At 69.8% G+C, this 112,268-nt stretch carries 107 protein-coding genes, 1 tRNA gene and 1 pseudogene (1 of these 109 only partly in view); 64 read left to right on the top strand and 45 right to left on the bottom strand.

The window, feature by feature from the left end; translation table 11 throughout:
- Window positions 1-8: 8 nt before the first annotated feature.
- From NK718_RS07515 to NK718_RS07470, 10 genes and pseudogenes are all read left to right on the top strand, one after another.
- Window positions 9-1,274: a L,D-transpeptidase family protein gene (locus tag NK718_RS07515; protein ID WP_254740189.1), complete on the top strand. Its 1,266-nt coding sequence runs from the start codon at window positions 9-11 to the stop codon at window positions 1,272-1,274.
- Between the two features lie 243 nt (window positions 1,275-1,517).
- On the top strand, window positions 1,518-2,816 hold the full coding sequence (glyA, locus tag NK718_RS07510) for a serine hydroxymethyltransferase (RefSeq protein WP_254740187.1): 1,299 nt from the start codon (window positions 1,518-1,520) through the stop codon (window positions 2,814-2,816).
- Window positions 2,817-2,841: 25 nt separating this feature from the next.
- Window positions 2,842-3,385, top strand: a pseudogene (gene nrdR, locus NK718_RS07505) (transcriptional regulator NrdR); the annotation flags it as partial.
- Window positions 3,351-4,511, top strand: coding sequence for a bifunctional diaminohydroxyphosphoribosylaminopyrimidine deaminase/5-amino-6-(5-phosphoribosylamino)uracil reductase RibD (gene ribD, locus NK718_RS07500; RefSeq protein WP_254740183.1), 1,161 nt, complete (start codon window positions 3,351-3,353; stop codon window positions 4,509-4,511). The pseudogene nrdR and the gene ribD, both read left to right, overlap by 35 nt.
- Window positions 4,511-5,149, top strand: a complete 639-nt coding sequence (locus tag NK718_RS07495) for a riboflavin synthase (RefSeq protein WP_254740181.1) — start codon at window positions 4,511-4,513, stop codon at window positions 5,147-5,149. Before ribD ends, NK718_RS07495 begins: the two co-directional genes overlap by 1 nt.
- Before the next feature lie 31 nt (window positions 5,150-5,180).
- Window positions 5,181-5,675, top strand: a complete 495-nt coding sequence (gene ribH / locus NK718_RS07490; RefSeq protein WP_254740178.1) for a 6,7-dimethyl-8-ribityllumazine synthase — start codon at window positions 5,181-5,183, stop codon at window positions 5,673-5,675.
- 1 nt (window position 5,676) lies between these two features.
- Window positions 5,677-6,147, top strand: a complete 471-nt coding sequence (gene nusB / locus NK718_RS07485) for a transcription antitermination factor NusB (protein WP_254740176.1) — start codon at window positions 5,677-5,679, stop codon at window positions 6,145-6,147.
- Between the two features lie 16 nt (window positions 6,148-6,163).
- Entirely contained in the window at window positions 6,164-7,150 is a 987-nt protein-coding gene (thiL, locus tag NK718_RS07480; RefSeq protein ID WP_254740175.1) for a thiamine-phosphate kinase, read from the top strand.
- Between the two features lie 10 nt (window positions 7,151-7,160).
- The gene (locus NK718_RS07475) at window positions 7,161-8,378 is read left to right on the top strand and encodes an MFS transporter (protein WP_254740174.1); all 1,218 of its coding nucleotides are present in this window, start codon (window positions 7,161-7,163) and stop codon (window positions 8,376-8,378) included.
- A 171-nt stretch (window positions 8,379-8,549) separates the two neighbouring features.
- Window positions 8,550-10,712 carry a sodium-translocating pyrophosphatase gene (locus tag NK718_RS07470; protein ID WP_254740173.1) on the top strand — a complete coding sequence of 721 codons (2,163 nt, stop codon included), beginning with the start codon at window positions 8,550-8,552 and terminating at the stop codon, window positions 10,710-10,712.
- Between the two features lie 185 nt (window positions 10,713-10,897).
- On the opposite strand, the gene NK718_RS07465 is transcribed toward NK718_RS07470, so the two are convergent.
- Window positions 10,898-11,371, bottom strand: coding sequence for an outer membrane protein assembly factor BamE (locus tag NK718_RS07465; protein ID WP_254740172.1), 474 nt, complete (start codon window positions 11,369-11,371; stop codon window positions 10,898-10,900).
- A 158-nt stretch (window positions 11,372-11,529) separates the two neighbouring features.
- Between NK718_RS07465 and NK718_RS07460 the strand changes: the two genes are divergently transcribed.
- From NK718_RS07460 to NK718_RS07435, 6 genes are all read left to right on the top strand, one after another.
- Window positions 11,530-12,075, top strand: coding sequence for a ubiquinol-cytochrome C chaperone family protein (locus NK718_RS07460; RefSeq protein ID WP_254740171.1), 546 nt, complete (start codon window positions 11,530-11,532; stop codon window positions 12,073-12,075).
- Window positions 12,072-12,593 (top strand): YceD family protein, encoded by a 522-nt coding sequence (locus NK718_RS07455; RefSeq protein ID WP_254740169.1) that lies wholly within the window; start codon window positions 12,072-12,074, stop codon window positions 12,591-12,593. Before NK718_RS07460 ends, NK718_RS07455 begins: the two co-directional genes overlap by 4 nt.
- A gap of 118 nt (window positions 12,594-12,711) precedes the next feature.
- Window positions 12,712-13,779: a phosphate acyltransferase PlsX gene (gene plsX / locus NK718_RS07450; protein ID WP_254740167.1), complete on the top strand. Its 1,068-nt coding sequence runs from the start codon at window positions 12,712-12,714 to the stop codon at window positions 13,777-13,779.
- Window positions 13,776-14,753, top strand: a complete 978-nt coding sequence (locus NK718_RS07445) for a beta-ketoacyl-ACP synthase III (protein WP_254740165.1) — start codon at window positions 13,776-13,778, stop codon at window positions 14,751-14,753. Before plsX ends, NK718_RS07445 begins: the two co-directional genes overlap by 4 nt.
- Window positions 14,754-14,869: 116 nt before the next feature.
- Window positions 14,870-15,184, top strand: a complete 315-nt coding sequence (locus NK718_RS07440; protein WP_254740163.1) for an integration host factor subunit alpha — start codon at window positions 14,870-14,872, stop codon at window positions 15,182-15,184.
- 29 nt (window positions 15,185-15,213) lie between these two features.
- The gene (locus NK718_RS07435) at window positions 15,214-15,768 is read left to right on the top strand and encodes a MerR family transcriptional regulator (protein ID WP_254740161.1); all 555 of its coding nucleotides are present in this window, start codon (window positions 15,214-15,216) and stop codon (window positions 15,766-15,768) included.
- Between the two features lie 9 nt (window positions 15,769-15,777).
- Here NK718_RS07435 and acuI read toward each other — a convergent pair whose 3' ends face one another.
- Both acuI and NK718_RS07425 read right to left on the bottom strand, forming a co-directional pair.
- On the bottom strand, window positions 15,778-16,764 hold the full coding sequence (gene acuI, locus NK718_RS07430) for an acrylyl-CoA reductase (NADPH) (RefSeq protein ID WP_254740159.1): 987 nt from the start codon (window positions 16,762-16,764) through the stop codon (window positions 15,778-15,780).
- Between the two features lie 67 nt (window positions 16,765-16,831).
- Window positions 16,832-18,064: an MFS transporter gene (locus tag NK718_RS07425; RefSeq protein ID WP_254740157.1), complete on the bottom strand. Its 1,233-nt coding sequence runs from the start codon at window positions 18,062-18,064 to the stop codon at window positions 16,832-16,834.
- A 483-nt stretch (window positions 18,065-18,547) separates the two neighbouring features.
- Between NK718_RS07425 and nadA the strand changes: the two genes are divergently transcribed.
- The 7 genes from nadA (at window position 18,548) to NK718_RS07390 (ending at window position 31,279) form a co-directional block, all read left to right on the top strand.
- Window positions 18,548-19,657, top strand: coding sequence for a quinolinate synthase NadA (gene nadA / locus NK718_RS07420; protein WP_254740155.1), 1,110 nt, complete (start codon window positions 18,548-18,550; stop codon window positions 19,655-19,657).
- Between the two features lie 110 nt (window positions 19,658-19,767).
- Complete coding sequence (locus NK718_RS07415) at window positions 19,768-21,345, top strand: L-aspartate oxidase (RefSeq protein WP_254740153.1); 1,578 nt, start codon at window positions 19,768-19,770, stop codon at window positions 21,343-21,345.
- On the top strand, window positions 21,342-22,193 hold the full coding sequence (gene nadC, locus NK718_RS07410; RefSeq protein ID WP_254740151.1) for a carboxylating nicotinate-nucleotide diphosphorylase: 852 nt from the start codon (window positions 21,342-21,344) through the stop codon (window positions 22,191-22,193). The genes NK718_RS07415 and nadC overlap by 4 nt, the downstream gene beginning before the upstream one ends.
- 713 nt (window positions 22,194-22,906) lie before the next feature.
- Entirely contained in the window at window positions 22,907-26,362 is a 3,456-nt protein-coding gene (gene dnaE, locus NK718_RS07405; RefSeq protein ID WP_254740149.1) for a DNA polymerase III subunit alpha, read from the top strand.
- Between the two features lie 489 nt (window positions 26,363-26,851).
- A complete protein-coding gene (locus tag NK718_RS07400; protein ID WP_254740147.1) occupies window positions 26,852-28,705 on the top strand; it encodes an alpha,alpha-trehalose-phosphate synthase (UDP-forming) in 1,854 nt (617 codons plus the stop codon).
- Window positions 28,698-29,477, top strand: coding sequence for a trehalose-phosphatase (gene otsB / locus NK718_RS07395; protein WP_254740145.1), 780 nt, complete (start codon window positions 28,698-28,700; stop codon window positions 29,475-29,477). The genes NK718_RS07400 and otsB overlap by 8 nt, the downstream gene beginning before the upstream one ends.
- Window positions 29,474-31,279: a glycoside hydrolase family 15 protein gene (locus tag NK718_RS07390; protein ID WP_254740143.1), complete on the top strand. Its 1,806-nt coding sequence runs from the start codon at window positions 29,474-29,476 to the stop codon at window positions 31,277-31,279. Before otsB ends, NK718_RS07390 begins: the two co-directional genes overlap by 4 nt.
- Window positions 31,280-31,418: 139 nt before the next feature.
- Here NK718_RS07390 and NK718_RS07385 read toward each other — a convergent pair whose 3' ends face one another.
- The 7 genes from NK718_RS07385 to NK718_RS07355 form a co-directional block, all read right to left on the bottom strand.
- The gene (locus tag NK718_RS07385; protein ID WP_254740141.1) at window positions 31,419-32,240 is read right to left on the bottom strand and encodes an aldo/keto reductase; all 822 of its coding nucleotides are present in this window, start codon (window positions 32,238-32,240) and stop codon (window positions 31,419-31,421) included.
- A gap of 68 nt (window positions 32,241-32,308) precedes the next feature.
- Complete coding sequence (locus NK718_RS22155; RefSeq protein WP_254740139.1) at window positions 32,309-33,103, bottom strand: VOC family protein; 795 nt, start codon at window positions 33,101-33,103, stop codon at window positions 32,309-32,311.
- Window positions 33,104-33,157: 54 nt separating this feature from the next.
- Window positions 33,158-33,892 carry an SDR family oxidoreductase gene (locus tag NK718_RS07375; RefSeq protein WP_254740137.1) on the bottom strand — a complete coding sequence of 245 codons (735 nt, stop codon included), beginning with the start codon at window positions 33,890-33,892 and terminating at the stop codon, window positions 33,158-33,160.
- The gene (locus tag NK718_RS07370; protein WP_254740135.1) at window positions 33,889-34,797 is read right to left on the bottom strand and encodes a carbohydrate ABC transporter permease; all 909 of its coding nucleotides are present in this window, start codon (window positions 34,795-34,797) and stop codon (window positions 33,889-33,891) included. The genes NK718_RS07375 and NK718_RS07370 overlap by 4 nt, the downstream gene beginning before the upstream one ends.
- Window positions 34,794-35,771 (bottom strand): carbohydrate ABC transporter permease, encoded by a 978-nt coding sequence (locus tag NK718_RS07365; RefSeq protein WP_254740133.1) that lies wholly within the window; start codon window positions 35,769-35,771, stop codon window positions 34,794-34,796. Before NK718_RS07365 ends, NK718_RS07370 begins: the two co-directional genes overlap by 4 nt.
- Complete coding sequence (locus NK718_RS07360; RefSeq protein ID WP_254740131.1) at window positions 35,768-36,583, bottom strand: sugar phosphate isomerase/epimerase family protein; 816 nt, start codon at window positions 36,581-36,583, stop codon at window positions 35,768-35,770. The genes NK718_RS07365 and NK718_RS07360 overlap by 4 nt, the downstream gene beginning before the upstream one ends.
- A 64-nt stretch (window positions 36,584-36,647) precedes the next feature.
- Window positions 36,648-37,907 carry an ABC transporter substrate-binding protein gene (locus tag NK718_RS07355; protein ID WP_254740129.1) on the bottom strand — a complete coding sequence of 420 codons (1,260 nt, stop codon included), beginning with the start codon at window positions 37,905-37,907 and terminating at the stop codon, window positions 36,648-36,650.
- A gap of 234 nt (window positions 37,908-38,141) precedes the next feature.
- Here NK718_RS07355 and NK718_RS07350 point away from each other — a divergent pair, with 234 nt between their 5' ends.
- The 7 genes from NK718_RS07350 (at window position 38,142) to NK718_RS07320 (ending at window position 45,297) form a co-directional block, all read left to right on the top strand.
- Window positions 38,142-39,221 carry a LacI family DNA-binding transcriptional regulator gene (locus NK718_RS07350; RefSeq protein ID WP_254740127.1) on the top strand — a complete coding sequence of 360 codons (1,080 nt, stop codon included), beginning with the start codon at window positions 38,142-38,144 and terminating at the stop codon, window positions 39,219-39,221.
- 24 nt (window positions 39,222-39,245) lie between these two features.
- Complete coding sequence (locus NK718_RS07345) at window positions 39,246-40,241, top strand: mannonate dehydratase (protein WP_254740125.1); 996 nt, start codon at window positions 39,246-39,248, stop codon at window positions 40,239-40,241.
- A 271-nt stretch (window positions 40,242-40,512) separates the two neighbouring features.
- A complete protein-coding gene (locus tag NK718_RS07340; protein WP_254740123.1) occupies window positions 40,513-41,706 on the top strand; it encodes a substrate-binding domain-containing protein in 1,194 nt (397 codons plus the stop codon).
- Window positions 41,707-41,722: 16 nt separating this feature from the next.
- Window positions 41,723-42,490, top strand: a complete 768-nt coding sequence (locus NK718_RS07335; protein WP_254740121.1) for an ABC transporter ATP-binding protein — start codon at window positions 41,723-41,725, stop codon at window positions 42,488-42,490.
- Window positions 42,483-43,208 (top strand): ABC transporter ATP-binding protein, encoded by a 726-nt coding sequence (locus NK718_RS07330; protein WP_254740119.1) that lies wholly within the window; start codon window positions 42,483-42,485, stop codon window positions 43,206-43,208. The genes NK718_RS07335 and NK718_RS07330 overlap by 8 nt, the downstream gene beginning before the upstream one ends.
- The gene (locus NK718_RS07325; protein WP_254740117.1) at window positions 43,205-44,221 is read left to right on the top strand and encodes a branched-chain amino acid ABC transporter permease; all 1,017 of its coding nucleotides are present in this window, start codon (window positions 43,205-43,207) and stop codon (window positions 44,219-44,221) included. Before NK718_RS07330 ends, NK718_RS07325 begins: the two co-directional genes overlap by 4 nt.
- Window positions 44,218-45,297 carry a branched-chain amino acid ABC transporter permease gene (locus NK718_RS07320; RefSeq protein ID WP_254740115.1) on the top strand — a complete coding sequence of 360 codons (1,080 nt, stop codon included), beginning with the start codon at window positions 44,218-44,220 and terminating at the stop codon, window positions 45,295-45,297. The genes NK718_RS07325 and NK718_RS07320 overlap by 4 nt, the downstream gene beginning before the upstream one ends.
- Here NK718_RS07320 and NK718_RS07315 read toward each other — a convergent pair.
- Together NK718_RS07315 and NK718_RS07310 are read right to left on the bottom strand one after the other, a co-directional pair.
- Window positions 45,249-47,630, bottom strand: coding sequence for a xanthine dehydrogenase family protein molybdopterin-binding subunit (locus NK718_RS07315; protein ID WP_254740113.1), 2,382 nt, complete (start codon window positions 47,628-47,630; stop codon window positions 45,249-45,251). The two genes, NK718_RS07320 and NK718_RS07315, sit on opposite strands and share 49 nt — an antisense overlap.
- Window positions 47,631-47,733: 103 nt before the next feature.
- Window positions 47,734-47,997 carry a type II toxin-antitoxin system HicA family toxin gene (locus tag NK718_RS07310; protein ID WP_254740111.1) on the bottom strand — a complete coding sequence of 88 codons (264 nt, stop codon included), beginning with the start codon at window positions 47,995-47,997 and terminating at the stop codon, window positions 47,734-47,736.
- Between the two features lie 243 nt (window positions 47,998-48,240).
- On the opposite strand from NK718_RS07310, the gene NK718_RS07305 reads away from it, so the two are divergent.
- A complete protein-coding gene (locus NK718_RS07305; RefSeq protein ID WP_254740109.1) occupies window positions 48,241-48,564 on the top strand; it encodes a TFIIB-type zinc ribbon-containing protein in 324 nt (107 codons plus the stop codon).
- A 56-nt stretch (window positions 48,565-48,620) separates the two neighbouring features.
- Here NK718_RS07305 and NK718_RS07300 read toward each other — a convergent pair whose 3' ends face one another.
- The 3 genes from NK718_RS07300 to NK718_RS07290 form a co-directional block, all read right to left on the bottom strand.
- Window positions 48,621-49,760 (bottom strand): AI-2E family transporter, encoded by a 1,140-nt coding sequence (locus NK718_RS07300; RefSeq protein WP_254740107.1) that lies wholly within the window; start codon window positions 49,758-49,760, stop codon window positions 48,621-48,623.
- 61 nt (window positions 49,761-49,821) lie between these two features.
- On the bottom strand, window positions 49,822-50,163 hold the full coding sequence (locus tag NK718_RS07295) for a hypothetical protein (protein ID WP_254740105.1): 342 nt from the start codon (window positions 50,161-50,163) through the stop codon (window positions 49,822-49,824).
- 117 nt (window positions 50,164-50,280) lie between these two features.
- Window positions 50,281-50,523: a hypothetical protein gene (locus NK718_RS07290; protein ID WP_254740103.1), complete on the bottom strand. Its 243-nt coding sequence runs from the start codon at window positions 50,521-50,523 to the stop codon at window positions 50,281-50,283.
- A 153-nt stretch (window positions 50,524-50,676) separates the two neighbouring features.
- Here NK718_RS07290 and NK718_RS07285 point away from each other — a divergent pair, with 153 nt between their 5' ends.
- The 5 genes from NK718_RS07285 (at window position 50,677) to NK718_RS07265 (ending at window position 54,357) form a co-directional block, all read left to right on the top strand.
- Window positions 50,677-51,009: a hypothetical protein gene (locus NK718_RS07285; RefSeq protein WP_254740101.1), complete on the top strand. Its 333-nt coding sequence runs from the start codon at window positions 50,677-50,679 to the stop codon at window positions 51,007-51,009.
- 152 nt (window positions 51,010-51,161) lie between these two features.
- Entirely contained in the window at window positions 51,162-51,482 is a 321-nt protein-coding gene (locus tag NK718_RS07280; protein WP_254740099.1) for a hypothetical protein, read from the top strand.
- Between the two features lie 343 nt (window positions 51,483-51,825).
- The gene (locus NK718_RS07275) at window positions 51,826-52,488 is read left to right on the top strand and encodes a lectin (protein WP_371877240.1); all 663 of its coding nucleotides are present in this window, start codon (window positions 51,826-51,828) and stop codon (window positions 52,486-52,488) included.
- A gap of 90 nt (window positions 52,489-52,578) precedes the next feature.
- Window positions 52,579-53,691 carry an S-(hydroxymethyl)glutathione dehydrogenase/class III alcohol dehydrogenase gene (locus tag NK718_RS07270; RefSeq protein ID WP_254740095.1) on the top strand — a complete coding sequence of 371 codons (1,113 nt, stop codon included), beginning with the start codon at window positions 52,579-52,581 and terminating at the stop codon, window positions 53,689-53,691.
- 589 nt (window positions 53,692-54,280) lie between these two features.
- A tRNA-Asp gene (locus tag NK718_RS07265) sits at window positions 54,281-54,357 on the top strand.
- 400 nt (window positions 54,358-54,757) lie between these two features.
- Here the strand turns inward: NK718_RS07265 and NK718_RS22150 are convergent.
- From NK718_RS22150 to NK718_RS07215, 10 genes are all read right to left on the bottom strand, one after another.
- On the bottom strand, window positions 54,758-56,143 hold the full coding sequence (locus NK718_RS22150; protein WP_254740093.1) for a HAMP domain-containing sensor histidine kinase: 1,386 nt from the start codon (window positions 56,141-56,143) through the stop codon (window positions 54,758-54,760).
- Entirely contained in the window at window positions 56,130-56,807 is a 678-nt protein-coding gene (locus NK718_RS07255) for a response regulator transcription factor (RefSeq protein ID WP_254740091.1), read from the bottom strand. The genes NK718_RS22150 and NK718_RS07255 overlap by 14 nt, the downstream gene beginning before the upstream one ends.
- A gap of 154 nt (window positions 56,808-56,961) precedes the next feature.
- Window positions 56,962-58,158: an aminotransferase class V-fold PLP-dependent enzyme gene (locus NK718_RS07250; RefSeq protein WP_254740089.1), complete on the bottom strand. Its 1,197-nt coding sequence runs from the start codon at window positions 58,156-58,158 to the stop codon at window positions 56,962-56,964.
- A gap of 25 nt (window positions 58,159-58,183) precedes the next feature.
- Entirely contained in the window at window positions 58,184-58,645 is a 462-nt protein-coding gene (locus NK718_RS07245; RefSeq protein ID WP_254740087.1) for a RidA family protein, read from the bottom strand.
- 12 nt (window positions 58,646-58,657) lie between these two features.
- Complete coding sequence (locus tag NK718_RS07240; protein WP_254740085.1) at window positions 58,658-59,656, bottom strand: ABC transporter ATP-binding protein; 999 nt, start codon at window positions 59,654-59,656, stop codon at window positions 58,658-58,660.
- A complete protein-coding gene (locus NK718_RS07235; protein ID WP_254740083.1) occupies window positions 59,653-60,669 on the bottom strand; it encodes an ABC transporter ATP-binding protein in 1,017 nt (338 codons plus the stop codon). Before NK718_RS07235 ends, NK718_RS07240 begins: the two co-directional genes overlap by 4 nt.
- Complete coding sequence (locus NK718_RS07230; protein WP_254740081.1) at window positions 60,666-61,883, bottom strand: amidohydrolase/deacetylase family metallohydrolase; 1,218 nt, start codon at window positions 61,881-61,883, stop codon at window positions 60,666-60,668. The genes NK718_RS07235 and NK718_RS07230 overlap by 4 nt, the downstream gene beginning before the upstream one ends.
- Before the next feature lie 2 nt (window positions 61,884-61,885).
- Window positions 61,886-62,752 (bottom strand): ABC transporter permease, encoded by an 867-nt coding sequence (locus NK718_RS07225; RefSeq protein ID WP_254740079.1) that lies wholly within the window; start codon window positions 62,750-62,752, stop codon window positions 61,886-61,888.
- Window positions 62,752-63,693, bottom strand: a complete 942-nt coding sequence (locus NK718_RS07220) for an ABC transporter permease (RefSeq protein WP_254740077.1) — start codon at window positions 63,691-63,693, stop codon at window positions 62,752-62,754. The genes NK718_RS07225 and NK718_RS07220 overlap by 1 nt, the downstream gene beginning before the upstream one ends.
- A gap of 58 nt (window positions 63,694-63,751) precedes the next feature.
- Window positions 63,752-65,302: an ABC transporter substrate-binding protein gene (locus NK718_RS07215; protein ID WP_371877242.1), complete on the bottom strand. Its 1,551-nt coding sequence runs from the start codon at window positions 65,300-65,302 to the stop codon at window positions 63,752-63,754.
- A gap of 331 nt (window positions 65,303-65,633) precedes the next feature.
- Between NK718_RS07215 and NK718_RS07210 the strand changes: the two genes are divergently transcribed.
- Together NK718_RS07210 and NK718_RS07205 are read left to right on the top strand one after the other, a co-directional pair.
- Window positions 65,634-66,083, top strand: coding sequence for a hypothetical protein (locus tag NK718_RS07210; protein WP_254740075.1), 450 nt, complete (start codon window positions 65,634-65,636; stop codon window positions 66,081-66,083).
- A gap of 251 nt (window positions 66,084-66,334) precedes the next feature.
- On the top strand, window positions 66,335-66,793 hold the full coding sequence (locus NK718_RS07205) for a response regulator (RefSeq protein ID WP_254740073.1): 459 nt from the start codon (window positions 66,335-66,337) through the stop codon (window positions 66,791-66,793).
- Between the two features lie 174 nt (window positions 66,794-66,967).
- On the opposite strand, the gene NK718_RS07200 is transcribed toward NK718_RS07205, so the two are convergent.
- Window positions 66,968-67,723, bottom strand: coding sequence for an SDR family NAD(P)-dependent oxidoreductase (locus NK718_RS07200; protein WP_254740071.1), 756 nt, complete (start codon window positions 67,721-67,723; stop codon window positions 66,968-66,970).
- Window positions 67,724-68,052: 329 nt separating this feature from the next.
- Here NK718_RS07200 and NK718_RS07195 point away from each other — a divergent pair, with 329 nt between their 5' ends.
- From NK718_RS07195 to NK718_RS07105, 19 genes are all read left to right on the top strand, one after another.
- Window positions 68,053-68,418, top strand: coding sequence for an NADH-quinone oxidoreductase subunit A (locus NK718_RS07195; protein ID WP_254740069.1), 366 nt, complete (start codon window positions 68,053-68,055; stop codon window positions 68,416-68,418).
- Window positions 68,409-68,993, top strand: coding sequence for a NuoB/complex I 20 kDa subunit family protein (locus tag NK718_RS07190; RefSeq protein ID WP_254740067.1), 585 nt, complete (start codon window positions 68,409-68,411; stop codon window positions 68,991-68,993). The genes NK718_RS07195 and NK718_RS07190 overlap by 10 nt, the downstream gene beginning before the upstream one ends.
- 90 nt (window positions 68,994-69,083) lie before the next feature.
- Window positions 69,084-69,683, top strand: a complete 600-nt coding sequence (locus NK718_RS07185) for an NADH-quinone oxidoreductase subunit C (protein ID WP_254740065.1) — start codon at window positions 69,084-69,086, stop codon at window positions 69,681-69,683.
- 21 nt (window positions 69,684-69,704) lie between these two features.
- A complete protein-coding gene (locus NK718_RS07180; protein ID WP_254740063.1) occupies window positions 69,705-70,895 on the top strand; it encodes an NADH-quinone oxidoreductase subunit D in 1,191 nt (396 codons plus the stop codon).
- Between the two features lie 45 nt (window positions 70,896-70,940).
- Window positions 70,941-71,870, top strand: coding sequence for an NADH-quinone oxidoreductase subunit NuoE (gene nuoE / locus NK718_RS07175; protein WP_371877239.1), 930 nt, complete (start codon window positions 70,941-70,943; stop codon window positions 71,868-71,870).
- A 5-nt stretch (window positions 71,871-71,875) separates the two neighbouring features.
- On the top strand, window positions 71,876-73,186 hold the full coding sequence (nuoF, locus tag NK718_RS07170) for an NADH-quinone oxidoreductase subunit NuoF (protein ID WP_254740285.1): 1,311 nt from the start codon (window positions 71,876-71,878) through the stop codon (window positions 73,184-73,186).
- 12 nt (window positions 73,187-73,198) lie between these two features.
- Window positions 73,199-75,277 (top strand): NADH-quinone oxidoreductase subunit NuoG, encoded by a 2,079-nt coding sequence (gene nuoG / locus NK718_RS07165; protein ID WP_254740061.1) that lies wholly within the window; start codon window positions 73,199-73,201, stop codon window positions 75,275-75,277.
- Window positions 75,278-75,290: 13 nt separating this feature from the next.
- Window positions 75,291-76,319: an NADH-quinone oxidoreductase subunit NuoH gene (gene nuoH, locus NK718_RS07160; RefSeq protein WP_254740059.1), complete on the top strand. Its 1,029-nt coding sequence runs from the start codon at window positions 75,291-75,293 to the stop codon at window positions 76,317-76,319.
- A gap of 1 nt (window position 76,320) precedes the next feature.
- On the top strand, window positions 76,321-76,566 hold the full coding sequence (locus tag NK718_RS07155; protein WP_254740057.1) for a hypothetical protein: 246 nt from the start codon (window positions 76,321-76,323) through the stop codon (window positions 76,564-76,566).
- A gap of 60 nt (window positions 76,567-76,626) precedes the next feature.
- On the top strand, window positions 76,627-77,115 hold the full coding sequence (gene nuoI / locus NK718_RS07150) for an NADH-quinone oxidoreductase subunit NuoI (RefSeq protein WP_254740055.1): 489 nt from the start codon (window positions 76,627-76,629) through the stop codon (window positions 77,113-77,115).
- A gap of 224 nt (window positions 77,116-77,339) precedes the next feature.
- Window positions 77,340-77,954 carry an NADH-quinone oxidoreductase subunit J gene (locus tag NK718_RS07145; protein WP_254740053.1) on the top strand — a complete coding sequence of 205 codons (615 nt, stop codon included), beginning with the start codon at window positions 77,340-77,342 and terminating at the stop codon, window positions 77,952-77,954.
- 7 nt (window positions 77,955-77,961) lie between these two features.
- Window positions 77,962-78,270 (top strand): NADH-quinone oxidoreductase subunit NuoK, encoded by a 309-nt coding sequence (nuoK, locus tag NK718_RS07140; RefSeq protein WP_254740051.1) that lies wholly within the window; start codon window positions 77,962-77,964, stop codon window positions 78,268-78,270.
- Window positions 78,271-78,277: 7 nt separating this feature from the next.
- A complete protein-coding gene (gene nuoL / locus NK718_RS07135) occupies window positions 78,278-80,302 on the top strand; it encodes an NADH-quinone oxidoreductase subunit L (RefSeq protein ID WP_254740283.1) in 2,025 nt (674 codons plus the stop codon).
- A gap of 1 nt (window position 80,303) precedes the next feature.
- The gene (locus NK718_RS07130; RefSeq protein WP_254740049.1) at window positions 80,304-81,815 is read left to right on the top strand and encodes an NADH-quinone oxidoreductase subunit M; all 1,512 of its coding nucleotides are present in this window, start codon (window positions 80,304-80,306) and stop codon (window positions 81,813-81,815) included.
- A 53-nt stretch (window positions 81,816-81,868) separates the two neighbouring features.
- A complete protein-coding gene (gene nuoN, locus NK718_RS07125; protein ID WP_254740047.1) occupies window positions 81,869-83,311 on the top strand; it encodes an NADH-quinone oxidoreductase subunit NuoN in 1,443 nt (480 codons plus the stop codon).
- Between the two features lies 1 nt (window position 83,312).
- Window positions 83,313-84,131, top strand: coding sequence for a biotin--[acetyl-CoA-carboxylase] ligase (locus NK718_RS07120; RefSeq protein ID WP_254740045.1), 819 nt, complete (start codon window positions 83,313-83,315; stop codon window positions 84,129-84,131).
- A complete protein-coding gene (locus NK718_RS07115; RefSeq protein ID WP_254740043.1) occupies window positions 84,131-85,801 on the top strand; it encodes a ribonuclease J in 1,671 nt (556 codons plus the stop codon). The genes NK718_RS07120 and NK718_RS07115 overlap by 1 nt, the downstream gene beginning before the upstream one ends.
- Window positions 85,802-85,887: 86 nt before the next feature.
- Window positions 85,888-86,292, top strand: a complete 405-nt coding sequence (gene mce / locus NK718_RS07110) for a methylmalonyl-CoA epimerase (protein WP_254740041.1) — start codon at window positions 85,888-85,890, stop codon at window positions 86,290-86,292.
- A gap of 28 nt (window positions 86,293-86,320) precedes the next feature.
- The gene (locus NK718_RS07105; protein ID WP_254740039.1) at window positions 86,321-86,560 is read left to right on the top strand and encodes a DUF1467 family protein; all 240 of its coding nucleotides are present in this window, start codon (window positions 86,321-86,323) and stop codon (window positions 86,558-86,560) included.
- Between the two features lie 31 nt (window positions 86,561-86,591).
- On the opposite strand, the gene NK718_RS07100 is transcribed toward NK718_RS07105, so the two are convergent.
- Window positions 86,592-86,777: a hypothetical protein gene (locus tag NK718_RS07100; RefSeq protein WP_254740037.1), complete on the bottom strand. Its 186-nt coding sequence runs from the start codon at window positions 86,775-86,777 to the stop codon at window positions 86,592-86,594.
- A gap of 444 nt (window positions 86,778-87,221) precedes the next feature.
- On the opposite strand from NK718_RS07100, the gene proS reads away from it, so the two are divergent.
- The 5 genes from proS to NK718_RS07075 are packed head-to-tail and all read left to right on the top strand — an operon-like array spanning window position 87,222 to window position 91,489.
- Window positions 87,222-88,544: a proline--tRNA ligase gene (gene proS / locus NK718_RS07095; protein ID WP_254740035.1), complete on the top strand. Its 1,323-nt coding sequence runs from the start codon at window positions 87,222-87,224 to the stop codon at window positions 88,542-88,544.
- 5 nt (window positions 88,545-88,549) lie between these two features.
- Window positions 88,550-89,842 carry a lipoprotein-releasing ABC transporter permease subunit gene (locus tag NK718_RS07090; RefSeq protein ID WP_254740033.1) on the top strand — a complete coding sequence of 431 codons (1,293 nt, stop codon included), beginning with the start codon at window positions 88,550-88,552 and terminating at the stop codon, window positions 89,840-89,842.
- Complete coding sequence (locus NK718_RS07085) at window positions 89,835-90,539, top strand: ABC transporter ATP-binding protein (RefSeq protein ID WP_254740031.1); 705 nt, start codon at window positions 89,835-89,837, stop codon at window positions 90,537-90,539. The genes NK718_RS07090 and NK718_RS07085 overlap by 8 nt, the downstream gene beginning before the upstream one ends.
- Before the next feature lie 36 nt (window positions 90,540-90,575).
- Window positions 90,576-91,157 (top strand): NAD(P)H-dependent oxidoreductase, encoded by a 582-nt coding sequence (locus NK718_RS07080; RefSeq protein ID WP_254740029.1) that lies wholly within the window; start codon window positions 90,576-90,578, stop codon window positions 91,155-91,157.
- 50 nt (window positions 91,158-91,207) lie between these two features.
- On the top strand, window positions 91,208-91,489 hold the full coding sequence (locus NK718_RS07075; protein ID WP_254740027.1) for a hypothetical protein: 282 nt from the start codon (window positions 91,208-91,210) through the stop codon (window positions 91,487-91,489).
- Here the strand turns inward: NK718_RS07075 and NK718_RS07070 are convergent, their stop codons facing one another.
- From NK718_RS07070 to NK718_RS07040, 7 genes are all read right to left on the bottom strand, one after another.
- Window positions 91,490-92,404: an N-acetylglucosamine kinase gene (locus NK718_RS07070; RefSeq protein ID WP_254740025.1), complete on the bottom strand. Its 915-nt coding sequence runs from the start codon at window positions 92,402-92,404 to the stop codon at window positions 91,490-91,492.
- Between the two features lies 1 nt (window position 92,405).
- On the bottom strand, window positions 92,406-93,086 hold the full coding sequence (locus tag NK718_RS07065; RefSeq protein ID WP_254740023.1) for an N-acetylmannosamine-6-phosphate 2-epimerase: 681 nt from the start codon (window positions 93,084-93,086) through the stop codon (window positions 92,406-92,408).
- The gene (locus NK718_RS07060; protein ID WP_254740021.1) at window positions 93,083-93,949 is read right to left on the bottom strand and encodes a carbohydrate ABC transporter permease; all 867 of its coding nucleotides are present in this window, start codon (window positions 93,947-93,949) and stop codon (window positions 93,083-93,085) included. Before NK718_RS07060 ends, NK718_RS07065 begins: the two co-directional genes overlap by 4 nt.
- Complete coding sequence (locus NK718_RS07055) at window positions 93,946-94,875, bottom strand: carbohydrate ABC transporter permease (protein WP_254740019.1); 930 nt, start codon at window positions 94,873-94,875, stop codon at window positions 93,946-93,948. The genes NK718_RS07060 and NK718_RS07055 overlap by 4 nt, the downstream gene beginning before the upstream one ends.
- 73 nt (window positions 94,876-94,948) lie before the next feature.
- A complete protein-coding gene (locus NK718_RS07050; protein WP_254740017.1) occupies window positions 94,949-96,193 on the bottom strand; it encodes an extracellular solute-binding protein in 1,245 nt (414 codons plus the stop codon).
- 99 nt (window positions 96,194-96,292) lie between these two features.
- On the bottom strand, window positions 96,293-97,153 hold the full coding sequence (locus NK718_RS07045) for a protein phosphatase 2C domain-containing protein (protein ID WP_254740015.1): 861 nt from the start codon (window positions 97,151-97,153) through the stop codon (window positions 96,293-96,295).
- A gap of 46 nt (window positions 97,154-97,199) precedes the next feature.
- Window positions 97,200-97,727 (bottom strand): GNAT family N-acetyltransferase, encoded by a 528-nt coding sequence (locus NK718_RS07040; RefSeq protein ID WP_256515473.1) that lies wholly within the window; start codon window positions 97,725-97,727, stop codon window positions 97,200-97,202.
- A gap of 170 nt (window positions 97,728-97,897) precedes the next feature.
- On the opposite strand from NK718_RS07040, the gene NK718_RS07035 reads away from it, so the two are divergent.
- Window positions 97,898-98,740 (top strand): GNAT family N-acetyltransferase, encoded by an 843-nt coding sequence (locus NK718_RS07035; RefSeq protein WP_254740011.1) that lies wholly within the window; start codon window positions 97,898-97,900, stop codon window positions 98,738-98,740.
- Window positions 98,741-98,827: 87 nt separating this feature from the next.
- A complete protein-coding gene (locus NK718_RS07030) occupies window positions 98,828-99,229 on the top strand; it encodes a four-helix bundle copper-binding protein (RefSeq protein ID WP_254740009.1) in 402 nt (133 codons plus the stop codon).
- A 51-nt stretch (window positions 99,230-99,280) separates the two neighbouring features.
- Here NK718_RS07030 and NK718_RS07025 read toward each other — a convergent pair whose 3' ends face one another.
- From NK718_RS07025 to NK718_RS06975, 11 genes are all read right to left on the bottom strand, one after another.
- Window positions 99,281-100,270 carry a Bug family tripartite tricarboxylate transporter substrate binding protein gene (locus NK718_RS07025; protein WP_254740007.1) on the bottom strand — a complete coding sequence of 330 codons (990 nt, stop codon included), beginning with the start codon at window positions 100,268-100,270 and terminating at the stop codon, window positions 99,281-99,283.
- An 86-nt stretch (window positions 100,271-100,356) separates the two neighbouring features.
- Window positions 100,357-101,376 (bottom strand): LacI family DNA-binding transcriptional regulator, encoded by a 1,020-nt coding sequence (locus tag NK718_RS07020; RefSeq protein WP_254740005.1) that lies wholly within the window; start codon window positions 101,374-101,376, stop codon window positions 100,357-100,359.
- A 46-nt stretch (window positions 101,377-101,422) separates the two neighbouring features.
- A complete protein-coding gene (locus tag NK718_RS07015; RefSeq protein ID WP_254740003.1) occupies window positions 101,423-103,066 on the bottom strand; it encodes a GMC family oxidoreductase in 1,644 nt (547 codons plus the stop codon).
- Window positions 103,067-103,075: 9 nt separating this feature from the next.
- Entirely contained in the window at window positions 103,076-103,864 is a 789-nt protein-coding gene (locus NK718_RS07010) for a 3-ketoacyl-ACP reductase (protein WP_254740001.1), read from the bottom strand.
- Window positions 103,861-105,405: an FAD-dependent oxidoreductase gene (locus NK718_RS07005; RefSeq protein ID WP_254739999.1), complete on the bottom strand. Its 1,545-nt coding sequence runs from the start codon at window positions 105,403-105,405 to the stop codon at window positions 103,861-103,863. Before NK718_RS07005 ends, NK718_RS07010 begins: the two co-directional genes overlap by 4 nt.
- A 98-nt stretch (window positions 105,406-105,503) precedes the next feature.
- Window positions 105,504-106,613, bottom strand: a complete 1,110-nt coding sequence (locus NK718_RS07000) for an ABC transporter ATP-binding protein (protein WP_254739997.1) — start codon at window positions 106,611-106,613, stop codon at window positions 105,504-105,506.
- A 4-nt stretch (window positions 106,614-106,617) separates the two neighbouring features.
- Complete coding sequence (locus NK718_RS06995) at window positions 106,618-107,550, bottom strand: carbohydrate ABC transporter permease (protein ID WP_254739995.1); 933 nt, start codon at window positions 107,548-107,550, stop codon at window positions 106,618-106,620.
- Entirely contained in the window at window positions 107,547-108,482 is a 936-nt protein-coding gene (locus NK718_RS06990) for a carbohydrate ABC transporter permease (protein ID WP_254740281.1), read from the bottom strand. The genes NK718_RS06995 and NK718_RS06990 overlap by 4 nt, the downstream gene beginning before the upstream one ends.
- A gap of 84 nt (window positions 108,483-108,566) precedes the next feature.
- Complete coding sequence (locus NK718_RS06985) at window positions 108,567-109,775, bottom strand: ABC transporter substrate-binding protein (protein ID WP_254740279.1); 1,209 nt, start codon at window positions 109,773-109,775, stop codon at window positions 108,567-108,569.
- A gap of 188 nt (window positions 109,776-109,963) precedes the next feature.
- Window positions 109,964-110,740, bottom strand: a complete 777-nt coding sequence (locus NK718_RS06980; protein WP_254739993.1) for an enoyl-CoA hydratase/isomerase family protein — start codon at window positions 110,738-110,740, stop codon at window positions 109,964-109,966.
- A protein-coding gene (locus tag NK718_RS06975; RefSeq protein WP_254739992.1) for an acyl CoA:acetate/3-ketoacid CoA transferase crosses the window boundary here: on the bottom strand, window positions 110,737-112,268 show its 3' portion. 61 nt of this gene lie beyond the right edge of the window; the window shows 1,532 of its 1,593 coding nt (coding positions 62-1,593); its start codon lies off the right edge, out of view; it ends in the stop codon at window positions 110,737-110,739. Before NK718_RS06975 ends, NK718_RS06980 begins: the two co-directional genes overlap by 4 nt.

Below are 112,268 nucleotides of genomic sequence, written 5' to 3'. Positions count from 1 at the left end.
TACGGACGATGACCGACTTCAGATCGATGACCCGCCGGGAGTTCGCCGTTCCCGTCCTCGCATCCCTGGTCGCGGCCGCCACCGGCGCGCGCGCGCAGGAGCAGACGCTGGGCGGGCAGGCGGAGTGGAAGCAGAGCTATGACGGCGCGACCAGCCTCAAGGTCGACCGCTCCGTCACGCCCGTGCTGTCGCCGCTGACCCTGCAGGCGACCGAACAGATGGTCGGCGTCTACCAGCAGCTCGTCGCCCAGGGCGGCTGGCCGATGATGCAGAACCAGACGATGAAGCTCGGCTCCAAGGGGCCGAACGTCGTCGCCCTGCGGCGTCGCCTGGTCGCCTCCGGAGACCTCGACCCGGCTGTCGGCGCGTCGCAGATCTACGATTCCTTCGTCGAAGGTGGCGTCAAGCGCTTCCAGACGCGGCACGGCCTGATCCCGACCGGCCAGCTCAACGCCCTCACGATCAACGCCATGAACGTGCCGGCGGAGGTCCGCCTGCGGCAGCTCGAGACCAACGTGGTGCGCCTGCGCTCCTACGCCGGCAATCTCGGCCAGCGCTTTGTGGTGGCCAACATCCCGGCCGCCTTGGTGGAGACGGTCGAGGACGGCCAGGTCGTCACCCGCCACGCCGCCGGCGTCGGCAAGATCGACCGCCAGTCGCCGGTGCTCACCACCCGCGTGGTCGACATCAACTTCAACCCGTTCTGGACGGTGCCCGCCTCGATCATCCGCAAGGACCTGATCCCAAAGATGCAGGCGGACCCGAACTACCTGACCGACAACAAGATCAGGATCTTCAAGAACCAGAGCGAGGAGCTGCGTCCCGAGCAGGTCAACTGGCGCTCGGACGAGGCGACACGCTACATGTTCCGGCAGGATCCGGGCGGCGAGTTCAACTCGCTGGGCTTCGTGCGCATCAACATCCCGAACCCGCACGGCGTCTATATGCACGACACGCCGTCCAAGGGGATCTTCGGCGACGATTTCCGCTTCGTCTCCTCGGGCTGCATGCGCGTGCAGAACGTGCGCGACTACGTCACCTGGCTCCTGAAGGACACGCCCGGCTGGTCGCGCGAGGCGATCGATGCCGCCATCCAGTCCGGCCAGCGCGTCGACGCCAAGCTGGCGCAGCCTGTGCCTGTCTACTGGGTTTACATCACCGCCTGGGCGACGCCCGACGGCCTCGTGCAGTTCCGCGAGGACATCTACAACAAGGACGGGCTGGGGCCGATGCCGGTGGCCTCCGTCCAGAAGGCGGTCGACGAGGACGAGTAAGTCCGTCTCGTCGCCGGCGACGCTGTTTTCATGAAGGGCGGGGCGGCTTTGGCCGCTCCGCTTTTTTTGTCCCTCGGCCATGGTTGGCCGGCGGACCCGGGCGTGCTATGGCACCGCTTGAGGGCCGAGGGGCCCACACCCACAACATATCGCGCTTCGGCAGGATCGTGCTCCGGTGGGCTCCTGCGGGGCGTTGGTGTTCAAGCGACTGGTCTGGCCCGCCCAGGGGCCCGGAGGCACACCATGTCCGTCAGCGAAACGCGTAGCCACCTCTCCAACAGCTTCTTCTCCGCGTCGCTCGCGGACCGCGACCCGGAGATCGCCTCCGCCATCGCGAAGGAGCTCGGCCGGCAGCGCGACGAAATCGAGCTGATCGCCTCGGAGAACATCGTCTCGCGCGCCGTGCTGGAGGCGCAGGGCTCGGTGATGACCAACAAGTACGCCGAGGGCTATCCGGGCCGGCGCTACTATGGCGGCTGCCAGTTCGTCGACATCGCCGAGCAGCTCGCCATCGAGCGCGCCTGCAAGCTGTTCGGCTGCGGCTTCGCCAACGTGCAGCCCAACTCCGGCTCGCAGGCCAACCAGGCGGTGTTCCTGGGGCTCCTGAAGCCCGGCGATACCTTCATGGGCCTGGACCTCGCCGCCGGCGGCCACCTGACGCACGGCGCCGCCCCCAACATGTCGGGCAAGTGGTTCAAGGTCGTCTCGTACACGGTGCGTCCCGAGGACCAGACGATCGACATGGACGCGGTCGAGCGCATCGCGCAGGAGAACAAGCCGAAGCTCATCATCGCCGGCGGCTCGGGCTACGCGCGCCATTGGGACTTCGCGCGCTTCCGCCAGATCGCCGATTCGGTCGGCGCCTATTTCATGGTCGACATGGCCCATTTCGCCGGGCTGGTGGCGGGCGGCGCGCATCCTTCGCCGTTCCCGCACGCCCATGTCGTCACCTCGACCACTCACAAGACTTTGCGCGGTCCGCGCGGCGGCCTCATCCTCACCGACGACGCCGAGATCGCCAAGAAGATCAACTCGGCGGTGTTCCCGGGCCTGCAGGGCGGGCCGCTGATGCACGTCATCGCGGCGAAGGCGGTGGCCTTCGGCGAGGCGCTGACGCCGGAGTTCAAGCTCTACGCGCGCAACGTGGTGGAGAACGCCAAGGCGCTGGCCGACACCATCGGCGCGGCAGGCTACGCCATCGTGACGGGCGGCACCGACAACCACCTGATGCTGGTCGACCTGCGGCCGAAGAAGCTGACCGGCAAGGCGGCCGAGGCGGCGCTGGGGCGCGCCCACATCACCTGCAACAAGAACGGCGTTCCGTTCGACACCGAGAAGCCGACCATCACCTCCGGCATCCGCCTGGGGTCGCCGGCGGCGACGTCGCGGGGCTTCGGCGTCGCCGAGTTCAAGCGCGTCGGCGAGCTGATCGTCGAGACGCTGGACGGGCTGGCGACGAACGGCGACGACGGCAACGGCGCGGTGGAGCAGGGCGTGCGCCAGAAAGTCGCCGAGCTGACCCGCCGCTTCCCGATCTACTGAGCCTTGCGGCCGAACGGAGGCGCCCGTGCGCTGCCCCTATTGCGCCAGTCTCGACACCCAGGTGAAGGACTCGCGTCCGACGGATGACCATTCGGCCATTCGTCGCCGCCGGGTCTGCCCCGATTGCGGCGGACGCTTCACGACGTTCGAGCGCGTGCAGCTGCGCGAGCTGATGGTGGTGAAGCGGAGCGGCCGGCGCGTGCCGTTCGACCGCGAGAAGCTGATGCGCTCGGTCGAGGTGTCGCTGCGCAAGCGGCCGGTCGAGCCCGAGCGCGTCGAACGCATGGTCAACGGCATCGTCCGCCAGCTCGAGAGCATGGGCGACGGCGAGGTCGCCAGCGAGACGATCGGCGAGCTGGTTATGGAAGGGCTCAAGGCGCTCGACGATGTCGCCTATGTGCGCTTCGCCTCCGTCTATCGCAATTTCCGCGAGGCCAAGGACTTCGAGGACCTGATCGGCGAGCTCAACGCCGACGATCCGGACGGCGCGTCGGGCAAGGGCGTCGCGCGGACGCCCGCCCGGGACGACGCCTGATGGCGGGCGCCGCCCCCGCCGCGACCGCCGTTCCGCCCGACATTCAGGCCCAGATCGACGAGCGGATGATGCGCCACGCGCTCACGCTCGCCCGGCGCGGTCTCGGCAACACGTGGCCGAACCCGGCGGTGGGCGCGGTCGTCTGGCGTATGACCGAGAACGGACCCATCGTCGTCGGCCGGGGCTTCACCCAGCCCGGAGGCCGCCCCCACGCCGAGCCGGTGGCCCTGGCGATGGCGGGGGAGGCGGCGCGCGGCGCGTCGATGGCGGTGACGCTGGAGCCCTGTTCCCATCACGGCAAGACGCCGCCCTGCGTTGACGCCGTTATCGCCTCCGGCGTGGCGCGGGTGGTGTCGGCGATCGAGGACCCCGACCCGCGCGTCAACGGGCGCGGCCATATCCATTTGCGCGCCCACGGCGTCGAGGTGGTGGTGGGCCCGCTGGCCCGCGAGGCGCGGCAGCTCAATCTCGGCTTCATCCGCCGCATGGTGGATGGTCGCCCGTCGGTGACGGTGAAGCTGGCCCGCACGGCCGACGGCTTCGCCGGAAGGCACGGCGAGCGCCTGCTGATCACGGGCGAAACCGCCAACGCGCGCGTCCACATGATGCGCGCCATGGCCGACGTGGTGCTCACCGGCGTCGGCACCGTGCTGGCCGACGACCCGCTGCTGACTTGCCGCCTGCCGGGTCTGGAAGCGCGCTCGCCGGTGCGGGCGGTGCTGGACACGCAATTGCGCACGCCGCTCGACAGCAGCCTCGTGCGGGGCGTCGCTGAGACGCCAGTGTGGATCTTCTGCGCCGAGGACGCGCCGCGCGACCGCGAGGCCGCCCTGGCCAAGGCCGGCGTTGGCGTCGAGCGCGTGGCGCGCTCGGCCCCCGGCGGGCCCGTCGACCTCAAGGCGGCGCTCGCGCGGCTGGCGAAGCTCGGCGTGACGCGCGTGCTCTGCGAGGCGGGGCCGACCCTGGCCGAGGCTTTCGCGCGCGCCGGCCTTCTGGACACCATCGCGCTGCTGACGGGGCCGGAGCCGCTGGGCGCGGCCGGCCTGCCGGCGCTCGGGCCGACGCTGGCGGCGCTGGTCGCCGACCGAGAGCAATTCGATCTGTGGCGCACGCAGTGTCTCGGCCGGGACCGGCTGGACCTGTTCACGAGGAGGCACTGATGTTCACGGGCATCGTCACCGACGTCGGCGAGGTCGCCTCCGTCACCGACCACCAGGGCTCGCTCAAGCACATCCGCATCCACTGCGCCTATCCGGCTGAGAGCATCGCGCTCGGCGCGTCGATCGCCTGCTCGGGGCCGTGCCTCACCGTCACCGCGATGGGGCCGCGCGAGGGCGGCGGCGCGTGGTTCGAGGTCGACGCCGGCGCGGAGACCCTGGCCCGCACCACGGTCGGCGGCTGGGAGCCCGGCACGCGGCTCAACCTGGAGCGACCGCTGCGAATCGGCGACGAGCTGGGCGGGCATCTCGTCTCCGGCCACGTCGACGGCGTCGCCGAGATCGTCGCGCGCGACGACGTCACGGGCGAGGACGCATGGGGCGCCACCGCGCGCTTCACCATTCGTGCGCCGCGCGAACTGGCGCGCTTCATCGTCGAGAAGGGATCGGTGGCGCTGGACGGCACGTCCCTGACCGTCAACACCGTCGACGGCGACCTCTTCACCGTGTTCCTGATCCCGCACACCCTGGAGGTCACCACGTGGGGCGACCGCAAGGCGGGGGCGCGGGTCAATATCGAGGTCGACCAGATGGCGCGCTACGCGGCGCGGCTTGCGGAAGCGCGCCTGCAAGGATACTGACCTGTCCTCCCGTCCATCCTGCGAGGGTCCCATGGCCGCTCCCCGTCCGCCGCGCATCGTCGAGGAACTGCCGACCAAGGGGCGCATCCTCATCGTCGAGGCGCGTTTCTACGACGACATCGCCGACGAGCTGCTGATGGGCGCGCGCGACGTGCTGGAGCGCGCCGAGGCGCAGGTCGACATCGTGACCGTGCCGGGCGCGCTCGAGATTCCGCCCACCATCGCCATCGCGCTGGAGGCGGCGGAGAAGGCCGGCGACCCCTACGACGCCGTCGTCGCGCTCGGCTGCGTCATCAGGGGCGAGACTGGGCATTACGATATCGTGGCCGGCGAGAGCTCGCGCGCGCTGATGGACCTTTCCGTCGCCCGGCGCATTCCGGTCGGCAACGGCATTCTGACGGTCGAGAACGAGGCGCAGGCATGGGCCCGCGCCCGTGTCTCGGAGATGAACAAGGGCGGGGGCGCGGCCGAGGCGGCGCTCGCCGTCCTCAGGATCAAGCGCCGGGTCTCGGCGGGAAGGATCTAACATGGCCAGGGGGAGCGAGAAGCGCTCCGCCGCCCGCCTCTCGGCGGTGCAGGCGCTTTACGAGATGGAGTTGTCCGGCAAGGGCGTGGTCGACGCCGTGGCGGAATTCGAGGCCCACTGGATGGGCCGGTCGGTCGACGGCGTCGAGCTCCGCGAGGCCGAGGAGCCGTTCTTCCGCGACCTGGTGGCCGGCGTGGTGCAGGAGCAGCGCCTGGTTGACCAGAAAGTCGACGCGGCGCTCGCCAAGGGCTGGCCGCTGCGGCGGGTCGAGGCCGTGCTGCGCGCCATCCTGCGCGCCGGGGCCTACGAGCTGCTGCGGCGTCCCGATGTGCCGGCGCGCGTCGTCATTTCGGAATACGTCGACGTCGCCCATGCCTTCTATGACGGCGACGAGCCGGGCATGGTCAACGCCGTGCTCGATTCCATCGGACGCGAGGCGCGCGGCGACGAATTGTCGAAGCGCGTCAGCTGAGGGCGAGGCTCGGGCCATGGCCGAACCCGGAAGGCCCGGCGAGGACGAACTGATCGCCCGCTATTTCCGCCCGCTGGCCGGGGAGGGCGCGTTCCAGTTGCTGGACGACGCGGCCACCATCCGCCCTCCAGCCGGCCGCGACCTCGTGCTGACCACCGACGCGCTGGTGGCCGGCGTGCACTTCTTCCCCGACGACCCGCCCGACGCCATCGGCTGGAAGGCGCTGGCGGTCAACCTGTCCGACCTCGCCGCCAAGGGCGCGGAGCCGATCGGCTTCCTGCTGTCGCTGGCTTTGCCGCCCGACTGGACGCCGGACTTCATGGCCGGTTTCTCCGCCGGCCTCGGCGACTGCGCCGCGCGGGGCGGCTGCGCGCTGCTGGGCGGCGACACGGTGCGCACGCCCGGCCCGCTGACGCTCTCGATCACCGCCCTCGGCGCCGTTCCTCCCGGCGGCACCGTGCTGCGCACCGGCGCGCGGGCCGGAGATCTCGTTTTCGTGTCGGGCGAGATCGGCGACGCGGCGCTGGGCCTGCGGCTGCGGCTCGACCCGAGCCTCGGCGCCAGGCTGGACCCCGCGGCGCGCGACTGCCTGCTCGACCGATACCTTCGCCCCCGGCCGCGGCAGGCGCTCGCGCCGGTCCTTCTCGCCCATGCCAACGGGGGAATGGATGTGTCCGACGGGCTGGTGGGGGACGCGACCAAGATGGCGCGCGCCTCCGGCCGGGGCCTGCGAATCGATCTCGACCGCGCGCCGCTCTCCGACGCGGGCCGGGCGCTGATCGCGTCCGACCCCGCGTTGTTCGAGGTCGCCATGACCGGCGGCGACGACTACGAAATCCTCTGCGCCGTCGCGCCCGCCAGGGCCGAGGCGTTCCGCGCCGCCGCCGCCGCGCAAAGCGTTCCGGTGGCGGAGATCGGCGTCATCACCGACGGACCGGACATCGCTTTCATCGCCGGCGGCGCGCCGGCGCGGTTCGCGCGCGGCTCGTTCAGCCATTTCTGAAGGACGGATGATGTTGCAGAAGGCAAGCGCCCCGGACGCGGGCGACCGGCTCGCGCGGCGCAACGTCGTGGTGCTCGCGGCGGCGGGAGCGCTGGCCGGCGCCAACGCCTCGGTGATCTTCGCGACCGGGGCGATCGTCGGCTCCACCCTGGCGCCCGATCCCGGCCTCGCGACGCTGCCGATCACCATCTTCGTGCTCGGCATGGCCTCCGGCACGCTGCCCGCCGGCATGATCGCGCGGCGGTGGGGACGCCGGCGCGCCTTCCTGATCGGCGCGTTCTGCGGCGCGCTGATGGGCGTCCTCGGATCGCTCGCCGTCATCTGGGGTTCCTTCCCGCTGTTCACGGTCGCGACCTTCTTCGGCGGGGTCTATGCCGCGGTGACGCAGTCCTATCGCTTCGCGGCGGCCGACACGGCGAGCGACGCCTTCAAGCCCAAGGCGATCTCGTGGGTGATGGCCGGCGGCGTGCTCGCCGGCGTCATCGGGCCGCAGCTCGTGCAGCTCACCATGGACAGCTGGGCGCCCTATCTGTTCGCGGCGAGCTACGCGGCGCAGGCGGGCGTCGCCCTCGTCGCCATGGCGGTGCTCTCGCTCGTGCGCATCCCCAAGCCCCAGCCGGTGTCGGTGCGGGGCGGGGGCCGGCCGCTGCTGGCCATCATCCGCAAGCCGCAGTTCGCGACAGCCATGCTGTGCGGCCTCGTCAGCTACGCGCTGATGAACCTCGTCATGACGTCCGCGCCGCTGGCCATGAAGATGTGCGGGCATTCCATCGCGGATTCCAACCTGGCCATCCAGTGGCACGTCATCGCCATGTACGCGCCGAGCTTCGTCACCGGCTCGCTCATTTCCCGCTTCGGCGCGCCCCGCGTCATCGCCGCCGGGCTGCTTCTTCTGGCGGCGGCGGCGGTCGTCGACATCGCCGGCGTGACGGTGGCGCATTTCTGGACCGGGATGATTCTGCTCGGCCTGGGCTGGAACCTCGGCTTCGTCGGCGCCTCGACCATGGTGGCGCAGAGCTGCGCGCCGGCCGAGCGGAACACGGCGCAGGCCTTCAATGACTTCGCCATCTTCGGAACGATGGCGGTGGGCTCGTTCTCGTCGGGCCAGTTGCTGGCGCATCTGGGCTGGACCAGCGTCAACGGCGTGGTCTTTCCGCCGGTCCTGATGGGTTTCGCGGCGCTGCTTCTGTTCCGCCGATGGAAGAATCGACAGCATCGGGCCGTTTGACGCCGCAAAATTGCGACATCTCCCCCGAATTCCCTGTTCGCTCCGAAAGTCTGTTTGCGTCTCAGGCGCAATTTTGGCACGACTATGGCGCCCCGAAACGAGGGCGTCGACAAGACTGACGGGGGCCGGACGACAGCCGGCGGACGCGGGGATTCTGACAAGGACGGCAACATGACGATTGGTTTGATTATCTTGGGGGGTCTGCTTTCGGTCGCCTACGGCGCCTGGGCTATCGCCGACCTCAACCGGCGCGACGCCGGCACCCAGCGCATGCAGGAGATCGCGGCCGCGATCGCCGAGGGTGCGCAGGCCTATCTGCGCCGGCAATACACCACGATCGCACTGGTCGGCGTCGTCCTGTTCGTCGTCATCGCGATCCTGCTGAAGCTGCCGGTCGCCATCGGCTTCCTGATCGGCGCGGTGCTCTCGGGCGCGGCGGGCTTCATCGGCATGAACGTGTCGGTGCGCGCCAACGTCCGCACCGCGCAGGCCGCCTCGCAGTCTCTCGCCTCTGGCCTCGACGTCGCCTTCAAGGCCGGCGCGGTCACCGGCATGCTGGTGGCCGGCCTCGCCCTCCTCGGCGTGGCGGTCTACTTCTGGGTGCTCACCGGCCCGATGGGCAAGGAGGCCAACAGCCGCGAGGTCATCGACGCGCTGGTGGCGCTGGGCTTCGGCGCTTCGCTGATCTCCATCTTCGCCCGTCTCGGCGGCGGCATCTTCACCAAGGGCGCCGACGTCGGCGCGGACCTCGTCGGCAAGGTCGAGGCCGGCATTCCCGAGGACGATCCGCGCAACCCGGCGACCATCGCCGACAACGTGGGCGACAATGTCGGCGACTGCGCCGGCATGGCCGCCGACCTGTTCGAGACCTACGCCGTCACCGTGGTCGCCACGATGGTGCTCGCCGCCATCTTCTTCGGCGGCTCGGCGGTGCTGGGCGCCACGATGATCTACCCGCTCGCCATCTGCGCGGCCTGCATCGTGACCTCGATCGTCGGCACCTTCTTCGTCAAGCTCGGCGCCAACAACTCGATCATGGGCGCGCTCTACAAGGGGCTGTGGGTCACCTCCGGCCTGTCCGTGCTGGGCCTCGCGCTGGCGACGGCCGGGACGGTCGGCTTCGGCGACATCGCGGTGGTCAAGGGCTTCGCCGGCGACATCACGGTGAAGGGCGGCAGCCTGTTCGTCTGCGGCGTCATCGGCCTCATCGTCACCGGCCTGATCGTCTGGATTACCGAGTACTACACCGGCACCGGCAAGCGCCCGGTCGTGTCGATCGCCCAGGCGTCGGTGACCGGCCACGGCACCAACGTCATCCAGGGCCTCGCGGTGTCGCTCGAATCCACCGCGCTTCCCGCGCTGGTGATCGTCGGCGGCATCGTCTCGACCTACCAGCTCGCCGGCCTCTACGGCACGGCGATCGCGGTGACCACCATGCTCGGCCTCGCCGGCATGATCGTCGCGCTCGACGCCTTCGGCCCGGTGACGGACAACGCCGGCGGCATCGCCGAGATGGCGGGCCTGCCCAAGGAGGTCCGGCACTCGACCGACGCGCTCGACGCGGTGGGCAACACCACCAAGGCGGTCACCAAGGGCTACGCGATCGGCTCGGCCGGTCTCGGCGCGCTGGTTCTGTTCGCCGCCTACAGCTACGACCTGCAGTACTTCGCCGCCGAGGCGAACAAGGCGGGCTCGACGCTGTACCCCTACTTCAAGGGGATGGGCGTGGTGTCGTTCGACCTCTCCAACCCCTACGTGGTGGCGGGCCTGATCTTCGGCGGCCTGATCCCCTACCTGTTCGGCGGCATCGCCATGACGGCGGTGGGCCGCGCGGCGGGGTCGGTGGTTCTGGAGGTCCGTCGCCAGTTCCGCGAGAACCCCGGCATCATGGCCGGCACGCAGAAGCCGGACTACGCCCGGGCGGTGGACATGCTCACCCGCGCGGCGATCAAGGAGATGATCATCCCCTCGCTGCTGCCGGTGCTGGCCCCGCTCGTCGCCTATTTCGGCGTGCTGCTGATCTCGGGTTCGAAGGCCTCGGCGTTCGCCGCGCTCGGCGCCTCGCTGCTGGGCGTCATCGTCAACGGCCTGTTCGTGGCCATTTCGATGACCTCCGGAGGCGGTGCGTGGGACAACGCCAAGAAGTCCTTCGAGGACGGCTTCGTTGACGCCGACGGGGTCAAGCACCTCAAGGGCTCGGACGCGCACAAGGCGTCGGTGACGGGCGACACGGTCGGCGACCCCTACAAGGACACCGCTGGCCCGGCCGTGAACCCGGCCATCAAGATCACCAACATCGTGGCGCTTCTGCTGCTGGCGGTGCTGTCGCACTGACGGGCCCGGCGCTCCTTCCGAAACGAGAAAGCCCGCGGTGCGCCGTGGGCTTTTTCATGTCGAGGGAACCGGAGGCGACGGATCACAGCGTGTCGGCGCCCCGCATCGCCTGGCGAACGACCGAAACGAGAAAGCCCGCGGCATGCCGCGGGCTTTTTCACGTCGAGCGAACCGAAAGCGACGGATCAGGGCGTGTTGGACAGGCCCGCGCCGCGCATCAGCTGGCGCACGACCGAGAGTTCGTTGCCGCCCGTCGGCGTCGTGCGCGTGACGAAGTCGAACACCACGCCGTCCTGCATGCCGTAATTGGCGACCCTCTCCACCTTCATGTTCTTGGAGAAATTGATCGCGATGACGCGCTGGTCGACGATGCTCGGGCCCAGGAAGCGCGCGCGCTCGGTCGTCATCTGGCTGATGTAGTACCAGGTCTGGTTGCCGACCGTGGACACGGTGGACGGCGTGCCCATGATCTGGAGCACCTTCTGCGCCTCGAGGCCGGGCTTCACCTCGGCGAGCGCCTTCTCGTCCAGGATATAGCCCTTGGTGATCGGCTCGGACGCGCAGGCGGCGAGCCCGGCGGTCAACGCGATCGCGGCGGCGGCACGGATGGCGAAATGGCGAACGCTGGAGGATTGACGAAACGCCTCGCGACGCGGCATGCGACACTCCCTTTGATGAAAACCGAGCCGGCCCCGCTCAAACTCCTCGTGGACGATTTCTCTTGCGGGTACCGGCCCGGATGCCGTAACCCGCGCACCATGGAAAAGCAAGGATCGCCCCGGCAGGCCGAGAGGCGCGCGCGGCCCGGGGCAAGGCCATGATTTTCAACCTGTTCAGGCGGCGCGACCCGAACGCCGCCATCGTCGAACGGCTGGTCGAGCGCCTGTACGAGGCCGCCCGCCAGCCTGTCTTCTTCCGTGAGCTCGGCGTGCCCGACACCGTGGAAGGCCGCTTCGACATGGTGGTGATTCACGCTTTTCTCGCGCTGCGCCGGCTCAACGCGCTGCCCGCGCCGGCGGGGGACCTCGCGCAGGACGTCGTCGACGCGCTGTTTCGCTCCTTCGACACCGCGCTGCGCGAACTCGGCGTCGGCGACATTTCCGTTCCCAAGCGCATGAAGACGATGGCGGCCGCCTTCTACGGGCGCGGCAAGGCCTACGAGCAGGCGCTGGCCGATGGCGACGCCCTCGCCGACGCGGTGGCGCTGAACCTCTACGGGCGCACGCCGTCCGTCCCCGATGCGCCGGCGAAGGTCGCCCGCTACATGCAAGCCAGCGCGGCGCGCCTTTCCGAGCTGGAATTCGCCGATTTCGTCGACGGGCTTCTGCCGTTCCCGTCGCCCCTGCCGGAGGACCGCGCATGACCGAGACGCCGATCCTGAGTCGCCTCGTGAAGGTCGACGACATCCCCGGCGGCCAGATCGACGTGACAATCGAGGCCTCCGAGCAGGAGCGCGCGGCGTTGGCCCGGGACTTCGGTCTCGTCGAGATCGCGCGCCTCGTCGGCCGCTATCGTGTGGAGCGGCGCGGGCGCTACGTCCACGTCACCGGCCGGGTGGAGGCCACGATCGAGCAGACCTGCGTCGTCACGCTGGAGCCGTTCGCCGCCGAGATCGGCGAGGATGTCGACCTGCGCTACACCGAGCCGCATTTCATCGAGGACCAGGCGGAGGAGGGGGAGGAGCACGAGGTCGACCTCGACGCGCCGGACCCCATCGAGAACGGCAGAGTCGACCTCGGCGCGCTCACCGCCGAGATACTGTCGCTGGGGCTGGACCCCTATCCGCGCAAGCCGGGCGCGTCCTTCGCCTTCGGCGAGCCCGCGCCGGAGCCCTCGCCCTTCGCCAAATTGGCTTCGCTCAAGAAAACGCCGGAAGAGTGAGGCGGATCGCCGATAATCCTGTTGCCTCGGCCCGGCGCTCCGTTATTGTCCGGCCTCCATCGCGGGGGGCCATCGGCGGCGCTTCGCCTCACGACCACAAGGCCGATTCCGACCTGACATGACCCGCAAGGTGAGCATTGCCCTGGACGCGATGGGGGGAGATATCGGCCCGGCCGTGGTGATCCCCGGCGCGGCGATCGCGCTCGAACGCCACCCCGACGCCCTCTTCGTCATTCACGGCCACGAGGCCGAGTGCCTGCCCTTGCTGGACAAGTATCCCGCGCTGAAGGCGGTGACCACGTTCCATCACGCCGACGTCGCCGTGAAGATGGACGACAAGCCCAGCGTGGCGCTGCGGCAGGGGCGCTGGAAATCCTCCATGTGGCGCGCCCTGGAGGCGGTGAAGAAGGGCGAGGCCGACGTCGCGGTGTCGGCCGGCAATACCGGCGCGCTGATGGCGATGGCGAAGTTCTGCCTGCGCACCATGGCGCAGGTCGATCGCCCGGCCATCGCGGCCATCTGGCCGACTTTGCGCGGCGAGAGCATCGTGCTCGACGTCGGCGCGACGATCGGCGCCGACGCCCGCCATCTCGTCGATCTCGCCATCATGGGCTCGGCCATGGCGCGCGTCGTGTTCGGCATCGAGAAGCCGAGCGTCGGGCTGCTCAATGTCGGCGTGGAGGAGATCAAGGGAGTCGAGGAGGTGAAGACCGCCGGGCGCATGCTGCGCGAGGGCGGTTTCCCGCATCTCGCCTACGAGGGTTTCGTCGAGGGCGACGATATCGGCAAGGGCACCGTCGACGTGGTGGTGACCGAGGGGTTCGCCGGCAACATCGCCCTGAAGACGGCCGAGGGCACCGCCAAGCAGCTCGCAGCCTATCTGCGCGCCGCCATGAGCCGCACTTTGATGGCGAAGATCGGCTACCTGTTCGCCAAGGGCGCTTTCGACGCGCTGCGCGACAAGATGGACCCGCGCAAGGTCAATGGCGGCGTGTTCCTGGGGCTCGAGGGCATCGTCATCAAGAGCCACGGCGGCGCCGACGCGACGGGATTCGCGACGGCCATCGACATCGCCTATGACATGGTGCGCCATGACTTGATGGCGAAGATTCGCGACAGCCTCGAGGCGAGCTTCCGCGGCCCGAACCCGGACGTGGCGGCGGCGGGGCCGGAGACCTTGCCGTGACGAAACTGCGTTCCGTCGTCCTGGGCTGCGGCCACTTCCTGCCCGAGCAGACCGTCACCAACGACGACCTCGCCCGCAAGGTCGACACCTCCAACGAGTGGATCGTCGAGCGCACCGGCATCCGCGAGCGGCGCATCGCCACCCCCGAGGAGACGACCTCGGTGCTCGCCACCCGTGCCGCGCGCGCCGCGCTCGCCGACGCCGGCGTCGACGCCTCGACCATCGATCTCATCATCGTCGCCACCGCGACGCCGGACTTCACCTTCCCGGCCACCGCGACGCAGGTGCAGTCGGCGCTCGGCATCACCCAGGGCGCGGCGTTCGACCTGCAGGCGGTGTGCTCGGGCTTCGTGTTCGCGCTGACCACGGCGGACAAGTTCCTCGCCTCGGGCTCGCACAAGCGCGCGCTCGTCATCGGCGCGGAGACGTTCTCGCGCATCCTCGACTGGCAGGACCGCACCACCTGCGTGCTGTTCGGCGACGGGGCGGGGGCGGTCGTGCTGGAGGCCCAGGAAGGCGAGGGCACCATCGCCGACCGGGGCGTGCTCACCACGCATTTGCGCTCGGACGGCCGGCACGTCGACAAGCTCTATGTCGACGGCGGCCCCTCGACGACCGGCACCGCCGGTCATTTGCGCATGGAAGGCAAGGAGGTGTTCCGCTACGCGGTCAACTTCCTCGCCGAGGTGATCGAGGCGGCGTTCCAGGCCACCGGGCTGCAAGCCTCGGACATCGACTGGTTCGTGCCGCACCAGGCCAACCGCCGCATCATCGAGGCGACGGCGCGCAAGCTCTCCATCAATCCCGCCAAGGTCGTGGTGACCGTCGGCGAGCACGGCAACACCTCGGCGGCGTCGATCCCGCTGGCGCTGTCGGTCGCCCGCCAGGACGGGCGGATCAAGCGCGGCCAGCTCGTGCTGATCGAGGCGATGGGCGGCGGCTTCACCTGGGGTTCGGCTTTGATTCGCTGGTGACCAACGGGCGTTGACCGGCGGCGTCTTGGCGAATACGTTGATTTTCCAACTTTCTAGGCAGGGTTGTTGCCGGGCCGAAGTCGCGGATTGGTCGGCATTGCGAGGTGGGGGGCATCGTGGCGGAGCGAACGATCACGCGTGCTGAACTGAGCGAGGCCGTGTACCAGCGGGTCGGCCTGTCGCGCACGGAATCGGCCGCGCTCGTGGAGCTCGTGCTCAAGGAGGTATCGGACTGCCTGGCGCGCGGCGAGACCGTGAAATTGTCGTCTTTCGGCTCTTTCGTGGTGCGCTCGAAGGGCGAGCGAGTCGGCCGCAACCCGAAGACCGGCGTCGAAGTGCCCATCGAGCCGCGCCGCGTGATGGTGTTCAAGCCTTCCAACATCCTGAAGGCGCGCATCAACGGGCTCGACGAGGTCGAAGACGGCGACTGAGCCGCCGCAGGGAGGGGACGACAGGCCGCATGGACAAGAGCCCGGACGCCTTCCGAACCATCAGCGAGGTCTCGGAAGATCTCGACATCCCCCAGCACGTGCTGCGTTTTTGGGAAACTCGGTTCAGCCAGATCAAGCCGCTGAAGCGCGGTGGCGGCCGCCGCTACTACCGCCCGGACGACGTCGACCTGCTGCGCGGCATCCGGCACCTGCTCTACGGGCAGGGCTTCACCATTCGCGGCGTCCAGCGCATCCTCAAGGAACAGGGCCTCAAGTCCGTCCAGGCCATCGGCCGGGGGGAGGCCGCCGCGCCGCAGGCGTCGCCCGCCGACGCGGACGCCCATGGGGTCCAGGGCCCGCCGGCGGAGGTCGCCGCCATGGCCATGGCGCACGACCCCGACGAACCCTCCGACTGGGCGGAGCAGCCCGGCCTGCCGCTTGCCGACGAGCCGCGTCCCCGCGCCACGCCGTCTCGGGCCGCGGCTCTGGCAAGGCTGTCGCCGGACGCGCTGCGGCGGCTCGGCAACGCGCTGGCGGAGCTCGAGGAATGCCGCCGGCTCCTGGAGGCCGCGCGCTCGCGCTAGCCTCTCCCGTCAGCCGATCTCGACGACCACGCGGCCGCGGACCTCGCCGGCCAGGATCTTCGCGCCCATGCCGATCACCTCGTCGAAGGGGATCGTCGTGGTGATGGCGGCGAGGCGGGACGGCTCGAGGTCGCGCTCCAGCAGCGCCCACGCCTCGAAGCGGCGCTCCTTCGAGGCCATCACGCTGTCGACGCCGAGAAGCGCGACGCCGCGCAGGATGAACGGGGCGACGGAGGTCGGCAGGTCCATGCCCTGCGCCAGCCCGCAGGCGGCGATCGCGCCGTTGTAGCGCGTCATCGACAGGACGTTGGCGAGCGTCGTCGAGCCGACGCTGTCGACGCCCGCCGCCCAGCGCTCCTTTGCAAGGGGCTTGCCCGGGCCGGTCAGCTCGGCGCGGTCGATGATCTCGTCCGCTCCGAGGCCGCGCAAATAGTCCGCCTCGTGCGGGCGGCCGGTCGAGGCGATGACGCGCCAGCCCCGCTTGGCGAGCAGCGCGATGGCGACCGAACCGACGCCGCCGGCCGCGCCGGTGACGACGGCCGGGCCGCGTTCCGGTGTCAGTCCGTGCCGCTCCAGCGCGATCACGGCGAGGGCGGCGGTGTAGCCGGCCGTGCCGATCGCCATGGCCTGAGCGGCGGAGAGGCCCTTGGGCAGCGGGATCAGCCAGTCGCCCTTGACGCGGGCGCGCTCGGCGTAGCCGCCGAGATGCGTCTCGCCGACGCCCCAGCCGTTCAGCACCACTGGGTCGCCCGGCTTGTAGTCGGGATGCGAGGACGCCTCGACCACGCCGGCGAAGTCGATGCCCGGGATCATCGGGAAGCGGCGCACGACGGGGGCCTTGCCGGTGAGGGCGAGGCCGTCCTTGTAGTTCACCGTGGAGTGCGTGACCCGGACGGTGACGTCGCCCTCCATCAGCTCGGCGTCGTCGAAGCTCCGGAAGCCGCAGCTATAGCCCTGGTCGCCCTTGTCGACCACCACCGCCTTGAAAGTCCCCATGTGAGCCTCCGGATTGCCTTCCGTGTTGTGGCCGGACCCGCCGCGTTCGGCAAGGCCCGCCGGCGGCTCAGGCCGGCGCGACCTCGGGGCGCGCCACCGCCTTTTCGCGGATCGGCAGGTTGATCGCCGCCGAGGCCACGCCCAGCGCCACCGAGAGCCACCACACGATCAGGTAGGAGCCGGTCTGCTCGTAGAGCACGCCGCCCAGCCAGACGCCGAGGAAGCCGCCGAGCTGGTGCGAGAAGAAGGCGAAGCCGTAGAGCATCGACAGGTAGCGTGTGCCGAACATCAGCGCGACAAGGCTCGAGGTCGGCGGCACCGTCGAGAGCCACAGCAGCCCCATCGCCACGCCGAAGCCGATGGCGTTGGCCGGCGAGGGCGGCAGCATGATGAACACCAGCACGGCGAGCGCCCGGCCGAGATAGATGGCGGAGAGCAGGTAGCGACGCGGCATGCGGGTGCAGAGCCAGCCGGAGGTGAGCGAGCCGACGGCGTTGGCGAGCCCGATCACCGCCAGCGTCCAGCCGCCGACCCAGGCCGGCAGGCCGAGGTCGCTGAGATAGGCGGGCATGTGGCTGGTGATGAAGGCGAGCTGGAATCCGCAGGTGAAAAAGCCAAGCACCAGAAGCACATAGCTGCGGTGGCGCAAGGCCTCCGCGAAGGCCTGCCCGACCGACTGCGACGGCCCGTGCGAGGTCGCGGAGGCCGCGCCCCTCGTGGCGAGCGTCAGCGACAGCGGGACGACGGCGAGGATCGTCGCGGAGAAAATGAGGCTGGTCGACTGCCAGCCGAGATGCTCGATCAGCACGCTGCCGATCGGCGGGAAGAGGAACTGGCCGAGCGAGCCGGCGGCGGTTCCCGCGCCGAAGGCCATGCCGCGCCAGCTCTCCGGCAGCAGCTTGCCGAAGGCCCCGAGCACGAGGTTGAACGAGCAGCCCGACAGGCCGAAGCCGATCAGCACGCCGGCGCTCAGCGCCATTGCCGAGGGAGTTGAAGAATAGGCCATAAGCGCCTGTCCGGCCGCGTAAAGCAGCGCGCCGCCGATGAGCACGCGGACGACGCCGAAGCGGTCCGCGACCGCCCCGGCGAAGGGCTGTCCGACGCCCCAGAGCAGGTTCTGGATGGCGACCGCGAAGGAGAAGACCTCCCGGCTCCAGCCGAAGTCCTGGCTCATCGGGATCTGGAAGAGGCCGACCGAGGCGCGGGGGCCGAAGGTGATGATGGCGGTCAGGCAGCCGCACAGGAGGATCGCCTCGGGGGCGAAGCGGGTGGCGCGGGTGAGGGTGGGAGACGCTGTCATGGCGGGTCCGGGCAGGAGCGCGGGAAGTCGATCGAGCGGTCCTAGTGCGGCGCACGCCGCGCGGCGAGAGATTTTCGGCACATCGTCGACAAACCCTCTGGAAATCGGCCTCGATGGGCGGGTTCGCCGCCGAATTCGCCCCTGAACACAGCCTCGATCGGATCTTCAGGCTCCGGCTTTGTTGAAATCGCGACTTCGGCCGGTGTTCGACATCCCCAACGCCCCGCGCCGGCCCTGGACGGGCCCGACGCGCGGCCGGCCATCATCGCGGCGGCGGACGCGGCGAGCAATTCCGCCAGCGCATGGCCCCCCTCCGAACGGCGGAGGTCAGGAGGCGATTTATTCGCCCCCGCGCCCTTTCAATCGGGGCGGGCGCACACTATAATTCTTTTGCTCACTTTGAGCATATACGCGCCGGCCGGGACCACCGTCCGGCATCTTTCGTCCCCTCTTATGCTCACATTGAGCATTTTGGAGGTCGTCATGTCCGGTGCCCAGTTCGAAGCGTCCCGCCCCGATGCCGCCCGCGCGGCCGCGGCCCGGCAGGCGTCCCTGGTTCAGACCCCAGCGCAGAAGCGCTACGGAGTGCTGCCGATGCCCTCGCTCGCCTGGACGCCCGAGGTGGAGAAGGCGACCGCCCATCTCTACGAGAAGATGAAGGACGTGGTGCCCTCCGTCGAGTGGCCGTTCTTCGCGCCCTACATCAAGGCGATCAACGAGCTGAAGGCCCAGCGCGGCGCGGTGATCCTGGCGCACAACTACCAGACGCCGGAGATCTTCCACGGCGTCGCCGACTTCGTGGGCGACAGCCTGCAGCTCGCCCGCATGGCCGCCAAGGCGGACGCCGACATCATCGTCCAGTGCGGCGTCCACTTCATGGCCGAGACCTCCAAGCTGCTCAGCCCCGAGAAGACGGTGCTGATCCCCGACAGCCGCGCCGGCTGCTCGCTCGCCGCCTCGATCACCGGGGCCGACGTGCGGCTGCTCAAGCAGCGCTATCCGGGCGTGCCGGTGGTCACCTACGTCAACTCCTCGGCCGACGTGAAGGCGGAGACGGATATCTGCTGCACCTCCTCCAACGCCGTGCAGGTGGTGGAGAGCCTCGGCGTCGACCGCGTGATCTTCCTGCCGGACGAGTACCTGGGCAAGTACGTGCAGACGCAGACCAAGGTGCGGCTGATCCTGTGGAAGGGCCACTGCGAGGTGCACGAGCGCTTCACCGGCGCCGAGCTGCGCGCCTATCGCGAGGCCGACCCCTCCATCCAGATCATCGCCCATCCGGAATGCCCGCCGGACGTGCTCGCCGAGGCCGACTTCACCGGCTCCACGGCGCACATGATCGACTGGGTGAAGACCCGCCGGCCGGCCCGCGTGGTGATGGTCACCGAGTGCTCGATGGCCGACAACGTCGCCGCCGAGTCGCCCGGCGTCACCTTCGTGCGGCCGTGCAACCTGTGCCCGCACATGAAGCGCATCACGCTGCCCAAGATTTTGGACAGCCTGGTGAACATGCGCGAGGAAGTGCTGATCGACCCGGCCATCGCCGAGCGCGCCCGGCTGCCGATCGAGCGCATGATCAACCTGCGGAACTGACGCGGCCCCGGCCGGGTCGGGGGCGAGAGCGCCCACCGACCTGGCCGGCTTCGCAGCCGGAGGGTCGCGCGGCGCGCGCGCCGCGAGGCCGGCGAACGGGAGATCCAGCTTTGCGCAGTCCCGTCATCATCGTCGGCGGCGGTCTCGCCGGCCTGTTCTGCGCGCTCAAGCTCGCGCCGACGCAAGTCACCGTGCTCGCCGCCGCGCCCATCGGTCACGGGGCGTCCTCCGCCTGGGCGCAGGGCGGCATCGCCGCCGCGATGGGCGAGGGCGACAGCCCCGAGCAGCACGCCGCCGACACGGTCGCCGCCGGCGCCGGCCTCGTCGACGAGGCGGTGGTGCTCGGCATGGCGCGCGACGCCGCCGACCGTGTGCATGACCTGCTCGATCTCGGCGTGCCGTTCGACCGCACGCTGGAAGGCAAGCTCATCCAGTCGCGCGAGGCCGCCCATTCGGCGCGGCGCATCGTGCGGGTGCGCGGCGACATGGCGGGCAAAGCCATTATGCAGGCGCTGGTCGCCGCCGTCCGCCGCACGCCCTCCATCACCGTGTGCGAGGGCGAGGTCGCCGAGGCGCTGATCGTGCGCGAGGGACGCGTCGCCGGCGTGGTGGCGCGCGGGCAGGCGGGCCGCGCGAAGGAGACCCGCGCCTTCCTGGCCGGGGCCGTGGTGCTGGCGACCGGCGGCGTCGGCCATCTCTACGCCGTCACCACCAACCCGCCCCAGGCCAACGGCAACGGCCTCGCCATCGCCGCCGAGGCGGGCGCGCTGGTCGCCGACGCCGAGTTCGTGCAGTTCCATCCCACCGCCATCGACATCGGGCGCGATCCCGCCCCGCTCGCCACCGAGGCGCTGCGCGGCGAAGGGGCGACGCTGGTCAACCGCGCCGGCGAACGCTTCATGGCGGCGCTGCACCCCGACGCCGAGCTGGCCCCGCGCGACATCGTGGCGCGCGGCGTGTTCGCCGAGATCCAGGCCGGGCGCGGCGCGTTCCTCGATTGCCGCGCCGCCATCGGCGCGGAGTTCCCGGAGCGCTTCCCCACCGTCGCCGCGGCGTGCCGCGGGGCGGGGATCGACCCGGTGACGGACCTCATTCCCGTCGCGCCCGCCGAGCACTACCATATGGGCGGCATCTGGACCGACGAGCGCGGCGCCACCTCGCTGCCGGGCCTGTGGGCCATCGGCGAGGTCGCCTCCACCGGCGTCCACGGGGCCAACCGGCTCGCCTCCAACTCGCTGCTCGAGGCGGTGGTGTTCGCCGACCGGGTGGCGGCGGACCTGCGGGCCCTCGCGCCCGTCGCCCCGTCCGCCGAGTTCGCGCCGCCGCCCGCCGGCTTCGAGCCGCATCCCGACGCAGACGGCGAAGCCATCGCCGCGCTGCGCCGGCTGATGTCGGACAAGGTCGGCGTGGTCCGCGACGCCGCCGGGCTCGCCGAGGCGCTGGCCGGCATCGTCGCTCTGGAGCGCGCCGCGCTCACGCCCGCCTTGCGCAACATGGCGCGCAGCGCGCTCCTCATCGCCGCCTCCGCCTATGCGCGGCGCGAGAGCCGGGGCGGCCACATGCGCGCCGATCATCCCGCCCCGGACCCCGCCTTGGCGCGGCGCTCGCGCCTGACGCTGGGGGAGGCGCGCTGGCTCGCCGAAGGCGCGCTGGCCGGCCGGCCGCTTTCGCCAGGACCCTCGACATGACGCATGTACTCAATCCGCTGCTCATCGACGCCGCCGTCCGCGCCGCGCTGGAGGAGGACCTCGGCCGGGCGGGCGACATCACCACGCTCGCCACCATCCCCGCCGGCGCGACCGCCACGGCGGAGATCGCCGCGCGCAAGCCGGGCGTCCTCGCCGGCATGGCGCTGGCGCGGGCCGCCTTCCGCATCTACGACCCGCAGGTGCGCTTCGAGGCGCTGCACGAGGACGGCGCGCCGCTCGAGCCCGGAACGGCCGTCGCCAGGGTGGAGGGGCCGGCGCGCTCGGTGCTGTCGAGCGAGCGCGTGGCGCTCAACTATCTCGGCCGGCTCTCCGGCATCGCCACGCTCACCGCCGCCTACGTGGCGCGCGTCGCCCACACGCAGGCGCGCATCGTCTGCACGCGCAAGACGACGCCCGGGCAGCGCGCCTTCGAGAAATACGCGGTGCGCTGCGGCGGCGGCTTCAACCACCGCTTCGGGCTCGATGACGCGGTGCTCATCAAGGACAACCACATCGCGGTGGCGGGCGGCGTCGTCCCCGCGCTGCGCGCCGCCAAGGCGGCCATCGGCCACCTCGTCAAGGTCGAGATCGAGGTCGACCGCCTCGACCAGCTCGCCGAGGTGATTGAAGAGGGGGCCGACGTGGTGCTGCTCGACAATATGGCCCCGGACCTGCTGCGGCAGGCGGTGGCCATGGTCGCCGGCCGCCTGCGCACGGAGGCCTCCGGCGGCGTCAACCTCGACACCGTGGCGGCCATCGCCGAGACAGGCGTCGACATGATCTCCGTCGGCGCCCTGACCCACTCCGCCAGCGTCCTCGACCTCGGCCTCGACATCCGCATCGCGTGAGGGACGGGCGGGCCGCAGGCCCGCAACCCCAAACGGGCGGACACCAGTCCGCCAGTTCCCGGAGCCCCGGAGCGATAGCGGAGGGGCATCCGGGATCCAGCGCATGGATGCTGCCGCGAAGCGGCGCTTCATCAGCCTTTTTCACTAAGGCCGCGCTTCGCGCGGACATATTGCGCTAGGCCCCGGATCTGGTTCCGCTTCGCTGCACCAGTCCGGGGACGGGCGGGCCGCAGGCCCGCAACCCAAAGGGCGGACCTCGCCCGCCCGTCCCCGGAGCCCAAAGGGCGGGCCTTCGCCCGCTCGTTCCCGGAGCCCAAAGGGCGGACACCAGTCCGCCCGTTCCCGGAGCCCAAAGGGCGGGCCGGAGGCCCGAACCCCCAACGCCCTCGCGCCTCGCCCCTTCGTTAACCCGCCCGCGCCGGCGCGTTCACCATTCGTCCATTTCACCGTGAAGTGCCGCAAAAGGATGGTTGCAAGAGAACAAAACTCGTACATACTGGGTTCATAGAGCCAACACACAGGAGGGACCCATGTTGCGCACCGTGATCGTCGACATCGCCGAGCTCGCTTCGCTGAGCGCCTTCCTCGGCGCCGTGCTGGTCTGGGCGCGCTTCCTCACCATCTGAGCCGCTGTCCCCAGACACCGCGCCGCCCGCTCTGGACCGGGCCGGCGCGAGCGCCGATGATCCGGCTTCCCATCGGAGACCAGGCAAGTGAGTCGCATTCTGCGTGACGTCGGATTCGTCCATCTGCACGTCCATTCCTCCTTCTCGCTGCTGGAGGGAGCGCTGCGGATCGACGAGCTGAAGAAGCTCGCGCTGAAGGACCACATGCCGGCGCTGGCGCTGACCGACACCAACAATCTGTTCGGCGCGCTGGAGTTCTCCGAAAAGATGTCGGCCGCGGGCATCCAGCCCATCGCCGGCATCGAGCTGGCGGTGGAGACCGGCGACGAGCCGCCGCGCCGCGGCGTCGCCAGCCAGTCGCGCCCAGGCCTCGTGCTGCTGGCGGCCTCCGCCGACGGCTACGCCAACCTGATGCGGCTCGGCTCGCGCGCCTTCCTCGACCCGCCGCCCGGCGAGCCGCCGCACGTGCCGCTGGCCTCGGTGCTCGCCGCCAACGCGGGGCTGATCGCGCTCACCGGCGGGCCGGACGGGCCCATCGACCGGGCGCTCGCCGCCGGCCGCGCGGACCTGGCCGAGGCGCGGCTCGCCGCGCTCGCCGCCGCCTTCCCGGGGCGTCTCTATGTCGAGATCCAGCGCCACGGGGCGGACGAGGAGCGCGCCGTCGAGCCCGAGCTGATCGAGCTGGCCTACCGGATGCGCCTGCCGCTGGTGGGGACCAACGAGCCGTTCTTCGGCAAGCCGGACGACTACGACGCGCACGACGCGCTGCTCGCCATCGCCGAGGGGCGGCTGGTGTCGGACCAGGAGCGCCGGCGCGTCACCCCGCGCCACGACTTCAAGACGCGCGCCGAGATGACGCAGCTCTTCGCCGACCTGCCCGAGGCGGCGGCCAACACGGTCGAGATCGCGCTGCGCTGCGCCTACCGTCCGCGCACCGGCAAGCCGATCCTGCCGCGCTTCACCACCGGCGACCACGAGGACCCCGCCTTGGTGGTGGCGGAAGAGGCGGCGGAGCTGCGCCGTCAGGCGCAGGAGGGGCTCGCCCGGCGCATCGCGGCGCACGGCGTCGCGCCCGGCCTCACCGAGGACGACTACCGCGCGCGGCTCGACTTCGAGCTCTCGGTGATCGAGCGCATGAAGTATCCGGGCTACTTCCTGATCGTCGCCGACTTCATCAAGTGGGCCAAGGCGCACGACATTCCCGTCGGCCCGGGGCGCGGCTCGGGCGCGGGCTCGCTCGTCGCCTACGCCACCACCATCACCGACCTCGACCCGCTGCGTTTCGGGCTGCTGTTCGAGCGGTTCCTCAACCCCGAGCGCGTGTCGATGCCGGACTTCGACGTCGACTTCTGCCAGGACCGGCGCGAGGAGGTGATCCGCTACGTGCAGGGCCGCTACGGGCGCGACCGCGTGGCGCAGATCATCACCTTCGGCACGCTCTTGGCGCGCGGCGTGCTGCGCGACGTCGGCCGCGTGCTGCAGATGCCCTACGGGCAGGTCGACAAGCTGACCAAGCTGGTGCCGCAGAACCCGGCCAACCCCGTCACCCTGGCCCAGGCCATCGAGGGCGAGCCGCGCCTGAAGGCGGCGGCGGACGAGGACCCGGTAGTCCAGCGCCTGCTGGAAATCGCGCAGAAGCTGGAGGGGCTGTACCGCCACGCCTCGACGCATGCCGCCGGCATCGTCATCGGCGACCGCCCGCTCGACGAGCTGGTGCCGCTCTACCGCGACCCCAAGTCCGACATGCCGGTCACCCAGTACAACATGAAATGGGTGGAGCCGGCGGGCCTGGTGAAGTTCGACTTCCTCGGCCTCAAGACGCTGACCGTGCTGAAGACGGCGGTCGACCTCCTGAAACTGCGCGACATCCATATCGACCTCTCGGCCATCCCGCTCGACGACCGGCGCACCTACGAGATGCTGGGGCGCGGCGAGACGGTGGCGGTGTTCCAGGTGGAATCGCAGGGCATGCGCAAGGCGCTGGTGGAAATGCGCGCCGACCGCTTCGAGGACATCATCGCCCTCGTGGCGCTGTACCGCCCGGGCCCGATGGCCAACATCCCGGTCTATTGCGCGCGCAAGCACGGGCTGGAGGACGCCGACTACCTCCACCCCAAGCTGGAGCCGGTGCTGAAGGAGACGCAGGGCGTCATCATCTACCAGGAACAGGTGATGCAGATCGCGCAGATCCTGTCCGGCTACTCGCTCGGCGAGGCCGACCTGCTGCGCCGCGCCATGGGCAAGAAGATCAAGGCCGAGATGGACGCCCAGCGCGTCCGCTTCGTCACCGGCGCGGTGGAGGGCGGCCTCGACCGCCAGCAGGCCGACACGATCTTCGACCTGCTCGCCAAGTTCGCCGACTACGGCTTCAACAAGTCGCACGCCGCGGCCTACGCGCTGGTCGCCTACCAGACCGCCTATCTCAAGGCCAACTACCCGGTGGAGTTCCTGGCCGCGTCGATGACGCTGGACATGTCCAACACCGACAAGCTGTCGGAATTCCGCCGCGAGGCGCAGCGCCTCGGCATCAAGGTCGAGCCGCCCTCGATCAACCGCTCGGGCGTCGCCTTCGACGTCCATGAGGGGGCGATCCGCTACGCGCTGGCGGCGGTGAAGGGCGTCGGCGTGCAGGCGGTGGAGGCCGTCGTGGCGGCGCGCCGCGACGGGCCGTTCCGCGACCTCGCCGACCTCGCCCGCCGGCTCAACCCGCGCCTCGTCAACAAGCGCACGCTGGAAAGCCTGATCTCGGCCGGGGCGCTCGACGAGCTGGAGCCCGACCGCGCCCGCTGCATGGCGGCGCTGGAGTCGATCATGGCGCTCGCCAACCGCGCCCAGGACGAGCAGGCGGCCGGGCAGGCCGACATTTTCGGGGCCGGCGGCGGCGTCGAGGAGCTGCGCGTGCCGCCGTTCCAGCCCTGGCTGCCGTCCGAGCGCCTTCAGCGCGAGTACGAGGCGATCGGCTTCTTCCTCACCGGCCACCCGCTCGACGAGTACGGCGCGGTGCTCGACAAATTACGCGTGCAGCGCTGGAGCGACTTCGCCCGCGCCGTCAAGGCCGGCGCATCGATGGGGCGCGTCGCCGCCACCGTCCTCGACCGGCAGGAGCGGCGCACCAAGTCGGGCAACAAGATGGGCATCCTGGCGCTGTCCGACCAGAGCGGCCACTTCGAGGCCATCCTGTTCCAGGAGGGGTTGAACACCTATCGCGACCTGCTGGAGCCCGGCCGCGCCGTGGTGCTCACGGTGCAGGCCTCCGCCGAGGGCGACGACGTGCGCGCGCGCGTCAACACGGTCGAGCCGCTCGACCAGGCAGCCGCCAAGCTGCCCGCCTTCATGCGCGTCTTCATGCGCGACGAGCGGCCGATGCCGAGCGTCGCCGAGCGGCTGCGCGAGCGCGGCGACGGCGAGGTCGCGCTGGTGCTGATGATCGAGGGCGGCCAGCGCGAGGTCGAGATCAAGCTGCCCGGCCGCTTCAAGGCGACCCCGCAGATCGCCGGCGCGCTGAAGGCGGTGCCGGGCGTCGTGGCGGTGGAGCTGGCCTGACGCGGAGCGGATTCAGAGTGTGAGGTCCGCGCCGCAACGCGCGGAAAGGACTGCGATAAAGCGCGGGTTCGCCCCCGCGGCTTCTGCGTCTCTCTCTCCGGTCGGGCCCCGCGCCGACCGGTGAGGCGGACCTGCGCCGAGGTCCGGCGGGGGCTCCAAGCCGCGCCTCAACGCCGCTCCTTTCTGATCGTCGGGGCGTTGACCGGGGAGGCAGGCCTGCGCCGAAATCGCCGCGCTTCGCCCCGGGCCTCCCGCGGCCCCTGCGCCGCCCGTGGCCGCCGCCCCACGCCCGGTCGAATGGAACCCTCCGGCGCGCTGGGTCGTTCCTGAAGCGCGGCAGCGACGGGGGCGTCGGCCGTCGTCGAAGCTTGCCGCCCGTCCGGACGGCGGGCCGCTGACGCGCGGCGCGGCCGCCGGGGCCGGGCGCGAGATCCCCCTGGACAGACACCGGAGGGACCCATTTTCGCCATCCGCGTCTTCGTTGTGTTCGTGCTCGGCAGCCTCGTCGTCGCGGCGGTGTTCGGCGTGCTTCCGCTGGCGCTCGCCGATCCTGACGGTCTTCCCGACACCCGCGTCGTGCGCGTCGCGGGGCTCGTCGCCACCGCCATGGGCGGCGCGGCGTTGGCCGGGCTCGCCGCCGTCTACGTCATGCGCCGCTGGATGGCGGCGGTTCGCCAGGCCATCGACGACCTGCGCACCGGTCGCCCCGAGGCCCGTCCCGTCGCCCTGGGCGCGCTCGGGGAGGGCGTGCAGAAGGCGCTCGACGAGTTCGACTCGCTGCGCCGGCGCATGGAGGCGGCCGACATCGACTGGACGCCCGAGACGCTGACGCTGGCTCTCGCCAACGAGTTGCCGGGGGCGGAGATCATCGTCGTCTCGAACCGCGAGCCCTACATCCACAACCGCGCGCGTGACGGCGAGGTGTCGCTGCAGATTCCGGCGAGCGGCCTCGTCTCGGCGCTCGAACCGGTGGTGCGCGCCTGCGGCGGCACCTGGGTGGCGCACGGCAGCGGCACGGCCGACCGCGAGGCGGTCGACTCCCACGATCGCGTGGCGGTTCCGCCGGACGACCCCAGCTACACGCTGCGCCGCGTCTGGCTCTCGGACGAGGAACAGGACGGCTACTACTACGGCTTCGCCAACGAGGGGCTCTGGCCGCTTTGCCACATCGCCTTCGTGCGCCCGGTGTTCCGCGAGAGCGACTGGGCCATGTACCGGGCTGTGAACGAGAAGTTCGCCGACGCCGTGGCCGAGGAGGCGCGCGGCGAGGACCCGATCATCCTGATCCAGGACTACCATTTCGCGCTGCTGCCGCGCCTGCTCCGCCAGCGCCTGCCGCGCGCTACCATCATCACCTTCTGGCACATCCCGTGGCCGAACGCGGAGACCTTCGGCATCTGCCCGCACCGCGAGGAGATCATCGAGGGCCTGCTAGGCAGCTCGATCGTCGGGTTCCACACGCAGTTCCACTGCAGCAACTTCCTCGACGCGGTCGACCGCTTCGTCGAGAGCCGCATCGTGCGCGAGACCTCGACCGTCTACTACGGCGGCGACATGACGCGCGTGCGGCCCTATCCGATCTCGATCGCCTGGCCGCCGGCGGCGCTGCGGCGGCAGAAGCCGGTGCCGGAATGCCGCGCGGCGGTGCGCGAGCGGCTCGGCCTGCCGTCCGACATCCGCATCGCGGTCGGCATCGAGCGCTTCGACTACACCAAGGGCATCATCGACCGCATGCAGGCGGTCGACAGCTTCCTCACCGAGCACCCCGAATGGGTCGGCCGCTTCGCCCTGGTGCAGGTGGCCGCGCCGACGCGCAGCAAGCTCGCCAGCTACCGCGCATTGCAGGACGAGGCGCTGGCGCTGGCCGAGGAGATCAACTCCAGGCACGGCGGCGAGGGCTATCGGCCCATCGTGCTGGTGGCCGAGCACCACGAGCCGAACGAGGTCTACGAGCTGTTTCGCGCCGCCGACCTGTGCATCGTGTCCAGCCTGCACGACGGCATGAACCTCGTCGCCAAGGAGTTCGTGGCGGCGCGCGACGACGAGCAGGGCGTGCTGGTGCTCTCCGCCTTCGCGGGGGCTTCGCGCGAGCTGGGCGAGGCGGTCATCGTCAACCCCTATCACACCCACGCGATGGGCGAGGCGATCCTGCGGGCGCTGGACATGCCCGCCGACGAGCAGCGCGAACGCATGATCCTGATGCGGGAACAGGTGCGCGCCCGCAACGTCTACCGTTGGGCCGGCCAGATGCTGCTCGACGCGGCGCGGCTGCGCAAGCGCGAGCGCATCGCCCGGCTCAACGAACGCAGCGAGACAGAAGCGGCCGCCAGCTCCGATGCCTGACGACGACCTCACTCCACCGGGCGCGTGGACCTCGCCGCCCGCGCTGTTCCTCGATTTCGACGGTACGCTGGTCGCCATCGCGCCAACGCCGGACGCCGTCGAGGTCGCGCCGGACCTGGCCGGCGTGCTGGCGCGGCTGCGCGCGCGGCTGGACGGCGCGCTGGCCATCGTCACCGGGCGTCCGGTCGCCGCCATCGACGACTTCCTCGCTCCCCAGCGTTTCGACGTGGCGGGCCTGCATGGGGCCGAGCTGCGGCTGGTCGGGGAGGGGCTGCGGGCGCGCCCGGCCGCGCCGGCGCTGCGCGATTCGGTGTCGCGGCTGCGCGCGGCGGAGGCCGGCGGCCTCGTGGTGGAGGACAAGGGCCGCAGCGTCGCGGTCCACTGGCGGCTGGCTCCGCGGCGGGAGGAGATGGCGCGCATCATGATGCAGCGCGAGGCCGAGCTGCTGGGCCCGGGCTGGCGGCTGCAGGAGGGCAAGTCGGTGCTGGAGCTGCTGCCCGCCGGGGCCAGCAAGGGCGCGGCCATCGCCGGGCTCATGACCCGCCGGCCCTATGCCGGGCGCACCCCGATCTTCATCGGCGACGACGTCACCGACGAGCACGGCTTCGCCGAGGTCGACGCGGCGGGGGGCGTCTCCGTGCGCGTCGGGCCGGGTGAGAGCCGGGCGCGCCGCCGCATCGCCGATCCCGCCGCACTGCTCGCCTGCCTGCGCCGCTGGGCGGCCGGCGGGGAGCCGCCGTTCCAAGAGGACCGTCCAGAGGACCGCTCATGAGTTCGCTCGACCTCGCCGTCATCGGCAACTGCACCATCGCCGCGCTGATCGACAGGCGGGCCCGCATCGTCTGGTCCTGCTTCCCGCGCTTCGACGCCGACCCGGTGTTCTGCCGCCTGCTGGCGGGCGAGGAGGCCCAGGCCGAGGCGATGGGCGGCGACTTCACCGTCGAGCTGGACGGCATGGTCAGTTGCACGCAGTCCTATGTCGAGAATACCGCCGTGCTCGTCTCGGTGATGCAGGACGAGCGCGGGGGCGCGCTCGAGATCACCGACTTCGCGCCCCGCTTCAACCATTACGACCGCACCTTCCGCCCGCCGCAGATCGTGCGCCGCCTGCGCCCGCTGCGCGGCCGCCCGCGCGTGCGCATCCGGCTGCGCCCGCGCTTCGACTGGGGCGCGCGCGCGCCCGACCACACGCGCGGCAGCAATCACCTGCGGTTCGTCGGCCCGCACCAGACGCTGCGCGTCACCACCGACGCGTCGGTCTCCTACGTCATGGAGGGCACGCCCTTCGTCGTCGACCGGCCGATCTCGTTCTTCTTCGGCGAGGACGAGCCGCTGCGGTCAGAGACCGACGCGACGGCGCGGCAGTTCCTGGAGAACACGGTCGGCTACTGGCAGGACTGGGTGCGCTCGCTCTCCGTGCCGTTCGACTGGCAGGAGGCGGTGATCCGCGCCGCGATCACGCTGAAGCTGTGCAACTACGAGGAGACGGGGGCCATCGTCGCGGCGCTCACCACCTCCGTGCCCGAGGCCCCCGGCACGCCGCGCAACTGGGACTATCGCTATTGCTGGCTGCGCGACGCCTATTTCGTCATCCAGGCGCTGAACCGGCTCGGCACCACGCGGACGATGGAGGACTACCTGGCCTACATCGCCAACATCGTCGACGACGCCGAGGCGGCCGGACTGTCGGAGGACTTGCCCCCGCTGTTCGGCATCACCCGGCAGGCGGACCTGGAGGAGCGCTTCGCCCCGGCGCTGCCGGGCTATCGCGGCATGGGGCCGGTGCGCGTCGGCAACGCCGCCTACACGCAGGTGCAGAACGACGTCTACGGCGCGGTCGTGCTGGCGGGCGCGCACGTGTTCTTCGACAAGCGGCTCATCCGCCCCGGGCTGGCGGCCTTGTTCGACCATCTCGAACGACTCGGACGGCGCGCCGCCAAGGTGTTCGACCAGCCCGACGCCGGGCCCTGGGAGCTGCGCACCAAGGCCAGCGTCCACACCTTCTCGGCGGTGATGTGCTGGGCCGCCTGCGACAGGCTCGCCCGCGTCGCCGCCGTCATGGGCCGGGAGGACCGCCGCGAGGTGTGGCAGGCCGAGGCCGACCGCCAGCGCGCCGTCATCGAGGCGCGAGCCTTCAACCCGGCGCTCGGCACGTTCGTGTCGACCTTCGACGGCGCCGACCTCGACGCCACGCTGCTGCTCTTGCAGGAGCTGAACTTCGTGGAGGCGCGCGACCGGCGCTTCGTCGCGACGGTCGAGGCCGTCGGCCAGAAGCTGGCGCGCGGCGACCTGCTGCTGCGCTACGACGTGGAGGACGATTTCGGCCACATGAGCACGGCCTTCATGATCTGCGGCTTCTGGTATGTTGACGCGCTCGCCGCCATCGGCCGGCGCGAGGAGGCCAAGGCGCAGTTCGAGCGCATCCTGGAGAAGCGCAACAGCTTCGGCCTGTTCTCGGAGGACGCCGACTACGAGACGGGCGAGCTGTGGGGCAATTTCCCCCAGACCTACTCCATGGTCGGCCTCATCAACGCCGCCGTTCGCCTCACCCGCAGCTGGGAAGACGCCTACTGAGGCGCTGGGGGTCCCAAAGGGGCGGGCTCCCGCCCGCCCCACGTCCCCGGAATGCCGGAGCGTGAGCGGAGGCATATCCGGGGTCTAGCGCATGAATGCTGCCGCGAAGCGGCGCTTTGTGGCTTTTTCAGCCTCGCGGCTACGGCGCCATCGGGTCGCCGCCGACGCGGCCGTTGGGGTCGTCGAGGGCGGCGATGCGGGCCATGTCGTCGGCGTCGAGGCGGAAGTCGAACACCTCGAAGTTCTCGCGCACGCGCGCCGGGTTCACCGAGCGCGGGATGACGATGAACCCGTTGTCGATGTGCCACCGCAGCACCACCTGCGCCCAGCTCTTGCCGTGCCGCCTTCCGATCTCGGCGAGCGTCGCGTTCTCGTGCAGCCGGCCGCGGCCCAGCGGGCTCCAGGATTCGGTGAGCACGCCGTGGCGGGCGTTGGCCTCTCGCAAAGCGTGCTGCTGGAAGCGCGGGTGCAGCTCGATCTGGTTGAGCGCGGGGGCGACGCCCGTCTCCCCGACGATGCGGTCCAGGTGCTCGGGGGTGAAGTTGGACACGCCGATGGAGATGGCGCGGCCTTCCTCGCGCAGGCGCACGAACGCCTTCCACGTCTCGACATAGAGGCCGAGATGCGGCTTGGGCCAGTGGATCAGATAAAGATCGACCTGCTCCAGCTTGAGCTCGTTCATGCTGGCGTCGAAGGCGCGCAGCGCGTTGTCGTAGCCGTGCTCGGTGCTCTTGAGCTTGGTGGTGACGAAGATCTCGTCGCGCCGCAGGCCGCTGTCGCGCACCGCCTCGCCGACGCCGGCCTCGTTCTCGTAGCCGGCGGCGGTGTCGATGGAGCGGTAGCCGACCGCGAGCGCCTCGCGCACCGCGCGGGCGGTGTCTTGCGGGGGCACCTGCCACACGCCGAAGCCGAGTTGCGGGATGGAATGGCCGTCGTTGAAGACGAGCCGGGGGATGGTCATTCGGGAATCCTTGTCGTGTCGTTCATGGCTGAGGCCGCGCGCGAAGTCGCACACGCGGCCATTGCAGGTCATAGATCGCGCAGGTCGACGCGGTCCACCAGCTCCACCTTCACGCCGTCGGGGTCGCGCAAGAGGCCGATGCGGCCGATCCCGGTGCCGGCGGGCTTGGGCGTGCCGGGCTCGGCGGGCACGCCGTGGTCCGCGAAGTAGCGCAGCGCCTCGTCGACATTGGGCACGCGCAGCGCGAAATGGCCGAAGATCGGCCCGGTGGTGTCCGGCGTCGGCCGGTGCAGCAGCTCCAGCACGTCGTAGTCCCAGTTGAGGTAGACGATCTGGAGTTGGGTGGCGGGGACCTCCATGGTCTTCAGCACTGACATGCCCATCACGTCGCGGTAGAGCTTCATCGCCCCGTCGAGGTCGTTGGCGAGCACGGAGTAGTGGTCGAACGACTTGATGACGGGGTGGTCGATAATGCCCTCGCGCGTCTTGACGTCGCGCTGGATCAGCTCGACGCGCGCGCCGTTCGGGTCGCTGAAGAAGGCGAGCCGGCCGACGCCGGAGCCGGCGACCTTGGGCGCCACGAGGCCCTTGTAGCCGAGGCCGGTGAGGCGGGCGTAGTCGGCGTCGAGGTCGTCCGTCATGAAGGCGATGTGGGTGATGCCGAACGTCTCCGTCTCCGGCGGATCGGGCCGGTGCAGCAGCTCGATCATGCCGCCGGCGATCTGCAGGTAGACGACGTCGGTCTTCGTCGGCGGGATGAAGCCGCGATAGACGATCTTCGCGCCCATCAGCCCCTGGTAGAAGGCGAGCGAGGCCTCGAGGTCTCGGACGACGATGCCGAAATGGTTGAGTTCGTGGATCACGGGCGGTCCTTTCGGGTCGGGGCGTCTGGTGGTCGGGCTGGCGCGGGGAGGCCGTCAGGGACGGCCCCAGCGCGTGGGCGTGACGGTGATGTTGGGGATGTGCAGGCGCGCCGGCCGCTCGATCAGCCACAGCACGATCTCGGCGATGTCGGAGGCGCGGATCATGGTGGCGCGGCGGGCGTCGTCCGGCGGCTCGGCCTTGTGGGTCCAGATGGTGGTGTCGACCGCGCCGGGGCTGACGGCGGTGACGCGCACGTTCGAGCCCTGGTACTCCTCGATCAGCGACTCGGTGAGCGCGCGCACGCCGAACTTCGAGGCGGCGTAGACGCCGACCGTCGGCTTGGCGGCGTAGGAGGCGGTGGACTGGATGTTGACGACCGTCGCCTCGTCCGAGCGCTCCAGGTGGGGCAGGGCGGCGCGGCACATCAGGTAGGTGCCGGTGAGGTTGATGTCGACGATGCGCCGCCACTCGGCCGGGTCGCTGTCGGCGAGGCGGCGGTTGGCCCGCATGCTGACGCCGGCGCTGTTGACCAGCGCGTCGAGGCCGCCGAGCCGCTCGGCCGCCGCCGCGACGGCGCGGTCGACGTCGGCCTCGCGGCTGACGTCGGCGGGGATCGTGGTCAGCCGCTCGCGCGTAGGCTCGGGCGTCGAGGCGGCGAGCGCCGCCAGCCGGCCTTCGTCGCGCGACAAGGCGGCGACGCGCCAGCCGGCGTCGAGGAGCGCGGCGACGCAGGCCTGGCCGATGCCCTGGCTGCCGCCCGTCACCAGGGCTGATTTCGGACGCGTCATCCCTTGACCGCTCCCTCGCTGAGGCCGCGCACGAGCATTTTCTGCGCGATCGAGAATACGACGAGGGCCGGCAGGCTCATGACGATGGAGGCGGCCATCAGCTCGCCCCAGCGTATGCCGTTCTCGTCGATGAAGAAGGCGAGCGCGACCGACAGCGGCCGCCGGCTCAATCCGTTGGTGAACACCAGCGCGAACAGGAACTCGTTCCACGCGATGATGAAGGAGTACATGGCCACCGCCGCCAGCGCCGGCCGCGAGATCGGGATGACGACGAGCCACAGCAATTGCGGCAGCGAGCAGCCGTCCATGATGGCCGCCTCCTCGATCTCGATCGGGATGTTGTCGAAGAAGCCCTTCAGCATCCAGATCGCGACCGGGAAGATCGCCATGAGATAGACGAGCACGAGGCCCGGATAGGTGTTCATCAGGTCGAGCCAGCGCAGCGTCACGAAGAACGGCACGATGACGACGACGCGCGGGAACAGCTTGGTGAACAGCAGCGACCACAGCAGCGTGTCGCGGCCGGGGAAGCGGTAGCGCGAGAAGCCGTAGGCGCCGAGCACGCCCACCACCAGCGCGATGGCGGTGGTCGCGAGCGCGATCACCAGCGTGTTGAGGAAGCTGGAGAACAGTGCCGGGTTGGCGAATACCGCGGCGAAGTTCTCCAGCGTCGCGGGGGAGGGGATCCACACCGGCGGGAAGGCGTAGACCGCCTCCTTCGTCTTCAGCGCGGTGCTGACTCCCCAGGCGAGCGGCAGCAGGCTGAAGGCGACGAAGGCGAACGCCAGCGTCCAGATCAGCAGACGGTGGCCCCACACGCGCAGCAGCTGGCGCAGCGTGCGGCGGCGCGGCGGGTCGACGGCGGCGCGAAGCCGCCCGGCGGGCGCGTCGGCGGCGAGGCTCATGCCAGTCCCTCCCGGCGCTGGCGCTGCGCCGCGCGGCTCGCCGCTCCGTAGAAGACGAAGACGACCAGCACCGCGATGAACATCAGCACCGACAGCGCCGAGGCGACGCCGAGGTTGAACGCGCCGAAGCCGGTCTTGTAGATCTCCAGCCCCCAGATCTGCGTCGCCTTGGCCGGCCCGCCGCCGGTCATGATGACCAGCGTGTCGAACGAGTTGAGGCCGCTGACGATCTCCAGGATCAGCGCCACCACCAGCACCGATTTCAGCGAGGGCAGGGTGATGTAGCGGAACAGCTGCCAGGCGTTGGCGCCGTCGATGCGCGCCGCCTCGTAGAGCTCCTGCGGCACGCCCTGCAAGCGCGCGAGGATCAGCAGCATGACGAAGGGAAAGCCCGCCCAGCCATAGGCGACGATGACGGCGAGCATGGCGGTGTCGGGGCTGCCGAGCCAGTTCAGCGCCCAGCTCTCCAGCCCCCAGGCGCGCAGCGACTGGTTGAGCACGCCGCTGTCGGTCTGGAAGATCCAGCGCCAGAGATTGGCCCCCACTACCGAGGGGATCGTCCACGGCAGGATCACCAGCGCCCGCAGCCACACCGTGCCGGGCACGCGCGCGTTGAACACCAGCGCCGCCGCCAGCCCCAGCGAGATCCGGAAGACGACGATGCCGGCCACCCACACCAGCGTCCGCTGCGCCAAAGGCAGCGTGTCGGGGCTGCTCAGGATGCGCGCGAAATTGTCGAGGCCCACGAAGGTGGTGCGGAAGCTCGGCAGCTGCACCCGGCTGACGCTGAAATAGAGCGTCTGCAGCACCGGGTAGAGCATCATCAGCAGGATCAGGACGACGGCCGGGGCGACGAGCATGTAGCCCGGTCCCCACTCGCGCCAGCGCGCCCGCCAGGACTGCCGCAACGGCAGGTCCGCCTCGCGGGGCGCGCCGCCGCCGAGCCGGCCCGGCGTGGCCCGGGACAGGCTCACGCCCCCAGCTCCCTCGCGACGCGGGCGAAATGCGGCACGGCGATGTCGGCGTCGGCGATCTCGGGGTGCCAGCCCTTCTCCCATTCGAAATGCACGAAGCCGGCGTAGCCAGCCGCCTTCAGCACCTCGAAGAACGAGGCGATGGGCACGCTGCCCTCGCCGGTGAGCGCGAAGTCGAAGCCGGAGCGGTCGGCCTTGTAGCTGTCCTTGACGTGGACGTGGCGGATGCGCGGGCCGAGCGCGGCCCATGTGTCGCGCGCCATCTCGCCGTGGCGATGGGTGTGCAGCGTGTCCCACAGCACGGCGAGCCTCTCGTCGCAGCCGCGCCGGTAGAGGTCGAGCACGCTGGCGGACGTCGAGAAGTCGTCGTGCGTCTCGAGGATGCTCTCGACGCCATGCTCGGCGGTGATGGCGGCGACCTCGCCGAGCCCGAGCGCGATGGCGTCCAGCGTCGCCTCGCGGTCCTGGGCGGGCGGCAGCGGGCCGCCGAACACGCGCATATACGGCGCGCCGAGCCCGGCGGCGATGGAAGCGTTGACCCGCGCCGCCTCCTTCTGCTTGTCGCGGACTTCGGGGTCGAGCGCGTTCATGCGCACGCCCGAGCCGATGACCACGACCTTCAGCCCGGCGTCCTCGAAGCGCCTTCGCGTCTCGCCGAGCCGGGACGGCGCGAGTTCGGGCAGCGAGGCGAGATCGACGGTGCCGTGCAGGAAGCGGATCTCGATGCCCTCGAGCCCGCTGCTCCGCGCCAGCGCGATCACCTCGTCGATGCCGGCGTTCGGGCAGGCGATCGTGCTGAAGCCCAGTCGCATCGCGTCCTCTCCATGGAATCGGGTGGCGCGCGGGGGCCGCCCGCGCGCCGAAGGCCGGCGGCGCTCAGGCGTTGTCGGCGATGATCCGCTTCATCTCGGCGGCGGAGGCGTCGGCCGCCTGCTGCGGCGTCATCTGCTTCACCAGCACCTTCTGGAGGTTGGTGAGGATGGCGGTCTGCATCTCGAACCAGCCCGCCACCGAGGGCACGGAGCGCGCGTCGGGCTCGGCCTCGACGAAGATCTGCCACTTGGGCTCGTTCCACGGCGGCAGCTTGCGGGCCTTGAGGCTCGCCGGGAAGCGGTTCATCACCTGCGCCTGGATCTCGGGGCGGGCGAGCCAGGCGAGGAACAGCTTGGCCCCGTCCGGGTTCTTGGCGCCCACCGGAACGCCCATCGTCCAGCCGCCGGCGCGGTTGATCTTGTCGGGCGCGAGCACCGCGCCCCACTTCACGTTGGGCTTCTGCAGCAGCGCGTCGAAGGTGTTGGAGGAGGACGAGATGAGCCCCACCTTGTTCGCCTCGAACAGCGGCATCAGGTCGCGCGTCGTCGAGAAGTTCGGCGTGCCTTCCGGCGCGGCCCCGTACTTCACGTAGAAGTCCGACCAGTAGGTGATCGCCTTCACCGCCTCCGGCGTGTTGATGGCCGGGGCCTTTTCGTCGGGGGTCAGGAAGTCGCCGCCGAAATACCAGAGGATCGGGCAGAAGAAGGAGAGCACGTTCGAGGGGTCGCTGAGGTCGGCGGGCACGCCCATGCCGTACTGCTCGCCCTTGATGGTGAGCTTGCGCGCGATGGCCACGAGATCGTCGTGCGTCCAGCCGGCCTGCGGATAGGGGACGCCGGCTTTGTCGAACACGGTCTTGTTGTAGTAGTACACCTCCGGCCCGCCGCGTGCTGGAATGGCGTATTGCACGCCCTTGAAGCGGCCGGCGTTCCACACCGCCTTGGAGATGTCGGACACGTCGAGCTTGGCGGCCACATCGTCGAGCGGCTGCAGCAGGCCCTTGGCCGCGACGGTCGAGACCCAGGTCGTGTCGACGTCGATGATGTCGGGCGGCGTGCCGCCGAGCGCGGCTGTGCTGAACTTGTCGAGGTAGCCGTTGATCGGCAGCGGCTCGAAGGCGAGCTGGACGTCGGGATAGTCGGCCTGCCACAGCTTCTGCGTCAGCGGCACCTGCGGCGCCCACCAGCTGCCGACCCAGATCGTCACCGTGCCGCTGGGCTTCTTGCCCTGCGCCGCGAGCCGTCCGCCCGACGCGGCCACCGCGCCCGCCGCGAGCATTCCCCCGAGAACATGCCGTCGGGGCCATTGCATGACGCCGTCCATGTCGCTCCTCCCGTGCTGCCCGGACCGCCTCGCGGCCGGATGACGCCTTCGCGTGGGGCGCCGTTGGGAGGGAGTGTGCAAGCGATTGCCAAAGCTGTCAAACGGGGAAACATTACAAATGCCGCACCAATAATGTCGTTCCCGCCGTGAAAACGGGAATTGCAAAGCTCACCGGCCCGACTATTCTAGGCAACAAACGATGGCAACGGGTTGCCATCCATTTCGGGACGGCGAATGGCGAGACGGCGAGGCACGGAACCGGGACCCGCGACGATCTCCGACGTGGCGCGCCGCGTCGGCGTGGCGACGTCCACCGTTTCGCGGGCGCTGACCCGGCCGGGCCGCGTCAGCGACGCGCTGCGCCTGCGCGTCCTCGCCGCCGCGGCGGAACTCGGCTACCAGCCCAATCCGCAGGCCCGCTCGCTGACCTCCGGCCGCACCGGATGCGTCGCGCTGCTCGTGCAGGACGTCACCAACCCCTATTTCTGCGGCCTGATCCGCGGCACGCAGACACAACTGCGCTCGCGCGGCTACCGCCATCTGCTCGTCGACCTGGAGAACAACGACGAGATCGAGGAGGCCGCGCTCGCCGAACTGCCCTCGGCCGTCGACGGCATGGTCGTCATGGGCGCGCACGTGTCGGACGACCGGCTGCGCGAGGTGGCGCGACGCGTGCCCGTCGTCGTCATCAACCGCGAGCTGGACGGCGTGCCGAGCGTGGTTGTCGACACGCCCAGCGCGCTGGAAGACGCGCTGCAATACCTCGTGTCGCTCGGTCATCGCCGCATCGCCTACGCGGCCGGCCCCAAGCCCTCGTGGTCGAGCCGCAAGCGCTGGGCCGCCCTGCAGGGGGCGGCGGAGCGCCTGGGCGTGACGTGCGAGCGCATCGGCCCGTTCTCGCCGGGCAAGCTGGCCGGCGCTGCGGCGGCGGACGCGGCGCTGCATATCGGCGTCACCGCCTGCATCTTCTTCAACGACCTGCTCGCCATCGGCGCGCTCAAGCGCTTCGCCGAGCGGGGCGTCGCGGTGCCGGGCGACATCAGCGTGGTGGGCTGCGACGACATCTTCGGCGCGGATTTCTGCAACCCGCCGCTCACCACCATCACCGCGCCCACCGAGCAGGTCGGCCGCACCGCGACCGACATGCTGCTCGCTCGCCTCCACCCCGGCGACGCCGAGACGGCCGCCCTGCCGGAGAGGGTGAAGCTGCCGGCCCCGCTCACCATCCGGGCTTCGGTCGCCTCCGCGCGCCCGGCCCAAGCCGAGCCCGCGCCGCCCCGGCCCGCGGCGGCGCTCGGCGAAACCGTGTCCTGAGCCTCCCCTGAGAGAAGAGACCCCATGTATCTCGGCACCCAGAACGTCGCCCGCGACGACGACGATTTCCGCGTCATGGCCCAGCTCGGCATCCGCCATGTCTGCGCCGACCCCGCCGGCAACCCGCACCACTGGACGCTCGACGATTTGAAACGCCATCGCGACCGCGTCGAAGCGCTCGGTCTGACGCTCGACATGGTGCAGCTGCCGCTCAGCTCGCGGCCGATCGAGGAGCAGTACAGCCCGGACATCCTCACGAAGGGCCCGGACCGCGACCGGCAGATCGACTCCGTCTGCCGGCTGATCGAGCGGGTGGGCGAGGCGGGCATCCCGTCCGTCAAGTACAACCTCAACATCATCGGCATCCCGCGCACCGAGCGCGAGACCGGGCGCGGCGGCTCGTCGAACTCCGCCTTCCGCTGGGAGAAGGCGGACCCGAACGCCCCTCCCGGCCTCGCCGGCGTCGTGTCGGAGGACGAGAACTGGGAGCGCATCGACTACTTCCTCGAGCGCGTCGTGCCGGTGGCGGAGGCGGCGAAAGTGCGCCTCGCCTGCCACCCGCACGATCCCTACACGCCGCCCGGCTATCGCGGCGTGACGCGCGTGCTCGGCACGGTAGATGGGCTGAAGAAGTTCGTGCTGATGCGCGAGAGCCCGTATCACGGCCTCAATTTCTGCCAGGGCACCGTGGGCGAGATGCTGGACGACCCGGCCGCCGAGATCGACGACGTGATCCGCTGGTTCGGCCAGCGCGGCAAGCTGTTCAACGTCCACTTCCGCAACATCAAGGGGCGCAAGCTCTCCTTCGTGGAGGTGTTCCCCGAGGAAGGCGACATGGACATGCTGAAGAGCATCCGGGTCTATGCCGAGGTCGGCTACAAATACATGATCATGCCCGACCACGTGCCGAAGATCAGCGGGCGCGACCCGGAGATGACCGCCTTTGCCTTCACCTACGGCTACATCGCCGCACTGCTGCAGGCGGCCGAGGAGGCCTGGCCCGGCTCCGTCGAGCGCTGAGCCGGACGGCAAGGGGGCAGGCGGGGACCGCCGGCCGCAAACAAAAATGGGCCGCCGGTCGATGCCGGCGGCCCAAGTCAAACAGGGAGGCGTAAGAAGCGCCTCGGCGCTATTGATACCAAAACGGCATCGCGTGCATAGCGTTTTTGTGGGGGTCGCGGTCAAATTTTCGTAGACCTTCGTCGAATGGCTTCGGCTTGCCAAGCGCGCCTGAGTGGTGTCGGATGCCAAAATCGGGCCGAAAAACGGCTGAATTGGGCGGGAGGACGGGATGCGCGCGGGATTCGGGTTGATCTTGGGGGCGGCGCTGGCCGCCTCGGCCGTGCCGGGCGCGCGGGCCGCCGATCTGAAAATCGCGCTGATCGCCGGCAAGACGGGACCGCTCGAAGCCTACGCCAAGCAGACCGAGACGGGCCTGATGATGGGCCTGGAGTACCTCACCAAGGGGACGATGCAGCTCGGCGACCGCAAGATCACGGTGATCGTCAAGGACGACCAGCTGAAGGCCGACCTCGCCAAGACGCTGCTGGAGCAGGCCTACGCCGACGACAAGGTCGACCTCGCCATCGGCACCTCGTCCTCGGCCGCCGCGCTCGCCATGCTCCCGGTGGCGGAGGAGATGGGCAAGGTGCTGATCGTCGAGCCGGCGGTGGCCGACGCGATCACCGGCGAGAAGTGGAACAAGTACATCTTCCGCACCGCCCGCAACTCGACGCAGGACGCCTACGCCGCCGCCGCCGCGATCCCCGCCGAGGGCGAGGTGAGCATCGCCACGCTCGCGCAGGACTACGCGTTCGGCCGCGACGGCGTCGCCGCGCTCAAGGACGCGCTGAAGGCGATTCGCCCCAACGCCAAGGTCGTGTTCGAGGAGTACGCGCCGCAGACCACCACCGACTTCACCGCCTCCGCCCAGCGCCTGTTCGACGCGCTGAAGGACAAGCCCGGCCGCAAGATCATCCCGATCATCTGGGCCGGCCAGCACCCGCTGGCCAAGATCGCCGACCTCAAGCCCGAGCGCTTCGGCATCGAGATCGCGCCCGGCGGCAACATCCTGCCGGTGATGAAGCTCTACAGGGCCTATCCGGGCCTGGAAGGCGCGATCTACTACTACTGGGACTTCCCCAAGAACGCGATGAACCAGTGGTTCGTCACCGAGCACGTGAAGCGCTACGGCGCGCCGCCGGACTTCTTCACCGCCGGCGGCTTCGCCGCCGCCTCCGCCGCGCTGGCCGCCGTGCAGAAGGCGGGCGGAACCGACCCGGACAAGCTCGTCGCCGCCATGGAGGGCCTGACCTTCGATACGCCCAAGGGGCCGATGACCTTCCGCAAGGAGGACCACCAGGCCCTGCAGGAGATGTATCACTTCAAGGTCAAGAAGGACGGCAAGGACGACAACGACCTGCTGGAGCTGGTCGCCACCATCCCCGCCGACAAGCTGCCGATCCCGATCCGCAACAAGCGCTGAGCGGGACGCCCCGCGCGTGGCCGCGCCGGCGCTCGAGACGCGCGACCTCACCGTCCGGTTCGGCGGCCACGTGGCCGTCGACGGGGTGAGCTGCGCCTTCGAGGCCGGCACGCTCACCGCCATCGTCGGCCCCAACGGGGCTGGCAAGACGACCTGGTTCAACCTGATCTCCGGCCAGCTGCCGGCGACCTCCGGGCGCGTTCTGCTCGGCGGGCGCGACATCTCCGGCCTGCCGGCCTCGTCGCGCACGCGGCTCGGGCTCGGCCGCGCCTTCCAGCTGACCAACCTGTTCCCCGGGCTCAGCGTGCGCGAGAACGTGCGCCTCGCCGTGCAGGCGCGGGCCGGCGCGGGGGCCGATTTGCTGCGCCGCTGGACGCATCGGCGCGACCTCATCGACGAGGCCGAGGACATTCTCGAGCAGGTCCGCCTCTCCGGGCGGGCCGGCACGCTCGCCGCCGAGCTGCCGGACGGCGACCAGCGCAAGCTGGAAGTCGCGCTGCTGATCGCGCTGCGCCCGCGCGTCTTCATGTTCGACGAGCCGACGGCCGGCATGAGCGTCGACGAGGTGCCGACCGTGCTGTCGCTGATCCAGGACCTGCGCCGGCAAGGCGACCGCGCCATCCTGCTCGTCGAGCACAAGATGGACGTGGTGCGCTCGCTGGCCGACCGCGTCGTGGTGCTGCACAACGGCGCGCTGGTCGCCGACGGCCCGCCGGCCGAAGTGATGGAGTCGGCGGTGGTGCGCGAGGCCTATCTGGGGCTGGAGGCGGCGCTCGATGAGTGAGCCGATCCTGCGGCTCGAGGGCGTGGAGACGCGCATCGGCCCCTACCACATCCTGCACGGCGTCAGCTTCGACGTGCCGGCCGGCGAGCTGACGCTGCTGCTCGGCCGCAACGGCGCGGGGAAGACGACGACGCTGCGCACGATCATGGGCCTGTGGCGCGCCAGCGCCGGGCGCGTGCTGTTCGACGGCCGCGACATCACCGCCCTGCCGACGCCCGACATCGCCCGCGCCGGCCTCGCCTACGTGCCGGAGAGCATGGCCGTGTTCTCCGACCTCACGGTGCGCGAGAACATGGTGCTGGCGGCGCGCTCCGGCCCGCTCGACTCCGCGCGGCTGGACTGGATCTTCGGCCTGTTCCCGGCGCTGCGGCGGTTCTGGCAGTCGCGGGCCGGCGTGCTGTCGGGCGGCCAGAAGCAGATGCTCGCCATCGCGCGCGGCCTCGCCGAGCCGCGCCGGCTGCTGCTCGTCGACGAACCGACCAAGGGCCTCGCGCCCGCCATGGTGCGCAACATGGTGGAGGCGTTCCGGCAGGTGAAGGCGGCCGGCGAGACCATCCTGCTCGTCGAGCAGAACTTCCACGCCGCCTCGGCGCTGGGCGACGACGTCGCCGTGATGGACAACGGCACGGTCGTCCACAGCGGGCCGATGCGCGCGCTCGCCGCCGACGCCGCCCTGCAGCAGAGCCTTCTCGGCCTCAGCCTGGACCAGCATCAGTGACCGACCTCGGCGCGACAACCCCCGCTTCTCTCCCCGCGCCCCGGCGCGACTGGGCGGCGCTGCTGCTGTGCCCGGTGCTGATGGCGGCGGCGCTGCCGCTCGTGGGCAGCGCCTCCTCGTGGGTGACGCTGACGGCGGCCGGGCTCGCCATGGGCATGATGATCTTCCTGATGGCCTCCGGCCTGACGCTGGTCTTCGGCCTGATGGACGTCATCAATTTCGGCCACGGCGTTTTCATCTCCATCGGGGCCTACGCGATGCTGCTGGTGCTGGGCCCGCTCGCCGGCTGGGCGGAGGCGGATTCGCTGCCCCTCAACCTGGCGCTGCTGGCGGTGTGCATCGTCGTGGCGATGGCGGTGACGGCGGCGCTCGGCCTGGTGTTCGAGCGCGTCATCATCCGCCCGGTCTATCGCAGCCACCTCAAGCAGATCCTCGTCACGATGGGCGGCATGATCGTGGCCGAGCAGGCGATCCACGTCGTGTGGGGCGCGTCGCCGGTGGCGATCCGCCTGCCGGAGGCGTTCCGCGGCGCCATCGTCATCGGCGACGCCGCGGTGGAGCGCTACCGCGTCGTGGCGGTGGCCATCGGCCTCGTCGTGTTCGCCGGCATGAGCCTCGTCCTCAATCGCACGCGGCTCGGGCTCTTGATCCGCGCCGGCGTCGAGAACCCGGAAATGGTCGAGGCGCTGGGCTACCGCATCCGCCGGCTGTTCGTGGGCGTGTTCGTGGCGGGCTCCGCGCTGGCGGGGCTCGGCGGCGTGATGTGGGGGTTCTACCGGCAGACGCTGACGGCGGGCATGGGCATGGAGGTGATGGTGCTGGTGTTCATCGTCATCATCATTGGCGGGCTCGGCTCGGTGGGCGGCTGCTTCGTCGGCTCGCTGCTGGTGGCGCTGGTGGCCAACTATGTCGGCTTCCTCGCGCCCAAGCTGGCGCTCGTCTCCAACATTCTCGTCATGGCGCTGGTGCTGGCGTGGCGGCCGCAGGGCCTGTTCCCGGTGGCGCGGCGATGAGCGGCGGGCGGGGCGGCGTGCTGGCCGCGCTCCTGTCCGACGACGGGCCGCGCTCGCGCGTGCTGGCCGTGCTGCTGCTCGCCATCGCGGCGGGGCTGGCGGCGACGCCCTTCGTGTTCCCCGGCAGCCAGCCGATCGGCGCGGCGGCCAAGATCTGCGTCTTCATCATGCTGGCGGCGAGCTACGACATCCTGCTCGGCTACACCGGCGTGGTGTCGTTCGCGCACACCATGTTCTTCGGCATCGGCGGCTACGGCGTCGCCATCGCGCTCGACAGGCTGGGTCCGGGCTGGGGACAGGTGGCGCTCGGCGTCGTGGCGGCGCTCGGCCTGTCCTGCGTGCTGGCGCTGGCCATCGGCCTCATCTCGCTGCGCGTGCGGGCGATCTTCTTCGCCATGATCACGCTGGCGGTGGCGAGCGCCTTCCTCGTCCTCGCCTCGCAATTGTCGACGCTGACGGGCGGGGAGGACGGGATTTCGTTCCAGCTCCCCGGCGAGCTTCGCCCGGCCTTCCGGCCGTTCGCCGAGCCGGTGCTGGGCCTCGCCATCAACGGGCGGGTGCTCGCCTACTACATGATCCTCGCCGTCACCGTGCTGGTGTTCCTCGGCCTGCTGCGCGTCGTCAACTCGCCGTTCGGGCGCGTGCTGCAGGCGATCCGCGAGAACGAGTTCCGCGCCGAGGCGCTGGGCTATCGTGTCGTCGCCTACCGCACCGCCGCGTCGGTCATCTCGGCCTGCGCGGCCACCGTGGCGGGGGCGATGCTGGCGCTGTGGCTGCGCTACAACGGGCCGGACACGACGCTCTCCTTCTCCATCATGATCGACGTGCTGCTGATGGTGGTGATCGGCGGCATGGGCACGCTCTACGGCGCGGTGGTCGGCGCGACGCTGCTGGTGCTGGCGCAGACCTACTTGCAGGCGGTGATGGCCAAGGCCAGCGCGGCGGCGGCCGGCGCGCCCATCGTCGCCGCCATCCTGCATCCGGACCGCTGGCTGCTCTGGCTCGGCGTGCTGTTCGTGCTGAGCGTCTACTTCTTCCCGACCGGCGTGGTCGGGCGGCTGCGCGGCGGGCGCTGAACCCCGCCGGCGTCGCGGATCGCCCGCCACAGCTTTTCCGGCGTCGCCGGCATGTCGACGTGGAGGACGCCGAGCGGAGCCAGCGCGTCGACGATGGCGTTGATGACGGTGGGCGTGGCGGCGATGGCCCCGGCCTGGCCCGCCCCCTTCGCGCCGATCGGGTTGGACGCCGTCGGCGCGCCGCGAAAGCGCACCTCGAGGCGCGGCAGGTCGGCGGCGCGCGGCATGGCGTAGTCCATCCACGTGGCGGTGAGGGCCTGCCCGCTGTCGGGCTCGTAGACGATCTGCTCCATCAGCGCCTGCCCGATGCCCTGCGCGAGGCCGCCCTGCACCTGGCCCTCGGTCAGCAGCGGGTTCACCATCGCGCCGAAATCGTCGACGGCGAGATAGGAGACGAGGTTCGCCACGCCGGTCGCGGGGTCGATCTCGACCTCGGCGACGTGGCAGCCGCTCGGGAAGGTGTAGAGGTCGATGGCGTGCGCGCCGTGGCCTTCCAGCGCGGCGTCGGGCAGGGCGCGCGCCAGCGCGGCGAGCGTCAGCGAGGCCGCTCCGGCGGGCGCGCCCTCGCGGTGGAACGTCCCGCCCTCGAACGCCAGCTTGTCCCCGCCAGCCTGCAACAGCGGCGCGGCGGCGGCGCCCGCCTTGTCCAGCAGGTCGTCGACGGCGAGCAGCAGCGCCGTGCCGCCCATGTGCAGCGAGCGCGCGCCGCCGTGTCCGCCCCCGCGCGGCACGCGGCTTGTGTCGGCCTGGACGTAGCGGAACGCCTCCATCGGCAGGCCGAGCCGCGAGGCGGCCAGCTGAACGAAGCTCGTCTCGTGGCCCTGGCCATTGGATTGCGTGCCGACGGCCAGCTCGATCGACCCGTCGGGGAGAAGGCGCGCCCACGCCTCCTCGCCCGGCGGCCCGCGCGACGTTTCGAGGAAACACGCCACCCCCAGCCCGCGCAGCAGGCCCCGGCGGGCCGCGGCCTCTCGGCGGGCGGGAAAGCCGTCGCGGTCCGCCGCCGCCAGCGCCGCGTCCAGCGCGCCGGCGAAGTCGCCGGAATCGAGGCGCGCGCCCATCGCCGTCACGTGCGGCGTGGCGCGGATCAGATTGCGCCGCCTCAGTTCGGCGGGATCGCGGCCGAGCCGCCGGGCCGCGATGTCGACCAGCCGCTCGATGGCGTAGTTCGCCTCCGGCTTGCCGGCCCCGCGATAGGCGTCCACCGGGGCGCTATTGGTGTAGGCGCCGCGCACGTCCATGGCGACGGCCGGGATGTCGTAGAGCCCGCCCATCGCCGGCAGCGCGGCGGTGGTGGCGGGGCCGGGACCCAGCGAGCTGGCATAGGCCCCGAGGTCGGCCAGCGTCTCCACGCTGAAGGCGAGGAAACGTCCGTCCTCGTCGAGAGCGAGGCGCGCGGTGGTGAGGTTGTCGCGGCCATGCGCGCCGCCGGTGAAGTCCTCGACCCGCTCGGCGATCCAGCGAACCGGCGCGCCGAGCCGCCGCGCCGCCCAAAGCGTCAGCGCGTATTCGGGATAGGAGACGTTCTTCATGCCGAAGCCGCCGCCGACGTCGTGGCACACCACGTCGATCAGCTCCGGCGCGACGCCGAGCGTCTGCGCCATCTCGCGGCGGATCTGGTGGACCGACGCGCCGCTGAGTTCGAGCCGCCAGCGGCCCGCCTCGGCGTCCCAGCTTCCGATGGCGCCGCGTGGCTCCAGAGCCGCGGCGGCGACGCGGCTGTTGACGAGATCGAGCGAGACGATGTGCGCGGCCGAGCGCATGGCCCGCGCCACGGCGTCGGCGTCGCCGCGCCGGAAATGGAAGGCGAGATTGCCGGGCGCTTCGTCCCACAGGGCGGGCGCGCCGGGGGCGAGCGCGGCGCGCGCGCCGACCGCCGCGTCGCGCTCAGCGTAGGAGACCTCGATGCGCTCCAGCGCGTCGAGCGCGGCGGCGCGGTCCTCGGCGACGACGAACGCCACAGGGTCGCCGACATGCCGAACCCGGTCGCAGCACAGCGGCCAGCGCGGCGGGACCACGAACCCGTCGCCCGGCGCCAGCGCAGCCGAGCAGGGCAGGGGGCGTAGCCCATCGGCCACGAGGTCGCGCCCGGTGAGCACGGCGCGCACGCCCGGCGTCACCAGCGCCTCGCTCGCGTCGATGGAGAGGATGTCGGCGTGGGCGTGCGGCGAGCGCAGCACGACGCCGACGAGCTGGCCGTCGGCGGGGATGTCGTCGAGGAAATGGCCCTCGCCGCGCAGGAAGCGCGCGTCCTCGCGCCGGCGCAGCGAGCGCGGGTCGTCGGCCGGCGACGCCACCGCGTCCGCTTCGCTTCGCTCCCGCCGCCGATCCATGCCGAATCCCGCTCCCGTCCCGGCCCAGTCAGGCCGGAAATCGGGCGCGGGCGCAACCGCCGGGGATGCCGGGCTGCCGCGCGCCCGGCGGGCGGGGCTTCGCTCAGGCCGGGTAGTTGTCCGGGTTCACGCCGCAATCCTGCAGGAACTTCTTCACCTGCATCACCTCGCCCTTGGGCATCGTGTGGTTGGCGTTGTGGAACGCCGCGTTGTGGCCGTTCAGCGTCACGCCGACGCGGCTGCCGGTCTTGTTGTCGACCTCCGCCCCCAGCTCGCCGAACACGCTGAGCACGTCCTTGAAGTCGATGTTCGCGCTCACCGGATGGGCGAAGATGGCCTGCAGGACCTTGCGATGATGGTGGTTCATGTCTCGCCTTCGTTGCGGATTGGTAATGAGGTCAGCTTGATCCGCCGCGGGCCGCGCGGTCCTTGACCTGCCTCAAGCCGAGCCTTTGCCGCGCGCCCGGCTTGAAAATCGGCCAGGCCGGACCCATCTCGCAGGCGCGGACCGGGCCCCTCTGGCAGTCGATCAAGCGGCTGCGATGTCGGACCGCTGAGACCATCGGGCCCGTCCGCCGCAGGCATGCGGGCCCCAACCGAGGAGACCCGCATGACCAACCCAGCCGCCGGAATGCCGTGCCCCGTCTGCCGCGTGCCGCTCGTGATGAGCGACCGCCAGGGCGTGGAGATCGACTACTGCCCCCAGTGCCGGGGCGTCTGGCTCGATCGCGGCGAGCTCGACAAGATCGTCGAGCGCTCCGGCCGCGAGGCGCAGCAGCAGGCCACGCCGGCCTACGCTCCGCCCCCGCAGCCGGGCTACGGGCAGCCCCAGCACGGCTACCCTCAGCCCCAGCACGGCTACCCCCAGCCCCAGCACGGCGGCTACAGCCACGGCAAGCGGCGCAAATCCTTCCTGGAAGAGCTGTTCGACTGATCCGCGATCCCGCGCCGCCGCTCGTCCCGGGCGGCGGCGTTCAGGGGCTTGGGGGCTCAGGGGCTCTCGGGCGCGTCGAAGGGCCCCGCCATCCACGCCACCAGCAGCGTGTAGGCGATGGCGATCAGCACCGGCCCGATGAACAGGCCGAGGAAGCCGAAGGCGAGGAAGCCGCCGAACACGCCGACGATGATGAGCGTCAGCGGCAGGTCCATGGTCGCGCCGATCAGCATCGGCTTGAGCACGTTGTCGAGCATGCCGACCATGATGCCCCAGGCGATCATGAACCACAGCGGCAGCCCGGTCTGGCCGGCGTGGTAGAGGTAGTAGGCCGCGCCGACCCACACGAGGTTGACGAAGGGCCCGCCGATCTGGCTCACCGCCAGCAGCAGCGTCACGAAGGCGAGCGGCAACGCGCCCGGCACGCCGGCGATGTAGAGGCCGAGCCCCATCGCCGCCGCCTGCGCCAGCGCCGTCCCCACCACGCCGTAGAACACGCCGCGCACGGCGTTGGCCGTCAGCACGGCGAGCCCGGCCATGCGGTCGCCGCCGAGCCGGCGCAAGGCGCGCACCAGCGTGAAGCCGAGCACGTCGCCGCGCGCCCAGAACATGGTGGCGATGGCGAGCGCGAGGATGAGCTGCAGCAGGCTCTCGCCCACGCCGGTCGCCGCGCCGACGAGGAAGCGGCGGATCGGCTCGGCGTAGGGCTCGAGCAGGTTGCGCAGCGGCGCCTGCGCGCCCACCGCGTCCGCCCACCACGCGAACACCCGGTCGCCGACGAGCGGCAGGTCGTGCAGCCACAGCGGCGGGCGGGGCGCGTTGGCGGCCCAGTCCCGCGCGTAGTCGAACACGGTGGCGACCTGCACGGTGAGGCGCGGCGCGAAGGCGAGGATCGGCACGGCGACCAGGGCCACCACGCCGAGCAGCAGCAGCGTCGCCGTCGTTCCCACGCCGATGCCGAGCTTCGTCAGCCGGGCCCGCAGCGGCCAGCCGGCGATCGCGATGATGCTGCCGAACAGCAGCGCCACCACGAACGGCGCCAGCACCAGGCCGATGCTCGCCAGGAAGCCGAGCAGGAGCAGGACGAGAATGACCTTCTCGACCAGGACGGAGTTGGTGAAACCCGCCGCGCCGCCATTCATGAATCCGCCCCCGCGTCCGCACGCGCGCCGGCCCGGCCGGAACGCGGCGCGCATGACGGAGTCACCGGTCGCCCGGGGAAAAAGTCAATGCGGGTTTTAACTTAACCTGTGGGGTTCAGTCGTCGAACCAGGGCCAGTCCGGCCGGCCGTCGCGGCAGACATAGCCGACGAAGCAGGTGGAGGCGTCCTTGGTGCGCACGAAGGTCCGCTCGATGTGCTGCGGCCAGGGGCAGAAGCGCTGGTCGGCGACGATCCTGTCATAGACGTACTGGCCGGTGCCGAGGATCACCGCGCCGCGCTGGGCGACGAAAGCGCGCGCCTGAACGCAGGTCATGGTGAGGGAATCCGGCCGCCTCTGGGCGGCGGCGGGGGAAGCGGCGACGCCCAGCAGCGCGACGGCGGCGAGCGCCGCGCGCCCGAGCCGGCGCGTCCCGAGTGCGAATCCGAGGTTCGTCATCGCTGTGCTCGCGTGTTGACCCCGCGCGCCGAACGCGCGCGCGGGCTTTCGCGGCCATAACGCAGCGTGCGACCGAAGGTTGTCAACCCGGCCGTCGCATTCGGCGGTGTCGGCGGTTCACACGAGCGGCGTGTCGCCGTCGGCGTCATCCGAGAGTCGATTCCCGGCCTGGTCCTGGAACTGCTCGTTCTGCACGGCCTTGCTGTCGAGCCCGCGCTCGTCCGAGTGACGGCTCTTGTCGTGGTTCGAGAGCACCATGTTCTCGGGGATCTTGTCCTTGGGAACGTCGGTCATCGCGCCGGAGCCGTCGCCCTTGCCCTGGGCCCCTGGGCCCATGTGTTTCTTGCTCGCGTTGGCCATGGTGCGTCCTCCGTTTCGGGTCGGCCCAACGCGCCGGGCTCGCGCCCTGTTCCCGGGCGGCCGGGAGAGCCGCGCGTGAGGGCGGGCAGGAGGACGGAGAGGAACGTTTCGCGCGCCCGCGCGTTGCGAACCGTTCCCCATCGGAGGTTGTTCATGGATATCGTCGAGGTTTTCTGGGATGCACGGCCGGCTTTGCGCGCCATCAACGCCAAGGTCGGCGGCGGCGATTTGAGCGAGGACGTCCAGGCGCTGTTCGCGGTGGCGCGCGGCGCGGTCGCCGAGGCGCTGCCCGGCGCGGTGGCGCTGACGCGGATCGTCACCCACCCCAAGGCGACCGACGAGGGCGTCCGTGTCCGGCGCAACGGCGCCGCCGTTCCCCCGGAGGAGGCCGAAGCCGTCGCGCGCGCGGTGCACGACGCCGTGGACGCCCATGTGCGAGCCCACCAGGAGGCGCGGCTTCTCGCCTCGACCATGGCCTCGGCGTAACGCGACGGGGGCAGGCCGCTTCTCGCCCCTCCAAACGGGAGGTTGAAAAGAGTTCCGGTGCCGAAGGCTCGAAAAAAAGCAGCGGAACCGAGAACAATCACGGCGAGCGCGCGTTGGCCTGTCCTCTGGTCTCAGTCGAAGGGAAGAAACTCATGTCGAAATCTCTGAACATCAAGACCGTTCTCTTTGCGGCCGGCCTCGCGGCCTTCTCGATTCCCGCCATGGCGCAGACGGCCGGCGGTTCGGCGGGCGGCGCGGCGGGCGGCAACGCCGGCGGAGCCACGGTCGGCGGCGGCGCCAATGCGGGTGGCGCGGTTCAGCCGGGCGGCGCGAATGTTGGCGCCGGCATGAACACGACCGGCAGCGTCGGCTCGGGCCAGACCCAGTCGCGCGAGTCCGTCAACACCAAGTGCCCGGAAGGCCAGACGCTCCAGGCGCCGGCCCAGGCCAGCGGCAAGCCGACCTGCAAGTAAGCGGGTTCCGACAGCAACACCTGCAAGCTGTCGGAGCCGGGCGGCGGAACCGCCTCGCTCCGACATCGACCCCGCCCACGTGGCGGGGTCTTTTTTTGCGGCCGATCGCACCCGCCATCGTCGAGCCGCGCCCGCCCTTGGGATATACGCCAGAAAGACCGGACCCGCGACGGGCTTAGGCGGCGCGGCGGGCGCGTCCGCATGGACGAGCGCGAGTATTTCGCTCCCGGTCACAACCGTGTTGATTGCCGATCCTCACTTGCGTCTTGGCGGTCTCACCGACATTCTTGGCCGCGTGAGGTCAACGCACCTTCGCCAACGACACACAATGGGGAGACACCGTATGAAAGCTGCTTCGATCGCCAGGCTTCTCGGCCCGGCCGTGCTCATCGCCGCCGGTCTCGGCGGCGCGCAGGCCCAGCAGGCCGACATGAGCTTCTTCGTCACCAGCGTGAACCCGGGCAAGGCCGGCGACCTCGGCGGGCTCGCCGGCGCGGACGCCTATTGCCAATCTCTGGCCCAGGCCGCCGGCGCGGGGGCGAAGACCTGGCGCGCCTATCTCTCGACCCAGGCGGCGAACGGGCAGGCGGCGGTGAACGCGCGCGACCGCATCGGCGCGGGCCCGTGGCGCAACGCCAAGGGCGAGGTGATCGCCAAGAGCGTCGCCGACCTGCACGGCGACTCCAACAACCTCAACAAGCAGACGGCGCTCACCGAGAAGGGCGAGATCGTGAAGGGGCGCGGCGACAAGCCCAACGAGCACGACATCCTCACCGGCTCGCAGACGGACGGCACGGCCTTCCCGGCCGGCGACGACCGCACATGCCGCAACTGGACGAGCAGCACGGACGGCAGCGCCATGCTCGGCCACGTCGACCGCGTCGGTATCGACGAGAGCGCGCCGATGAAGTCGTGGAACACCTCGCATCCGTCGGCCGGGTGCAACATGGACGCGCTGCGCAAGACCGGCGGGGCCGGGCTGTTCTACTGCTTCGCGGCGAACTGACGCGTCCGCGCGCTTGCTCCGGGCGGGCTGCTCGTGCAGCCTTCCCGGAGCGGGCCGCGCGACGGACCGCCTGACCGCGAGGAGACCATTATGAAGACGCGCGCCGCCGTGGCCTGGGCCGCCGGCAAGCCCCTCACCATCGAGACCATCGACGTGCGCGGCCCCCGGGAGGGCGAGGTTCTGGTCGAGATCATGGCGACCGGCGTGTGCCACACCGACGCCTACACGCTGTCGGGCGCGGACCCGGAGGGGCTGTTCCCCGCGATTCTCGGCCACGAGGGCGCGGGCGTGGTGCGCGAGGTCGGGCCGGGCGTGACGACGCTGAAGCCCGGCGACCACGTGATCCCGCTCTATACGCCCGAGTGCCGCCAGTGCAAGACGTGCCTGTCGCGGCGCTCCAACCTGTGCACCGCCATCCGGGCGACGCAGGGCAAGGGGGTGATGCCGGACGGCACGAGCCGCTTCGCCTGCGAGGGAAGCGACGTGTTCCACTACATGGGCTGCTCGACCTTCGCGAACTTCACCGTGCTGCCGGAGATCGCGCTCGCCAAGGTCCGCGAGGACGCCCCCTTCGACAAGATCTGCTACATCGGCTGCGGCGTCACCACGGGCATCGGCGCGGTGATCTACACCGCCAAGGTCTGGCCGGGGGCCAACGTCGTCGTGTTCGGCCTTGGCGGCATCGGGCTCAACGTCATCCAGGGCGCGCGCATGGTGGGGGCCGACAAGATCGTCGGCGTCGACCTCAACCCCGGCAAGCGCGCCATGGCCGAGAAATTCGGCATGACGCATTTCATCAACCCGGACGAGGTCGGCCGCGACAAGGTGGTCGAGGCCATCATCGACGTGACGGGCGGCGGGGCCGACTTCTCGTTCGAGTGCATCGGCAACGTCCACACGATGCGCCAGGCGCTCGAGTGCTGCCATCGCGGCTGGGGCGAGTCGATCGTCATCGGCGTCGCCGCCTCTGGGCAGGAAATCTCGACGCGCCCGTTCCAGCTCGTCACCGGCCGCGTCTGGAAAGGCACCGCCTTCGGCGGCGCGCGCGGCCGCACGGACGTGCCCAAAATCGTCGACTGGTACATGGACGGCAAGATCAACATCGACGACCTCATCACCCACACCATGACGCTGGACGAGATCAACACCGCCTTCGACCTGATGCACGAAGGCAAGTCGATCCGCAGCGTGGTGGTCTACTGAGGGCGGCGAGCCAGCCGCCCGCACGTGGGTGGAAGGGGCTCCGCCAGTTGGCATGCGGGCGGACGGGGGTCCGCCCTTTGAAATGCAGTCTCCGCGCAGGGCCGGTTATCTCCCGAAAGTGCGGGCCTCCGGCCCGCCCGTCCCCGGGGCGGTGCAGCGAAAGCGGAACCGAACCCGGGGCCCAGCGCACTATGTTCGCGCGTCAGCGCGTCTGTATGAAAAGGCTTATGAAGCGCCGCTTCGCGGCAACATCCATGCGCTGGGCCCCGGACCCCCCTGCGCTGACGCTCCGGGGTTCCGGGGACGGGAGGGCGGGCGATGCCCGCCCTTTGCGCGTCAGTGCCGGATTCGCGAGCGATTCGATGCTCGTGCATCCTGGCGCGAGCCCCGCCCGGGTCCTCGCCGGCGTGGGCCCCCTGCAAGCCGGGGAGCGGAATCCGAGGCGTCGCCTCGGCTTTTCCGGCGGCTTGGCGCGACCCTCCCGACGAATGCCGCGCGCGCGCGCGAAAAGGGCGAACGCGCGCTTGACAGGGCAGGGGGTGTCCCGTAATTCAGCGCCACCGACGCGGAACGACGCCGTTCCGCTCTCGGGGGTGTAGCTCAGTTGGTTAGAGCGCCGGCCTGTCACGCCGGAGGCCGCGGGTTCGAGCCCCGTCACTCCCGCCACTTTCCCTCTTGCAATCAACCGCTTGAACCCGTCGCTGGCTGGCCGCGAGTCCTGGCCCGTCGCGCCGCCGGCCGCCGCCTCGGTTGGCCGCCTCCGCTACGCTCAGCGTGTCGCAGGGATTGCCGAAGCGGGCCTCCGGCCCGCCCGTCCCCGGAACCCCGGAGCGTGAGCGGAGAGGTGTCCGGGGCCTAGCGCATTATGCCGCGCGTCAGCGCGTCTTGATGAATAGGCTGATGAGGCGCCGCTTCGCGGCATCATCCATGCGCTGGACCCCGGACCTGCCTCCGCCAAGGCTCCGGCATTCCGGGGACGGGCGGACTGGCGTCCGCCCTTTCGGCGGCCGGGGCCGCGAGTCCTGACCCGTTGCGCCCGTCGGCCCGCTTCGCCTCGCCGCCCCCTTCAGCTCCCGCGCTCCGGGGGCAGCGGGAAGCGGAGGGTGACGAGGGTTCCGGGGGCGGCGTCGCCGACGGTGACGGAGGCGCCGTGGATCTGGGCGATGGCGGCCACCAGCGACAGGCCGAGGCCGCTGCCGGCGGTGGTGCGGCTGCGCTCGAGCCGGTAGAAGCGCTTGAACACGTTGGCGCGTTCGGCCTGCGGGATTCCGGGGCCGTCGTCGCGCACCTCGCCCACCGCGGCGCCCGGCTCGCGCCGCAGCGTCATGGCGATGCGCGCCCCCGGCGGGCAGTGGCGGATGGCGTTCTCGACGAGGTTGGCGAGGAGCTGCGTCAGCAGGCTCTCGTCGCCCTCCACCGTGACGCCCGGCGCGACCTCCGCCGTCAGCCGGTCGCCGGCATCCTCGGCCACCGCCTCGTAGGTCTCGGCGAGGTCGAGGAACAGGCGCGACAGGTCGACCGGGCGCAGGCCCGCGCGCTGGCCGGCGACCTCGATTTCGGCGATGCGCAGCAGGGCGGAGAAGGTGTCGAGGATATCGTCGACGTCGGAGATGGCGTCGGCCACGGTGGCGCGCAGGGCGTCGGCGTCGGCGGGGCGCAGCGTCACCCCCTCCAGCTTCTGGCGCAGCCGGGCGAGCGGGGTGCGCAGGTCGTGCGCAATGTCGTTCGACACCTGCCGCGTCGTCTCCATCAGCGTCTGGATGCGGTCCAGCATGCGGTTGAGCGTGGCGGAGAGCCGGTCGATCTCGTCATTGGCCCCGCGCACGGGGATGCGCTGGCCGAGGTCGCCGGCCATGATCGTCTCGCTGGTGCGCGCGATGGTCTCCAGCCGCGCCACGAAGCCCATGCCGACCAGCGCGCCGCCGGCGATGGCCAGCACCGCCGCGCCGAGGGCGGCGGCGACGAAGGCGCGCCACAGGCGGCGGTTCAGTTCGTCCAGGTCGCCGAGGTCGCGGCCGACGGCGAGCAGCGTGCCGTCCGGGCGCGTCACGCTGCGCACCCAGGCCTGCGTCTCCGGGCCGGGCGCGCGCCGCGCCTCGTCGTAGGAGCGCACCCGCATCTGGCCGGCCCCGTCGACCGCCGGCAAGGGCTGAAGGTTGCCGGCGCGCCGCGCGCCGTTGGGCGCCTGCAGCAGGTAGAACGAGGAGTTCGATTCGGCCTTGCTGGCGCGCTCGTCGACCGCCTGCGCCAGCCACGCCGCGCCGCTCTTGTCGCCCTCGGCGAGCAGGACCTCCACGTCGGAATCGACGACGGCGCGGGCCTGGTCGAGCGTGAAGCCGCTGACGCGCCAGAACACCAGGGCGAAGAGCAGCGTGCCGGCGACAAGGAAGATCAGCGCGAACAGGACGCCGAGGCGGAACGCCTCGGTGCGGACGAACCTAGGCCCGGTCACGGATCATGTATCCCGCGCCGCGCACGGTGACGATCAGCTCCACGGGAAAGTCGCGGTCGATCTTGCCGCGCAGGCGGCTCAGATGCGTCTCGACGATCGAGGTCTTGGGGTCGAAGTGGAAGTCCCACACGTGCTCGAGCAGCATGGTGCGCGTCACCACCTGGCCGGCGTTGCGCATCAGGTAGGTGAGCAGCTTGAACTCGCGCGGCTGCAGCTCGATGGGCTTGCCGGCGCGCTTGACCTCGCGCGAGATCAGGTCGACGTCGAGGTCGGCCACCGTCAGGCGGGTCTCGACCTGCGGCAGCGGCGGCCGGCGGCCGAGCGCGTGGACGCGGGCGGCCAGCTCCGAGAAGGCGAAGGGCTTGACCAGGTAGTCGTCGGCGCCGGCGTCCAGCCCCTCGACGCGGTCCTGGATGCCGCCCTTGGTGGTCAGGAAGATGACCGGCGCCTTGACGCCGGCGGCGCGCATGGCGCGCAAAATGTCGAGCCCGTCGACGCCCGGCAGCATGCGGTCTAGCACCACGAGGTCGTGCGGCTCGCCGAGCGCCAGCGCCCGGCCGCGATGCCCGTCGGCGGCGACCGTGACGGAATGGCCGAGATCGCGCAGGCCGCCCGCCACGTAGTCGGCCATCTGCGCGTCGTCCTCGATGACCAGGATCTTCATGGGGGCCTCCGCCGCCGCGCCTCAGCCGAAGCGTCTCCTTGGCCGCTCTCGCTCCGCAAGGCGGCGAAAGCGTGGCGGGCCCGATCATGGCGGCGCGCGGCGGGAAGAAAAGCCCCCGCCGCGCCCCCTTACGAAGAAGTATCCGCCGGGCCGCTCAGTCCGGCCAGGTGCGCGCGGTTTCCTCGCGCCGGTTGCGGCGGCGTTCCAGCGGCGTGGCGATCACCTCGTTGGAGGCGCGCGCCTTGCCCAGTTCCTCCGAGAGCCGCGCCGCCACCACGTGCTCCTGCCCCGGATGGAGGTTGCACGGGTCCATATAGAAATAGCCGTGCTCGATCTCGTGGTCGCGCACGATCACCGGCTGCGGGCCCGAGGCGAGCGCGTCGGCAAGGTCCCAGGCGGTGATGTGCGCCTGGGCGGGGTCGATCTCGACCCTGATCCGGTCGAGCGGGTTGTGGGTCGGGTCCGGCACGCGGGTGGCGGTGACGCCCGGCCGGTCGGCCAGCGTGCGCAGCCACAGGTCGAGATACTCCGTCTCGCGGGCGCGGATGCCGTCGTGGTCGCGCCGCTCCCACGCCTCCAGCGCGGCGATGGTGCCGACCATGCCCTCCTTGCCCACCTTCATGCCGCGGCCGACGCCGCCGTTCTGGAGGTAGGCGGCGCGCACCAGGTCCTTGCGGCCGGCGACGATGCCGGCGGTGGGCCCGCCCAGGAACTTGTGCGCCGAATAGAGGGCCACCGCCGCGCCCTGCGCGAGGAAGCCCTTGAGGTCGTATTCCGACGCGGCGTCGACGATCACCGGCATGCCCCGGGCGTTGCAGACGGCGCAGAACTCGTCGAGCGGGATCAGCCCGTACTGCACGGTGTGGTGCGAGACGACGTAGACCGCCGCCGCCGTGCGCTCCGTGATCGCCCCCTCCAGGTGGTAGCGCCGCGCCGAGGTCGCCTGGCCGACGGGGACGACCTTCGCCCCGGTCAGCGCGATGCCCTGCGCCACCGGCGCGCCGTAGGCGACCATGTGGCCGGAGAGGATCAGCACCTCGTTCTTGAGGCCCGTGGTGTCGGGCAGGCGCTCGATGGCGGCGAGGTCGCTGCCGGTCATGGCGCCGGCGACCGCGACGCTGATGCCGGCCGAGCACGAGGCGGTGACGAAGCCCGCCTCCGCGCCGCACAGGCGGGCGATGACCTGGCTCGCCTGCTTCTGCAGGGCGTCGATCTCGACGAACTGGGGCAGCACGGCGGCGACCGCCCGCACCACCTCCGGCGGCGAGATCGACGCGCCGAGCGAGGTCATCGTGCCCGAGACGTTGATGATGGGGCGCAGGTTGAGGCTGGCGCGGATGTCGTCGGTCATAACGTGGTCCTTGGCTGGCGGTCGTTCAGGCGATTTGGACGATCGCTTCGATCTCGACGGTGATGTTGCCCGGCAGCGAGCCGAAGCCGACGGCCGAGCGGGCGTGGCGGCCGGCGTCGCCGAACACCTCGACCATCAGGTCCGAGCAGCCGTTGATGACCTTGGGGTGGTCGGTGAAGTCGGGCACGGCGTTGACCATGCCGAGCAGCTTGACGACGCGCTTGACGCGGCCGAGGTCGCCCAGCGCGGCCTGCATCACGGCGAGCAGGTTGACGCCGGTGAGGCGGGCGTGGCGGTAGGCGTCCTCCACCGATACTTCGCGGCCCACCTTGCCGGTGTTCATGCGCCCGTCGGCCTCGCGCGGGCCCTGGCCGGAGAGGAACAGCAGCCCCGACGCCTCGACGTGGGTGACGAAGTTGGCGATCGGGGTCGGCGGGGTCGGCAGCACGATGCCGAGGGATTTCAGGCGTTCGGCGGGGGTCGTCATGGCAGGTCCTCCTCAGCGGCCCGCTGGGGACAAAGCGGGCTCGTTCAGTTCGGGATCGTCGCGGCGAATGCACGCGACGGCGTGGCCGGGGGCGACCTCCTCGGCCGCCGGCACGGTGGCGGCGCAGGCCGCCACGGCGTAGCGGCAGCGCGTGCGGAACACGCAGCCGGAGGGTGGGTCGAGGGGGCTCGGGATGTCGCCCTGCAGCACGATGCGGCCGCGCGGGGCCTTCGGGTCGGGCGTCGGCGCGGCTGAGAGCAAGGCGCGCGTGTAGGGATGGCGCGGCGCGCCGTAGACCAGCCGGCTCGGCCCGCGCTCCATGACGCGGCCGAGATACATCACCACCACCTCGTCGCAGAGATATTCGACGACGGAGAGGTCGTGGGCGATGAACAGCATGGTCAGGCCGTAGGCCTTCTGCAGGTCCTGCAGCAGGTTCAGCACCTGCGCCTGCACCGACACGTCGAGCGCCGAGACGGGCTCGTCGGCGACGATGAACTCCGGCTCCACCGCCAGCGCGCGGGCGATGCCGATGCGCTGGCGCTGGCCGCCGGAGAACTCGTGCGGGAAGCGGCGCGCGTGCTCGGGGTCGAGCCCGACGCGGCGCAGCAGCTCGGCGACGCGCTCGCGCCGCTTGCCGCCGCGCGCCAGCCCGTGGGTGTCCAGCGCCTCGCCGATGATGTCCTCGACGCGCAGGCGCGGGTTGAGGCTGGAATAGGGGTCCTGGAAGACGATCTGCATGCGCCGCCGCCAGGCGCGCATGTCGCGCGCGGGCAGGGCGGCGAGGTCGACGCCGTCGAACACGACGCGCCCGGCGCTCGGCTCCACGAGGCGCAGAACGCAGCGCCCGGCGGTGGTCTTGCCGGAGCCGGACTCGCCGACCAGCCCGACGATGGAGCCGCGCCGCACGTCGAAGCTGACGTCCTCGACGGCGCGCACGAGCCCGCCGCGGGTCGGGAACGTCTTGCTGAGGCCCTGCACGCTGAGCAGGATGTCGGGGCGCTCGCTCATACCTCGTCGTGCCTCCAGCACCGGCTGAGATGGCCGGGCGCGGCGAACTCGAGCGGCGGGTCGATCTCGCATTTCGCGATCGCCAGCGGGCAGCGCGGCGCGAAGGCGCAGCCGGGCGGCAGGGCGGCGACGTTCGGCACGGAGCCGGGGATCGGCGTCAGGCGCGGGCGCTCCCCGGAGGGGTCGGTCCGGCCGTGGCGCGGGGTGGGAATGCAGGCCAGCAGGCCCTTGGTGTAGGGGTGGCGCTGGCGCTCGAACAGCTCGTTCACCGGCGCGCTCTCCACCACGCGGCCGGCGTACATCACCACCACGCGGTGGGCCAATTCGGCGACGACGCCGAGATTGTGGGTGACGAACACCACGCTCATGCCCAGCTCCGCCTGGAGCCGGCGCAAGAGGTCGAGCACCTGCGCCTGGATGGTGACGTCGAGCGCCGTGGTCGGTTCGTCGGCGATCAGCACGCGCGGGTCGCAGGCGAGCGCGAGCGCGATCATGGCGCGCTGGCGCATGCCGCCGGACATCTGGTGCGGGTAGTCGTCGAGCCGGCGCGCGGCGGCCGGGATCTCCACCAGCTCGAGCATGCGCCGCGCCCGCTCGCGCGCCTCGCGGCGCGACATCTTCTCGTGCAGCCGGATCATCTCGACGATCTGGTCGCCGACCGTGAAGAGCGGGTTGAGGCTCGTCATCGGCTCCTGGAAGATCATGGCGATCTCCCGGCCGCGAATGCCGCGCATCTTGTGCTCCGGCAGCGTGGCGAGGTCGATTTCCGTCCCCTCCTGCGTCCGGTAGAGGATGCGGCCGCCGACGATGCGGCCGGGCGGCGACAGCAGCCGCATGATGGAGAGGCTGGTCACGGACTTGCCGGACCCGCTCTCGCCCACCACCGCCACCGTCTCGCCCCGGCGCACGTCGAAGCTCACGTCGTCGACCGAGCGCGCCACCCGCGAGCCGAGCTCGAACCAGGTCTTCAGGTTTTCCACCCGCAGGATCGGCTCGGCCGGCGCGGCGCTCATCGCGCGGTCACCCAGCCGCAATGCGGGCAGGCCGCGCCCTCGCCGGCGGCGGCGTGCGGACGGTAGGGGCTGGCCTTCACGGCCGTGCCGCCCATCACGGTCCAGCGCGGCACGATGGTCTCGCGCAGCACCGCCTCGTGGCCCATCGAGTCGCGGATCGTCAGGTCGCTGGCCTCGCGCCCGAACACGGTGAACTCGGCACGCGCGCCCTTGGCCAGCAGGCCCTCGGTCGGCAGGCCGATGACGCTCATCGGCGCGAGCGTCGAGGCCTCGATCACCTTCTCGAACGGCATGCCGACGGCGAGCAGCTTGGACATGGTGGTGCCCATGTCCCACACCGGGCTGTCGAGCGAGCGGGCGTGCAGGTCGGTGGAGATCGAGAAGGGCAGCAGGCCGCGCTCGATGGCGATCTCGGCGGTGCGGAAGGAGAAGGACGCGCCGCCATGGCCGACGTCGAGGCGCACGCCCTCGGCGGCGCAGCGCTCCGCCAGCGCGAACAAAGTCTCGTCCTCGACGATGTTGCCGCACGGCTTGCCGTTGAAGCAGTGGGTGACGACGTCGCCGGGGTCGAGCACCTCCAGCACCTCGTCGTACAGGGGCGGGGGCTCGCCGACATGCACCATCAGCGGCAGGCCGGCGACGCGGGCGAGCTTCTTGGCGATGCGCAGCGGCGTGATGCCCCAGCTTCCCACGATGACGCCCGAGGCGCGGCACTTCACGCCGATGATGACGTCGCGGTTGGCCTCGATCACCGCCAGCGTGCGGTCGATGTCGATCGAGCGCATGTCGATCAGCTCGCTGACGCGGTTGCACGCCACTAGGCCGATCGAGCCGATGTTGAGGAAGGCCTTGATGCGCTCGCGCGCCGGCTCGATCACGTATTCGCGGAAGCCGTGGAAATTGGCCTCGCCCGCCGAGCCGGCGTCGACGATGGTGGTGACGCCCCGCTCCAGCCCGCACACGGCCGGGCGGATGGAGATGTCGGTGCCGCCGTACCAGACGTGCGCGTGCAGGTCGACCCAGCCGGGCGACACATACGCGCCCTTCGCCTCGATCCGCCGCGCGCCCTCCGGCGCGGCGAGGTTCGGCCCGGCGGCGGCGACGCGCCCGTCGGCGTCGACCAGGATGTCGATGGGGCCGGCATGCGGCCCGAGAGCGACCGGCGTCGCGCCCGCGATCAGCAGCGGGCCTGTCTCGGGGGGAAACGGAAGCATCGTCACAGATCCTTTCTGAGGCGCGGGTCGAGCAGGTCGCGCAGCCCGTCGCCGACCAGTTGCAGGGAGAGGACGCTGAGCACGATGGCGATGCCCGGAAACAGCGTCATCCAGTCGGCCTGCCCCACATATTGCCGCCCCGCCGCGATCATCGTGCCCCAGGTGGGCACCTCGGGGCTCACGCCGACGCCGAGGAAGGAGAGGCCCGCCTCCGCCAGCATGGCGTAGGCGAAGATGAACGTGCCCTGCACGAGAATGGGCGAGACGAGGTTGCGCAGCACGTGGCGCGTCAGGATGCGCCAGGTCGGCACGCCCAGCGCGCGCGCCGCCTCCACGTAGGGCAGTTCGCGGATCACCAGCGTCGAGGCGCGCACCACGCGCGCCAGGCGCGGCGCGTAGACGATGCCCAGCGCCACGATGACGGTGGCGAGCGAGGGCCCCAGCGCCGCCACCAGCGCGATGGCGAGCAGGATGTCGGGAAACGCCATCATCGCGTCGATCACGCGCGCGATGGGCGTATCGAGCCGGCGGAAGAAGCCGGCCACGAGGCCGAGCGTGACGCCGACCACGCAGGCGAAGGCGACGACCGAGACGCCGACCAGCAGCGACAGCCGCCCCGCGTAGAGCGTGCGGGTGAAGCCGTCGCGGCCGAACTCGTCGGTGCCGAACCAGTATACCGGCCCCGGCGGCTTCAGCCGGTTGGCGATCGACAGGCGGCTCGGCGAGAACGGCGAGATCCACGGCGCGAGCAGCGCGAGCAGCGCCACGGCGCAGAGCACGACGAGGCCGATCATCACCGTGCGACGGCGCAGCAACTGGCGGAGCAGGCCGGGGCCGGCCTCGATGGCGGGGGCGGAGACGGCGGCCATCAGTAGCGCACCCGCGGATCGACGGCGAGGTAGAGCATGTCGATCAGGAAGTTGATGATGACGTAGAGCGCCGCCACCACCAGCAGCGCGCCCTGGATCACCGGGTAGTCGCGCCGCAGCACGGCCGAGACGACGAGGCTGCCGACGCCCGGCAGGCCGAACACCGTCTCGGTGACGACCGCGCCCGACACCAGCAGCGCCGCGGTGAGGCCGAGCACGGTGAGGATCGGGATCAGCGCGTTCTTGAAGGCGTGCTTCATCACCACGCGGAATTCGCCCATGCCTTTGGAGCGCGCCGTGCGGATGTAGTCGTCGCCCAGCACGTCGAGCATCGAGGCGCGCGTGAAGCGCAGGATCAGCGCCGAGGAGACGACGCCGAGCGCCACGGCCGGCAGCACGAGATGGCCGAGCCTCGTCGCCAGGCTCGCGCCGGGCCCGCCATAGCCCGAGACGGGCAGCACGCCGAGCCGCACGGCGAAGAACTGGATCAGCAGCAGGCCGAGCCAGAAGCTGGGGATGGAGGCCGCCAGCATGGCCAGCGTCGTCGTCGCCTGGTCGAACAGCGAGCCGCGCCGGTAGGCGGAGTAGATGCCCACAGGAATGGCGATGACGGAGGCGATCAGCAGCGAGAAGATGGTGAGGAAGAAGGTCGGCTCGGCCCGGTCCGCCAATGCGCTCAGCACCGGGCGGTTGAGGAAGATGGACTCGCCGAGGTCGCCTCTGGCGAGCTGGCCGAGGAACAGCACGTACTGGACGACGAGCGGCCGGTCGAGCCCGAGCCGGGCGCGCAGCGAGGCGACGTCCTGCGCCGTGGCGTCGGGCCCCAGCATCACCGAGGCGGGGTCGCCGGGTGCGATGCGCACGATGACGAACACCACCGTGACGACGACGAACATCACGGCGATCATGCCGGCGAAACGCTGCAGGACGTAGCGGGTCATCACGAGCCGGGTTGCGAGGGAGGGAGGGGGAGCGCGGACGCTCCCCCTAAGGCTGCGCCTACTTGATCGAGGCGTTCCAGAAATAGGGCCACGGCGCGGGGACCACCCCGTCCAGCTTCGGCGACTTGGCCGAGAGGGCGTTGAAGTCGCCGATCTTGATGCCGGGCACCTCGGCGTAGATCGCCTTCTGCACTTCCGCCCACAAAGCGGGGCGCTTGGCCGGGTCGGGCTCCGAGTTGAAGGCGTCGACCGTCTTCTTGCGCAGAGGCGTCGACCACCAGCCGGGGGAGGATTCCGACAGCAAGCCGGTCAGCGCGGGCTCGGGCAGGAAGGGCGAGTGGGTGATGTAGATGTCCCACAGCGCGGGGTCGGTGCGCCGCTGGGTCAGCGTCGCCCAGTCCACCACCATCAGCTCGACCGCGAAGCCGGCCTGCTTGAGGTACTCGGCCGCCACCTGCGCCATCTTGTAGTGGAACTCGTACTGGCGGCTGGTGAGGATGCGCAGCGGCTTGCCCTCGGAGCCCGCCTTCTTGAGCAGCGCCTTGGCCTTCTCCGGATCGGCGAGGTTGTAGGCGCCCTCCGTGCCGGCTGTGGTGTGCCAGATATAGTCCTTGGGGAACATCGCCGGGTTGAGGGCGAAGAAGTCCTTGCTGCCGAAGGCGGCGGTCAGCATGTCCTCCTCGCTCAGCGCCGTGCGGACGGCGAGCCGCGCGTCGAGGTTCGACATGATGCCCTGCTTCGTGTTCATCACGAACACCGGCCAGCCGAACGGCTTGAGCAGCACCGGCTCCGTCGTCTTCTGGCCCTGCAGGCGGGAGAAGGCCTCGACCGGCAGCGCGTCGACATAGTCGTACTGGCCGGAGATCGCCCCCTCGATGCGGGTGTTGGCGTCCGGCACCGGGACGAAGCGGATCTCGTCGACGATCTGCTTGCGCGCGCCGCCATAGCCGTCGGGCTCGCCCGAGCGGGACTTGTAGCCGTCATGGCGCACGAGCTGGATGTACTGGTCCGCCTTGCGCTCCTTGAGCTTGTAGGGGCCGGTGCCGACCGGCTCCTTCAGCGGGTTTTCCATCTTCTTGGCCGGCATGATGACGGCGGCGGAGTTGTTGAAGGCGAGCAGCGCCAGCAGCGGCGCGTAGGGCTCCTTCAGCGTCATCCGCACCGTGTTGGCGTCGACGGCTTCGACACCGGCCACAATGCCGGCGGTCTGCTTGCCGCGCGAGGCGAGGTCCATCCAGCGCTTCAGCGAGGCGACGACGTCCTCCGAGGTCATCGTCGAGCCGTCGTGGAAGGTGACGCCCTGGCGCAGCTTGATGGTGTAGACCTTCCCGTCCGCCGAAATCTCGGGCATCGTTTCGGCCAGGAGGGGGGTCACCTTCCAGTTCTTGTCGAAGGTGAACAGCGTCTCGTAGAAGTGCTGCGTGATGATGCCGACGAGGTCGGCGGTGGAGACCATCGGGTCCAGCGTGGGCGGCTCGCCGACGGTCGCCACGTTGACGACCCCGCCCTTGGTCTGGGCCTCGACGGAACCCGTCGGCAGGACGAAGGCGCCGACCATGGCGGCCGTCCCCGCCAGCAAAGCGCGACGCACGGAATTGACGCGACCCATCATGGACCACTCCTCCTCATCGGGGTCTTCAAGACTTCCATAATTTCGGAAGTTGAGTTCTTATTCTGAAATAGTGCCCCATTTGCCCGCCCCGCGTCAATGCGGGGCGGGGAGGGGCGGGAGCGGGCCGGGCAGAGCCGGGCAGGGGGCCGCCCGGTCGTGCGCGGGGCGGGCAAGGCTGGCGAGAGGACTAAAGGCGAGGTCCGGACCCAAAAAGGTCTATCTCTCTGCGCGCGATGTTCTCCCGCCCAATAGCGAGGTGCTTGGACCCTGACATTCGGGGCGGAAAAGGTTAGAGTGCGCGCGGCTCATCCAATACTTGGCACGTAGCATGCACTCGATCGATCAGGCGAAACGCAGGCGGGCGCAAATCGATGTGGCGGCGTTTTTCGCATTTATGTGTCTCTTCATGGGCTTCATCGATGCTATGAAATACTGGGATAGCAAAGACTGGCCGTTGGTTGAGTTCACAATTCTGGAGCGAAATAGTCGATACGACAAAAGTTCGTACAAAAACAGATGGTACACTTACAAAATCGAATATTATTGGTATAAAGACATCAAAAAATCGACGAATTACAATACAGAAAACCCATTTCTTATAATTGGTAATCGATATGATTTCAGATACAATGAAAAACAAAACTTGATAATACGGAACAGTTACTGGTCTTTCTTGTGGCCTGCCGCAGCTTCGATTCTATTCTGGATTGTGATGATGACCAACGAATGGGGCTGGGTGGACCGCTACAAAAAGTGGAAGGCAAAGTACCTCGCATGAGGTGAGCGCGCCCCACTGTGAGAGGCCGACTCACAACGTTTTGAGCCATGCGATGACTTCGGCGCGCGAGTCCCTCAACCCGGAGGCCGGGCCACCCGCGGCGGCAAGCCGGGCGCGCGGCGGCGAGGCCGGGGAGGCCGACGAAAGGCGAAACCGGATCGGACCCGGAAGGGTCAAAAGCGCGGCCGCAGCTTTAGTAAATGGTAACTCCGGACGTGACAGTGTCACACAGTCCGTCCCCCAGGTCCGCCATGCTGAAGCCGCTCCAACTGCCCAACGTTCCCGTGCTGCTCGCGGACGAGAGCGCCTTCGTGCGCCGCACCGTGCGCGCCATGCTGATTCAGTCGGGCATCCGGCAGGTGGTCGAATCCGCCGACGGCGGCGACCTGCTGATCAAGCTGGGGCAGTTCCGGCCGGAGCTGATCGTGATGGACTGGGACCTGCCCGTCCTCGACGGGCCCGACCTCATCGACATGATCCGCAGCCCCGACACCGGCGCCTTCGGCCGCACGCCCATCGTGCTGATGACCTCGCGGCCGACGCCCCGGCTGATGGAGCAGGCGGCGGCGCGCGGCATCCTGATGGTGCTGCGCAAGCCGTTCTCGCCCAAGGTGCTGTGGCAGCGCCTCGCGGCCGTGTTCGAGCCGCATTCGCCGCCGGGCGCCACGCCCGCGCCGGGAGCCCCGGCTGGCGGTGCGCTCGCCGTCTGAGTTGTTCGGGTCGAAAACGGCCGGAACACGTAGTCTTCGCGGAAACGGCCGGGCCTCCATCGAATCGCGGCGGTGTTCCACGCCGGATTTCGGCCGGAAGAGCGCGTGTTCGGGACGGACGACGTCGGAATCGCACGGCGCGGGCGGGCCGCGCGGCCCGCCCGCCCGCAACCCTCAGTAGGTGGCGCGTCCGCCCGACAGGTCGAACACCGCGCCGGTCGTGAACGAGTTGTCCTCGCTCACCAGGAAGGCGATCATCGCCGCCGCCTCCTCCACCTTGAGGAACCGCCCGCGCGGAATCCGCGACAGCATGTAGTCGATATGCTGCTGGCTGATCTGGTCGAAGATCTTGGTCTTGGCCGCCGCCGGAGTGACGCAGTTGACCGCTATGTCCTTGCCGGCCAACTCTTTTCCCAGCGACTTCGTAAGCGCGATCACGCCCGCCTTGGCGGCGGAATAGGCGGCGGCGTTGGGGTTGCCCTCCTTGCCGGCGATCGAGGCGACGTTGACGATCCTCCCGTAATTGCGGGCGATCATCCCCGGCACCACCGCCTTGCAGCAGTAGAAGACGCCGTTGAGGTCGATGTCGACGATGCGCCGCCACTCGTCCAGCGGGTAGTCCACCACCGGCATGGTCGGGCCGGAGATGCCGGCGTTGTTGACCAGGATGTCGATGCGCCCCAGCTCCGCCTCGGTGCGCCGCGCCGCCTCGGCGACCGACGCCGCGTCCGCCTGCTCGCACGTCACGGCGATGACTTTTCCCTTGCCTTCCAGGGACTTGGCGGCTTCGGCCACGAGCGCGGCGTCGCGGTCCCACAGCGCCAGGGTCGCGCCCGAATCGGCCAGCCGGCTCGCCACCGCGTAGCCGATTCCCTGCGCCGCGCCGGTGACGACGGCGACCCGCCCTTGTAGATCGATCCTGTTGGCCATGAGTTTCGCTCCCTGGAAGGAGGCGGACTATGGCCAAACGGTCGGCCCGCGTCGAGGGCGAGTTGAAGCGGAAGCTTGGCGGCGGGGCCGGCGGGCGGCCCGCACCGGCCGAGGCCGGGCTTCGCCGCGCGAACTAGGACCTCTTGCCGTCTTGCGTCGGCCGGTGCGCTGCGATAAGCCTCGCGCGATATTCGGAAAAGGGCTCGAAACACCGCCGAAAACCCGCGATTCCCGCGGCGCCTCCGGTCCTTCCAGCCGAATTTCGTCGAAGGCGGTTCCATTGGGCCCGCCGGCATGTTCCGAGGGGTTTCCCGAGGATCGGAGTTCAGATGTCCGAGCTACTGAAAGACTATCTGCCGCTCGTGATCTTCATGGGTGTCGCGCTGTTCATCGCGCTCGCCCTGATGGTCGCGCCCTTCATCGTGGCCTATTCCCGTCCGGACGCGGAAAAGCTGTCGGCTTACGAGTGCGGCTTCAACGCCTTCGACGACGCGCGCATGAAGTTCGACGTGCGGTTCTACCTCGTTTCGATCCTGTTCATCATCTTCGACCTCGAGGTCGCGTTCCTGTTTCCCTGGGCGGTCGCCTTCAAGGAGGTCGGCTTGTTCGGGTTCTGGTCCATGATGGCGTTCCTCGGCGTGCTCACCATCGGCTTCGTGTACGAGTGGAAAAAGGGAGCTCTGGAATGGGACTGACCGCCGAAGGCACGGGCACGCTGGTCGCCCCCGCGCCGCGCGGGATCATCGATCCCTCCACGGGCAAGCCCGTGGGCGCGAACGACCCGTTCTTCACCGACGTCAACGCCGAGCTGGGCGACAAGGGCTTCATCGTCACCACCACGGACGACCTCATCCAGTGGGCGCGCACCGGCTCGCTGATGTGGATGACGTTCGGCCTGGCGTGCTGCGCCGTGGAGATGATGCAGCTGTCGATGCCGCGCTACGACGTCGAGCGCTTCGGCTTCGCGCCGCGCGCCTCGCCGCGCCAGTCGGATGTGATGATCGTCGCCGGCACGCTGACCAACAAGATGGCCCCCGCGCTGCGCAAGGTCTACGACCAGATGCCCGAGCCGCGCTACGTCATCTCGATGGGGTCGTGCGCCAACGGCGGCGGCTACTACCACTATTCCTACTCGGTCGTGCGCGGCTGCGACCGCATCGTGCCGATCGACGTCTACGTGCCCGGCTGTCCTCCGACGGCGGAGGCGCTCCTCTACGGGGTGCTGCTGCTGCAGAAGAAGATCCGCCGCGTGGGCACGATCGAGCGCTGACCTTTGGCGGTTCGGCCGGGCCGGACCGCTCCTTCCGTGAGGGCGCCGTGTCGCGCGCCGATTTCGACTGACGAAAGAAGATCGTTCGCCATGGATCAGACCCTGACCGAACTCGGCGAAACCATCGCCGGCGCGCTGCCCGGCGCCGTCACCGGCTTCACGGTCGCGCTCGGCGAGCTGACGATCCACGCCGAGGCCGCCGACATCGTCAAGGTGCTGACGACGCTGCGCGACGACCCGCGCTTCCTCTTCGTCAATTTCACCGACCTCGCCGGCGTCGACTATCCGAAGCGGCCCAAGCGCTTCGACGTGGTGTGGCACCTGCTGTCGCCGAAGTTCAACCGCCGCATCCGCATCAAGGTGCAGACGGACGAGGCCACGCCGGTGCCCTCGACGATCGGCGTGTTCCCGGCCTCCAACTGGTTCGAGCGCGAGGCGTACGACCTCTACGGCATCCTGTTCTCGGGCCATCCGGACCTGCGCCGCATCCTCACCGACTACGGCTTCGAGGGGCACCCGCTGCGCAAGGACTTCCCGCTGACCGGCTTCGTCGAGGTGCGCTACGACGACGAGCAGAAGCGCGTCATCTACGAGCCCGTGAGGCTCACCCAGGAATTCAGGCAGTTCGACTTCCTCTCGCCGTGGGAGGGCACGGATTACGTGCTCCCGGGCGACGAGAAGGCACAGTGAGCGGACGGTCGAGGACACCCCATGGCTGAACAATCGGTCCGCAACTTCTCCATCAACTTCGGCCCGCAACATCCTGCGGCGCACGGCGTTTTGCGCCTCGTGCTTGAGCTGGACGGCGAGGTGGTCGAGCGCGTCGACCCGCATATCGGCCTGCTGCATCGCGGCACCGAGAAGCTGATCGAGGCGAAGACCTACATCCAGGCGCTGCCCTATTTCGACCGGCTCGACTATGTCGCGCCGATGAACCAGGAACACGCCTACTGTCTGGCCGTCGAAAAGCTGCTGGGCATCGAGGTTCCCAAGCGCGCGCAGCTCATCCGCGTGCTCTATTCCGAGATCGGCCGGCTGCTGTCGCACCTGCTCAACGTGACGACCCAGGCGATGGACGTCGGCGCGCTCACGCCGCCCCTGTGGGGCTTCGAGGAGCGCGAGAAGCTGATGATCTTCTACGAGCACGCCTCGGGCTCGCGCATGCACGCGGCGTATTTCCGGCCGGGCGGCGTGCGGCTCGACCTCGCGCCGAAGCTGCTCGACGACATCTGGAACTTCTGCGACCCGTTCCTGAAGGTGCTCGACGACCTCGACGAGCTCGTCATGGGCAACCGCATCTTCAAGCAGCGCAACGTCGACATCGGCGTCATTCCGCTCGACGAGTGCTGGGCCTGGGGCTTCTCGGGCGTGATGGTGCGCGGCTCCGGGGCGGCGTGGGACCTGCGCAAGGCGCAGCCCTACGAGTGCTACGAGGAGCTGGAGTTCGACATCCCGGTCGGCAAGAACGGCGACAACTACGACCGGCAGCTGATCCGCATGGAAGAAATGCGGCAGTCGGTCCGCATCATGAAGCAGTGCCTCGAGCGGCTGCGCTCGCCGGGCGGGCAGGGGCCCGTGCAGACCGACGACGGCAAGATCGCCCCGCCGCGCCGGGGCGAGATGAAGCGCTCGATGGAAGCGCTCATCCACCACTTCAAGCTCTACACCGAGGGCTTCCACGTGCCGGAAGGCGACGTGTACGCCGCCGTCGAGGCGCCGAAGGGCGAGTTCGGCGTGTACCTGGTCTCGGACGGCACCAACAAGCCCTATCGCTGCAAGATCCGCGCTCCCGGCTTCGCCCATCTGCAGGCGATGGATCACATGAACCGGGGCCACATGCTGGCCGACGTCTCGGCGATCCTGGGATCGCTCGACATCGTGTTCGGCGAGGTAGACCGCTGATGCTCGCCCGCCGGTTGAACCCGGCCGGGCCGGAATGAGGACGACATGTCAGTCAGACGCCTAGCTGCGCAGCAGCCCGAGAGCTTCGCCTTCTCGCCGGAGAACCTGGCCTGGGCGCAGACGCAGATCGCCAAGTTCCCGGCCGGCCGCCAGGCCTCCGCCGTGATCCCGTTGTTGTGGCGGGCGCAGGAGCAGCACGACTACTGGCTGCCGAGGGCGGCCATCGAGTACGTCGCGAAGATGCTCGACATGCCGGTGATCCGGGTGCTCGAAGTCGCGACCTTCTACACCATGTTCAACCTGTCGCCGGTCGGCCGCTACTTCATCCAGCTGTGCGGCACCACGCCGTGCCGGCTGCGCGGCGCGGACGACATCGTCGCGGTATGCAAGAGCCGCATCGGCGAGCAGAGCACGGTGACGGCGGACGGCATGTTCTCCTGGCTGGAGGTCGAGTGCCTCGGCGCGTGCTGCAACGCCCCGATGGTGCAGATCAACAACGACTACTACGAGGACCTGACGCCCGAGAGCTTCAACAAGCTGCTCGACGACCTCGCCGCTGGCCGCCCCGTCCAGAAGGGGCCCCAGAACGGCCGCCACGCCTCAGAGCCGGAGAGCGCGGTCAAGACGCTCCAGGATCCCGCGCTCTACGACGGCTCGGTCGTCGGGGCGTGGAAGAAGCGCTTCGAGGAAGAGGAAGCCCGCGCGCGCCAGGCCGCCGCCGACAAGGAGGCCGCCGACCGCGCGCTCGCCGCGCAGGCCGCGGCCGAGCCTCGCCCCGGCAAGCCCGACGCCACGCGGCCGCAGCAGGCCGCCGCCGACACGCCGGCCGACCGCGTCGCCGCCGGCAAGGCCCCGGTGGCCCCGACCGAGCGCGCCAAGGCCGCCGATCCCGCCAAGAAGCTCTCCGACAAGCCGACGTCCAAGCTGAAGGACGCCAAGGCGGAGACCGGCAAGTCCGACGAGTCGAAGGGCTGATGACGATGCTGCACGATAGGGATCGCATCTTCACGAACCTCTACGGGCTTCAGTCCCCGGGGCTCGAGGCCGCGAAAATGCGCGGCGCGTGGGACGGCACCAAGTTCCTGCTCGAAAAGGGCAGGGACTGGATTGTCGACGAGATGAAGAAGTCCGGCCTGCGCGGGCGCGGCGGCGCGGGCTTCCCCACCGGCCTGAAGTGGTCGTTCATGCCCAAGCAGTCGGACGGGCGGCCGCATTACCTCGTGGTCAATGCCGACGAGTCCGAGCCCGGCACCTGCAAGGACCGGGAGATCATGCGGCATGACCCGCACCTCCTGATCGAAGGCTGCCTGATCGCCTCGTTCTCGATGGGCGCGAACGCCTGCTACATCTACATCCGCGGCGAGTACATCGCCGAGCGCGAGGCGCTGCAGCGGGCCGTCGACGAGGCCTACGCGGCTAATCTCGTGGGCAAGAACAACGTGCATGGCTGGCCGTTCGACATCTACGTGTCGCATGGCGCCGGCGCCTATATCTGCGGCGAGGAGACCGCGCTGCTCGAAAGCCTCGAGGGCAAGAAGGGCATGCCGCGGCTGAAGCCGCCGTTCCCGGCCAACATGGGTCTCTATGGCTGTCCGACCACCGTCAACAACGTCGAGTCGATCGCCGTCGCCGGCACCATTTTGCGGCGCGGCGCGGCCTGGTTCGCCGGAATCGGGCGGCCGAACAATGTCGGAACCAAGCTGTTTTGCGTCTCCGGGCACGTCAACAAGCCCTGCAACGTCGAGGAGGCGATGGGGCTCACGTTCCGTGAGCTCATCGACACGCATTGCGGCGGCATTCGCGGGGGCTGGGACAATCTGCTGGCGGTGATTCCGGGCGGCTCGTCTGTGCCGCTGGTGCCGGCCGAGCAGATCGCCGACGCCTACATGGACTTCGACACGCTGCGCAACCTCAAGTCGGGCCTCGGCACGGCGGCGGTGATCGTGATGGACAAGTCCACCGACATCGTGCGCGCGATCGCCCGCATCTCGTACTTCTACAAGCACGAGAGCTGCGGGCAGTGCACCCCCTGCCGCGAGGGAACGGGGTGGATGTGGCGCGTGCTGAACCGCATGGCCGAGGGCCGCGCCCAGAAGCGCGAGATCGACATGCTGCTCGAGGTCACCACCCAGGTGGAGGGCCACACGATCTGCGCGCTGGGCGACGCGGCCGCCTGGCCGGTGCAGGGGCTCATCCGCCACTTCCGTCACGAGATCGAGAAGCGGATCGACGATTACTCGGCGAACCCGCATTCGGAGCCGGCGAGCGCCTTCGGCGTGGCGGCGGAATAAGAGAGAACACCGATGACCAAGCTCATCGTCGACGGCATCGAGGTTGACGTCCCGGCCGACTACACGCTGCTCCAAGCCTGCGAACAGGCCGGGGCGGAGGTGCCGCGCTTCTGCTTCCACGAGCGCCTGTCGATCGCCGGCAATTGCCGCATGTGCCTCGTCGAGGTGAAAGGCGCGCCCAAGCCCGTCGCGTCCTGCGCCTGGGGCGTGCGCGACTGCCGCCCCGGCCCGAACGGCGAGCCGCCCGTCATCTCGACCCGCTCGCCGATGGTCAAGAAGGCCCGCGAAGGGGTGATGGAGTTCCTGCTCATCAACCACCCGCTGGATTGCCCGATCTGCGACCAGGGCGGCGAGTGCGACCTGCAGGACCAGGCGATGGCCTACGGCGTCGACTCCTCGCGCTTCGCCGAGAACAAGCGCGCCGTCGAGGACAAGTATATCGGCCCGCTGGTCAAGACGCAGATGAACCGCTGCATCCAGTGCACGCGCTGCGTCCGCTTCACGACGGAGGTCGCCGGCGTCGCCGACCTCGGCGCCATCGGCCGCGGCGAGGACATGGAGATCACCTCCTACCTCGAGAACGCCATGCGCTCCGAGCTGCAGGGCAACGTCATCGACCTGTGCCCGGTCGGCGCGCTGACCTCCAAGCCCTACGCCTTCAAGGCGCGCCCGTGGGAGCTCTCGAAGACCGAGTCGGTCGACGTGATGGACGCGGTCGGCTCCAACATCCGCGTCGACGCGCGCGGCCGCGAGGTGATGCGCATCCTGCCCCGCCTGCACGAGGCGGTGAACGAGGAGTGGATCTCCGATAAGACCCGCTTCATCTGGGACGGGTTGAAGACGCAGCGCCTGGACCGGCCTTATGTGCGCGAGAACGGTCGGCTGCGGCCTGCCTCCTGGGCCGAGGCCTTCGCCGCCATCGCGGCGCGCGTCAAGTCGGCTCGCCCTGAGCGCGTCGGCTTCATCGCCGGCGATCTCGCGTCCGTCGAGGAGATGTTCGCGCTCAAGGCCCTGGCCGACAAGCTCGGCAGCGCCAACATCGACGGACGGCAGGACGGAACGGCGCTCGATCCGCGCTTCGGCCGCGCCTCCTACCTGTTCAACGCCTCCATCGTCGGCATCGAGGAGGCGGACGCCATCCTGCTCGTCGGGACGAACCCGCGGCGCGAAGCCCCGGTTCTGAACGCGCGCATTCGCAAGCGCTGGCGGATGGGCCAGCTGCAGGTCGGCGTGATCGGCGAGAACGCCGACCTCACCTACGACACGCAGGCGCTCGGCGCGGGCGCGGAGACGCTGGCCGAGATCGCCTCGGGCGCGCACTCGTTCGCCGGCGTGCTGAAGGCGGCGCAGAAGCCGCTGATCGTGGTCGGCCAGGGCGCCATCAGCGGGGAGGGCGGGCTCGCCGTGCTCTCGCTCGCCGCCAAGGCGGCGCTCGCGGTCGGCGCGGTCAAGGACGGCTGGAACGGTTTCAGCGTGCTGCACACCGCGGCCGCGCGGGTCGGCGCGCTCGATCTCGGCCTCGTGCCGGGGCAGGGCGGCCTCGACGCGGCGGCGATGGCGAAGGCGGGCGCGCTCGACGTGGTGTTCCTGCTCGGGGCGGACGAGATCGCGGTTGAGCCGGGCGCCTTCGTCGTCTACCAGGGCACGCACGGCGACCGCGGCGCGCACCGCGCCGACGTCATCCTTCCGGGCGCGGCCTACACCGAGAAGGCCGGCAGCTACGTCAACACGGAAGGCCGCGTCCAGCTCGGCAACCGCGCCGGTTTCCCGCCGGGCGACGCCCGCGAGGACTGGGCCATCCTGCGCGCGCTCTCCGACGTGCTCGGCGCGAGGCTGGCCTTCGACTCGCTGCAGCAGCTGCGCAAGGCGCTCTACGAGGCCCACCCGCACTTCGCGTCGATCGACACGGTCGCGCCGGCCGACGCGTCCGGGCTGGCCGCGCTGGCCGAGGTCGGCGGCGCGCTGCCGCGCGGGCCGTTCCGCGGCGCGGTCGAGGACCTCTATCTGACCAACCCGATCGCGCGCGCGTCCGCGGTCATGGCCGAATGTTCGGCCCTCGCGAAGGGGGCCGTGCCCCTGGCGGCCGAGTGACGGAGACCAGGTGATGGAATCGTTTTTCGACAGCACCCTGTTCTACGTGATCAAGACGGCCGTGCTGAGCGTGGTCGTCCTGGCGCTGCTCCTGGTCTACATCGCCTTCGCGCTGCTGGCCGACCGCAAGATCTGGGCGGCGGTGCAGTTGCGGCGCGGCCCCAACGTGGTCGGGCCGTGGGGTATGTTCCAGTCCTTCGCGGACCTGCTGAAATTCGTCCTGAAGGAGCCGGTGATCCCATCGGGGGCGAACAAGGGCGTGTTCCTGCTCGCGCCGATCGTCACCGCGACGCTGGCGCTGTCGGCCTGGGCCGTGGTGCCGCTGGCGGAAGGCTGGGCCATCGCCGACCTGAATGTCGGCGTGCTCTACATCTTCGCCATCTCCTCGCTGGGCGTGTACGGCGTCATCATGGCGGGCTGGGCGTCCAACTCGAAGTACCCGTTCCTCGGCGCGCTGCGCTCGGCGGCGCAGATGGTCTCTTACGAGGTGTCGATCGGCTTCGTGATCATCACCGTGCTGCTGTGCGTCGGCTCGCTCAACCTCAGCGCCATTGTCGAGGCCCAGAACAACCGGTTCGGCATGTTCGGCTGGTTCTGGCTGCCGCTGTTCCCGATGTTCGTGATCTTCTTCATCTCGGCGCTGGCGGAGACCAACCGTCCGCCCTTCGACCTGCCGGAGGCGGAGTCGGAACTGGTGGCCGGCTACATGGTCGAGTACTCGTCCACGCCCTATCTGCTCTTCATGCTGGGCGAGTACGTGGCGATCATGACCATGTGCGCGCTGACCACGATCCTGTTCCTCGGAGGCTGGCTGCCGCCCTTCAACGTGCCGCCGCTGAACTGGGTGCCGGGCATCGTGTGGTTCATCCTGAAGGCGTCGGCGGTCTTCTTCATGTTCGCGATGGTGAAGGCGTTCGTGCCGCGCTACCGCTACGACCAGCTGATGCGGCTGGGCTGGAAGGTGTTCCTGCCGCTGTCGCTCGCCATGGTGGTGATCGTGGCGGGCGTGCTGCAGTTCACCGGCTGGGCGCCGGGGCACTGAGGTGGAGTTCGCGGTTCCCGGGCTGATCGGCGCGGCCATCGGGCTCGCGCTGGGCTATGTCGACTACCGGGTGGTTTCGGGGGTGGTCGAAGGCAAGCTGCGCAAGCTGGACCGCTCGGCGGGGCCGGCCGAGCGGGAGAGGTTCGAGGGCAAGATCAGGATCATGAGGGCCCTGTTCCTGCTCATGACTGTGGGTGTGTTCCCGGTGATCGGCTACCTGATGGGTGTGACGGTCGCGGGCCGGTGAAATCGCCGCTGCCGCGGCGCGGATGACGAGAACGGCGCGCACGCGCCGGAGGATTGGACGATGAGGCTCGACCAGGCTGCGAAATCGCTTCTGCTGAAGGAGTTCGTCGGGGCATTCGTGCTGTCGATGCGCTACTTCTTCAAGCCGAAGGCGACGCTGAACTACCCCTACGAGCGTGGCCAGACGTCGCCGCGCTTCCGGGGCGAGCACGCGCTGCGCCGATATCCCAACGGCGAGGAGCGCTGCATCGCCTGCAAGCTGTGCGAGGCGATCTGCCCGGCCCAGGCCATCACCATCGAGGCCGGCCCGCGCCGCAACGACGGCACGCGGCGCACGACGCGCTACGACATCGATATGACGAAGTGCATCTATTGCGGCTTCTGCCAGGAGGCCTGCCCAGTCGACGCCATCGTCGAGGGGCCGAACATGGAATTCGCCACCGAGACCCGCGAGGAGCTCTTCTACGACAAGAGCAAGCTGCTGGAGAACGGGGCGCGCTGGGAGCGCGAACTCGCCGCCAATATCCGGCGGGACGCGCCCTACCGGTAGGGTTCGGAATCGGGCCCGCCGCCGGTCCGCGGGGGCCGGCGACTTGCCCTAAGTCGGGTTGTCGCCCTCCTGAACGGGGGATATAGACGGGCCGACGCGGATTCCCGGGCATTGTCCGGGGGTTGCAGGAAGGGACCGCCGCAAGGCGGGGACGACGACAGGCGGGCCGTCCGGCGCGCCGCAACAGACACGGAGGCCGCCTCGGCGGCCGGGGGCGACCTCGCATGAACGCGGCTGCGGCCTTTTTCTATCTCTTCTCCGCCGTGACGGTGGGCTCCGCCGTGATGGTCATCGGATCGCGGAACCCCGTCCATTCGGTCCTGTTCCTGATCCTGGCCTTCGTCAACGCGGCCGGCCTCTTCCTGCTCATGGGCGCGGAGTTCCTCGCCATGATCCTGGTGGTGGTCTATGTCGGCGCGGTGGCCGTGCTGTTCCTGTTCGTCGTCATGATGCTGGACGTCGACTTCGCGGAGCTGCGCCAGGGCTTCCAGAACTACCTGCCGATCGGCGCGCTGCTGGGGGCGGTGCTGCTGATCGAGCTCGTGCTGGTGGCGACCACGTATGTCGCGCAGCCCATCGGCGCGCGCCCCGCGGCAATGGCGCCCGCCAACGCGACGCTGCTCACCAACACCGAGGCGATCGGCCGGGTGCTGTACACGCAGTACGTCTACTACTTCCAGGCCGCCGGCCTCGTGCTGCTGGTGGCGATGATCGGCGCGATCGTGCTGACGCTGCGCCACAAGGCCGGCGTGCGCCGGCAGGACATCGCGCGGCAGAACGCGCGCACCAAGGAAACCGCCATCGAGGTCCGCAAGGTCCCGTCGCGGCAGGGAGTTTGAGGACGCCATGGTTATCGGTCTCAGCCATTACCTGACGGTGGCGGCGATCCTGTTCACGCTCGGCGTGATCGGCATCTTCATCAATCGCAAGAACGTCATCGTAATCCTGATGTCGGTCGAGTTGATCCTGCTCTCGGTCAACATCAACCTGGTGGCGTTCTCGACGTTCAGCGGCGACCTCGTCGGCCAGATCTTCGCCTTGCTGATCCTGACGGTGGCGGCGGCGGAGGCGGCGATCGGTCTCGCCATCCTCGTCGTCTACTACCGCAACCGCGGCTCCATCGCGGTTGAAGACATCAATATGATGAAGGGCTGATCCCGTGTTGTACAAGGCGATCGTCTTCCTGCCGCTGATCGGTTTCTTCATTGCTGGCCTGTTCGGGCGGTACATCGGGGCGCGGGCGAGCGAGGTGGTCACCACCGCGCTGCTGATGGCGGCCGCGGCGCTGTCCTGGTTCGCTTTCTTCGCGGTCGGCTACGGGCATCAGGTCGAGCATGTCCAGGTGATGCGCTGGATGTCCTCCGGCGGGCTGGTCGTCGACTGGGCGTTCCGGATCGACACGCTGACGGCGGTGATGCTGATCGTGGTCAACACGGTGTCGTCGCTCGTGCACCTCTACTCGATCGGCTACATGAACGAGGACCCCGACCGTCCCCGTTTCTTCGCCTACCTGTCGCTGTTCACCTTCGCGATGCTGATGCTCGTGACGGCCGACAACCTGGTCCAGATGTTCTTCGGCTGGGAAGGCGTGGGCCTGGCCTCGTATCTGCTGATCGGCTTCTGGTACCAGAAGCCCTCGGCCGTCGCCGCCGCCATGAAGGCCTTCATCGTCAACCGCGTCGGCGATTTCGGCTTCGCGCTCGGCATCTTCCTGGTGTTCGTGCTGTTCGGCTCGGTGGCCTTCGCCGACATCTTCCCCAAGGCGGAGGAGGTGGCGAAGACCACGTTCCACTTCATCGGCTACGACTGGAACGCCATCACCATCGCCTGCCTGCTGCTGTTCATGGGCGCGATGGGCAAGTCGGCGCAGTTCCTGCTGCACACCTGGCTGCCGGACGCGATGGAGGGCCCGACCCCCGTTTCCGCGCTCATCCACGCGGCGACCATGGTCACCGCCGGCGTCTTCATGGTGGCGCGGCTGTCGCCGCTGTTCGAGCTGTCGCCGGTGGCGATGGGTGCGGTGCTGGTCGTCGGCGCGACGACGGCGTTCTTCGCCGGAACGGTCGGCCTGGTGCAGAACGACATCAAGCGCGTGATCGCCTATTCCACCTGCTCGCAGCTTGGCTACATGTTCGTCGCGCTGGGAGCGGGGGCGTTCGGCGCGGGCATCTTCCACCTGTTCACCCACGCCTTCTTCAAGGCCCTGCTGTTCCTCGGCGCCGGCTCGGTCATCCACGCGATGCACCACGAACAGGACATCCGCCACATGGGCGGACTGGCGCGCAAGATCCCGTTCACGACGGCGATGATGGCCATCGGCACGCTCGCGCTGACCGGCTTCCCGCTGACGGCGGGGTACTTCTCGAAGGACGCCATCATCGAGTCGGCCTACGCGACCCACGTGTTCGGCAACAGCTACGGCTTCATCCTGCTGGTGATCACGGCCGGGCTGACCTCGTTCTATTCGTGGCGGCTGTTCTTCCTGACGTTCATGGGCCAGCCGCGCTGGGATACGGCGCATGGGCACGACCCGCACGTGCATCACGCGCAGGCGGAGGACGACACGCACGGCTCTCACGCGCATGGCGACGACGCGGGCGACGCCCACGACGCTCATGGCCATGGCCATGGGGCGCACGAGCCGCACGAATCGCCGCTGACCATGTTGGTGCCGCTGGCGGTTCTGGCGCTGGGCGCGCTGGCGGCCGGCCTCGCCTTCAACGGCGCGTTCCTCGGCCACGACGCCGAGCACTTCTGGAACGGCGCGCTGGTGCTTCCGGAACACGAGGAGCACCCGCCTGTCTGGGTGGTGTGGGCGCCGACCGTGGCGATGGTGATCGGCTTCGCCGTGTCCTGGCTGTTCTACATCAAGGCGCCGCACCTGCCGCGCGCGCTCGCCGAGAGCCAGCCGGGCCTCTACAAGTTCCTGCTGAACAAGTGGTACTTCGACGAGCTCTACGACGTCATCTTCGTGCGCACCGCGAAGTGGATCGGCCGCTTCCTGTGGAAGAAGGGCGACGGCGCGGTGATTGACGGCATGGGTCCCGACGGGGTCTCCGCCCGCGTCGTGGACATCACCCAGGCCGTGGTGCGGCTGCAGACCGGCTATGTCTACCATTACGCCTTCGCGATGCTGATCGGCGTGGCGGCCCTTGTCACCTGGTACATGCTGGGCGGAGCGCACTGAGATGACCGACCACCTTCTCCTGGGGCTGCTCGTCCTGCCGCTGGCCGGCGCCCTGTTCATCCTGATGGTCGGCGACGACACCGAGGCGGGGCGCACGAACATCCGCTGGATCGCGCTCGCGGCCACGGTCATCACCTTCCTGCTGTCGCTCGTCGCCTGGGGCCGCTTCGATCCGGCCAACCCGGCCTTCCAGCTCGTCGAGGAGTGGAGCTGGCTGTCGGAGACGATCCGCTTCAAGCTGGGCGTCGACGGCTTCTCGATGCCGTTCGTGCTGCTCACCACGTTCCTGATGCCGTTCTGCATCGTGGCCTCGTGGGTGAACGTCGAGAAGCGCGTGAAGGAGTACTTCATCGCGTTCCTCGTGCTCGAGACGCTAATGATCGGCGTGTTCGCCGCGCTCGACCTCGTGGCGTTCTACCTGTTCTTCGAGGCCGGCCTGATCCCGATGTTCCTGATCATCGGCATCTGGGGCGGCAAGCGCCGCATCTACGCGAGCTTCAAGTTCTTCCTGTACACGCTGGTCGGCTCGCTGCTGATGCTGCTCGCCGTGATGGCGATGTACTGGGACGCCGGCACGACGGACATCCCGACGCTGCTGACGCACAAGTTTCCGCACGGCATGCAGTTCTGGCTGTGGCTCGCCTTCTTCGCGTCGTTCGCGGTGAAGATGCCGATGTGGCCGGTCCACACCTGGCTGCCCGACGCGCACGTCGAGGCGCCCACGGCGGGCTCGGTGATTCTGGCCGCGATCCTGCTGAAGATGGGCGGCTACGGGTTCATCCGCTTCTCGATCCCGATGTTCCCGGACGCCTCGCTCTATTTCGCGCCGTTCGTGTTCGCCCTCTCCGTCATCGCCATCGTCTACACGTCGCTGGTGGCGCTGATGCAGGAGGACATCAAGAAGCTCATCGCCTACTCCTCTGTGGCGCACATGGGCTTCGTCACGATGGGCCTGTTCACCTTGACGCAGCAGGGCATCCAGGGCGCGATGTTCCAGATGGTCAGCCACGGCATCGTGTCCGGCGCGCTCTTCCTGTGCGTCGGCGTGGTCTACGACCGCCTGCACACCCGCGAGATCGCCGCCTATGGCGGGCTGGCCGCGCGCATGCCGCTCTATGCCGTGGCCATGATGGTGTTCACCATGGCCAATGTCGGCCTGCCGGGGACGTCCGGGTTCGTCGGCGAGTTCCTGACGCTGCTCGGGGCCTTCCGGTCCAACACCTGGGTGGCGTTCTTCGCCACCACCGGCGTCATCCTCTCCGCGGCCTACGCGCTGTGGCTCTATGCCCGCGTGCTGTTCGGGCCGCTGGAGAAGCCCGCTCTGATGCAGATGCCGGACCTGTCGGCGCGCGAGGTGGCGGTGCTGCTGCCGCTCATCCTGCTCACCGTCTATTACGGCGTGCATCCCGCGCCCGTGCTGGACGCGTTCGCCGCCTCCACGGAAGCCCTGCTCAAGGGCACGCAGGCCGCCCTCGGCGCCGCCGCGCAGACGGCGTCGCTGGTCGCCCACTGAACGAAGCCGTCGAAACGTCACGCGCCTCGCGCCAATTGGTTGAAGGTTGATCGATGCCTGGGATCCATGCCGCCGTACCGGCCTTCGGCCCCGCCCTTCCGGAGATCCTGCTCGCCGTGGGCGCGCTGGTGCTCGTGCTGGTCGGCGCCATCCGCGGCGAGAGGTCGGCCGCTTCCGTTTCGGCCGGCGGGCTCGTGCTGCTGCTGGCGGCGCTGGTCGTCGTGGCGATGCAGCCGGCCGGCAAGGTGGTGACGTTCAACGGCTCCTTCATCGTCGACGGCTTCGCCCGCTTCATGAAGGTGGCGACGCTCATCGGCTCCATCGTCACGCTGGCGATGTCCGGCGAGTTCCTGCGGGGTGAGCGGACCGACCGGTTCGAGTTCCCGATCCTCGTCGTGCTCTCGACGCTCGGCATGATGATGCTGATCTCGGCCGGCGACCTCATCGCGCTCTATCTCGGCCTCGAGCTGATGAGCCTGTCGCTCTACGTCGTGGCGGCCATCCATCGCGACAACGAGCGCTCGTCCGAGGCGGGACTGAAATACTTCGTCCTCGGCGCGCTGTCGTCCGGCATGCTGCTCTACGGCGCCTCGATCGTCTACGGAATGACCGGCTCGGTGACCTTCCAGGGCATCGCCGCAGCGCTGTCGGGCAACGGTTCGATCGGCGTCGTCTTCGGCCTCGTCTTCGTGCTCGCCGGATTGGCGTTCAAGATCTCGGCCGTGCCGTTCCACATGTGGACGCCGGACGTCTACGAGGGCGCGCCCACGCCGGTGACCGCCTTCTTCGCGTCCGCGCCGAAGATGGCGGCGATGGCCGTGCTGCTGCGCGTGGTCATCACCGCCTTCCCCGGCATCACCGGCCAGTGGCAGCAGATCATCGTGTTCATCGCCATCGCGTCGATGGCGCTCGGCGCGTTCGCCGCCATCGGCCAGCGCAACATCAAGCGACTGATGGCGTACTCGTCCATCGGCCACATGGGCTTTGCGCTGGTGGGTCTCGCCCCCGGCTCGGTGGAAGGCGTGCAGGGCGTCGCCATCTACATGGCGATCTACCTCACCATGACGCTCGGCACCTTCGCCTGCATTCTCGCCATGCGCGTCCAGGACCGCTACGTCGAGACGGTGGACGACCTCGCCGGCCTTGGCCGCAACAACCCGGCGATGGCCTTCGTGCTCGCGATGCTGATGTTCTCGCTGGCCGGCATTCCGCCGCTCGCGGGTTTCTTCGCCAAGTGGTACGTGTTCTCCGCCGCGATCAACGCCCATCTCTATGGCCTCGCCGTGATCGGCGTGCTGACCAGCGCGGTCGGCGCGTTCTACTACCTGCGTATCGTCAAGGTGATGTACTTCGACGAGCCACGCGAGGCGTTCCAGCCGATGAGCCTGACGCTGAAAACGGTGATCGGCGTGTCCGGCGCGTTCAACCTGGCGTTCTGGATCTTCCCGGCTCCGCTCGTGACGGCGGCATTGGTCGCCGCCAGGTCGCTGTTCTGACGTGGGGCCGATCGAGGCGGCTCTGTCGACCGGCTATCGCGCCGAGCTGCACGAGCGGCTCGGCTCCACCAATGACGAGGCGATGCGGCGGGCCCGCGAGGGCGACCCCGGCCGCCTGTGGATCATCGCCCGCCAGCAGGAGCAGGGCAGGGGACGCCACGGCCGCAACTGGGTGTCGCCGCCGGGCAATCTCTATGCGAGCCTGCTGCTTGTCGAGCCGGCGCCGGCCGGCGTGGCCCCGCAACTCGGCTTCGTCGCCGGCGCCGCGCTGCATCGCAGCGTGGCGGGCCTGATCGGCCCGGCCTCGGCCGGGCTCAGCCTCAAATGGCCCAACGACCTGCTGCTCGACGGCGCAAAATGCGCGGGTATCCTCGTGGAAGGCGTGTCGTGGCCCGGCGCTGGGCTGCGCGCGGTCGTGATCGGCATGGGCGTCAACCTCGCCCATCATCCGGAGACGGCGCTCTACCCTGCGACTGACCTGGCCGTGCGCGGCTTCGCCGTGTCGGTCGAGGACGCCGCCGCGGCGCTGGTGCGCAACATGGCGGCGGCGATCGAATTGTGGAACCGGGGCGCCGGTTTCGCGGCGATCCGGGCCGACTGGCTGGCGCGGGCGGGCGGCGTCGGCGGGCCGGTGAGGGTGCGGCTGCCGGGCGGCGAGCGCCGTGGTGTATTCAAGGGTCTTGCCGAGGATGGCAGCCTGCTTCTGGACGAAGGCGGCGTCGTCGCCGCGATCCGGGCGGGCGACGTGTTCCTCGGCGCGGACGGGTCGGCCGTGGGGGCGGGCGCCCGGTCCGAAACACATGAAGGAGCTGGGTTGTAATGGTGCGTGGAGCGGACGAGCTGGTTTTCCTGCCCCTGGGCGGCGTCGGCGAGATCGGAATGAACGCGAGCCTCTACGGGTTCGGGCCGCCGCGCGACCGCAAGTGGATCCTGGTCGACTGCGGCGTGAGCTTCGCGGGCGAGGACCTGCCCGGCATCGACCTGATCCTGCCGGACCTGCGGTTCATCGAGGAGCAGCGTCACAACCTGCTCGGAATTGTCATCACCCACGCCCACGAGGACCATATCGGCGCGCTGATGGACCTCTGGCCCCGGCTGCAGGCCCCCGTCTACGCCACGCAGTTCGCGGCGAGCCTTCTCGAGATCCGCCGCTTCTCCGAGCCGGGCGCGCGGAAGGTGCCGATCAACGTCGTGAATCGCGGCTCGCGCGTCACGCTCGGCCCCTTCGAAATCGAGTTCATCGCGATGGCGCACTCGATCCCGGAATCGACGGCGCTGGCCATCCGCACGCCGGCGGGGACGGTGCTGCACACCGGCGACTGGAAGATCGATCCCACGCCCGGCGCGGGCTGGGCCACCGACGAGGCGCGCCTGCGCGAAATCGGCGACGAGGGCGTGCGCGCCATGGTGTGCGACTCCACCAACGTCGTGCGCGGCGGCGAGAGCCCGAGCGAGGCCGACGTCGCCGCCACGCTGCGCGACATCATGGCCGGCGCCAAGCATCGCGTGGCGGTGACCACCTTCGCCTCCAACGTCGCCCGCATCAGAGCGGTGGCCGAGGCGGCGCTCGCTTGCGGGCGCGAAGTGGTCGCGGTCGGCCGCGCCATGGACAGGGTCGTGCAGGTCGCGGCGGAATGCGGCTATCTCGACGGCCTGCCGCCGTTCCGCAGTTCCGAGACCTACGGCTATCTTCCGCGCGACAAGGTCGTCGCCCTGCTCACCGGCAGCCAGGGCGAGCCGCGCGCCGCGCTGGCGCGGGTGGCGGAGGACCAGCACCCCGACATCACGCTCGCGCCGGGGGACCTCGTCATCCTGTCGTCGCGCACCATCCCGGGCAACGAGAAGGCGGTCGGCCGCATCGTCAACGCCCTCATCCGCCAGGGCGTCGAGATCATCACCGACCGCACCCACATGGTGCATGTCTCGGGGCATCCGCGCCGCGGCGAGCTGGAGCAGCTCTACCGCTGGGTGCGGCCCCGCGTCGCCGTGCCGGTGCATGGCGAGGCGCTTCACCTGCACGAGCACGCGGCGCTGGCGCGTTCGCTGGGCGTGGATGAAGTGATCGAGGCGACCGACGGCGACCTCATGCTGCTCGGTCCCGGCCAGGCGGGCGTGATCGACAAGGTGTCGTGCGGCCGGCTCTACAAGGACGGCTCCCTGCTGATCCATGCGGGCGACTCCACGGTGCAGGAGCGCCGCCGCCTGTCCTTCGGCGGCCTGGTGTCGGTGGCCATCGCGCTCGACACGCGCGGCGACCTCGTCGGCGACCCCGCGTTCGAGATCTCCGGCCTGCCGCAGGTGACGCGCGACCGCACGCCGTTCGAGGACGTGATCGAGGAGGCGATCCTCAACGTCATCAACGGGCTGCCGAAGGCGCGCCGGCGCGATCCGGACCTGGTCGAGAACGCCGTCGAGCGCGCCGTCCGCGCCGCCGTGGGCGACGCGTGGGGCAAGAAGCCGAGCTGCCACGTTCACGTCCTGGTCGTCTGAGGGCACGGCCTCTCCGAAAGGCGGAGGGGTCAAATGGCGCGGCTCCGGCTAGATTGCGCGGCCAGTCGGGCAGGCAGGAGGCTTTCATGATCGGTCGTCTCAACCATGTCGCCATCGCGGTCCGCGATCTGGAGGCGGCGTCGCGGCTCTACCGGGATACGCTCGGCGCGTCCGTGTCCGCGCCGCTGGCGCAGCCCGAGCATGGCGTCACGGTCGTCTTCGTCGAGTTGCCCAATACCAAGATCGAGTTTCTGGAGCCGCTGGGGGCGTCGTCGCCCATCGCCAGGTTCCTGGACAAGAACCCGGACGGCGGCATTCATCACGTGTGCTACGAAGTGGACGACATCCTGGCCGCGCGCGACAGGTTGAAGGCCGGCGGCGCGCGCGTTCTGGGAGACGGGGAGCCGCGCACCGGCGCGCACGGCAAGCCGGTGCTGTTCCTCCACCCGAAGGACTTCAACGGGACGCTCGTCGAACTCGAGCAGGCCTGACATGAGACGGGCTTAACACGGAGACCACATGGGCCTCAGCGGCGCGATCGCGCTCTACTTCATCGTCTGGTGGCTGACGCTGTTCGCCATGCTGCCGATCGGCGTTCGCGCCCAGCACGAGCCTGGCGCCGACAACGCGGCGGAGCCGGTCAGCGGCTCCGATCCGGGCGCGCCGCGCCTGCCCATGATGGGCAAGAAGATTGTCTGGACCACGCTCGCGGCGATCCCGGTCACGGCGGCGTTGTATTACTGGTTCACCTGGATCTGAGGCTTCCGGGAGGGCCCGCCGGGCGCGTCGATCAGGTCGTCAAGGCCGCGATCTGGCTGAAGAACTTCGCCCGCAACTGCGGGCCAACGCGCAAGTCCTCGTGAAGCAACGACCAAGTGTTCGCTCGGGAAGTTTGGTCGCCGAGTCTTGGTTTGGCCGCCCCGCCAAGAAAAAAAGGCAAGGCTTTCGCCTTGCCTTTCAGGTCAGTGTCGACCATCCGATGCGTCAGCCATAAAGGCGCCGCCACTCTGGATGACCCAGACGCCCTCTTGAAGCGTTCTGGCTGTCTTCCTCCCAAGACTTGGACCCGAGCCCTTGTACCGGTTGCTCCGGCAGCGAGCCTGTTCTGTCTGGCTTTGACTCATAGCCCACGGAATTGGCCCTGTCACCCATTTGTGCACGACCTGCCTCGAAAATGATGCCGCTCGCCGGCCGCTCCCTCCGGGGTCTGTCGAGGCGCGCCGAAAGCGCCGACGGCGGGGGCAGTCACCGCCTCTTTTGAAGGCACGGCCAAGCTCGCGCCACATTCCCTCGGAACCCTGTGAACGCTCCCGACGTCCCCGGGGCGGCTTGTGTTTTGCGCGTCGATGGTTTTCATGAACGACGTCAGGAGACGCGCCCCGAATCCGGGCCGTCGCAGCCAGAGCGATTCCACGATCCCATGCGCCTTTCCCGCTATTTCCTCCCGATCCTGCGCGAGACCCCGAAGGAAGCCGAGATCGTCTCGCATCGGCTGATGCTGCGGGCGGGCCTCATCCGCCAGGAGGCGGCGGGCATCTATGCCTGGCTGCCGGCGGGCCTGCGTGTGCTCAACAAGATCAACGCCATCGTGCGCGAGGAGCAGAACCGTTCCGGCGCCATCGAGCTGCTGATGCCGACCATCCAGTCGGCCGACCTGTGGCGCGAGTCCGGCCGCTACGAGGCCTACGGCAAGGAAATGCTGCGCATCAAGGATCGGCACGAGCGCGACATGCTGTTCGGGCCGACCAACGAGGAGATGATCACGGAGATCTTCCGCGCCTATGTGCGGTCCTACAAGGATCTTCCGCTCAATCTCTACCACATCCAGTGGAAGTTCCGGGACGAGGTGCGGCCGCGCTTCGGCGTCATGCGCTCGCGCGAGTTCCTGATGAAGGACGCCTACTCGTTCGACCTGGACAAGGACGCCGCGCGTCACTCCTACAACAAGATGTTCGTGGCTTACCTGCGGACCTTCCAGCGCCTCGGCCTGACGTCCATCCCGATGCGCGCCGACACCGGTCCCATCGGCGGCGACCTCAGCCACGAGTTCATCATCCTGGCCTCCACCGGCGAGAGCGAGGTGTATTGCGACCGCTCGGTGCTGGACCTGCCGGTGCCCGGCGCGGACACGAATTTCGACGACCCGGCGGCGCTGCAGTCGATCGTCGAGGCGTGGACGACGCCCTACGCCGCGACCAGCGAGATGCACGACGCCGCCGCCTTCGAGGCGATCCCCGGCGAGCGCAAGGTCAGCGCGCGCGGCATCGAGGTCGGCCACATCTTCTATTTCGGCACCAAGTACTCCGCGCCGATGAAAGCCATGGTCAGCGGGCCGGACGGCGTCGAGCGGCCGGTTCATATGGGCTCCTACGGCATCGGGCCGTCGCGCCTCGCGGCGGCGCTGATCGAGGCCTCGCACGACGAGGCGGGGATCATCTGGCCGGACGCCGTCGCTCCCTTCAGGGTGGCGCTGCTCAACCTCAAGGTCGGCGACAGCGGCACCGACGCGGCGTGCGAGACGATCTACCGGGCGCTGGGCGCGCGCGGGGTCGACGTGCTCTACGACGACCGCGAGGAGCGCCCCGGCGCGAAGTTCGCGACGGCCGACCTCGTCGGCATGCCCTGGCAGGTCCTGGTCGGGCCGAAGGGCCTCGCCGAGGGCAAGGTCGAACTGAAACGCCGCGCCACGGGCGAGCGCACGCTCGTCACCGTGGAGGACGCGGTGGCGCTGCTGTCGGCCTGACCCGCATGGCGGCCAGCGAGGCCCGCGGGGCGGCACCAACCGGCGCGCGGCCGTTCTCGGTGTTCGAGTGGATGGTCGCCGCGCGCTACCTGCGCGCGCGCCGCCGCGAAGGCTTCATCTCGGTCATCGCCGGGTTCTCGTTCGCCGGCATCATGCTCGGCGTCGCCACGCTTATCATCGTCATGTCGGTGATGAACGGCTTTCGCAGCGAGCTCCTGAACAAGATCGTCGGCATCAACGGCCACATCTTCGTCGGCGCCATCGACAAGCCGCTGACCGACTACGCCGAACTGGCCGACAGCCTCAACGCGATCCCGGGCGTCAAGCTGGCCTTTCCCATGGTCGAGGGGCAGGCGCTGGCGTCCAGCCAGGCGGGGGCGGGCGGCGTGCTGGTGCGCGGCGTGCGGGAAAAGGACATCGTCCGCATCCCGGCCATCGGCAACACGATCCAGCCCGGCGGCACGCTGCAGGGCTTCGACGTCTCCGGCGGCGTGGCTATCGGCCGCCGCCTGGCCGAGCAGCTCTTCCTGAGGCCCGGCGACACGCTGACCCTGACGGCGCCCAAGGGCGCGGAGACGCCGTTCGGCGTCACGCCGCGGATCAAGAGCTACCCGGTGGTCGCGGTGTTCGAAGTCGGCATGTCCGAGTTCGACGCCGGCTTCGTCTACATGCCGCTGACCGACGCGCAGGCCTTCTTCAATCGCGACGGCGACGCCACGGCCATCGAGATCTTCCTCTCGCAACCGGAGCGGATCGACGAGGCGCGGAACGCCATCGACAACGGCATCGAGCGGCCGATCACGCTGTCCGACTGGCGGCAGCGCAACAAGACGTTCTTCGGCGTGCTCGAGGTCGAGCGCAACGTCATGTTCCTCATCCTGATGCTGATCGTGCTGGTGGCCGCGCTCAACATCGTCTCCGGCCTCATCATGCTGGTGAAGGACAAGAGCGCCGACATCGCCATCCTGCGCACGATGGGAGCGACGCGCGGTTCGATCATGCGCATCTTCCTCATCACCGGCGCGGCCATCGGCGTGGTCGGCACGCTGGCCGGCTTCGGGCTTGGCCTCGTCATCAGCCTGAACGTCGAGAACATCCGGGTGGTGATGTCGAACCTCACCGGCGCGAACCTGTTTCCGGCGGAGTTCTATTTCCTCAGTAGGCTGCCCTCGGAGGTGAACCCGCGCGAGGTCGCGACCATCGTCGGCATGGCCCTGGTGCTCTCGTTGATCGCCACGCTCTACCCGTCCTGGCGCGCCGCGCGGCTCGATCCCGTGGAGGCGCTGCGCTATGAGTGAGCCGGCCGCCTATCCCGATCCCGTCCTCTACGTCTACCAGGCCCACAGGCGCTACAAGGAGGGCAAGGAAGGCACGCTCGACATCCTGCGCGGCGCCTCGCTGGCGGTGTGGGCGGGGCAGTCGGTGGCGCTCGTCGCGCCGTCGGGAACGGGCAAGTCCACCCTGCTTCACCTGGCCGGGCTGCTGGAACGCCCCGACGCCGGCGAGGTCTACGTGTCCTCCCGCCCCACGGTGGGGCTGGCGGACAACGAACGCACCGCCATCCGGCGTCTGGAAATCGGCTTCGTCTACCAGTCGCATCATCTCCTGCCCGAGTTTACCGCGCTGGAGAACGTGATGGCCCCGCAGCTCATTCGCGGCCTGGGACGCGCCGAGGCCCGCGAGCGAGCCGCCAACCTGCTCTCCTATCTCGGCATCGGCGAGCGGCTGCGGCACAGGCCCGCGGAACTGTCCGGCGGCGAGCAGCAGCGCGTCGCCATCGCCAGGGCGGTCGCCAACGCGCCGCGCATCCTGCTCGCGGACGAGCCGACCGGGAATCTCGACCCGCACACGTCGTCGCACGTGTTCGACACGCTCACGACGCTCGCCAAGCAGACCGGGCTGGCGGCGGTCGTCGCCACCCACAATCTCGAACTGGCGGCGCGCATGGACCGGCGCGTGACGCTGCGCGAGGGAGAAGTCGTCGAGCTGCCCTGATCGGCCGGCGATCGGCCGCGACGCGAGGAGGAACGCATGACACGCATCCTCATCCTGCAAGGTCATCCCGATCCCGCTCCGGGGCATCTGTGCGACGCGCTGGCGAAGGCTTACGCCGAGGGCGCTCGGGCGGCCGGCCATGACGTCGAAATGATCGAGATCGCGACGCTCGACGTGCCGTTCCTGCGCACGCAGGAGGCCTTCGAGCACGCCGGCCCGCCGCCCTCTCTGGCCGACGCCGCCGGCGCGCTGGCGCGGGCGCAGCACATCGTCCTCGTCTTCCCGCTCTGGCTCGGGACCATGCCGGCGCTCGTCAAGGCGTTCCTGGAACAGACGTTCCGACCGGGCGTGGCCTTCGCCTATCGCGAAAAGGGCTTTCCGGAAAAGAAACTCGCGGGCCGCTCGGCGCGCATCGTCGTGACGATGGGCATGCCGGCCTTCGTCTATCGCTGGTTCTACATGGCGCACGGAGTGCAGGCCTTGAAGCGCTCCATCCTGAATTTCGTGGGAATCAGCCCCGTCCGCGTCACCTATCTCGGCGGCGTGGGCGGCGCGTCCGCGTCCGCGCGGGAGGGCTGGCTGGCGCGCATGCGGGAGCTCGGCCGAAGCGCGGCTTGAATCCCGGACGCCGCGCGTTACATGTTCGCGCCTTGCTTGTGGAGGCCGACATGCCCATCGAGATCGTTCCCGGCGAGCTGCTGGAGGACCGCGACGTGGTGGCGCTGGTCGCCCTCGCCGCTGGCGGCGTGACGCCGCAGGATGCGCGGACCCTGCGCGTCTACGAGGGCCTGCGCGCCCTCGGGCTTGCCCAGCGGCGCGACGCGGCGAACGACGACTGGTCGCTGCCCTCGTTCGGCCTGACGGAAGACGGCGAGACCGCGCTGCGTTTCCACTGGACGGAGATCGCCGGCATCCTCGAACGGCTCGGGCGCGACGCGAGAGAGAAATGATTAGGCTGGCGGCGTTACGCCCTCCAGCGCGACGCGCGCCGCCGCCTCCGCGATGGCCGGGTTTTCCACGCGACACGCGACGCCTGGCGGCAGGGCCTTCTCCAGAGCCGTTACGATGGCGGGGTGAAGCTTCGCGCCCCCGCCCATGATTGCGAGCCGGGCGGCGGGCGCGCGCCTCGCCAGGATGGCGCCCAGCCGCGCAAGCTCGCGGCCGGCGGCCTCCAAAATGGCGAGCGCCGTCGCGTCTCCCTCACGGGCGGCGGCGGCCACCACCGGCGCCAGCGCGGCCACGCCGCCCCGGTCCGTGCCGTATACCGCCGCGCGGATCGCCGCCCAGGACGAGCCGCCGACGCGTTCGTAGAGCCGCACCGCGAGCGGGCCTTCCGAGCCGGGATCTTCGTCGCGGGCGCGCAGGACCGCGCGCAGGGCCTCCCGGGCGATCCAGAAGGCGGAGCCGCCATCGTCGATGACCACGCCGTAGCCGCCCACCTTAAGCGCCGTGCCGTCGGCCCGGATGGCGTAGCCGACCGAGCCCGTGCCGGCGTAGATGACCCCGCCTTCGCCCGGCGCGAACACGGCGCGATAGGCGATCCACATGTCGTCGCCGATGGCGATCTTGTCGGGCGGAACGCCGAGCCCTGCCGAGAGGAGCGAGCGGAAGGTCTCGGCCTGCTCCGTTCCAGCGCCGAGGCCGGTGACGCCGGCCGCGACGGCGTCGGGCCGCTCCGCGCCCGCCACGTCCCGAACGAGGGTCGCGAAGGAGGCCATCGAGCGCTCGCGCACGGCGGGATCGAACAGATGGCCGGAGGCGGGGCCGGCCTCGCCGGTCGCGAAGGGCGCGCTCTCGCCCTCCCGCCACAACGCCCAGCGCGTCGCCGAGCCGCCGGCGTCGATGCCGAGCCCGACGCGCGCCACGTCAGGCCGCCGGGCCGAGCGCGGCCGCGAAGCGCCGCGTGATCTCGCGGGGGTTGGTGATCATCGTGCCGACCACGACCGCGTGCGCCCCGCGCGCCAGCGCCTCGGCGGCAAGGTCGGGCGTGTCGAAACGCCCTTCGGCGACCACCGGCGCGCGGCAGCGCCGCGCCAGCGCCTCGACCAGCATGAAATCCGGCCCCGCCGAGCGGGGGGAGGCGGTCTCGTCCGTGTATCCCGCCAGCGTGGTGGCGATGTAGTCGACGCCCATCGCATCGGCCGCAACGCCTTCCTCCAGCGTCGACACGTCGGCGAAAACCGGCTTGCGCAGCTCGTCGCGAATGCGCCTGACCAGGGTTTCGAGCGTCTCGCCGCCGCGCTCGCGGGGCGTGGCGTCGACCGCGACGATGTCGGCCCCCGCCGCCGCGACGGCGCTCGCGCTCGCAAAGTCGGGAGTGATGTAGACGGGAATGCCGTCGCGCCAGTGCTTGAGGATTCCGACGATCGGCAAACCGGTGACGGCGCGGATGGCGGCGATGTCGGCCGGACCGTTGGCGCGGATGGCCCCCGCGCCGCCCTGCTCGGCGGCCCTCGCCATGGCCGCCATGAAAACCGGACCATGCAGCGGGTTGTCGGCGCGCGCCTGGCACGAGACGACCAGCGCGCCCTTGGGGATCGTCCTCACTTCACCGCTCCGGAGGTCATTCCCTGGATGAACTGCTTGGAGAGCAGGATGTAGACGATGGTGATCGGCAGCGCTGAGAGCGTCAGCCCGGCGAACAGCACGCCCCAGTTGGTGGTGTACTCGCCCATGAAGGCGGTGAGCCCCTGGGGCAGCGTCTTGCGCGCGTCGGTCTGGACGAAGACGAGGGGGAAGAAGAAGTCGTTCCAGATCGGTACCGCGTTGTGGATGGCGGCGATCACCATGGCGGGCTTCGTCAGCGGCAGCATGACGGACCACATGATGCGGGCGTCGCCCGCCCCGTCGATGCGCGCCGCGTCCTCCAGTTCGCTGGGCAGCGTGCGCAGGAAGCCGGTGAGGATGAACACCGCCGAGGGCAGGCCCATGGCGATGTAGATGATGATCAGCCCGAGGCGGGAATCCAGAAGATCGAGATCGCGCATCTGGATGAAGAGCGGGATCACCGCGAGCTTCAGCGGCACCATCAGTCCCGCCAGGAAGAACAGATAGATCGCGATGTTGCCCCGGAACGAGTAGCGGGCGAGGCCGTAGGCGGCCATCGTGCCGAGCGTCAGGATGCCGAGGATGGACGTGCCGGTGATGAGAAGCGAATTGCCGAGATAGAGGAAGAAATTCGTCTCGACCAGAACCGTGACGTAGTTCTTCAGGTTCGTGAGATCGGGGAAGGCGAAGGGCTTGCTGAAGATCTCCGCCGTCGATTTGAAGCCGAACGCCGCCATCATCAGGATCGGGAAGATCATGATGAAGCTGTTGGCGACGAGAAGGATCTGCAGCAGCAGGGCCGCCGCGCCGGCCGCGGGCCCCTTGGCGTGGTCCGGTGCGTGGTGGGCGGCGGCGCGGCTCATGACAGCTCGATCTCCCGCCGGCGCAGGCGCACGGTCCACACGGCCGAGACCGCTGCGATGAAGACGAACATGAGCACCGCCAGCGCCGAGCCGTGGCCGAAGTCCTGTGCGCCGGAGCTCTGGTTGCCAAAGGCCGTGCGGTAGAAGAACAGGCCCAGCACGTCCGTGGAGCCGTAGGGAGAGCCTTCGAGCCCCGACATCAGATAGGGCAGTTCGAACCAGTTGAACGCGCCGATGAAGAGCAGGATGAACACCACCGTGGCGCTGGGGGCCACCAGCGGCCAGACGATCCGCGAGACGAGCTGCCACTCGGTGACGCCGTCGATGCGGCTCGCCTCGATGATGTCGGGCGGGATGCGCTGGATGCCCGCGAGGAACACGAGGGTCGGGAAGCCGACCCAATGCCAGGCGTTGACGAGGATAAGCGCCCACAGGGCGGTTTCGCTGAGCCCCAGCCACGGCGTCGTCACCGCGCCGAAGCCGAGCAGTCCCAGCGTCTTGTTCAGGAGGCCGAACACCGGATGCAGGAACTGCTTCCACACCAGCGCGACGATCACGCTGGACAGGATCACGGGCAGGAATACCGCCACGCGGTGAAAGCGATGCCCCGGCAATTGCCGCGACAGCGCGTAGGCGAGCAGGAAGCCGAACCCGTTTTGCAGGATCATCAGCGTCACGAAGACGATGACGTTGTGCCCGAAGGCCCGCCAGGTCGTCGCCGCCCAGGGCTCGCGCCCCAGCACGTCGAGGAAGTTCCGCAGCCCGACGAAGTCGGCGCGCTTCAGCCCCTGCCAGTCATAGAACGCGTAGACGAAGGCGGAGAGAATCGGCACGACGACGAACGCCGTCATAAACGCCAGCGGCGGCACGATCAGGAAGGTCACCCAGACCCTGCGCCGCAGCGGCCATTCCAGATTCGCCGACATCGGCAGAGGCTCCGCCCGTTGGCCGGGCCGGCCGCCGTCTCCGCGGGGCGGAGCGGCGGACCGGCCGCAAGCCTTACTTCTTGAAGGGCGCGAAGTAGGTCGCGATGCCCTTGGTGATCTCGGCGCCCGCCTCGGCCGGAGTCTGCTTCCCGGCGAGCATCTTCTGCACCGCGGCCTGCTCCAGCACCGAGCCCGACGGCTCCTGGTAGCGGAAGTGGACGAGGAACAGATAGGACATGGAGTTCTTGTTGAGCTCCGAGACCTTGGCCAGGATCGGGTCCTTGAAGGCGACGCCCGGGATCGGCGAGATGTTGCTGAGCTGGTTGGCGAACTTGTCGCCGAATTCCTTCGAGGCGAGGAAGTTGATGAACTTCAACGCATCCGCCTTGTTCGGCGTCTTGGCGTTGATGGCGTAGCCGCCGTCGAAATACTGCGCCACGAGCCGCTGGTCGCCGGCCTTCGCCGCCGGGGAGGGGAACACGTCCAGCTTCAAGGCGGGGTTGGCCTTGAGGAAGGGCGCGGCCTCGAACGATCCACCGGCGAACATCGCCGCCGCGCCGGACGAGAAGAGCTGCTGCGAGGAGGGATAATCGATGCCCTCGTAGCTCGGGGCGAAATTGTCCTTGGCGAGCGCCTGCAACTTGGCCAGCGCGTCGACGAAGCGCTTGTCGGTGAAGTCGGCCTTGCCGGACAGGATGTCGGCCTCGAACTGCTTGCCGAGCATGGAGGAGAGCAGCGCGCCGACGATCGTCTCGTTCTGCCAAGCGGTCGCCGTGCCGTTGGCGAAGGGGATCACGCCCGCCGCCTTCAGCTTCTTGCTGGCGTCGACCAGCTCGTCCCAGGTCTCGGGAACCTTCACGCCGTTCTTGGCGAAGACCTCGGTGTTGTAGACGATCAGCATGGTCTGCGACGCGAAGGGCACCGCGTAGACCTTTCCGTCCGAGCGAAGGGTCTCGGCCTTCAGCGCGGCTTCCGGGAATTTCGAAAGGCCCGGGACGTTCTGGTCATTCAGCTCGAGCAGGTAGCCCGGCTTGGCCACCGCTTCGAACGCGCCATAGGCGCGAACCATCATCACGTCCGGTCCCTTTTCGGCGGCGAGCGCGGTGGACAGAACCGTGGCGTAGTTCTGCGGCTCGAAGCCCTCGAAAGTGACCTTGACGTCCGGATTCTTGGCGTTGAAATCCTTGATCAGCTCGGCGTAGACGGCCTTGTCCTCGTTGCGCCAGCTCCAGAAGCGCAGCTCGCCCGCGCTGGCCTGCATCGGGATGGCCCACAGCGCTGCCGCGGCTGCGGCGACGATGGTCCTCACGGTCGTCATGGAATGTCCTCCGATCGATGGCCGCACTTCGTCCGGCGCAGCCCTGCCATACAGCTATCAAATTGGGCGAAGCGGTCAACCACTGGTTCTAGAGTGGTATCATCGGGACCCATCATCCTCGACGCGCAGCAGCAGCGCCGTGGCGTCGTCGTGGCGCTTCACGCGCGGCGCGCGCCGGCCCTCCGCGTCCTCCCGCTCCGCCGCCCTGAGATCCTCGATGAGCGCCACGAGTCCGCGCTCCCGTGCGGCGGCGACGAGCGTGTCGGGCGCGTGCAGGTCGAAATGGTCGACCAGCCGCCAGAAGCCGTCGCTGGACAGCAGGATGAGGTCGCCCGCCGCGACGGGCCGGCGCAGGTGCTTCACCAGCTTCGTCCAGGGCAGGGTGGGGTGGACGACGGCGTAGCCGCCCGGCTGGTTCGCCATGCGTCGATTGGCGCGGACTTGCGGACGCACATGCGGCCACGGATCCTCGCCGGGGAAGCGTTCGCGCACCGCCCGCAGGGCTTCCAGCGTCTTGCCGCCGAACGCCGCGACGGCGTCGTCGGTGAACAGGTGGACCTCTCCGCCTTCGGTCCCATGGAGCAGGCTGACGTCCCCGATGCAGGCGAGGTCGAGCACGCCGTCCGCCAGATGAGCCACGCCCAGACAGGCGCTCGGGTGGTCCTCGGCCTCCAGCGCCTGGGCGCCCGCGACGGAGGCGAAGGCCGCCGTGATGGCCTCCGACGCCCGTGCGAGCAAGTCGTCGACGCCGGCCGCCTCGGGCGCGTGGGCGCTCAGCGCGTCCGAGAGTGTGCGCGCCAGCCAGGCCGCTCCGCTCGGCGGCAGCAGCTCCGGACCGACCCCGACGCCCGTGGCTCCGTCGATGATCCAGGCCGTGCGGCCGGTCGCGCCGTGCGCGTCCTCGTTCGGGTGCTTTGGGCCGTGGCTCTGGGCGTCGAGAAGATGGAAGCGATGGGGCATGCGCCAGTCTATCCCAGATTTCGGCGACGCCGGGGCCGCAAGCGGCTCAGGGGCGGTCGCGCCCGAGCAGCACCATGGTTCCGCCCTTGTAGGCGAGGTCGCCCAGGTCGGCATAGCCGACCGCGCGGGCCAGCTTGAGCGAGGCGGCGTTGGCGGGATGGATGATGCAGACCGTGCGCCCCGCCTCGATATGTGCGTCGCCCCAGGCCAGGACGGCGTCGAGCGCCTCGCGGGCGAAGCCGCGCCCATGGAACTCGGCCATCAACGCCCACCCGGTCTCCGGCTCGCCGGCGAAGGAGGGCTGGCTGTCGCGGTGAAGCTCGTGGAAGCCGATCTCGCCGACAAACCGCCCGGTCGCGCGCTCGACGATGCGCCAGAAGCCGTAGCCGAGCATCGCCCAGCCGCCCCAATAGCGCAGTAGGCGAAGCCAGACCTCTTCCTCGGTGAGCGGCCGGCCGCCGATGAACCGGATTGTCTCGGGCGACTGCCACATCCTGATGCTGTCCGGCAGATCGGACGGCAAGTGGCCCCGCAGCTCAAGCCGCGGCGTCTCGATTGTCGGGGCGAGAGTCATCGCGGCGATCCGATTCGAACCCGGCCCGACACTAGCCGGGCTTCCCGGACCGGGAAAGACGGCGCGGCGGCGCGGACCGAGCCGTCGCCGGCAAAGGCCCGCGTCACGCGCTGGCGGCGGCCCGCGCTTGCGGGCAATCTGGCCGTCGGGCTTCGGAGCCGGGGAGAGCCATGACTGATATCGCCATCGCGACGATGACGCGCGCCGACCTCGACCTGGCGCTCGAGTGGGCTGCCGCGGAGGGCTGGAACCCCGGCCTGAACGACGCCGCGCTGTTCCACGCCGTCGACCCTGAGGGCTTCCTGATGGCGCGCGTGGACGGCGAGCCCGCCGCCTCCATCTCCGTGGTCGCCTACGGCGAAAGCTTCGGCTTCCTCGGGCTCTATATCGCCCGGCCGGAGTTCCGGGGCCGGGGGATCGGCTGGGCGCTGTGGCAGGCCGGCATGGCGCGGCTGGGCGACCGCACCGTCGGGCTCGACGGCGTGGTGGCGCAGCAGGCGAACTATCGGAAGTCCGGGTTCGCCCTGGCGCACCGGAACGTGCGCTATGAGGGCGTGTCGCGGGCCGACATGCCGGCGGACCCTCGGCTGGCCCGCATCGGGCAGGGCATCCTTCCCTCGATCCGGGACTATGACCGCTCGTGCTTCCCCGCGCCGCGCGACGACTTCGTCGCGGCGTGGACGCGCGCGCGGGGGCACGTCGGCTATGCCCTGGTCGAGGACGGTGACATCCTCGGCTACGGCGTCGTCAGGCCGTGCCGGGCAGGCTACAAGATCGGGCCGCTCTTCGCGCAGGACGAGCACGCCGCCGACCTGATCTTCCGCGCGCTCGCGTCGGAGGTGAAGGGCGAGACCCTCGCGCTCGACCCGCCCGAGCCCAACGAAGCGGCGCTGGACCTGGCCGAGCGCCACGACCTTTCGCCGGTGTTCGAGACCGCGCGGATGTACCGGGGGCCCGCGCCCGATCTCCCGCTTCACCGCGTGTTCGGCATCACCACGTTCGAGCTGGGCTGACGCTCCGCGTCGCGCGGGACGGGGGAACGTCCGACGGCGGAGGGCGTTGTGGGGCCTTCCATCGATAATCCGACACCGGAGTTCCCCATGCACGCCCACGCGATCATCAGCACCCACCCGCATGTGAGCGGGCAGACCAACGATGTCCTGATCCGCTGCATCGACCATTGCTACGACTGCGCCCAGACCTGCGTGTCCTGCGCCGACGCCTGTCTCGGCGAGGCCATGGTGGCCGAGCTGACCCAGTGCATCCGGCTCAACCTCGATTGCGCCGATATTTGCGCCGCCGCCGGCTCCGTGGCGTCGCGCCGCACCGGCTCCAATGAGGAGGTCCTGCGCCGCATGCTGGACGTCTGCGCGGTCGCGTGCCGCCTGTGCGCCGCCGAATGCGAGCGCCACGCCGACATGCATGAGCACTGCCGCATCTGCGCCGAAGCCTGCCGGGCGTGCGAACAGGCCTGCCGCGAGGCCCAGCAGAGCATTCACTGAATGACGGGAGCGGCGGCGCGATCGCGCGCGCCGCTCGCCCACTGGGCGGTCTTACTCGCTCTTGATGCCGGCCTGGCGAGCGATGTCGGTCCAGACCTCGATCTCCTTCACCTGGTAGGCGCGGAATTGGTCGGGCTCGATGATGGCGACGGTGAAGCCGATCTTGTCGAGCGCGGCGACCGTCTCGGGCTTCCTGAGCGCCGCGATGATCTCGCGTGACAGCCGGTCGCGCGCGGGGGCAGGGACGCCGGCCGGCGCGAAGAAGGCGGTCCACGAGGAGGCGTCGGCCCCGGTTACGCCCTGCTCCTGAAGGGTCTTCACCTCGGGTAGCTTGGGATTGCGCTTCGGGCTGCCGATGGCGACGCCGTTCAGGTCGCCCGACTGGATCTGTGCGATCACGCTGGACAGGGTGGAGTTGGCGATGTCGATCGTGCCGCCCATCAGGTCCTGCACCAGCGGCGCCGCGCCGCGATACGGAACGTGGGTCATCTTGATCCCGGTCCGCGCCATGAACAGCTCGGTGGACAGGTGCGAGCCCGAGCCGATCCCGGTCGAGCCGTAGTTCAGCGCGCCGGGCTTCTCCTTGGCGAGCGCGATCACATCCTGGATGCCCTTCACCGGCAGCGTCTTGCGCGTGACGAAGACGTGCTCGAACGCCCCGACACCGGCGAGCGGCGCGAAGTCCTTCACCGCGTCGTAGCCCGGGTCCTTCAGCATGAACATGTTGTTGCCATGCGTCTGGTTGTTGCCGAACGTGATGGTGTGGCCGTCGGGCTCGGCCTTGGCGACCTGCCGCGTGCCGAGCGCGCCGGCCGCGCCGCCGACATTCTCCACCACCACGTTCTGGCCGAGCGGGCCGGAAATCTCCTGCGCCACGAGGCGGGCGATGACGTCCGTGGGGCCGCCGGCCGGATAGGCGACGACGAGCTTGATGGGCTTCGTGGGAGACCACGCGGCCTGCGCGAGAGCCGCGCGCGGCCAGGCCGCCATCGCGCCGATCGCGCCCAGTCCAGCCAGTGCGCCGCGCCTCGTCGTGTCCATGTCCAGTCTCCCCAGAGTCGATTGCGGCGGCAGGATGGGCGAGCGCGCGCAACCACGCAAGGGCGCGGCGACGGAGGGAGCGCGGGTCAGCCGCCCCGGCGCGGCCCGAGGCTGGACTCGCGGGCGACCAGCGTCACCGGCGTGGTCTCCTCGGGCGGCGGACGGTCGCCGTTCTCGAGCCAGGCGACGATGCGCCCGGCGGTGCGCCGGCCGAAGCCGCGAATGTCGCAGCGCACGGAGCTCAGGGCCGGGTAAGACTGCTCGCTTTCCTCGATGTCGTCGAAGCCGACCAGCCGGAACTGCTCGCCGACGCGCAGGCCCTGTTCGGCGAACCCCGCCAGCATGCCGAGCGCCACCAGATCGTTGAAGCAGACGGCTCCGTCCACCTCGGGAGCATGGCCAGCCAGACGATGGGCGGTCTCGCGGCCGAAGGCGCGCGAACTCCTGCCCAGGTAGGACTCGGGTGTCAGGCCGGCCGCCTGGAGCGCCGTGAGATAGCCCGACATGCGCTCGCGCGTGACGGCGCGGCCCTCGAGCCCGCCGACGAAGGCGATGCGACGGCACCCCAGCGACAGCAGGTGTTCCGTCGCCAGTCGCCCTCCCGTGATGTAGTCGGGCGAGGAGAAGGGGAACGCCTCGGTGTCCGACGCGGCGCGGCGCAGCACCTGCAAGGTCGGCACGCCGGCGCGCGCCAGCGGGCCGAAGGTCTCGTCTTCGTGGCCGTAGACGGGGCTGATCACCACGGCCGAGACGCCGTGCTCGATCATGCCGCGCACCACCTGCGCCTGCAGCGCCGGGTCCTCCTCGGTGTTGGCGAGCACGGCCGCGTATTTGTGCGTGGACAGCTCCATCTGGGCCGAGATGGCGAACTCCGTGAAAAACGGATTGCGCAAATCGTTGATGACGATGCCGATGAGGCCGATGCCGGACGAGCGCAGGTTTGCCGCGGCGCGGTTGTAGACGTAGCCGACCCGCGACAGCGCGGCGCGCACGGACTCGCGCGTCTCGTGCTTCACCAGGGGGCTTTCCTGCAGGACGAGCGAGACCGTGGAGCGCGAGACGCCCGCCTCGCGGGCGACGTCGCTGATGGTGGGCCGGCGGCTCATCGCGACTTGTCTCCGCGCCGCGCGGCGGTGTGGATCAGGGAATGTTTCATGCGGGAACCGGCTGGCGCGCATTGCTGGCGGCGGGCAAGGGCGCCCGGCCGCGCACGAGGTCCGCGCCCTTCTCGCCGATCATGATGGTGGGCGCGTTGGTGTTGGAGGACACAAGGTACGGCATGACCGAGGAGTCGCACACTCGCAGGCCCTCGATGCCGCGCACCTTCAGATCAGGCGTCACGACGGCCATGTCGTCCGTGCCCATGCGGCACGTGCCGACCGGGTGATGGTCGGTCTTGCAGGTCTCGTTCGCGAAACGGGTGAGGTCCACCTCGGACACGACGTCCGGGCCCGGCAGGCGCTCCGCCAGCACGAAGGGCTGCAGCGCCTTCTGCCTCATGATCTCGCGGCCCATCCGAAGCCCCGCGAGCGCGGTGGCGCGGTCGTAGGGATCTTCCCAGTAATTGGGGTCGATCAGCGGGGCGGCGGCGGGGTCCGCGCTCGCGAGCCGCACGGTGCCGCGCGAGCGCGGCCGCAGGAAGGCGGTGTTCAGCGTCACGCCGGCGTTCTTCAGCCGCGACACGCCCGCCTCGATGCCCGAGCCGAGACCGAGATGGAACTGGATGTCGGGCGACCGCGCCACCTTGTCGGCGTACCAGAACCCGCCGGTCTCGAACAAGGTCGAGGCGACCGGCCCCTTGCCGAAGGCGAGATACTGGAAGCCGGCCCAGATCGTGCGGTCCAGGCGGGCGTAGCCGTCATAGGTGTGGTCGCCCGTGCACTCGCAGATGGCGTAGAGGTCGAGGTGATCCTGGAGGTTCGTGCCGACGCCCGGCAGGTCGTGCTTCACCTCGACGCCGACCTGCCGCAGATGATCCGCCGGGCCGATCCCGGAGAGCTGGAGCAGGCGCGGCGAGCCGATGGCGCCGGCCGCCAGGATCACCTCGCGGGCGGCGGATATTGTGCGCGTCGCGCCGCCCGCGCCGGCGATCTCGACGCCGATGGCGCGGCCGTTGTCGACCACGATGCGGGTGACGGCGGAGACGGTGAGGACGGTGAGGTTGCTGCGGTCGCGCGCCGGCCGCAGATAGGCGGTCGCGGCGGACGAGCGCCGGCCGTTGCGCACCGTCACCTGGTAGTGGCCGATGCCGTCCTGGATCGCGCCGTTGAAGTCCGGGTTGTAGGGGATGCCGTATTCCTGCGCGGCCCGCAGGAAAGCCTCGCTGATCGGAAGCGGGTTGATGGGGATCGAGACGCCGATCGGCCCGCCATAGGCGTGGAAGGCGTCGACGAAGCGCTGGTTGTCCTCGGCGCGCTTGAAGTAGGGCAGCACGTCGGCATAGGCCCACCCGGCGCAGCCCGCGTCCGTGGCCCAGGCGTCGTAGTCCTTGGCGTTGCCGCGCGTGTAGATCTGGGCGTTGATCGACGAGCCGCCGCCCAGCACCTTGGCCTGCGTGAAGCGCAGCACGCGCCCGCCGAGGTGCTTCTGCGGCACGGTGTGCCAGCCCCAGCTGGCGATGCCTTTCGTCATCTTGGCGAAGCCGGCGGGCATGTGGAACAGCGGGTGCAGGTCGCGTCCGCCGGCCTCCACCAGCAGGACCGTCACGTCCTTGTCCTCGCTCAGGCGGCTCGCCATGACGCAGCCGGCCGGGCCGGCGCCGATCACGATGTAGTCGTAGCTCTGGGATGCGGGCATGAAACGTCTCTAGAGGCGTGGAATGGAAAGGCCGCCATCGACGGCGACGACGCTGCCGGTGGCGAAGGCGAAGCGCCCGGAGGCGAGCGCGGCGACGGCTTCGGCGACGTCCTCCGGCTCGCCCCACCGCATAGCGGGCACCAGGCCGTCGGCGATGCGCGCGTCGTATTTCGGCGCGACGGCGTCGGTCATGGGCGTACGGATCACGCCCGGCCGCACCTCGAACACCGCGATGCCCTCGGGAGCAAGGCGCAACGCCAGCGCCTTCATGGCCATCGAGAGCCCCGCCTTCGACACGCAGTAGTCGGTGCGTTCGGGCGAGGCGAGCTCCGCCGACACGGACGAGATGGTGACGATGGCGCGGCGGCGCGGGGCGGGCGCGGCGGCGAGCATCAGCCGCGCGCAGGCGATCGACAGGAACAGCGTGCCGCGCAGGTTCACGCCCATCACGGCGTCGAAATCGGCGGGGCGAAGGTCGAGCACGTCGCCTCGCACGGCCGAGCCCCGGCCGGCATTGTTGACCAGCACGTCGATGCGCCCGAACCGGGCGCGGATCGCCTCGGCCGTTTCGGCGTGACCCTCCACCTCCGCCAGGTCGCAGCGCAGGGGAAGGCTCGCCGCCCCGAGCGCGCCGAGCTCGGCGACGAGGCTCGCCGCGGCGGAGTCGGCCGTGTCGAGGAGCGGCAGCGCGAGATCGAAGCCCTCGCGGGCAAGCTGGAGCGCGATGGCGCGGCCGATGCCGGTCGCCGCGCCGGTGACCACCGCGACGCCGCGCGGCGCGGAATTCGAGGCGCTCATGCCAGGCTCTCCGTCATGGCGGCGGCGAGCTTATGCTCGCGCCTGATGCGGTCGGCGACGCGCAGCGCCTGCGCGGCGATGGTGAGCGCCGGGTTCACCGCAGCGGAGGTCGGGAGGAAGGAGGCGTCGACGACATAGAGGTTGGGGTGATCGTGCGCCCGGCACCACACATCGAGCGCCGAGCTTGCGGGATCGGTTCCGAAGCGGATCGTGCCGCACTGGTGCGAAGGCGTGCGCCTGTCGAAGGCGCGCGACAGGACGATCGGGTACCCCGCGGCGCGGAAGCGCTCGCGCATGGTCTCGACCAGGCGGGCGTGGCCCAGCATGTTCGAGCGTCGCCAGTCGAGCACGATGCGCCCGCCGTCGAGCCGCACGCGGCTGTCGGGATGCGGCAGGTCCTCGCTCATCAGGTACCAGTCGAAGGTGCGGGCGGCGAGAGGGGCGAGCAGGGGCGTCGGCACGCCGCGCAGATTGGCCTTGAGGATCGGCGCGGTGATCTTGCCGAGCAGTTGCACGTTGCCGAGCGGGGGGCCCCCGCGCCCGTCGTCGAAGTAGAAATCGTTGATCGCCAGCGTCTTCTGATAGACAGAGTCGTTGCGCTGGCGCGGGTCGACGACCAGCATCGCCGTGCAGTTGTGGTTCATGAAGTGGCGGCCCACGACGCCCGAACGGTTGGCGATGCCGTGGGGATGGGCCTCGTCGGCGGAGGCGAGGAGCAGGGCGGCCGAATTGACCGCGCCCGCCGCCAGCACGACCAGGCCGGCGCGGATCACGCGACGCTCTCCGTCGCGCTCCGCTTCCACGCCCTCGATCCGCCCGTCCGGAGAGGCCAGCAGGCGCACCGCGCGCGTCCGCGTCTGGACCGAGATGTTGGGGTCCGCCAGCGCCGTCGCGAGCGAGGCCGTTTCCGCGTCGAACTTGCCGCTGCGCGTGTCGGGATAGGCGTCCCAGGGCGTCGCGCCGTGGGCGAGCCAGCGATCGATGTCGACCGCGAGCGGCAGCGAGAAGGGGCGCAGGCCGGCCGCTTTCAGTCGCTCCCGCGCGCGGGCGATCGGCGGCTCGTCGGGCACCGGACCGAACGGATAGGGGGACGAGCGCGGCGGTTCGGTCGGATCCTCGCCCGTCGCGCCGCGCACCTGGAACAGGCGCTCGGCGCGCCCGTACCAGGGCTCCAGCTCCGAATAGGGGATCGGCCAGCCGGGAGTCTCGCCTTCGGCGTGCGCCAGTGGCGTAAAGTCCTTCTCGCGGTAGCGGAGCATCACCGCGCCGTAGAACTTCGAGTTGCCGCCGAGGTAGTAATAATTTCCGGGGTTGAACACCTCGCCGGCGGCGTCCAACCACTGTTCGCGCGGGCGGTACACCCCGTCCAGGAAGATGGCCCTTGTGTCGCGCGCCGTCGGGCTCTCCGGGAGCTGCTCGCCGCGCTCGAGGATCAGCACCCGCGCCCCGGACCCGGCCAGACCCGCCGCGAGCGTCGCGCCGCCGATGCCGCTGCCGACGATCAGGATGTCGATGTCGGGGGAGGGACGCCCTTCGCCCATTCGCCTGAAGCTCCGTTTCGCATGGCTCCGCCCCGCCGGACGCTCGCGCGCCCCGCCTGACGGTCCGATTTGGGGTCGCCGCCTCGGGCGGCTTCGAACTAGATCCGCCGCCCGGTGCCGGGGTCGAACAGCACCGCCTTGTCGAGGTTGAACGCGAAGGGCAGGCGCGAGCCCGCCTTCGCATCGGTGTCGGCGCGCATCCGCGCCGTCACTTCCTTGCCGGCGATATGCGTGACGACGAACGTGTCGGAGCCGGCGGGCTCCACGACTTCCACCACCGACTCCACCACCTCCAGTGTGCCGGCGTGGCGATCCGCCCCGTCACGGTCGGTGATCGCCTCGGGGCGGATGCCAAGGATCACCTTGCGTCCGTCGAGGCCGGACGCCGCCGCCGAGGCCGGCACCGGGAGACGGATGTCGTCGTCGCCCTGGCGCGTCAGCGAGAGGAGCGTGCGGCCGCCCTCCGACACGACACTCGCCTCCAGCAGGTTCATGGCGGGGTTGCCCATGAAATCGGCGACGAAGAGGTTGGCCGGGCGGTTGTAGATCTCGGCCGGCGTGCCGACCTGCTGCACCTCGCCGTCCTTGAGCACGGCGATCTTGGTGGCGAGCGTCATCGCCTCGATCTGGTCGTGGGTGACGTAGACGATGGTCGCGCCGGTGGTCTGGTGCAGGCGCTTGATCTCGGTCCGCATGTCGACGCGCAACTTGGCGTCGAGATTGGACAGCGGTTCGTCGAAAAGGAAGATGCGGGGGTTGCGCACCAGCGCCCGACCCATGGCGACGCGCTGGCGCTGGCCGCCGGAGAGCTGGCTCGGCTTGCGATCCAGCAGATGGCCGATCTGCAGCATCTTCGCCACGTTTTCGACGGCGAGGCGGCGTTCGGCCTTGGGGACGCCGCGCATCTCCAGCGCGAAGGCGATGTTCTCCGCCACCGTCATGTTGGGGTAGAGCGCGTAGCTCTGGAACACCATGGCGATGTCGCGCTTGGAGGGATGCAGGTCGTTGATGGCCTGCCCGTCGACGCGGATTTCTCCCGCCGTGATCGTCTCCAGCCCGGCGATGGTGTTGAGCAGGGTCGACTTGCCGCAGCCCGACGGGCCGACGAGGACGAGGAAGCCGCCCTTGTCCAGCGTGATGTCGATGCCCTTGAGGATCTCGACCGAGCCGAAGCGCTTGCGCAGTCCGCTCATTTCCAGGAAGGCCATGGCGTTATCCCTTGACGGCGCCCGCCATCAGGCCGCGCACGAAGTAGCGGCCCGCGACGACGTAGACGAGCAGAGTGGGGAGGGCGGCGATGATGGCGGCCGCCATGTTGACATTGTACTCGACGACGCCGGTCGACGTGTTCACCACGTTGTTGAGCGCCACCGTCATCGGCATCACGTCGCCGGAGCCCGCGTAGGCGGAGGCGAACAGGAAGTCGTTCCAGATATTGGTGAATTGGTAGATCACCGTGACGACGAAGATCGGCGCCGAATTCGGCAAGAGAATGCGCCGGAAGATCTGGAAGAAGCTCGCCCCGTCGACCTGCGCGGCCCGGATCAGCTCGGTCGGGAACGCCTCGTAGTAGTTGCGGAAGAACAGCGTGGTGAAGCCCAGGCCGTAAATGACGTGTACGATGACGAGGTTGACGGTGGGGTTGCCGAAGCCCCAGTTCCAGCCCGTCGCCGACTCCAGGTCCGCGCCGAAGCGCCCGAGCGCGCCCAGGATCGTCGCCATTGGCAGCAGCACGGCCTGGAACGGGATGAAGCAGGCGAACAGCATCAGCCCGAAGACCAGCTTGTGGCCGCGAAACCGCCACTTCGTCAGCACGTAGCCGTTGAGCGAGCCGAGGATCGTCGAGATCAGGACGGCCGGAACCACCATCTTGATGGAGTTCCAGAAATAGCCCTTGATGCCGGCGCAGGTGAGGCCGACGCAGGTTTCGCCCCAGGCTCTCGCCCAGGCGTCGAAGCTGGGGCTTTGCGGCAGCGCCAGCATGTTGCCGGACTGGATCTCGTCCATCGACTTGAACGAGGTCACCAGCATCACGAAGAGCGGGATGAGATAGACGAGCGCGAACAGCAGCAGCAGCCCGTAGATGACGATCCGGTTGGCGAGCGACGATCCGCCGCCCGTCCGCGTGGTCGCGGCGGCGCTCATCGGTTGGTCTCCCTCAACTCGGAATAGAGATAGGGAACGATGATGGCGGTGATCGTCATCAGCATGATCACGGCGCTGGCCGAGCCGACGGCCATCTCGTTCCGCTTGAACGTGTATTCGTACATGAAGTTGGACGGTAGCCAGGCCGAACCGCCGGGGCCGCCGGAGGTGAGCGCGACCACGAGGTCGTAGGACTTGATCGCCATGTGGGCGAGCACGATGAAGGCGGACAGGAAGATCGGCCGGAGCATCGGAATGACGATGCGGCGGTAGGTCGCGACCGGCGTGGCGCCGTCGATCTGAGCCGCCTTCAGGATCTCGCCGTCGATGCCGCGCAGGCCCGCCAGGAACATCGCCATCACGAAGCCCGACGCCTGCCACACGCCGGCGATGACGACGGTGTAGATGACGCGGTCCTTGTTCTTGATCCAGTCGAAATGGAAGCTCGTGAACCCCCATTCGTGCAACGTCCGCTCCAGCCCCAGTCCGGGATCGAGGAACCACTTCCACGCCACGCCCGTGACGATGAAGGAGAGCGCCATCGGGTAGAGATAGATTGGGCGCAGCACGCCCTCGCCGCGGATCTTCTGGTCGAGCAGGATCGCCAGCAGCAGCCCGAGCGCGAGGCAGACGCCGATATAGAGAACGCCGAAAATGCCCAGGTTGGTGATCGACGTGTACCAGCTCGACGGCGGGTCGGACTGGAAGGTCCACGTCCACAGGCGCTGGTAGGCCCGCGAGTCCGTCAGGACGTAGCTGGGGAAGGTCTTGGAATTGGTGAAGGACAGGTAGATCGTCCACAGGATGAACCCGTAGACGAACACGAGGACGGCCGCGAAGCTCGGCGCGAGCACGATTTTGGGCAACGCGTCCTGCAGCTTCCCGCGCAGCGAGACGGCGCCCGCTTCACGTTCCGGCCGCGCGGTCGGCATCGTGGTGATCGTCACGAGTCCCTCCCTCGTCACTTCCCGGCTGGTGGGGCGCGGCGGACGCAAGCCCGCCGCGCCGAGCCCTCGTTACTTCGCGTCGTTGATCGCCGCGACCAGCTGCTTGACCGCCTCGTCGGAGGTCTTGATCTGGTCGTGCACGAACTTCGTCACGACGTCCTTGTAGGCGTTGGCGACGGCCGGCGGGGCGCCGTAGCCCTGGGCGAGCGAGCCGAACAGCGTGCCCTTCTCGTTGGCCGCCTTCAGGTCCGCGATGCCCTTCTTGCCGCAGGCGTCGAAGTCGGTGTCCGGCACGTCGGTGCGCGCGGGCACCGAGCCCTTCACCACGTTGAACGCCGACTGGAAGCTCTTCGACAGGGTCGCCGTCGCGAGCGCGACCTGCGCGGCCTTGCGGTCGGCGGGCACGTTGAACATGCCGAACATGTCGGAGTTGTAGATCACCGAGCCGTCGGTGCCGGGGAAGCGGTAGCACAGGTAATCCGTGCCCGGCTGCTTCTTGGCGGCGACGAACTCACCCTTGGCCCAGTCGCCCATCACCTGCACGAGCGCGTCGCCCTTGATCACCATGGCTGTCGCCAGGTTCCAGTCGCGGCCCGAGAAGTTCGGATCGACATAGGGTTTGAGCTTGGCGAGATTGTCGAACGACTTCTTCATCGTGTCGGACTTCAGCGCCGACTCGTCGAGGTCGTTCATCGCCTTCTTGTAGAACTCGGGTCCGCCGGTCGACAGCACGATGCTGTCGAACATCGTGGCTTCCTGCCAGTTCTGTCCGCCGAGCGCGAGCGGGATCACGCCCGCCGCCTTGGCCTTGTCGAGCAGTGCGATGAACTCGTCGAAGGTCTTGGGCTGCGTGCCGCCGATCTTGTCCATGACGGCCTTGTTGATCCACAGCCAGTTCACGGAATGGACGTTGACCGGGGCGGCGACCCACTTGCCCTTGTAGACGGCGAATTTCTGGAGCGGCGCGGGAACGGACTTGTCCCAGCCTTCCTTCTTGGCCGTTTCGGTGAGGTCGCCCATCACGCCCGCGGCCGCGTAGTCCAGCACCGTGTAGCCGAGCATCTGCGAGGCGGTGGGATAGTTGCCCGCCGCGACCATGGCCTTCAGCGCGGTCATCGCGGCGTCGCCGCCGCCGCCGGCCACCGGCACGTCCTTCCAGCCGTAGCCTTCCTTGGCGAGATCCTGCTTCAGCACGTTCAGCGCCGCCGCTTCGCCGCCCGACGTCCACCAGTGCAGCATCTGCACTTCCTTGGTTTGCGCCGACGCTCCGGCAACCATGGCCGTCGACGCGAGCAGCGCGCCAGCCACCGCTTTCACGATCGTCCTCATTCGTTTCCTCCCTACGCATTGCGGGCGCCGGAGTCGTCCGGCGGCGTTTCCCCTGCGTCGTCCAGATCCCCGCCATCGCGGCGGACCCGTGTCGGCAGTGAAATCCATTGGCGAGGCGGACGCCATCGCTTTTTACCTCACGTGTTCCGGTAGGCCGGCGGTCGCTTCTCGCGGAAGCTCGCGACCCCCTCGGCGCCGTCGTCCGTGAAAGAGGCGAGGGCCCCCGCGAGCCCTTCCAGCGTGGCCGAGGCGTCGCCCTCGCCCTCGGCCGCATTGATGAGCTGCTTGGCGATGGCGGTGGCGGCCGGGCCGCGCCCGGCGATGCGCGCCGCGATCTCGCGCGCCCGGGCCATCGCCCCGCCGGTTTCCACCACCTCGTCGACGATGCCGAGCTGCAAAGCCCGTTCGGCGGTGACGATGTCACCCGTCAGGGCCAGACGGCGCACGACGCCGGCGCCGAAGCGGCGGACGAGCCGTTGCGTGCCCGACCAGCCGGGGATCATGGCGATCCCGGTTTCGGGCAGGCCGAACTTGGCCTGCGTTTCGGCGATGCGCATGTCGGCCGTGCCGGCGAGTTCCAGCCCCCCGCCGAGGGCGTGGCCGTTGAGCGCCGCGATGAGCGGCACGCGCAGGCGCGCCAACGCGTCGAAGGCGCGGTGGCCGTCTCGCGTCCAGGTCCGCCACATCTCCAGCGCGGGCAGTTCGCCCCATGCGGCGATGTCGCCGCCGGCGCAGAACCCCTTGCCCTCGCCGGTGAGGATTGCGGCGCGCACCTCGCGGTTCGCGTCGATGCGCAGGGCCGCAGCGTGCAGCGCGGCAATCATGTCGGCGTCGAGAGCGTTCAGTTTCGCGGGACGCGCCAGCGTGACGACCGCCACCGCGCCCTCCATCGAGAGGCGAACCGCGTCCGTCATCGCGCCGCCTCCTTCAGCCGCAGCCCGATGGGCTCGGGCCTGAACATGCTCGCGTCCATGAGGCGCGGGGGCGTGGGCGTCAGAAGCTGGAATTCGGCCTGGTCCAGAACGTCGCGCCGCAGGTCCACGCCCGGCGCGATCTCGGTCACCACGATCCCGTCGGGCGTCAGCTTCATGACGCAACGTTCGGTCACGTACGTCACGTCCTGCCCCTGCGCGACCGCACGGCGGCCCGAAAACGAGACGTGCTCCACGGCGTTGACGAGCTTGCGGACCTTCCCCTCCCTGCGGATCGCGAGCGCTTCGCCCTCTATGGCGAGGTCCGCGGCCGCTGAGAAGAAGCCTGAGAACACGATCTTGCGAGCCCGCGCGGTGATGTCGACGAAGCCGCCCGCGCCAGCCGTCACGTGGGGGCGCACCCCGAGCTTCGAGACGTTGACCGAGCCTTCGCGGTCGATCTGGAGGAACGACAGCAGGGAGGCGTCGAAGCCGCCGCCCTGGAAATAGGTGAACTGGTAGGGCGAGGGCACGATGCACTCGGCGTTCGAGGCGCAGCCGAACTGGAAGTCGAGCAGCGGCACGCCGCCCACGGCCCCCTGTTCGATCACCCAGGTCACGTCGCCGTGGCGGCCTTCCTCGATCAGGATGCGCGGTACGTTGGCGGAGATGCCGAAGCCGATATTGACGGCGTCGCCGCGTGTCAGCTCCTGCGCGACGCGGCGGGCGATCACCTTCGAGACGTCGAAGGCCGGCAGCTCGAAGGAGGAGAGGGGACGGAACACCTCTCCCGAGATGGCGGGCTCGTACACGGTCTGCGTGGTCTGCATCTGGTCCGGCGCGACGACGATGGCGTCGACGAGGATGCCGGGCACCATGACGTCGTGCGGCTTCAGCGTGCCGGCCTGGGCGAGGCGTTTCACCTGCGCGATGACGACGCCCCCATTGTTGCGCACCGCCAGGGCCTGGTCGAGCGGGCCGAGATACCCGCCCTCGTGCTCGTAGCTGAGGTTGCCGCGCTCGTCGGCCGTGGTGGCGCGGATGATCGCCACCCGAGGCACGATGGAGGGGAAGAAGAGCCACGTGTCGCCGGCGAACTGGACCTTGCTCACCACCGGCTCGGCCGCCGCGCGCGCGTTCATGGCGCAGCCTTCCCGGTCGGGATCGACGAAGGTGTCGAGCCCGACTTTCGTGAGCACGCCCGGCCGGTGGGCCGCCGCCTCCCGGTGCATGTCGAACAGGATGCCGGAGGGGATGTTGTAAGCCGGGATCTCGTTGCCGGTGACCATGCGCCAGATGGCGGGCGGGGCGGCGGAGGAGGGCCCCGACGGATAGGAGCCCGCGAGCACCTTGGCCAGCAGGCCCTCTCGGGCGATGTGGTCGATGCCCTTGATGCCCCACATGTCGCCCGCGGCGATCGGGTGCAGCGTGGTGATCGAACGCGGATGCCCGGTTGTCTCGAACCGCCGGCCGAGCGCCGCCAGCACGGCGTCCGGGCACCCCAGGCCCGAGGACGAGGACACGGTGACGA

This window comes from Alsobacter ponti (assembly GCF_024294805.1).
GTDB lineage: Bacteria > Pseudomonadota > Alphaproteobacteria > Rhizobiales > Beijerinckiaceae > Alsobacter > Alsobacter ponti.
Note: the sequence above shows the minus strand (reverse complement) of the source record. Positions and strands in the feature narration are given on the sequence as shown.

Coding starts and splice junctions, on each gene's coding strand:
- NK718_RS07515 (WP_254740189.1), top strand. CDS start 9: ATGACCGACTTCAGATCGATGACCCGCCGGGAGTTCGCCGTTCCCGTC.
- NK718_RS07130 (WP_254740049.1), top strand. CDS start 80,304: ATGACCGACCACCTTCTCCTGGGGCTGCTCGTCCTGCCGCTGGCCGGC.
- mce (WP_254740041.1), top strand. CDS start 85,888: ATGATCGGTCGTCTCAACCATGTCGCCATCGCGGTCCGCGATCTGGAG.
- NK718_RS07045 (WP_254740015.1), bottom strand. CDS start 97,153: ATGCCCCATCGCTTCCATCTTCTCGACGCCCAGAGCCACGGCCCAAAG.
- NK718_RS07280 (WP_254740099.1), top strand. CDS start 51,162: ATGTCGAAATCTCTGAACATCAAGACCGTTCTCTTTGCGGCCGGCCTC.
- ribH (WP_254740178.1), top strand. CDS start 5,181: ATGGCCGCTCCCCGTCCGCCGCGCATCGTCGAGGAACTGCCGACCAAG.
- NK718_RS07270 (WP_254740095.1), top strand. CDS start 52,579: ATGAAGACGCGCGCCGCCGTGGCCTGGGCCGCCGGCAAGCCCCTCACC.
- NK718_RS07295 (WP_254740105.1), bottom strand. CDS start 50,163: ATGACGAACCTCGGATTCGCACTCGGGACGCGCCGGCTCGGGCGCGCG.
- NK718_RS07310 (WP_254740111.1), bottom strand. CDS start 47,997: ATGAACCACCATCATCGCAAGGTCCTGCAGGCCATCTTCGCCCATCCG.
- NK718_RS07255 (WP_254740091.1), bottom strand. CDS start 56,807: ATGAAGATCCTGGTCATCGAGGACGACGCGCAGATGGCCGACTACGTG.
- NK718_RS07275 (WP_371877240.1), top strand. CDS start 51,826: ATGAAAGCTGCTTCGATCGCCAGGCTTCTCGGCCCGGCCGTGCTCATC.
- NK718_RS07355 (WP_254740129.1), bottom strand. CDS start 37,907: ATGGACGGCGTCATGCAATGGCCCCGACGGCATGTTCTCGGGGGAATG.
- NK718_RS07305 (WP_254740109.1), top strand. CDS start 48,241: ATGACCAACCCAGCCGCCGGAATGCCGTGCCCCGTCTGCCGCGTGCCG.
- NK718_RS07020 (WP_254740005.1), bottom strand. CDS start 101,376: ATGAGCCGCCGGCCCACCATCAGCGACGTCGCCCGCGAGGCGGGCGTC.
- nuoN (WP_254740047.1), top strand. CDS start 81,869: ATGCCTGGGATCCATGCCGCCGTACCGGCCTTCGGCCCCGCCCTTCCG.
- NK718_RS07115 (WP_254740043.1), top strand. CDS start 84,131: ATGGTGCGTGGAGCGGACGAGCTGGTTTTCCTGCCCCTGGGCGGCGTC.
- nuoE (WP_371877239.1), top strand. CDS start 70,941: ATGTCAGTCAGACGCCTAGCTGCGCAGCAGCCCGAGAGCTTCGCCTTC.
- NK718_RS07390 (WP_254740143.1), top strand. CDS start 29,474: ATGAGTTCGCTCGACCTCGCCGTCATCGGCAACTGCACCATCGCCGCG.
- NK718_RS07230 (WP_254740081.1), bottom strand. CDS start 61,883: ATGCTTCCGTTTCCCCCCGAGACAGGCCCGCTGCTGATCGCGGGCGCG.
- NK718_RS07245 (WP_254740087.1), bottom strand. CDS start 58,645: ATGACGACCCCCGCCGAACGCCTGAAATCCCTCGGCATCGTGCTGCCG.
- nuoG (WP_254740061.1), top strand. CDS start 73,199: ATGACCAAGCTCATCGTCGACGGCATCGAGGTTGACGTCCCGGCCGAC.
- NK718_RS07085 (WP_254740031.1), top strand. CDS start 89,835: ATGAGTGAGCCGGCCGCCTATCCCGATCCCGTCCTCTACGTCTACCAG.
- nuoI (WP_254740055.1), top strand. CDS start 76,627: ATGAGGCTCGACCAGGCTGCGAAATCGCTTCTGCTGAAGGAGTTCGTC.
- NK718_RS07225 (WP_254740079.1), bottom strand. CDS start 62,752: ATGGCCGCCGTCTCCGCCCCCGCCATCGAGGCCGGCCCCGGCCTGCTC.
- NK718_RS07030 (WP_254740009.1), top strand. CDS start 98,828: ATGCACGCCCACGCGATCATCAGCACCCACCCGCATGTGAGCGGGCAG.
- NK718_RS07300 (WP_254740107.1), bottom strand. CDS start 49,760: ATGCGCGCCGCGTTCCGGCCGGGCCGGCGCGCGTGCGGACGCGGGGGC.
- NK718_RS07060 (WP_254740021.1), bottom strand. CDS start 93,949: ATGAGCCGCGCCGCCGCCCACCACGCACCGGACCACGCCAAGGGGCCC.
- NK718_RS07050 (WP_254740017.1), bottom strand. CDS start 96,193: ATGACGACCGTGAGGACCATCGTCGCCGCAGCCGCGGCAGCGCTGTGG.
- NK718_RS07040 (WP_256515473.1), bottom strand. CDS start 97,727: ATGACTCTCGCCCCGACAATCGAGACGCCGCGGCTTGAGCTGCGGGGC.
- NK718_RS07470 (WP_254740173.1), top strand. CDS start 8,550: ATGACGATTGGTTTGATTATCTTGGGGGGTCTGCTTTCGGTCGCCTAC.
- NK718_RS07320 (WP_254740115.1), top strand. CDS start 44,218: ATGAGCGGCGGGCGGGGCGGCGTGCTGGCCGCGCTCCTGTCCGACGAC.
- glyA (WP_254740187.1), top strand. CDS start 1,518: ATGTCCGTCAGCGAAACGCGTAGCCACCTCTCCAACAGCTTCTTCTCC.
- NK718_RS07315 (WP_254740113.1), bottom strand. CDS start 47,630: ATGGATCGGCGGCGGGAGCGAAGCGAAGCGGACGCGGTGGCGTCGCCG.
- NK718_RS07370 (WP_254740135.1), bottom strand. CDS start 34,797: ATGAGCCTCGCCGCCGACGCGCCCGCCGGGCGGCTTCGCGCCGCCGTC.
- NK718_RS07100 (WP_254740037.1), bottom strand. CDS start 86,777: ATGGTCGACACTGACCTGAAAGGCAAGGCGAAAGCCTTGCCTTTTTTT.
- NK718_RS07105 (WP_254740039.1), top strand. CDS start 86,321: ATGGGCCTCAGCGGCGCGATCGCGCTCTACTTCATCGTCTGGTGGCTG.
- NK718_RS07055 (WP_254740019.1), bottom strand. CDS start 94,875: ATGTCGGCGAATCTGGAATGGCCGCTGCGGCGCAGGGTCTGGGTGACC.
- NK718_RS07375 (WP_254740137.1), bottom strand. CDS start 33,892: ATGACGCGTCCGAAATCAGCCCTGGTGACGGGCGGCAGCCAGGGCATC.
- NK718_RS07145 (WP_254740053.1), top strand. CDS start 77,340: ATGAACGCGGCTGCGGCCTTTTTCTATCTCTTCTCCGCCGTGACGGTG.
- NK718_RS07010 (WP_254740001.1), bottom strand. CDS start 103,864: ATGAGCGCCTCGAATTCCGCGCCGCGCGGCGTCGCGGTGGTCACCGGC.
- NK718_RS07330 (WP_254740119.1), top strand. CDS start 42,483: ATGAGTGAGCCGATCCTGCGGCTCGAGGGCGTGGAGACGCGCATCGGC.
- NK718_RS07460 (WP_254740171.1), top strand. CDS start 11,530: ATGATTTTCAACCTGTTCAGGCGGCGCGACCCGAACGCCGCCATCGTC.
- proS (WP_254740035.1), top strand. CDS start 87,222: ATGCGCCTTTCCCGCTATTTCCTCCCGATCCTGCGCGAGACCCCGAAG.
- NK718_RS07205 (WP_254740073.1), top strand. CDS start 66,335: ATGCTGAAGCCGCTCCAACTGCCCAACGTTCCCGTGCTGCTCGCGGAC.
- NK718_RS07195 (WP_254740069.1), top strand. CDS start 68,053: ATGTCCGAGCTACTGAAAGACTATCTGCCGCTCGTGATCTTCATGGGT.
- NK718_RS06990 (WP_254740281.1), bottom strand. CDS start 108,482: ATGCCGACCGCGCGGCCGGAACGTGAAGCGGGCGCCGTCTCGCTGCGC.
- acuI (WP_254740159.1), bottom strand. CDS start 16,764: ATGGGGACTTTCAAGGCGGTGGTGGTCGACAAGGGCGACCAGGGCTAT.
- NK718_RS07015 (WP_254740003.1), bottom strand. CDS start 103,066: ATGCCCGCATCCCAGAGCTACGACTACATCGTGATCGGCGCCGGCCCG.
- thiL (WP_254740175.1), top strand. CDS start 6,164: ATGGCCGAACCCGGAAGGCCCGGCGAGGACGAACTGATCGCCCGCTAT.
- nuoK (WP_254740051.1), top strand. CDS start 77,962: ATGGTTATCGGTCTCAGCCATTACCTGACGGTGGCGGCGATCCTGTTC.
- plsX (WP_254740167.1), top strand. CDS start 12,712: ATGACCCGCAAGGTGAGCATTGCCCTGGACGCGATGGGGGGAGATATC.
- nadC (WP_254740151.1), top strand. CDS start 21,342: ATGACGCATGTACTCAATCCGCTGCTCATCGACGCCGCCGTCCGCGCC.
- NK718_RS07210 (WP_254740075.1), top strand. CDS start 65,634: ATGCACTCGATCGATCAGGCGAAACGCAGGCGGGCGCAAATCGATGTG.
- nuoF (WP_254740285.1), top strand. CDS start 71,876: ATGCTGCACGATAGGGATCGCATCTTCACGAACCTCTACGGGCTTCAG.
- NK718_RS07475 (WP_254740174.1), top strand. CDS start 7,161: ATGTTGCAGAAGGCAAGCGCCCCGGACGCGGGCGACCGGCTCGCGCGG.
- NK718_RS07220 (WP_254740077.1), bottom strand. CDS start 63,693: ATGACCCGCTACGTCCTGCAGCGTTTCGCCGGCATGATCGCCGTGATG.
- NK718_RS07435 (WP_254740161.1), top strand. CDS start 15,214: ATGGACAAGAGCCCGGACGCCTTCCGAACCATCAGCGAGGTCTCGGAA.
- nadA (WP_254740155.1), top strand. CDS start 18,548: ATGTCCGGTGCCCAGTTCGAAGCGTCCCGCCCCGATGCCGCCCGCGCG.
- NK718_RS07425 (WP_254740157.1), bottom strand. CDS start 18,064: ATGACAGCGTCTCCCACCCTCACCCGCGCCACCCGCTTCGCCCCCGAG.
- NK718_RS07385 (WP_254740141.1), bottom strand. CDS start 32,240: ATGACCATCCCCCGGCTCGTCTTCAACGACGGCCATTCCATCCCGCAA.
- NK718_RS07200 (WP_254740071.1), bottom strand. CDS start 67,723: ATGGCCAACAGGATCGATCTACAAGGGCGGGTCGCCGTCGTCACCGGC.
- NK718_RS07235 (WP_254740083.1), bottom strand. CDS start 60,669: ATGAGCGCCGCGCCGGCCGAGCCGATCCTGCGGGTGGAAAACCTGAAG.
- nusB (WP_254740176.1), top strand. CDS start 5,677: ATGGCCAGGGGGAGCGAGAAGCGCTCCGCCGCCCGCCTCTCGGCGGTG.
- NK718_RS07465 (WP_254740172.1), bottom strand. CDS start 11,371: ATGCCGCGTCGCGAGGCGTTTCGTCAATCCTCCAGCGTTCGCCATTTC.
- NK718_RS07025 (WP_254740007.1), bottom strand. CDS start 100,270: ATGGACACGACGAGGCGCGGCGCACTGGCTGGACTGGGCGCGATCGGC.
- NK718_RS07350 (WP_254740127.1), top strand. CDS start 38,142: ATGGCGAGACGGCGAGGCACGGAACCGGGACCCGCGACGATCTCCGAC.
- NK718_RS07455 (WP_254740169.1), top strand. CDS start 12,072: ATGACCGAGACGCCGATCCTGAGTCGCCTCGTGAAGGTCGACGACATC.
- NK718_RS07185 (WP_254740065.1), top strand. CDS start 69,084: ATGGATCAGACCCTGACCGAACTCGGCGAAACCATCGCCGGCGCGCTG.
- NK718_RS06995 (WP_254739995.1), bottom strand. CDS start 107,550: ATGAGCGCCGCCGCGACCACGCGGACGGGCGGCGGATCGTCGCTCGCC.
- NK718_RS07000 (WP_254739997.1), bottom strand. CDS start 106,613: ATGGCCTTCCTGGAAATGAGCGGACTGCGCAAGCGCTTCGGCTCGGTC.
- NK718_RS07005 (WP_254739999.1), bottom strand. CDS start 105,405: ATGGGCGAAGGGCGTCCCTCCCCCGACATCGACATCCTGATCGTCGGC.
- NK718_RS07285 (WP_254740101.1), top strand. CDS start 50,677: ATGGATATCGTCGAGGTTTTCTGGGATGCACGGCCGGCTTTGCGCGCC.
- NK718_RS07340 (WP_254740123.1), top strand. CDS start 40,513: ATGCGCGCGGGATTCGGGTTGATCTTGGGGGCGGCGCTGGCCGCCTCG.
- NK718_RS07080 (WP_254740029.1), top strand. CDS start 90,576: ATGACACGCATCCTCATCCTGCAAGGTCATCCCGATCCCGCTCCGGGG.
- NK718_RS07075 (WP_254740027.1), top strand. CDS start 91,208: ATGCCCATCGAGATCGTTCCCGGCGAGCTGCTGGAGGACCGCGACGTG.
- NK718_RS07250 (WP_254740089.1), bottom strand. CDS start 58,158: ATGACCGACGACATCCGCGCCAGCCTCAACCTGCGCCCCATCATCAAC.
- NK718_RS07190 (WP_254740067.1), top strand. CDS start 68,409: ATGGGACTGACCGCCGAAGGCACGGGCACGCTGGTCGCCCCCGCGCCG.
- NK718_RS07345 (WP_254740125.1), top strand. CDS start 39,246: ATGTATCTCGGCACCCAGAACGTCGCCCGCGACGACGACGATTTCCGC.
- NK718_RS07090 (WP_254740033.1), top strand. CDS start 88,550: ATGGCGGCCAGCGAGGCCCGCGGGGCGGCACCAACCGGCGCGCGGCCG.
- NK718_RS07180 (WP_254740063.1), top strand. CDS start 69,705: ATGGCTGAACAATCGGTCCGCAACTTCTCCATCAACTTCGGCCCGCAA.
- NK718_RS07215 (WP_371877242.1), bottom strand. CDS start 65,302: ATGGGTCGCGTCAATTCCGTGCGTCGCGCTTTGCTGGCGGGGACGGCC.
- otsB (WP_254740145.1), top strand. CDS start 28,698: ATGCCTGACGACGACCTCACTCCACCGGGCGCGTGGACCTCGCCGCCC.
- ribD (WP_254740183.1), top strand. CDS start 3,351: ATGGCGGGCGCCGCCCCCGCCGCGACCGCCGTTCCGCCCGACATTCAG.
- nuoH (WP_254740059.1), top strand. CDS start 75,291: ATGGAATCGTTTTTCGACAGCACCCTGTTCTACGTGATCAAGACGGCC.
- NK718_RS06980 (WP_254739993.1), bottom strand. CDS start 110,740: ATGACGGACGCGGTTCGCCTCTCGATGGAGGGCGCGGTGGCGGTCGTC.
- NK718_RS07360 (WP_254740131.1), bottom strand. CDS start 36,583: ATGCGACTGGGCTTCAGCACGATCGCCTGCCCGAACGCCGGCATCGAC.
- NK718_RS07035 (WP_254740011.1), top strand. CDS start 97,898: ATGACTGATATCGCCATCGCGACGATGACGCGCGCCGACCTCGACCTG.
- NK718_RS07495 (WP_254740181.1), top strand. CDS start 4,511: ATGTTCACGGGCATCGTCACCGACGTCGGCGAGGTCGCCTCCGTCACC.
- NK718_RS07290 (WP_254740103.1), bottom strand. CDS start 50,523: ATGGCCAACGCGAGCAAGAAACACATGGGCCCAGGGGCCCAGGGCAAG.
- NK718_RS06985 (WP_254740279.1), bottom strand. CDS start 109,775: ATGGTTGCCGGAGCGTCGGCGCAAACCAAGGAAGTGCAGATGCTGCAC.
- NK718_RS07240 (WP_254740085.1), bottom strand. CDS start 59,656: ATGAGCGAGCGCCCCGACATCCTGCTCAGCGTGCAGGGCCTCAGCAAG.